General features: G+C 60.3%; 70 protein-coding genes, 1 tRNA gene and 3 pseudogenes. 40 read left to right on the top strand and 34 right to left on the bottom strand.

Features of this window, described 5'->3' with window-relative positions:
* The 3 genes from BN1125_RS11260 to BN1125_RS11245 form a co-directional block, all read left to right on the top strand.
* The coding region (locus BN1125_RS11260) for a transposase (RefSeq protein ID WP_042012385.1) at nucleotides 1–666 on the top strand (666 nt) is incomplete at its 5' end.
* Between the two features lie 455 nt (nucleotides 667–1,121).
* On the top strand, nucleotides 1,122–1,568 hold the full coding sequence (locus tag BN1125_RS11250) for a hypothetical protein (RefSeq protein WP_042012383.1): 447 nt from the start codon (nucleotides 1,122–1,124) through the stop codon (nucleotides 1,566–1,568).
* 106 nt (nucleotides 1,569–1,674) lie between these two features.
* Nucleotides 1,675–2,139 (top strand): hypothetical protein, encoded by a 465-nt coding sequence (locus BN1125_RS11245; RefSeq protein ID WP_156993290.1) that lies wholly within the window; start codon nucleotides 1,675–1,677, stop codon nucleotides 2,137–2,139.
* Between the two features lie 227 nt (nucleotides 2,140–2,366).
* Here BN1125_RS11245 and BN1125_RS11240 read toward each other — a convergent pair.
* Nucleotides 2,367–3,079 (bottom strand): annotated as a pseudogene (locus BN1125_RS11240) (transposase); the annotation flags it as partial.
* Between the two features lie 175 nt (nucleotides 3,080–3,254).
* A complete protein-coding gene (gene uvrD / locus BN1125_RS11235) occupies nucleotides 3,255–5,426 on the bottom strand; it encodes a DNA helicase II (protein ID WP_042012381.1) in 2,172 nt (723 codons plus the stop codon).
* Between the two features lie 478 nt (nucleotides 5,427–5,904).
* Here uvrD and BN1125_RS11230 point away from each other — a divergent pair, with 478 nt between their 5' ends.
* From BN1125_RS11230 to BN1125_RS11215, 5 genes and pseudogenes are all read left to right on the top strand, one after another.
* Nucleotides 5,905–6,903 carry a BMP family lipoprotein gene (locus BN1125_RS11230; protein ID WP_042012380.1) on the top strand — a complete coding sequence of 333 codons (999 nt, stop codon included), beginning with the start codon at nucleotides 5,905–5,907 and terminating at the stop codon, nucleotides 6,901–6,903.
* Nucleotides 6,904–6,988: 85 nt separating this feature from the next.
* Nucleotides 6,989–8,566 carry an ABC transporter ATP-binding protein gene (locus tag BN1125_RS11225; protein WP_042012379.1) on the top strand — a complete coding sequence of 526 codons (1,578 nt, stop codon included), beginning with the start codon at nucleotides 6,989–6,991 and terminating at the stop codon, nucleotides 8,564–8,566.
* Entirely contained in the window at nucleotides 8,566–9,684 is a 1,119-nt protein-coding gene (locus BN1125_RS11220) for an ABC transporter permease (RefSeq protein ID WP_042012378.1), read from the top strand. Before BN1125_RS11225 ends, BN1125_RS11220 begins: the two co-directional genes overlap by 1 nt.
* A gap of 2 nt (nucleotides 9,685–9,686) precedes the next feature.
* A pseudogene (locus BN1125_RS19905) lies at nucleotides 9,687–9,789 on the top strand (ABC transporter permease); the annotation flags it as partial.
* Nucleotides 9,790–9,798: 9 nt separating this feature from the next.
* Nucleotides 9,799–10,764, top strand: coding sequence for an ABC transporter permease (locus BN1125_RS11215; RefSeq protein WP_042012377.1), 966 nt, complete (start codon nucleotides 9,799–9,801; stop codon nucleotides 10,762–10,764).
* An 85-nt stretch (nucleotides 10,765–10,849) separates the two neighbouring features.
* Here the strand turns inward: BN1125_RS11215 and mgtE are convergent, their stop codons facing one another.
* The 5 genes from mgtE to nirB all read right to left on the bottom strand — a co-directional run bounded on the left by mgtE (nucleotide 10,850) and on the right by nirB (nucleotide 17,669).
* A complete protein-coding gene (gene mgtE, locus BN1125_RS11210) occupies nucleotides 10,850–12,274 on the bottom strand; it encodes a magnesium transporter (protein WP_042012376.1) in 1,425 nt (474 codons plus the stop codon).
* Nucleotides 12,275–12,421: 147 nt separating this feature from the next.
* Nucleotides 12,422–13,822 carry a siroheme synthase CysG gene (cysG, locus tag BN1125_RS11205; protein ID WP_042012375.1) on the bottom strand — a complete coding sequence of 467 codons (1,401 nt, stop codon included), beginning with the start codon at nucleotides 13,820–13,822 and terminating at the stop codon, nucleotides 12,422–12,424.
* A 12-nt stretch (nucleotides 13,823–13,834) separates the two neighbouring features.
* Nucleotides 13,835–14,647, bottom strand: coding sequence for a nitrite transporter NirC (gene nirC, locus BN1125_RS11200; protein ID WP_042012374.1), 813 nt, complete (start codon nucleotides 14,645–14,647; stop codon nucleotides 13,835–13,837).
* Between the two features lie 57 nt (nucleotides 14,648–14,704).
* A complete protein-coding gene (gene nirD / locus BN1125_RS11195; protein WP_042012373.1) occupies nucleotides 14,705–15,022 on the bottom strand; it encodes a nitrite reductase small subunit NirD in 318 nt (105 codons plus the stop codon).
* A 100-nt stretch (nucleotides 15,023–15,122) separates the two neighbouring features.
* Nucleotides 15,123–17,669, bottom strand: coding sequence for a nitrite reductase large subunit NirB (nirB, locus tag BN1125_RS11190; RefSeq protein WP_042012372.1), 2,547 nt, complete (start codon nucleotides 17,667–17,669; stop codon nucleotides 15,123–15,125).
* 485 nt (nucleotides 17,670–18,154) lie between these two features.
* Here nirB and BN1125_RS11180 point away from each other — a divergent pair, with 485 nt between their 5' ends.
* On the top strand, nucleotides 18,155–18,718 hold the full coding sequence (locus BN1125_RS11180) for a BUD32 family EKC/KEOPS complex subunit (protein WP_042012370.1): 564 nt from the start codon (nucleotides 18,155–18,157) through the stop codon (nucleotides 18,716–18,718).
* A gap of 202 nt (nucleotides 18,719–18,920) precedes the next feature.
* Here the strand turns inward: BN1125_RS11180 and hslU are convergent, their stop codons facing one another.
* The 4 genes from hslU to argS form a co-directional block, all read right to left on the bottom strand.
* On the bottom strand, nucleotides 18,921–20,249 hold the full coding sequence (gene hslU / locus BN1125_RS11175; RefSeq protein WP_042012369.1) for an HslU--HslV peptidase ATPase subunit: 1,329 nt from the start codon (nucleotides 20,247–20,249) through the stop codon (nucleotides 18,921–18,923).
* A gap of 79 nt (nucleotides 20,250–20,328) precedes the next feature.
* A complete protein-coding gene (hslV, locus tag BN1125_RS11170; protein WP_005355550.1) occupies nucleotides 20,329–20,862 on the bottom strand; it encodes an ATP-dependent protease subunit HslV in 534 nt (177 codons plus the stop codon).
* A gap of 181 nt (nucleotides 20,863–21,043) precedes the next feature.
* Nucleotides 21,044–21,889, bottom strand: a complete 846-nt coding sequence (locus BN1125_RS11165; RefSeq protein WP_042012368.1) for an SPOR domain-containing protein — start codon at nucleotides 21,887–21,889, stop codon at nucleotides 21,044–21,046.
* 3 nt (nucleotides 21,890–21,892) lie between these two features.
* Complete coding sequence (gene argS, locus BN1125_RS11160) at nucleotides 21,893–23,638, bottom strand: arginine--tRNA ligase (protein WP_042012367.1); 1,746 nt, start codon at nucleotides 23,636–23,638, stop codon at nucleotides 21,893–21,895.
* Between the two features lie 310 nt (nucleotides 23,639–23,948).
* Between argS and BN1125_RS11155 the strand changes: the two genes are divergently transcribed.
* The 3 genes from BN1125_RS11155 to BN1125_RS11145 all read left to right on the top strand — a co-directional run bounded on the left by BN1125_RS11155 (nucleotide 23,949) and on the right by BN1125_RS11145 (nucleotide 25,901).
* A complete protein-coding gene (locus BN1125_RS11155; RefSeq protein ID WP_042012366.1) occupies nucleotides 23,949–24,515 on the top strand; it encodes an LON peptidase substrate-binding domain-containing protein in 567 nt (188 codons plus the stop codon).
* Nucleotides 24,516–24,655: 140 nt separating this feature from the next.
* Nucleotides 24,656–25,225: a sigma-70 family RNA polymerase sigma factor gene (locus tag BN1125_RS11150; RefSeq protein WP_042012365.1), complete on the top strand. Its 570-nt coding sequence runs from the start codon at nucleotides 24,656–24,658 to the stop codon at nucleotides 25,223–25,225.
* Nucleotides 25,218–25,901 carry a ChrR family anti-sigma-E factor gene (locus BN1125_RS11145; RefSeq protein WP_042012364.1) on the top strand — a complete coding sequence of 228 codons (684 nt, stop codon included), beginning with the start codon at nucleotides 25,218–25,220 and terminating at the stop codon, nucleotides 25,899–25,901. Before BN1125_RS11150 ends, BN1125_RS11145 begins: the two co-directional genes overlap by 8 nt.
* Nucleotides 25,902–25,966: 65 nt before the next feature.
* Here BN1125_RS11145 and bacA read toward each other — a convergent pair whose 3' ends face one another.
* The 5 genes from bacA to galE all read right to left on the bottom strand — a co-directional run bounded on the left by bacA (nucleotide 25,967) and on the right by galE (nucleotide 31,173).
* The gene (gene bacA / locus BN1125_RS11140; protein WP_042012363.1) at nucleotides 25,967–26,782 is read right to left on the bottom strand and encodes an undecaprenyl-diphosphate phosphatase; all 816 of its coding nucleotides are present in this window, start codon (nucleotides 26,780–26,782) and stop codon (nucleotides 25,967–25,969) included.
* A gap of 127 nt (nucleotides 26,783–26,909) precedes the next feature.
* Entirely contained in the window at nucleotides 26,910–27,899 is a 990-nt protein-coding gene (galM, locus tag BN1125_RS11135; RefSeq protein ID WP_042012362.1) for a galactose-1-epimerase, read from the bottom strand.
* Nucleotides 27,896–29,044, bottom strand: coding sequence for a galactokinase (gene galK / locus BN1125_RS11130; RefSeq protein WP_042012361.1), 1,149 nt, complete (start codon nucleotides 29,042–29,044; stop codon nucleotides 27,896–27,898). The genes galM and galK overlap by 4 nt, the downstream gene beginning before the upstream one ends.
* Nucleotides 29,041–30,099, bottom strand: a complete 1,059-nt coding sequence (locus BN1125_RS11125) for a UDP-glucose--hexose-1-phosphate uridylyltransferase (protein WP_042012360.1) — start codon at nucleotides 30,097–30,099, stop codon at nucleotides 29,041–29,043. Before BN1125_RS11125 ends, galK begins: the two co-directional genes overlap by 4 nt.
* Before the next feature lie 60 nt (nucleotides 30,100–30,159).
* A complete protein-coding gene (galE, locus tag BN1125_RS11120; protein WP_042012359.1) occupies nucleotides 30,160–31,173 on the bottom strand; it encodes a UDP-glucose 4-epimerase GalE in 1,014 nt (337 codons plus the stop codon).
* Nucleotides 31,174–31,375: 202 nt separating this feature from the next.
* On the opposite strand from galE, the gene BN1125_RS11115 reads away from it, so the two are divergent.
* The 6 genes from BN1125_RS11115 (at nucleotide 31,376) to BN1125_RS11090 (ending at nucleotide 41,296) form a co-directional block, all read left to right on the top strand.
* Nucleotides 31,376–32,383, top strand: coding sequence for a substrate-binding domain-containing protein (locus BN1125_RS11115; protein WP_042012358.1), 1,008 nt, complete (start codon nucleotides 31,376–31,378; stop codon nucleotides 32,381–32,383).
* A gap of 189 nt (nucleotides 32,384–32,572) precedes the next feature.
* A complete protein-coding gene (locus BN1125_RS11110; RefSeq protein ID WP_042012357.1) occupies nucleotides 32,573–35,632 on the top strand; it encodes a beta-galactosidase in 3,060 nt (1,019 codons plus the stop codon).
* A 291-nt stretch (nucleotides 35,633–35,923) separates the two neighbouring features.
* On the top strand, nucleotides 35,924–36,910 hold the full coding sequence (gene mglB, locus BN1125_RS11105; RefSeq protein ID WP_042012356.1) for a galactose/glucose ABC transporter substrate-binding protein MglB: 987 nt from the start codon (nucleotides 35,924–35,926) through the stop codon (nucleotides 36,908–36,910).
* 53 nt (nucleotides 36,911–36,963) lie between these two features.
* Nucleotides 36,964–38,484: a galactose/methyl galactoside ABC transporter ATP-binding protein MglA gene (gene mglA, locus BN1125_RS11100; RefSeq protein WP_041234376.1), complete on the top strand. Its 1,521-nt coding sequence runs from the start codon at nucleotides 36,964–36,966 to the stop codon at nucleotides 38,482–38,484.
* Nucleotides 38,485–38,500: 16 nt separating this feature from the next.
* A complete protein-coding gene (gene mglC / locus BN1125_RS11095; RefSeq protein ID WP_042012355.1) occupies nucleotides 38,501–39,511 on the top strand; it encodes a galactose/methyl galactoside ABC transporter permease MglC in 1,011 nt (336 codons plus the stop codon).
* 51 nt (nucleotides 39,512–39,562) lie between these two features.
* Nucleotides 39,563–41,296, top strand: a complete 1,734-nt coding sequence (locus BN1125_RS11090) for a methyl-accepting chemotaxis protein (protein ID WP_042012354.1) — start codon at nucleotides 39,563–39,565, stop codon at nucleotides 41,294–41,296.
* Nucleotides 41,297–41,362: 66 nt separating this feature from the next.
* Here BN1125_RS11090 and trmA read toward each other — a convergent pair whose 3' ends face one another.
* Nucleotides 41,363–42,496: a tRNA (uridine(54)-C5)-methyltransferase TrmA gene (trmA, locus tag BN1125_RS11085; protein ID WP_042012353.1), complete on the bottom strand. Its 1,134-nt coding sequence runs from the start codon at nucleotides 42,494–42,496 to the stop codon at nucleotides 41,363–41,365.
* A gap of 170 nt (nucleotides 42,497–42,666) precedes the next feature.
* On the opposite strand from trmA, the gene BN1125_RS11080 reads away from it, so the two are divergent.
* Both BN1125_RS11080 and BN1125_RS11075 read left to right on the top strand, forming a co-directional pair.
* Nucleotides 42,667–43,809 carry a DUF5610 domain-containing protein gene (locus BN1125_RS11080; RefSeq protein ID WP_042012352.1) on the top strand — a complete coding sequence of 381 codons (1,143 nt, stop codon included), beginning with the start codon at nucleotides 42,667–42,669 and terminating at the stop codon, nucleotides 43,807–43,809.
* An 89-nt stretch (nucleotides 43,810–43,898) separates the two neighbouring features.
* The gene (locus BN1125_RS11075; RefSeq protein WP_042012351.1) at nucleotides 43,899–44,432 is read left to right on the top strand and encodes an ATP--cob(I)alamin adenosyltransferase; all 534 of its coding nucleotides are present in this window, start codon (nucleotides 43,899–43,901) and stop codon (nucleotides 44,430–44,432) included.
* Between the two features lie 98 nt (nucleotides 44,433–44,530).
* Here the strand turns inward: BN1125_RS11075 and malZ are convergent, their stop codons facing one another.
* The 3 genes from malZ to BN1125_RS11060 all read right to left on the bottom strand — a co-directional run bounded on the left by malZ (nucleotide 44,531) and on the right by BN1125_RS11060 (nucleotide 47,713).
* Complete coding sequence (gene malZ, locus BN1125_RS11070; RefSeq protein ID WP_042012350.1) at nucleotides 44,531–46,360, bottom strand: maltodextrin glucosidase; 1,830 nt, start codon at nucleotides 46,358–46,360, stop codon at nucleotides 44,531–44,533.
* A 5-nt stretch (nucleotides 46,361–46,365) separates the two neighbouring features.
* A complete protein-coding gene (locus BN1125_RS11065) occupies nucleotides 46,366–47,214 on the bottom strand; it encodes an HDOD domain-containing protein (protein ID WP_042012349.1) in 849 nt (282 codons plus the stop codon).
* A gap of 82 nt (nucleotides 47,215–47,296) precedes the next feature.
* Nucleotides 47,297–47,713, bottom strand: a complete 417-nt coding sequence (locus BN1125_RS11060; protein WP_042012348.1) for an META domain-containing protein — start codon at nucleotides 47,711–47,713, stop codon at nucleotides 47,297–47,299.
* A gap of 294 nt (nucleotides 47,714–48,007) precedes the next feature.
* Here BN1125_RS11060 and BN1125_RS11055 point away from each other — a divergent pair, with 294 nt between their 5' ends.
* Together BN1125_RS11055 and BN1125_RS11050 are read left to right on the top strand one after the other, a co-directional pair.
* Complete coding sequence (locus tag BN1125_RS11055) at nucleotides 48,008–49,336, top strand: DUF4910 domain-containing protein (RefSeq protein WP_042012347.1); 1,329 nt, start codon at nucleotides 48,008–48,010, stop codon at nucleotides 49,334–49,336.
* An 11-nt stretch (nucleotides 49,337–49,347) separates the two neighbouring features.
* Entirely contained in the window at nucleotides 49,348–50,169 is an 822-nt protein-coding gene (locus BN1125_RS11050) for a formyl transferase (protein WP_042012346.1), read from the top strand.
* A gap of 72 nt (nucleotides 50,170–50,241) precedes the next feature.
* Here the strand turns inward: BN1125_RS11050 and yegD are convergent, their stop codons facing one another.
* The 6 genes from yegD to BN1125_RS11020 all read right to left on the bottom strand — a co-directional run bounded on the left by yegD (nucleotide 50,242) and on the right by BN1125_RS11020 (nucleotide 55,191).
* The gene (gene yegD / locus BN1125_RS11045; RefSeq protein WP_042012345.1) at nucleotides 50,242–51,618 is read right to left on the bottom strand and encodes a molecular chaperone; all 1,377 of its coding nucleotides are present in this window, start codon (nucleotides 51,616–51,618) and stop codon (nucleotides 50,242–50,244) included.
* 92 nt (nucleotides 51,619–51,710) lie between these two features.
* Nucleotides 51,711–52,700, bottom strand: coding sequence for a 2-hydroxyacid dehydrogenase (locus BN1125_RS11040; protein ID WP_042012344.1), 990 nt, complete (start codon nucleotides 52,698–52,700; stop codon nucleotides 51,711–51,713).
* 74 nt (nucleotides 52,701–52,774) lie between these two features.
* Nucleotides 52,775–53,269, bottom strand: coding sequence for a CreA family protein (locus BN1125_RS11035; RefSeq protein ID WP_042012343.1), 495 nt, complete (start codon nucleotides 53,267–53,269; stop codon nucleotides 52,775–52,777).
* Between the two features lie 21 nt (nucleotides 53,270–53,290).
* Nucleotides 53,291–53,737, bottom strand: a complete 447-nt coding sequence (locus BN1125_RS11030; protein WP_042012342.1) for an Mpo1 family 2-hydroxy fatty acid dioxygenase — start codon at nucleotides 53,735–53,737, stop codon at nucleotides 53,291–53,293.
* Between the two features lie 62 nt (nucleotides 53,738–53,799).
* On the bottom strand, nucleotides 53,800–54,657 hold the full coding sequence (locus BN1125_RS11025; RefSeq protein ID WP_042012341.1) for a type 2 periplasmic-binding domain-containing protein: 858 nt from the start codon (nucleotides 54,655–54,657) through the stop codon (nucleotides 53,800–53,802).
* Between the two features lie 147 nt (nucleotides 54,658–54,804).
* Entirely contained in the window at nucleotides 54,805–55,191 is a 387-nt protein-coding gene (locus BN1125_RS11020) for a TraR/DksA family transcriptional regulator (RefSeq protein ID WP_005356952.1), read from the bottom strand.
* 455 nt (nucleotides 55,192–55,646) lie between these two features.
* Between BN1125_RS11020 and BN1125_RS11015 the strand changes: the two genes are divergently transcribed.
* From BN1125_RS11015 to ompA, 10 genes are all read left to right on the top strand, one after another.
* Nucleotides 55,647–56,978: a glutamine synthetase family protein gene (locus tag BN1125_RS11015; RefSeq protein ID WP_042012340.1), complete on the top strand. Its 1,332-nt coding sequence runs from the start codon at nucleotides 55,647–55,649 to the stop codon at nucleotides 56,976–56,978.
* Between the two features lie 285 nt (nucleotides 56,979–57,263).
* Nucleotides 57,264–58,625, top strand: a complete 1,362-nt coding sequence (locus BN1125_RS11010) for an aspartate aminotransferase family protein (RefSeq protein WP_042012339.1) — start codon at nucleotides 57,264–57,266, stop codon at nucleotides 58,623–58,625.
* A 53-nt stretch (nucleotides 58,626–58,678) separates the two neighbouring features.
* A complete protein-coding gene (locus BN1125_RS11005) occupies nucleotides 58,679–59,776 on the top strand; it encodes an extracellular solute-binding protein (protein WP_084202300.1) in 1,098 nt (365 codons plus the stop codon).
* A gap of 154 nt (nucleotides 59,777–59,930) precedes the next feature.
* On the top strand, nucleotides 59,931–60,980 hold the full coding sequence (locus BN1125_RS11000) for a polyamine ABC transporter substrate-binding protein (RefSeq protein WP_244268495.1): 1,050 nt from the start codon (nucleotides 59,931–59,933) through the stop codon (nucleotides 60,978–60,980).
* A gap of 77 nt (nucleotides 60,981–61,057) precedes the next feature.
* Nucleotides 61,058–62,212: a polyamine ABC transporter ATP-binding protein gene (gene potA / locus BN1125_RS10995; RefSeq protein WP_005340704.1), complete on the top strand. Its 1,155-nt coding sequence runs from the start codon at nucleotides 61,058–61,060 to the stop codon at nucleotides 62,210–62,212.
* Nucleotides 62,209–63,114, top strand: coding sequence for an ABC transporter permease subunit (locus tag BN1125_RS10990; RefSeq protein WP_042012336.1), 906 nt, complete (start codon nucleotides 62,209–62,211; stop codon nucleotides 63,112–63,114). Before potA ends, BN1125_RS10990 begins: the two co-directional genes overlap by 4 nt.
* A complete protein-coding gene (locus BN1125_RS10985; RefSeq protein WP_425283635.1) occupies nucleotides 63,111–63,956 on the top strand; it encodes an ABC transporter permease subunit in 846 nt (281 codons plus the stop codon). The genes BN1125_RS10990 and BN1125_RS10985 overlap by 4 nt, the downstream gene beginning before the upstream one ends.
* Nucleotides 63,957–63,999: 43 nt before the next feature.
* Nucleotides 64,000–64,704: an MOSC domain-containing protein gene (locus tag BN1125_RS10980; protein WP_042012335.1), complete on the top strand. Its 705-nt coding sequence runs from the start codon at nucleotides 64,000–64,002 to the stop codon at nucleotides 64,702–64,704.
* 155 nt (nucleotides 64,705–64,859) lie between these two features.
* Nucleotides 64,860–64,936, top strand: a tRNA-Pro gene (locus BN1125_RS10975).
* 796 nt (nucleotides 64,937–65,732) lie between these two features.
* On the top strand, nucleotides 65,733–66,827 hold the full coding sequence (gene ompA, locus BN1125_RS10965) for a porin OmpA (RefSeq protein ID WP_042012333.1): 1,095 nt from the start codon (nucleotides 65,733–65,735) through the stop codon (nucleotides 66,825–66,827).
* Between the two features lie 84 nt (nucleotides 66,828–66,911).
* On the opposite strand, the pseudogene BN1125_RS10960 reads toward ompA, so the two are convergent.
* The 7 genes and pseudogenes from BN1125_RS10960 to BN1125_RS10935 all read right to left on the bottom strand — a co-directional run.
* Nucleotides 66,912–67,196: pseudogene (locus BN1125_RS10960) on the bottom strand (YeeE/YedE thiosulfate transporter family protein); the annotation flags it as partial.
* A gap of 300 nt (nucleotides 67,197–67,496) precedes the next feature.
* Nucleotides 67,497–68,141 carry a LysE family translocator gene (locus tag BN1125_RS10955; RefSeq protein WP_042012331.1) on the bottom strand — a complete coding sequence of 215 codons (645 nt, stop codon included), beginning with the start codon at nucleotides 68,139–68,141 and terminating at the stop codon, nucleotides 67,497–67,499.
* 110 nt (nucleotides 68,142–68,251) lie between these two features.
* Nucleotides 68,252–69,073, bottom strand: coding sequence for an AraC family transcriptional regulator (locus BN1125_RS10950; RefSeq protein ID WP_042012330.1), 822 nt, complete (start codon nucleotides 69,071–69,073; stop codon nucleotides 68,252–68,254).
* 66 nt (nucleotides 69,074–69,139) lie between these two features.
* On the bottom strand, nucleotides 69,140–70,042 hold the full coding sequence (gene rarD / locus BN1125_RS10945) for an EamA family transporter RarD (protein WP_042012329.1): 903 nt from the start codon (nucleotides 70,040–70,042) through the stop codon (nucleotides 69,140–69,142).
* 123 nt (nucleotides 70,043–70,165) lie between these two features.
* On the bottom strand, nucleotides 70,166–70,336 hold the full coding sequence (locus tag BN1125_RS19255) for a hypothetical protein (RefSeq protein WP_167562315.1): 171 nt from the start codon (nucleotides 70,334–70,336) through the stop codon (nucleotides 70,166–70,168).
* 126 nt (nucleotides 70,337–70,462) lie between these two features.
* Nucleotides 70,463–71,959 carry an aldehyde dehydrogenase gene (locus BN1125_RS10940; RefSeq protein WP_042012328.1) on the bottom strand — a complete coding sequence of 499 codons (1,497 nt, stop codon included), beginning with the start codon at nucleotides 71,957–71,959 and terminating at the stop codon, nucleotides 70,463–70,465.
* A 125-nt stretch (nucleotides 71,960–72,084) separates the two neighbouring features.
* Entirely contained in the window at nucleotides 72,085–72,627 is a 543-nt protein-coding gene (locus tag BN1125_RS10935; protein WP_042012327.1) for a cupin domain-containing protein, read from the bottom strand.
* A gap of 186 nt (nucleotides 72,628–72,813) precedes the next feature.
* Between BN1125_RS10935 and aptA the strand changes: the two genes are divergently transcribed.
* The 6 genes from aptA (at nucleotide 72,814) to BN1125_RS10905 (ending at nucleotide 79,432) form a co-directional block, all read left to right on the top strand.
* A complete protein-coding gene (aptA, locus tag BN1125_RS10930) occupies nucleotides 72,814–74,145 on the top strand; it encodes an omega-aminotransferase AptA (protein WP_042012326.1) in 1,332 nt (443 codons plus the stop codon).
* 91 nt (nucleotides 74,146–74,236) lie between these two features.
* Nucleotides 74,237–75,733 carry a CoA-acylating methylmalonate-semialdehyde dehydrogenase gene (locus BN1125_RS10925; RefSeq protein ID WP_042012325.1) on the top strand — a complete coding sequence of 499 codons (1,497 nt, stop codon included), beginning with the start codon at nucleotides 74,237–74,239 and terminating at the stop codon, nucleotides 75,731–75,733.
* An 83-nt stretch (nucleotides 75,734–75,816) separates the two neighbouring features.
* Nucleotides 75,817–76,545, top strand: coding sequence for a glutamine amidotransferase-related protein (locus BN1125_RS10920; protein ID WP_042012324.1), 729 nt, complete (start codon nucleotides 75,817–75,819; stop codon nucleotides 76,543–76,545).
* A gap of 183 nt (nucleotides 76,546–76,728) precedes the next feature.
* Nucleotides 76,729–77,700: a LysR substrate-binding domain-containing protein gene (locus BN1125_RS10915; RefSeq protein ID WP_042012323.1), complete on the top strand. Its 972-nt coding sequence runs from the start codon at nucleotides 76,729–76,731 to the stop codon at nucleotides 77,698–77,700.
* A 106-nt stretch (nucleotides 77,701–77,806) separates the two neighbouring features.
* On the top strand, nucleotides 77,807–78,646 hold the full coding sequence (locus tag BN1125_RS10910) for a PfkB family carbohydrate kinase (RefSeq protein ID WP_042012322.1): 840 nt from the start codon (nucleotides 77,807–77,809) through the stop codon (nucleotides 78,644–78,646).
* A gap of 333 nt (nucleotides 78,647–78,979) precedes the next feature.
* The gene (locus BN1125_RS10905) at nucleotides 78,980–79,432 is read left to right on the top strand and encodes an Rrf2 family transcriptional regulator (RefSeq protein WP_042012321.1); all 453 of its coding nucleotides are present in this window, start codon (nucleotides 78,980–78,982) and stop codon (nucleotides 79,430–79,432) included.
* A 56-nt stretch (nucleotides 79,433–79,488) separates the two neighbouring features.
* Here the strand turns inward: BN1125_RS10905 and BN1125_RS10900 are convergent, their stop codons facing one another.
* Nucleotides 79,489–80,010: a ferredoxin-type protein NapF gene (locus tag BN1125_RS10900; RefSeq protein ID WP_042012320.1), complete on the bottom strand. Its 522-nt coding sequence runs from the start codon at nucleotides 80,008–80,010 to the stop codon at nucleotides 79,489–79,491.
* Nucleotides 80,011–80,150: 140 nt separating this feature from the next.
* Between BN1125_RS10900 and BN1125_RS10895 the strand changes: the two genes are divergently transcribed.
* Together BN1125_RS10895 and rmuC are read left to right on the top strand one after the other, a co-directional pair.
* Nucleotides 80,151–80,366, top strand: a complete 216-nt coding sequence (locus BN1125_RS10895; protein ID WP_042012319.1) for a hypothetical protein — start codon at nucleotides 80,151–80,153, stop codon at nucleotides 80,364–80,366.
* A complete protein-coding gene (gene rmuC / locus BN1125_RS10890; RefSeq protein ID WP_042012318.1) occupies nucleotides 80,363–81,703 on the top strand; it encodes a DNA recombination protein RmuC in 1,341 nt (446 codons plus the stop codon). The genes BN1125_RS10895 and rmuC overlap by 4 nt, the downstream gene beginning before the upstream one ends.
* The last annotated feature ends 114 nt before the right edge of the window (nucleotides 81,704–81,817 follow it).

The raw sequence follows: 81,817 nt of genomic DNA, 5'->3' as shown, positions 1-81,817 counted from the left end.
ATGTGTGGGAATACGCAGCCCCTATTGGTGCGGCGCTGGTATCAGGGGGAGCCGCTGATTGAACCCGAGCAGGCTGTTGTGCAGCAACTGATTGCAAAATGGCGTGAGCGACTTCACTCCATCAGTTGGTTTGTGCGATTACTCAATGAAAATCTGGCGCGGCAGGCCAATTTGGAGGATGGCTGCAAGGGCCATTTCTGGGAAGGTCGTTTCAAAAGTCAGGCCCTGCTCACCGAAGCAGCGCTGCTAGCCTGCATGACATATGTTGATCTCAACCCGGTTCGAGCCAAGCTGGCAGAGACGCCCGAAGAGAGCGACTACACCAGCATCAAGCAGCGGCTCGATGGTGAACAGCCCGCTGTATCATTGCCGCCCCTGCTATTGCCATTCGCCAGTCAGGGTCAGCTTGATGATTTGCCTTATGTTTTCGCAGATTATTTGATGTTGGTTGACTGGACTGGTCGAGCCATCAGAACCGATAAACGAGGTCACATCCCCGCTCATCTCGCGCCTATCCTGCAACGGCTTGGCCTTGATGACACACAATGGCTGCGGCAAGTGGCACTATTTCGGCGCCGGGGGATCAGAGCAGTGGGTGACAAGGTGCATTGTCAGCAGTTCGCCCAGCACTGTGGTCAACGGCGATGTCACCAACCCGCTTTGTGATCCGATAACGTCATTTCATCATCAAGCCAAACAGCAACTCCGGTAGGAGGTTGCGTATTGCCTGAGCAACGCGTTTTCACGTCAGCGCGCCCCTTTCTTCTCAGATTTTACATTGATATCAGCCAGAGCGATGGTGGCAGTGACGAACATCCACGGTGTGAGTATCCCAGCAGCGCCTTTGTCAAAAAGGTGGATGTCCCCTTACTGAAAAAGGTGGGTGTCCCAGATTTTTTTCAGCGCGCCCCTTTCTTCTCAGATTTTACATTGATATCAGCCAGAGCGATGGTGGCAGTGACGAACATCCACGGTGTGAGTATCCCAGCAGCGCCTTTGTCAAAAAGGTGGGTGTCCCAGATTTTTTGATTTTTTTTTTTTCAAAAAGGTGGGTGTCCCAGATTGTGCCACCATATTTAAGTTGTTAAAGTATTTATTTTTGCAGGTTACAGGGGGTGTTGATGCGGTTTGAAATAATGATTTTATCTGCTCTTTTATCAGGTTGTACGTCAAGCGGTGTCAGCCATATTGAAGGGGGTGGCAATTGGCAGTACGTGAAAAACCTAGATGGAGAAAGTGACGCCAATATGGCTGTGCTTAAGTCTGACAACCCAGCAGATAAAAGCGGGATATCAGTAATATCCAGGCAGCAATTTGATGAGAAGAAATTTGCATTTCTAGCTGTATTCCCAAAAAATGGGGAGTGCAGCCCCGTCCTTAATATCAATAATGATGAATTCTCACCTGACTTAACAAGACTCAATGATTTGCATGGAGTGTGTCAGTACATGATTGATGACAGCAGGGCGGAATACATAGCAAAGTCACTGATGGACACTAACTCGGTTACGGTAAATGGCGTCGATTTTACCACCTCAGGCTTTTCTATGGTGTGGCCAAAACTCTGACGATTTGCCCGCCAAATGGCGGGCTATTTATTGGTGTAGCAACGGAAAAATCACTTATGTTTGTTCCTGTTGTGAACAATTAATTGGGCGAAAGAATAAAATGAGAATGTTACCAACCCTTTTCTTCATGGCCATGTGCATTTCTAGTAATGCACAAAGTGAAGGGGCGCGCGCTATTTATGATGCTATATTGAAGAAGGAAATGGAACAAGCAGAGCTTTCCAAAAAAAATAACGCAGTAAAAAAAGACATCATTGATGGATTGAGGGAAGAGGTTTCCAATTTTAATAGAATTGCCCCTGTCGATTTTGGTAATGATGTATATATGACCTCTGCTAGCGTGTCAGATTATGGCCATATGACGATTCGAGTAACGTCAAAGTCAACGACTAGATTCCAAGTAAACCCCGCGTTAATAAAGGAGAAGTTGACTCAACTTGCATGTGAAGGCAAAGCTATATCACGTGGATTCAATGCTGGGTTGAGCGCCAGCATGTTACTAACAACTGTTGATGGGTTTGATGTTAATACTGGTGTAATTAATAAAACAGCATGCTCTAAATACAACTAGCCCGCCACTCGGCGGGCTTTTTTATGGGCGCTTACCGCTGGTACATCTGCTGGTACGCATCCACCGCTTGCGGTGTCTGGTTCACATTACGGTTCAGTACCGGCGCAGACAGCATATGGTTGATAGCTGCGGCCTCGGCTGCCCGCCCGCCTCCTTGCTGCATATGCTGGATGACGCCACCATAGCCGCCCTTGGTATACGCCGGTCGCCCGTCAGTGGCGGCAGAGCCGTGGCAAGTTGGTCACCCATATGCAGAATCGCTTCTCCTCGGCGAACCAGCGCCGGATCAATCGATACTCGTACTTGCCCGATCTCACATCCATATCCAGCACTTCTGCCCGGCAGTGCCGCCGTCCGGCCTCCTTGAGTGACATGCCGGTCAGCTCTTTGGCATCTGGAAGGAACTGACGCTCTGACGCGGTATCGGCTGAGAGCTGCATACAGGCCGGCTTTTGCTCCAGCAGCGACATGAGCATGTGACATTCGATGGCGGCTGGGCTGATGGCCTTGAATCGCCCGGGAAAGACAGTGGCAAGGCGCTTGTGGACCGCAAAAGAGGTGTCGTCTTGCAGCAATACCTGCTTGAAGGCGCCTTGGGCAACGTCCTGCACTTGCTGGCCGATGCGCAGGGCAATGGCTCGTTCAACCAGGGCCTTCATAAACTGGGCAAAGGCGGGTTTACGCAACTGGTTGTGAAAGGGTTTGTAGGAGACTTGATGTGAGTCAACTAGCTGTAAGCCATTGAAATGCTGATGCAAGTTGGCAATGACATCGACCTTGTCTCCCCCGAAGGCGCGTAGCAGGGAGGTGACCAGCATCCAGGGAGTAAGGGAGTAATAGCGCGCAGACGCAGGCAAAACTTGCAGAGGCGGGCAATGCGCTCAAGCTCGGCGGGAGCGAGGAGTTGATTGAGATAGTGGTTGGCGTGGATAATAGTCATGGCTTCGGGCGTGGCTGTTTTGTTAGGCGATAAAATCAGATCACAAACGAAGCCTTTTTCATATCTATTTCAATTGGTTGTCGCTAAAGATCCTGTATATGAATGCTGCCTTTATCACAGAGAGAAAAATCAACCCGGCCTAAGCCGGGTTGGTTGCATCAAAAGACGGGAAAAATCAAAGCGCTTCCAATCTGGCATACGCCGTCACCAGCCACTTGGCACCAACGTCGTCGAACTGGATCTGCACCCGGCTCTGCTGGCCGACCCCTTCGAAGTTGAGTACTACCCCTTCGCCGAATTTTGGATGGAGCACCCGCTGGCCGAGCTTGATGCCGCTGGCGTCGAAGCTCTGTTGCACCTCGTTCTGGCTAAAGCGGCCGTACTGGGTGGGTCTGCTGACCTGGGTGCGCAGCCGGATCTCTTCCAGACACTCGGCGGGGATCTCGCGGATAAAGCGGCTCACGCTGTGCTGCATTTCGCGGCCATAGATGCGGCGGCTCTCGGCATAACAAATGTAGAGCTTCTCCATGGCGCGGGTCATGCCCACGTAACAGAGGCGCCGCTCTTCCTGCAACCGGCCCGACTCCTCGGCAGATTGCGGGCTGGGGAACATCCCTTCCTCCACCCCGACCAGCAGCACCAACGGGAACTCCAGCCCCTTGGCACTGTGCAGGGTCATCAGCTGCACCGCATCGGCGTATTCGTCCGCCTGATTTTCCCCCGCTTCCAGCGCCGCGTGGGCGAGGAAGGCGGAGAGATCGCTCATATCCTCCAGCTCGTCCGGGCGATTGTACTGACGGCAGGCGGTGACCAGTTCGTCCAGGTTCTCTACCCGTGCCTGGGATTTCTCGCCTTTTTCCGCCAGATACATGGCCTTGAGGCCGGAGTGCTGGATGGCGATATCGGCCTGCTGGTGCAGCGGCAGCAGGCTGACCTGCTCCTCCAGCGCGTCGATCAGTTCGACAAAGCCGCGCACCGCATTGCCGGCGCGACCGGTCAGCACCTTGTCATTAAGCAGCCCCTTGGCCGATTGCCACAGGTTGAGCCCCTGATCCCGGGCGTTGCCGCGCAGGATCTCGAGGGTGCGATCGCCGATGCCACGGGTCGGGGTATTGACCACCCGCTCGAAGCTGGCATCGTCGCCACGGTTGTTGATAAGACGCAGGTAGGCCATGGCGTCTTTGATCTCTTGCCGTTCGAAGAAGCGCAGGCCGCCGTAGATGCGGTAGGGCATGGCGTCTTGCATCAGCGCCTCTTCCAGCACCCGTGACTGGGCGTTGGAGCGATAGAGGATGGCGCAGTCGGCCAAGAGGCCGCCCTTTTCCTTCCAATCCTTGAGGCGGCCGACCACGAAACGGGCTTCGTCCACCTCGTTGAAGGCGGCGTAGAGGGAGATCGGGTCGCCCTCGGCCCCTTCGGTCCACAGCTCCTTGCCAAGGCGCTCGGCGTTGTTGGCGATCACGCTGTTGGCCGCTTTCAGGATATTGGCGGTGGAGCGGTAGTTCTGCTCGAGGCGGATGGTCTCGGCTCCCTGATAGTCGGTCAGGAAGCGCTGGATATTCTCGATCTTGGCGCCGCGCCAGCCGTAGATGGACTGGTCATCGTCCCCGACGATCATCACCTTGCCGCTGTTGCCTGCCAGCATCCGCAGCCAGGCGTACTGGATGCCGTTGGTATCCTGAAACTCGTCCACCAGGATGTTCTGGAAGCGGTCGCGGTAGTGCTCGAGGATGTGGGGGCGGTTGAGCCACAGCTCGTGGGCGCGCAGCAGCAGCTCGGCAAAGTCCACCAGACCGGAGCGATCGCAGGTCTCCTGATAGGTCTGGTAGATCTTTTGATAGGTGCGGGTGACGGGATCGCCATAGAGGTCGATGTCGCCGGGGCGCAGCCCCTCGTCCTTCTTGCCGTTGATGTAGCTCATCACGGCGCGCGGGGCCCAGTGCTTCTCGTCGAGGTTGAGCGCCTTGATGACGCGGCGGATCAGCCGGTACTGGTCGTCGGAGTCGAGGATCTGGAAATCCTGCGGCAGCCCGGCGTCCAGATGGTGGGCCCGCAGCAATCGGTGGGCGATGCCGTGGAAGGTGCCTATCCACATGCCGCGCACGCCGTCGCCGATCACTTTCTCGACCCGGCCGCGCATCTCGGCCGCCGCCTTGTTGGTAAAGGTCACCGCGATGATGGAGAAGGGTGAACAGCGTTCCACCTGCATCAGCCAGGCAATGCGGTGCACCAGCACCCGAGTCTTGCCCGAACCGGCGCCAGCCAGTACCAGCAGGTTGCTGCGGGGCGCCGCAACGGCATCTCTTTGCTTGTCGTTGAGCCCGTCGAGCAGGGTTGAAACGTCCATCACCACTCCTGTTTATTTATACAGGCGGGGATTATACGGCCATCCCCCCGTCAGACCAAATCCAAACTCGGGGGGAGGGGCTCGCGCTGGCGCCGGTGCGGCCATTTTGGCTGGCGCAGAAAAGGGGCCTGCTGTCGCCAACCCTTGCTCAGGTTGTTTGAGGCGATTTTGCGAGCCGGATCACGGGCTGGCCGGGGGGCTGGATGAATAAGCAGGGAAAACGGTTTACAGTAACTTGCTGAACAACAAGAGAAATGTCGTTTGGGTCTTTTTCTGTCAGCATAAAAACCTGAAAAACAGCTTAAAAACAACTGCTTATTAGGTTACTTGCTTATTATTCAAACCGTTAACGCAAACGTTTTTCCCTTATCATTTGCTTGACCCGCATCGGGGCTGACTTAGAGTAAGCCAGCGTGCTAGATAGCCTGTTTTGCAGGCAAGCAAGTTCCCTCACTTAATAACAATCAAGGATACGATCGTGACTAAAGTGCTCAAGCTGGCCACCGTGGCCTCCCTCACTCTCGCTGCTCTCTCTGCTCAGGCTGCTTCCGAGCCAGCCGTGATTTATGACACCGCGGGCAAGTATGACAAATCATTCAACGAAGCCGTATTCCGTAACGGCGTCGAGCTCTACAACAAGGACAAGGGCGTCAAGGTCAAAGAGTTTGAACCCCAGAACGAAGCCCAGCGCGAGCAGGGGCTGCGTCGTCTGGCCAGCCGTGGCAATGGTCCGATCGTGGCGGTCGGTTTCAACATGGGCTCTGCCGTCGAGAAAGTGGCGACCGAGTTCCCGAAAACCCAGTTCACCATCATCGACATGGTGGTCGACAAGCCGAACGTCCAGTCGGTCATCTTCAAGGAGCATGAAGGTTCCTTCCTGGTGGGCGCTCTGGCTGCCATCGCTTCCAAGAGCGGCAAGGTCGGTTTCGTGGGCGGCATGGATATCCCGCTGATCCGCAAATTCCAGTGCGGTTACGAGCAGGGTGCCAAGTTCGTCAATCCGAAGATCGAAGTGTTCCAGAACATGGCGGGCTCTACCCCGGCCGCGTTTGCTGACCCGGCCAAAGGTGCCGAGCTGGCCAAGTCCCAGTTCGCCAAGGGCGCTGATGTGGTTTACGCCGCAGCTGGCGGTACCGGTATCGGTGTCTATCAGGCAGCCAAGGACAGCGGCAAGTTCGCCATCGGGGTGGACTCGAACCAGAACCACCTGCAACCGGGCACCATGCTGACCTCCATGGTCAAGTCGGTGGGTCTGGCCGCTTACCAGACCTGGGATGACGGTGCCAAGGGCGAGTGGAAGCCGGGTATCAAGAACCTGGGTCTGGCCGAGGGCGGAGTGGATTGGGCGCTCGACAAGGATAACGAGAAGCTGATCACCCCGGAAATGAAAGCCAAGGTGGATGCCATCAAGGCCGACATCATCGCTGGCAAGGTCAAGGTTCATGACTACATGAGCGATAACACCTGCAAATACTAATTAGATAGTTGCTACGACTCTCAACGCACCACCGGCCCGCACGGGCCGGTTTTTAGTCTTATTTCATGACACGCAGGGCTGCATCATGGACCAGACAGATCGCTATGCCATCGAATTAAGAGGTATCGATAAGCGGTTCGGCGACGTTTACGCCAACAAGCTGATCGACCTCAAGGTTCGCAAAGGCAGTATCCATGGCATTGTCGGCGAAAACGGCGCCGGTAAATCCACCCTGATGAGCATCATTTACGGTTTCTACCACGCCGACAATGGCGAGATGCTGATCGACGGGAAACCGTTCAACCCCCATGGCTCACAAGATGCGATTGCCGCAGGGGTGGGCATGGTTCACCAGCACTTTATGCTGGTCAATAACTTCACCGTGTTGGAAAACGTCATCCTCGGCGCTGAGAACGGCTGGCACCTTCAGCAGAGCGTGGCGGCGGCCGAGAAGCTGCTGGGCGAACTGGCGCGGGATTATGGCCTCGACGTGCCGCTGCACGAGAAGGTCGAAGATCTGCCGGTGGGCCTGCAACAGCGGGTCGAAATTCTCAAGGCGCTCTATCGTGGCGCCCGCATCCTGATCCTCGACGAGCCGACCGGGGTGCTGACCCCGCAAGAGGCGGATCACCTGTTCGAGGTGCTGAAAAAACTGCGGGATCAGGGGGCGACCATCATCATCATCACCCACAAGCTGCGGGAGATCCTGGCCATTACCGATCAGGTCTCCATCATGCGCCGTGGCGAGATGGTGGCGCACGTGGCCACCAAGGATACCGACAAGGAGCAGCTGGCCGAACTGATGGTAGGCCGCAAGGTGCGGCTCAAGGTCGACAAGGGGCCAAACCAGCCCGGCGAGGCCAAGCTGAAGATCGAAGGGCTCAGCTACGTCGACGCCAGCAAGGTGGAGCGGGTCAAATCGGTCAGCTTCGAGGTGCGGGCCGGGGAAGTGGTCGGCATCGCCGGGGTCTCCGGCAACGGCCAGTCCGAACTGCTCAGCCTGCTTGGCGGCATTCTCACGCCGAGCAAGGGGGGCTTCACCATCAGCAGCCGCAGCGGCGTGCACAAGGTGAGCGCGGAGCACCCGGCCGATCCCGAGCGGGTGCGCAACTACGGCCTCGGTCATGTGCCGGAAGACAGACACAAGATGGGGCTGATCAACCGCTTCGAGGCGAAAGAGGCCTTTATTCTCGGTTATCACCGCCGCCCGCAATACAACAAGGGGTGGCTGCAGAACAAGGAGGCGATTCAGCAGGATTGTCAGGCCAAGATGGAGAAGTGGGACGTGCGCCCGCCCCATCCCGATCACAAGACCGCCAACTTCTCCGGTGGCAACCAGCAGAAGCTGGTGATCGCCCGTGAAGTGGAGCAGGACCCGGATGTGCTGTTGATCGGCCAGCCGACCCGCGGGGTCGACATCGGCGCCATCGAGTATATCCACCAGCAGATCATCGCCATGCGCGACAAGGGCAAGGCGGTGCTGCTGGTCTCGGTGGAGCTGGACGAGATTATGAGCCTCGCTGACCGGATTCTGGTCATTGCCGACGGTCGCATCGTCGGCGAGCTGGATGGTGCCAAGGCGGATGAGCGCACCATAGGTCTGATGATGGCGAACATAGTTCCCGACGAGGTGGCCGCGAGCCAGCCCAAGGAGGCCCACTGATGAGCCAAGTACGCATTCCTGCCTGGGTCTCCGTGGGCGTTTTGTCTGCGGTCAATATCCTGCTGGCCTTCCTGGTGTCGGCCATCCTGTTCTCCTACCTCGACATCAACCCGGTCGATGCCGCCAAGATCATGTGGTACGGCGCGTTCGGCACCGGTGAAGGGGTTGGCTTCACCCTCTACTACGCCACCGGCTTTATCTTTACCGGTCTGGCGGTGGCGGTCGCCTTCCACGCCGGTCTGTTCAATATCGGTGGTGAAGGTCAGGCCTATATCGGTGGTCTCGGTGTCGGTCTGGTCTGTCTGATGCTTGGCGATGTGCTGCCGTTTGCCCTGCTGTTGCCGCTGGCCATCATCGCTGGTGGTCTGTTCGGTGCGGCCTGGGCCTTTATTCCGGCCTGGCTGCAAGCCAAGCGCGGCAGCCATATCGTGATCACCACCATCATGTTCAACTTCATCGCCGCTTCGCTGATGGCTTATCTGCTGGTGGAGGTGTTCAAGCCGCCCGGCTCGATGGCGACCGAGAGCCGGGTGTTTGCCGAAGCGAGCTGGCTGCCCAAGATGAGCGGGCTGGCGAGCCTGTTTGGCGTCGAGATACCCAATAGCCCGCTCAATATCAGCTTCTTCTGGGCGCTGATCTGTGCGGCGCTGGTGTGGGTCTTTATCTGGCACACCCGCTGGGGTTACGAGATCCGCTCGGTCGGCGCCAGCCAGAGCGCCTCCGCCTACGCCGGTATCTCCTATCCCAAGGTGGTGATCCTGGCCATGGTCATCTCCGGCATGCTGTCGGGCTTCTTTGCCCTCAACGTGCTGCAGGGTGAGCTGCACCAGATCAAGCTCAACTTCGTGGAAGGGTTCGGCTTCACCGGTATCGCGGTGGCGCTGATGGGGCGCAACCATCCGGTCGGCGTCATCATCGCCAGCCTGCTGTTCGGTTTCCTCTATCAGGGGGGCGCCGAGCTCAGCTTCGAGTTCGGTGTCGACCGCAACATCGTCGTGGTGTTGCAGGGTCTGGTGATCCTGTTCTGTGGCGCCCTTGAGCACATGATGCGTCCGCGCATCGAGCAGCTCTATCTGGCGTTTGCCAACCGCTCAGCCGCACAAGCTAAAGGAGTCTGATCATGTTTGAAATTCTGATCCTGATGCTGGATGCGACCATTCGTACTGCGCCGCCGCTCATTCTGGCCGCCATGGATGACAGGAATGTTCTGCGAGCAGAAGGGAGCGCAAGCCATGTTTGAAATATTGATCCTGATGCTGGATGCGACCATTCGGACCGCACCACCGTTGATTCTGGCCGCCATGGCCGGCATGTTCTGCGAGCGCTCCGGGGTGGTCAACATCGCGCTGGAAGGCAAACTGCTGGCGGCGGCGTTCGCCAGTGGTGCGGCGGCTGCGGTCTCCGGTTCTGCCTGGGTGGGTCTGGGGGCCGGGGTGGGTGTCTCCATCCTGTTCGCCCTGATGCACGGCTTTGCCACCATCACCCACCGCGGTGATCAGGTGGTGAGCGGCATGGCCATCAACATTCTGGCGGCCGGTCTGACCGTGACCCTGGGCCGTTACTGGTTCGATCAGGGTGGCCAGACCCCGGCGCTCTCCGGCGATGCCCGTTTCGCCCCCATCGATCTGCCCTATGCCAAGGAGCTGTGGGATGTGCCGGTGATCGGCCAGCTCTACAGCGAGCTGTTGAGCGGCCACTCCCTGCTGGAGTACGTGGCGTTTGCCTGCGTACCGCTGGCCTGGTGGGTGATGTTCCGTACCCGCTTCGGTCTGCGCCTGCGGGCGGTGGGCGAGGCACCCGCAGCGGTCGATACTGCCGGTATCTCTGTGGTGCGGATGCGCTACACCGCGCTCATCATCGGCGGCCTGCTGGCCGGTATCGGCGGCACCTATCTGGCGGTGGCCCAGACCGCCCAGTTCATCCCCAACATGAGTGCGGGCAAGGGCTTTATGGCGCTGGCGGCACTGGTGTTCGGCAAGTGGCGACCCTGGAATGCGCTGGCGGCGTGCCTGCTGTTCGGCTTCCTCGATGCGGTGGCCATCCGGTTGCAAGGGGTGAGCATCGGCGGCTTCGCCATTCCGGTGCAGGCCATCGAGGCGCTGCCCTACATCCTGACCGTGTTCCTGCTGGCCGGCTTTATCGGCCGTGCGGTGGCACCCAAGGCGCTCGGCACCCCCTATGTGAAGGAGCGGGAGTAGCGCACTTTATTGCGGTATTTCCGACCACACAGATAACAGCAGGCCCACTTCGGTGGGCCTGTTTTTTTATGGTTTGAGTGGCTGGCTACAGCAAGAAAATGGTCGCCAGCCCGAGGAAGATAAAGAAGCCGCCGGTGTCGGTGATGGCGGTGATCATCACGCTGGCCCCCACCGCCGGGTCGCGACCGAGGCGGGTCATGGTCATGGGGATGATGACCCCCATCAGGGCCGCCACCAGCAGGTTGAGCATCATGGCGAGGGTCATCACGGCGCCGAGCGCCGCATCCTGATAGAGCAGATAGGTGGCAATGCCCATGGTACCGCCCCACACCAGCCCGTTGATAAAGGCCACTCCGAGTTCGCGCAGCAGCAGGAAGGAGAGGTTGCCCGCCTGAATATGCTGCAGCGCCAGCGCCCGCACTATCATGGTGATGGTCTGGTTGCCGGTGTTGCCGCCGATCCCCGCGACGATGGGCATCAGGGCCGCCAGCGCAACCAGCTGGGAGATGGTGTGCTCGAACAGGCCGATCACCCGCGAGGCGACAAAGGCGGTGCAGAGATTGAGCGCCAGCCAGGCCCAGCGGGTCTTGACCGCCTTGGAGACGGGTGCGAACACATCCTCCTCTTCGCTGATCCCCCCCATCCGGCGCAGGTCGGTGTCACTCTCCTCATAGACCAGGTCCACCACCTCTTCGACGGTGAGGCGGCCCATCAGCTTGCCCTTGCCATCCACCACGGCGGCGGAGAGCAGGTCATCCCGTTCGAAGGTACGGGCGGCCGCTTCGTCGTTATCCTCGGGATCGAAGGTGACCGGATCCCGCTCCATCACATCGCTCACCAGAGTCGCGGGTTTGTGCAGCAGCACGGTCGTGAGGGCCAGCTCCCCCAGCAGGTGGTTGCGGCGATCGATGACGAACAGCTTATCGGTGTTGGCGGGGATCTTGCCGCGCAGCCGCAGATAGCGCTGCACCGTGGCCAGATTGACTTCGGGGCGGATGGTGATGATCTCGAAGTCCATCATGGCACCGACCGTGTGCTTGCCGTAGCGGATCACCTCCCGCACCCGCTCTCGCTCAGCCGGAGCCATGTCGGTGAGCAGCCGCCCCATCAGATTGCGCGGCAGGTACTGGCCCAGATAGATCTGATCGTCGATATCCAGGGTGCGCAGGGCGTGCAGCAGCGCCTTGTCGCTCATGCCGCTGATCAGGCTTTCCCACACCGTTTCCGAGGCCTCCACCAGCACCTGACCCCGTTTGTCTTCCTGCACCAGCTGCCACAAGGCGTGGCGCTCGTCCGGTGGCAGTGACTCCAGCGCATCGGCGATATCGGCGGCAGGCAGGCCGTTGACCAGCGAGATGATTTCGCTGGTTTGATCCAGCTGCCCGGCATCCGGGGTGGCCTGCGGATCGATCAGGCTGTCGGTGAGGGCGTCATCGCCCAGCAGCAGGGTGAGAATGCGGGATCTGTCATCCGCGCGCTGCCTGGCGCTGTTCTTGATGGGAAGAGACATGGGATGAATTCCTGAGAGGGTGGCCAAGGGCTCAATGCCCATAGGATACCAGACTTAAAACAACAGGTTATGACCGTGATGGGAGAAGAGGGGGGTAAAAGTGAGGCCACCTGCTGGTGGCCTCATGGTTATTTGCCGAGAATCGCCTCAGGCGAGGGCTTGCTGGCGCTGCGGGGCCTCGCCAAACCAGGCGAGCTGGTCGGCCAGGGTCACCACCGAGCCCACCATGATGAGGGCCGGGCTTTCGACCCCCACCGCCAGCGCGGGCAGCTCATCGAGGGTGCCGCGAATGACCCGCTGGCAGGGCTGGGTGCCGCGCTCGATGAGCGCCACCGGGGTGCTGCCCGGCTTGCCGTTGGCCAGCAGTTGCTCGCGGATGGTGGCACAGCTGGACAGCCCCATATAGAACACCAAGGTCTGCTTGTCTCTGGCCAGCAGGGGCCAGTCGAGATCCTGTGCCCCTCCCTTGCCGTGGGCGGTGACGAAGCGCACGCTCTGGGCGTGATCCCGGTGGGTGAGGGGAATGCCAGCGTAGGCGGCGCAGCCACTGGCTGCGGTGATCCCCGGCACCACCTGAAAGCCGATGCCGCTGCCCACCAGCGTCTCCAGCTCCTCGCCGCCACGGCCGAAGATAAAGGGGTCGCCCCCCTTCAGCCGTACCACCCGTAGGCCCTTCTTCGCCTCGTCCAGCAAGAGCTGGTTGATCCCCTCCTGGGGCACGCAGTGGTTGCCCGCCTGCTTGCCGACGAAGATCCGTTTGGCGTCGCGGCGCACCAGCGCCATCACCTCGTCCGAGACCAGCCGGTCATAGACCACCACGTCCGCCTGCTGCATCTGGCGCAGGGCATGCAGGGTGAGCAGGCCCGGATCCCCGGGGCCGGCGCCCACCAGTACCACCTCGCCACCACTCTGGCTGTCGTCGGCAAACAGGCTGTCGGCCAGCTGGTTGGCAGAGGCGCTATCCCCACGGGCCAGCGCCTGACCGAGGCGATCGGCCCCGAGCAACCGCTCCCAGAAGCGGCGCCGCTCCCCCATGGTGGCAAAGCGGGCTTTGACTCTGTCCCGCAGGCTGCCGGCAAAGGTGGCGACAGCCCCCAGATGCTGCGGCAGCAAGGCTTCGAGCTTCTCCCGCAGCAAGCGGGCCAGCACAGGGGCCTTGCCGCCGGAGGAGATGGCCACCATCAGCGGCGAGCGATCGATGATCGACGGCATGATGAAGCTTGAGCGTTTCGGGTCATCCACCACGTTGGCAAAGATCCGCGCCTGATTGGCGCTCTGGTAGACCAGCGCATTCACCTCGCGCCGATCGGTGGCGGCCACCACCAGCCACTTGCCTGCCAGTTGTTCCGGTGCAAATTCACCGGCCAGCCACTCGATGTTCCCGTTGGCAGCCAGTTCCGCCAGCTCGGGGTCGAGCTCGGGTGCCACGACGGTGAGGCGGGCACCGGCATCCAGCAGCAGGCGCGCCTTGCGCTCTGCTACCTCGCCGCCGCCGACCAGCAGCACGGGTTTGTTATCGAGTCGGCAAAAGATGGGCAAGTAGTCCATGGGGCCTCCTGATCAGGCGGTTTGGGTCTGGCTGGCGGTGCTGGTGGCTTCGCTCACCGCGACAGGGCGCTCAGCCTTGGGGGTGGCATACCAGTAGCCGAGACCCATGAAGAGAACCCCGGAAACGGTGTTGCCCAGGGTCACCCACAGCAGGTTGTGGCCGATGCCGCCCAAGGTAAAGGCCTCAGAGTGATTGCCGAACCAAGAGATGGCGAACAGGGTCATGTTGGCGATGGAGTGCTCATAGCCGGAGGCGATAAAGGCCAGCAGGCACCACCAGATGGCGATGAAGCGGGCGGCGCCTTCGGTGCGCAAGGTCATCCAGATCGCGAGGCAGACCAACCAGTTACAGAGGATCCCTTTCATAAACAGGGTCATTGCGGGCATTTGGGTCTTGGCCAGCGCCACCTTGTGAGCCAGGCTGCCAGCATCTGGCAGCAGGCTGCCGCCGTAGGAGTAGAGCAGGGCTACGAAGACGGAACCCAGCAGATTGCCTGCCCATGTCTGAGGCAGGATACGTAAGGCATCACCGGTGGTGATAGTGCCCGACTTAATCCCGAAGGTGAGGAACATGGTGTGACCGGTGAAGAGCTCGGAGCCAGCCATGATCACCAGAGTCAGGGCGATGCCGAAGGTGGCCCCCATGACCAGCGGGCGAATGGTCGGGTCGACCAGATTACCGAGGGTGAAGATCAGAATGATACCGAGGCCCACATAGGCCCCCGCCATGGCGGAGCTGAGCCAGAAGCCGAGCTTGTCGCTGCGCTCGAAGCGGTTGATACGGGCCGCGTTGGCGGCGCACTTGTTAATGGTTTCCGTGTACATCTTTTGAGTCCTTGAAAGGGCTGCCTTCAGGCAGCCAGAAAGAGAGTGAAATCGGCTTTAGACGGCGACCCAGACCTGCTGGTCGCGCACGTCAACGGGGTAGCTCTGTACCGACATGGCCGGGTTATCGAAGCAGTGGCCGTCGCTCAGGCGAAAGCGCTGTTTCTTGAGGGGGCTGGCCACCCAGAGTTCGCCGTCGTGTTCGCAGATAAGGCCCCGCGACAGCACGTTGGCGGCGAAGAAGGGATCCCGGTTGTCGATGGCGAACACCTCGGCGGCCGCGCTCGGGCGGAACAGGGCGATCTGGCGACCTTCCAGCAGGGCACAGACGCCGGTTCCCGGCAGGATGTCGTTGAGTTGGCAGGCAAGTTTCATCGCTTAATCTCCACCTCGAGTTGGATGAACTGGCTATCGAGCAGGGCGCAAACGTCCATGCAGCCCGGCAGGGTGTCGTTGAATTGGCAGGCAAGTTTCATCATTTGGTCTCCACCTCGATCTGGTAGACGGGGATGCGCTCGGCCGGGGTCGCCGGTCGGTGCTGGTCGCGCTCGGTGACGAACTGGACGTCCGGGTCACGCTTGTCGCTGTTGATGAAGTGGCTGAAGCGTTGCAACGCTTGCTCTTCGTTGAGGGTGCGCGACCATTCGCACTCATAGCTGTCGATCAGGGTCTGGATATCGCGTTCCAGGGTGTCGGCCAGCCCCAGCTTGTCGTCGACGATCACCTCGCGCAGGTAGTCAACGCCCCCTTCCAGATTGCCGAGCCAGACCGAGGTGCGTTGCAGTTTGTCGGCGCTGGTGACGTAGAACATCATGAAGCGGTCGATCAGCTTGATCAGGGTCTCCTGGTCAAGATCCGACGCCAGCAGGTCGGCGTGGCGCGGCTTCATGCCGCCGTTGCCGCCTATATAGAGGTTCCAGCCCGCGTCGGTAGCGATGACACCCACGTCTTTACCCTGGGCTTCCGCACACTCACGGGTACAGCCGGAGACACCGAACTTCATCTTGTGCGGGGTACGAATGCCCTTGTAGCGGTTCTCGAGGAAGACCCCGAGGCCAACGCTGTCCTGCACCCCGAAGCGGCACCAGGTGCTGCCGACACAGGTTTTGGCCATGCGCAGCGCCTTGGCGTAGGCCTGACCGGTTTCGAAGCCTGCGGCCAGCAGTTTGCGCCAGATGGCGGGCAGATCATCCTTCTGGGCACCGAACAGACCGATGCGCTGAGCGCCGGTGATCTTGGTGTAGAGCTTGAAGTCGCGGGCCACTTCGGCCACCGCCAGCAGCCCTTCCGGGGTCACTTCACCGCCGGCCATACGCGGGATGACGGAGTAGGTACCGTCCTTTTGCATATTGCCGAGGAAGATGTCGTTGGTGTCCTGCAGCGGGATGTTGCGCGGGCTCAGCACATGCTCGTTCCAGCAGGAGGCGAGGATGGAGCCGACGGTCGGTTTGCACACCTCGCAGCCATAGCCCTGACCGTGTTTGGCCAGCAGCTCGTCGAAGCTCTTGATCCCTTCGACCTTGACCAGATGGAACAGCTCCTGACGGGAGTGGGGGAAGTGGGCACAGAGGTGGTTGTTAACCTCGATGCCCTGCTTCACCAGCTCGGCGTTGAGCACCTGACTGATGAGCGGCACACAGCCGCCACAGCCGGTACCGGCCTTGGTGTGCTGCTTGATGGCGGCCAGCGTGGTGTGACCCTCGGCCACCGCTTGGGCGATGTCGCCCTTGGAGACATCGAAGCAGGAGCAGATCTGGGCGCTTTCCGGCAGGGCATCCACCCCCAGCGTCGGCTTGGCACCGGCGTAGGCGGGCAGGATCAGGGTGTCCGGGTGGCTCGGCAGCGGCAGGGCGTTGAGCATCATCTGCAGCAGGTTGCCGTAATCTTCCACGTCACCCACCAGCACGGCGCCAAGCAGGCGACTGTTGTCTTCGCTCACTACGATCTTCTTGTAGACGCCAGCCTGATCGTCCTGAAACACATAGCTGTGGCTGCCCGGGGTGCGGCCGTGGGCATCGCCGATGGAGCCAACGGAGACGCCGAGCAGCTTGAGCTTGGCGCTCATGTCCGCCCCCTCGAAACGGCTGTCGCCGCCGAGCAGATGGTCGACGGTGATCTGGGCCATCTTGTAGCCCGGGGCCACCAGCCCGAAGAAGCGGCCCTGCCAGGCGGCGCACTCACCGATGGCATAGATGTCGGGGTCTGAGGTGAGGCAGTGATCGTCGATGACGATGCCGCCGCGCTCGGCGATGGCGAGATCACCGTAGCGGCCGAGGGTATCTTGCGGGCGGATACCGGTGGAGAAGACCACCACGTCAACTTCCAGCTGGCTGCCATCGGCGAAGGCGAGGCGGTGTTTCGCCTGTTCGCCGCCATGCATCAGGATTTCGCTGGTGCTCTTGCTGGTGTGAACCTGCACGCCCATGGATTCGATCTTGCGGCGCAGCAGCTGGCCGCCCTGACCGTCGAGCTGCTCGGCCATCAGCACAGGAGCAAACTCCACCACATGGGTCTCGAGTCCCAGCGCCTTGAGGGCACCGGCCGCTTCAAGGCCAAGCAGGCCGCCCCCGATCACCACCCCGCTCTTGCCGCTCTTGGCGGCACTGCGGATGGCTTTCAGATCCTCGATGGTGCGATAGACGAAGCACTCGTGGTGCTGGCTGCCCACAATGGACGGTACCCAGGGGTAGGAGCCGGTGGCCAGCACCAGCTTGTCGTAGCCGACGACGGTGCCCTTGTTGGAGTGCACCTCGCGGTTGGCCCTGTCGATTTTTTTCACCGCTTCGCCGAGCAGCAGGCGGATGCCGTGTTTGTCGTAGAAACCGGGTTTGACGAGGGAGAGATCTTCGCTGGTGTGATGGGAGAAGTAGGAGGAGAGATGGACGCGATCGTAGGCGGGGCGGGGTTCTGCACCGAAGACGGTGATCTCGTAGCAGCCCGGGTCGGCCCGCTCGATCAACTCTTCGATGAAGCGGTGCCCCACCATGCCGTTGCCCACAACGACCAGTCTGACTTTGCTCATAGTTGCCTCAAGTTTGGAGTAATAAAACATCATTCTGTGGCTAGGCTACCCAGTCGGTCGGGGCGGGCAATTGATGCAAATCAAGTGTCTCTTTATATATTCCGTAATGGGTAATTCGATAAAATTCAAAGATATACAAAAATAGGTATACCAGTTGATGGTTTTTGCACTGGTGTGGGGCGAGGGATGGCGGAGAGCAAGCCCGGGTTACCGAAAGCCAGGAGGTGAAAACTTTTATCGGAAAAAGGCCGGCCTCGCTCTGGGTAACCGGTTCGCCCCCAGTGTCGAGTTCGTCGAGGAACCGCCACTGCGGCAAGTGCTGTAGCCGCCGGATCGGCATCGCAGTAAGCCTCAAATGGGGGAGCTCTCTGTGCGGCCTGCTGGGCATCTGGACCTGTTAAGCCATTGATAGGATCCAGTTTTGCAACCATGAGTGGCGATGAGATACACTCATCCCCACCCTGATTTCGTAACTAATTGAACCTATGAAGCTGATCCAGACGGGCAAATATTCGCGCGTTTATTTCGATAACCAGAAGCAGACCTTCATCAAGGAGTTTTCGCCTGAGCCCTTCAAACGGTTACTTTATCTGCTGCGCCTGCGCCCCTACCCGGGCCATAACTTTGCCCGCATCGCCGCTAGGCTGGCTGAGCTCGGGGTGGCGACTCCCGAGATCACCTTGGTCGAACCCTATCGTCTGATCACCCGCGATATCGAGGCAGACGCACCGCTGCGTGAGCGGATCCAGGATTCCCCCCTGTTACAGCAGCAATATCTCGAACTGCTCGCGCTCTGTTGGCGTAACCGACTCTTCTGTCGTGGTCTGCATACCGGCAACTTTCTGGTGAAGGGGGAGCGGCTGGTTGCGATTGACCTCGACGCCTACAAGGATTGTCGCTGGCTACCATTCAATCGGCACGAGTTTCTCTACTGCTGGGAGAGTGTGTTGCAGCCCGGCGAGAAGGCGCTCTTCCCCCGTTTCCTGTCGATGCTGGGGTTGCCGGCCGATTTTATGAAGGGAAAATTGAAGGCCGATCGCCGCCCGTAAGGGTGAGATAGCGTGGGTGTGCCATCCCGCGTCCTATCTATTGCCCGTGCGCGCGGCGGCACAGACCGCCCTTGCTGCGGTACCCGCAAGCAGCAGATCCTCTTTTCAGCATAGGCAAAAACAGAGGGGAGGCTCCCGAAGGTAGCCTCCCCTTGTCTTGCTTGCTCACTGTGTCGAAGACCTGCGCAGCGCAAGGCCCCGCTTACAGAATAAAGCGGCTCAGATCCTCATCCTCGACCAGCGCCCCGAGGTGGGCGTTGACGTAGTCGGTGTCGATGACAAAGGTCTCGCCCGACTTCTCGGAGGCATCAAAAGAGATATCTTCCATCAGGCGCTCTATCACGGTGTGCAGGCGACGGGCACCGATGTTCTCGGTCCGCTCGTTGACCTGCCAGGCCGCTTCGGCCAGACGGCGGATACCATCCTGAGTGAATTCGATATTGACCCCTTCAGTGCCCATCAATGCTTTGCACTGAGCGGTCAGAGAGGCGTTCGGCTCTGTCAGGATCCGCTCGAAGTCATCTGTGGTCAGGGCGGTCAGCTCGACCCGGATCGGCAGACGACCCTGCAGCTCGGGGATCAAATCTGACGGCTTGGCGATCTGGAACGCACCGGAAGCGATAAACAGGATATGGTCGGTTTTGACCATGCCGTGCTTGGTGTTGACGGTGCAGCCTTCCACCAGCGGCAGCAGGTCACGCTGCACCCCTTCGCGAGAGACATCCGGGCCAGAGCTTTCGCCCCGTTTGCAGACCTTGTCGATTTCGTCGAGGAAGACGATGCCGTTGTTTTCGACCGCAGCGATCGCTTTTTGCTTCAGCTCTTCCGGGTTGACCAGACGGGCCGCCTCCTCTTCGATCAGCGCCTTCATGGCCTCTTTGACCTTGATCTTCTGCTTCTTCTTCTGGTTTTGGCCCAGGTTCTGGAACAGACCCTGCAGCTGGTTGGCCATCTCTTCCATGCCCGGCGGGGTCATGATTTCGACGCCCATCGGAGAGGCGGAGAGCTCCAGTTCGATCTCCTTGTCATCCAGCTGACCTTCCCGCAGTTTCTTGCGGAAGATCTGGCGGGTGTTGGAGTTGTCGGCCTTCTCTTCCTCACCCCAGGTGTTGCGCGGGTTGGGCAGCAGGGCGTCGAGGATGCGCTCTTCGGCGGCTTCCTCGGCGCGGAATTTCATCTTCTCCATCTCGGTTTCGCGCACCAGTTTGATGGCGGCATCGGTCAGATCGCGGATGATGCTGTCCACTTCCTTGCCGACATAGCCCACTTCGGTGAATTTGGTCGCTTCTACCTTGATGAAGGGGGCATTGGCCAGCTTGGCCAGACGGCGGGCGATCTCGGTCTTGCCGACACCGGTCGGGCCGATCATCAGGATGTTTTTCGGGGTCACTTCATGGCGCATCTCTTCATCGAGCTGCATCCGGCGCCAGCGGTTACGCAGGGCAACGGCAACGGCGCGTTTGGCATCGGCCTGACCAATGATGTGGCGATTCAGTTCGTGGACGATTTCTCTCGGGGTCATCTCGGACATGATGGTGTTCCTGTATCCGGGGCGGGCAGGGCCCACCCCTTGGAGAATGGGGTTTGGCTGGTGGCCTTATTTCGCCGACTTATTTAGCTAAATAATCCAGCACTTCAATGGTGTGGTTGCCGTTGGTGAAGACGCAGATGTCGCCCGCAATCTTGAGGGACTTTTCGACAATGGTCCTGGCATCGAGCTCGGTGTTTTCCAGCAGGGCGATGGCGGCGGACTGGGCGAAGTTGCCGCCGCTGCCGATGGCGATGAGATCGTGCTCCGGCTGCACCACGTCACCGTTGCCGGTGATGATGAAGGATTTGTGTTCGTCGGCCACGGCCAGCAGTGCTTCAAGGCGGCGCAGGGCGCGATCGGTGCGCCAATCTTTGGCCAGCGCCACGGCGGCGCGCTCCAGATTACCCTGATGGGCCTGCAGTTTGGCTTCGAAACGTTCGAGCAGGGTGAAGGCGTCGGCAGTACCGCCGGCAAAACCTGCCAGTACCTTGCCGTTGTAGAGGCGATGAACCTTGCGGGCGTTGCCCTTCATGACGGTGTTGCCAAGAGAGACTTGGCCATCGCCACCGATGACGACCTGACCGTTGCGGCGAACTGAAACTATGGTAGTCACTTTACTTACCTCGCTTGAGCCGAATGACGGCCTGACTGTGCATGGCAAGAAAGATGGGGATGGCTAACGGGCTTTTCAACCCTGCCTCTGGTCGGGATAAACGGGTAGCAAACAGCGTGGGTGCGAGTGGCACCAAAAGAGCAGGGCCGGGTGTTGCTACCCAGCCCTGTGTCAAAGAGGATTACCCTTTCTTGGGAATGCAGCCGCTGATGCCCGAGCGCTGCAGCTTGCTGTTGGCCGCATCGGCGGCCGTCTTGCCGTTGAAGGGGCCCACCATCACCTTGTAGACGGTGCCGTTGGCGCCGTTAATCACTTGCAGACTGGAAGAGAGGCCGGCGGTGAAGGCGATGCGCGCCTTGAGCGACTCGGCAGACTCCTGCGAGCGCAGGGCGGCGCACTGCATCATGTAACGGCTGTTGTCAGCCGCCGCATTCTGGGTTGGCGTCGTGACCGACTTGGCCTTGGCGGCTTGCGCCCGCTCCCGTTCCAGCTCGGCGCGGATCTCCCGCTCCATCCGTTCCCGTTCAGCCTTGCGGTCGATCACCTGTTCTCGGGCGCTGGCAACCGGTGCACCCGAGGTGGAAGGGGTGGTCGCCGGATTGGTCTGATAGGGCTTGGACTGGCCGATGGGGGTGCCCGGTTGGGGAATGTCGGTCGGCACCGGCTGCGGCAGTTTTTCCGGCTGCAGGGTCAGGGTCTCTGCCGGTGGCGGCGGCAGAACACCCGGCGGAGGCGGTGGCTCGATCACATCGACCTGCTTGTTCTCAAGCCGTTCGATATAGCTCCACTTCTCCTGTGGCAACCCGTTGTTCTGCGGTTTTGGCTTGTTGGCCTTTACCTGCTCCTCAATGGTGGGGGCGTTGTTGCCCTTGCCATTGATCATGTAAAGGAAGCCACCAAAGCCTGCCAGCAGTGTCACGACCAGCAGGATTGGAATAACAGGAAAGCGGCGAGGAGCCGCTTTCTTGGTATTGCGACCGCCCGCGCGACGACGCGGGCGGCTGCCGACATAATCCCGGGTCGCCATGTATTACATGCGCTCCAGGGTGTGGATGCCCAGTACGCCGAGGCCCAGTTTCAGCACCTTGGCGGTGGCGGCGCACAGCAGCAGGCGGCTCTGACGGGTCGCTTCGTCCACGCCATCCTTGTTGATCGGGCAGGCTTCATAGAAGGTCATGAAGTTGCCGGACAGCTCGTACAGATAAGTGCAGAGCAGGTGCGGCATGCCTTTGTCTGCCACGCCGTTGACCGCGTCGGAGAACTGGATCAGCTTCTGGGCCAGCACCTCTTCGGCCTCTTCGTTCAGGGTTACATTACCGCCAAGAGTCTCGGCATCGATGTTGGCCTTGCGGAAGATGGATTGGATACGGGTGTAGGCGTACTGCAGGTAAGGGGCGGTGTTGCCTTCAAACGACAGCATCAGATCCCAGTCGAAGATGTAGTCGGTAGTCCGGTTCTTGGAGAGATCCGCATACTTCACCGCGCCCATGGCGATGGCGTTGACCACGTTGGCCTTCTCTTCGGCCGAGAGATCGCTGTTGCGGCTCTCCAGCAGGGCGGCGGCCCGTTCTTCGGCCTCGTTCAGCAGGTCAACCAGCTTGACGGTGCCACCGGAGCGGGTCTTGTAGGGACGACCATCCTTGCCCAGCATCATGCCGAAGGCGTGGTGCTCGAGGGGGACGGATGCCGGCACATAGCCCGCCTTGCGGGTGATGGTCCAGGCCTGCATCAGGTGCTGGTGCTGACGGGAGTCAATGAAGTACATGACACGGTCGGCGCCCAGCGTCTCGTAACGGTATTTGGCACAGGCGATGTCGGTGGTGGTGTAGAGGAAACCGCCATCGCTCTTCTGGATGATGACGCCCATGGCCTCGCCATCCTTGTTCTTGAACTCGTCCAGGAAGACAACGGTGGCGCCTTCGCTCTCGACCGCCAGCCCCTTGGCTTTCAGGTCGGCCACGATCTCCGGCAGCATGTCGTTGTACATGGACTCGCCCATGATGTCTTTGTTGGTCAGGGAGACATTCAGACGGTCGTAGTTGATCTGGTTCTGTTCCATGGTCATGTCGACCAGCTTCTTCCACATGGTACGGCAGTACTCATCGCCGCCCTGCAGCTTGACCACGTAGTTACGGGCGCGCTCGGCGAAGGCTTCGTCTTCGTCATAGCAACGCTTGGCCTGGGTGTAGAAGGCTTCCAGATCCTTGAGCGCCATGTCGCTGGCATGCTCGTTGGACATCTTCTCCAGATAGGCGATCAGCATGCCGAACTGGGTGCCCCAGTCGCCGATATGGTTGGCACGGATCACTTTATGGCCGAGGAACTCCAGCGCGCGCGCGGCTACGTCACCGAGTACGGTGGAGCGAATGTGGTGCACCGCCATCTCTTTGGCCACGTTGGGGGCAGAGTAGTCCACTACCACAGTTTGCGGGGTCGGCAGCTTCACGTTGGCGTTGGCAGAGGTCACCATGGCCTCGACCTGACCGGCCAGCCAGTGCGGGTCGAAGAAGAAGTTGATGAAGCCGGGACCGGCGATCTCGACCTTGGCGATCAGGTCGGAGGCGGGCAGGTGCTCGATGATGGCTGCCGCCAGCTCACGGGGATTCTTGCGGGCCGGTTTGGCCAGCAGCATGGCCAGGTTGGTAGCCAGGTCGCCGTGAGCTTTTTCCTTGCATCGGTCTACTTGCACGCGGGCTTCCAGGTCCGCCGGCAGGACGCCTGCTGACTTGAGATTGGCTACCGTTTGTTCAAGTAGATGATGAATATGCTCTTTCATAACTGACCACCAAGGTTGCGCGTCGAAAAATGACTGATATATAAGGGCGTGAATTTTACCCGCATCGGCTCGAGAAAACTATAGGGATGACCCGCCGCTCGCGGTCGGGCGGATATTTCACTGTGTTTGGCACCATATTCCAGAATATTGGGTTGGCATTGTGGTGCTTATCCATTTTTACTGCATATCGAAGCGCCTTGTCCAGGCTATTTCCCCTGAATGTTAAGGGTTTTCCCATCGCGGAAGAGGGCAATGATCGTCTCCCCCCTGAACGTCGTATCAAGAAAGGTTACCAACCGAGGAGTTTGCGATGCGACTGGCGCTGTTTCCCCTTTCTGCCTACCTGTTGCCCGGCGGTGTCATGCCGCTGCGGATCTTCGAACCGAGATACCAGCGGATGATCGCCGCGGCGGGGGACACCGGCTTTGCCCTCTGCATGGTGGACCCCCGCCAGCCCGACGCCCTGCGCAACATGCTGCCCATCGCCACCCGGGCTACCATCATCGATTTCGACAGGCTACCGGACGGTGTGCTGGGGATTACGGTGCAGGGGATGGAGCGGGTGCAGATAGAGGATCTCTGGCAGGAGCAGGATGGCCTGCGCATTGGTGAAGTCACCCTGCTGCCCCCGTGGCCTCCTCGTCGTCTCCATCCCGATCAACAGCCGCTGGCCGACGCGCTGCGGGAGGTGTTTGCCGACTACCCCGACTATGCCGCTCTTTATCCCGCGCCCCACTGGGACGATGGCAACTGGGTGGCCCAGCGCTGGCTGGAGGTGCTGCCGATCCCGGTGGAGCAAAAACAACTGCTACTGGCGGCCGCCGACAATCAGCCCACCCTGACCCTGCTCAAGGGGGTGTTGGTGGCCAGCCACTGATTTTTTCTGAATGGCTGATCCACCCGGGCCGCAGGGCCGTAATAGTCATCACCACAGCACGATAGACCTCACACCAAAGGGATGGCGCCATGGCATATACTGGCCAACCACAATCGACCATACGCAGGACCTCGCCCGTGATGGATAACCCGGATGGCGACCTTAGATCCATGCTGATCAGGGTGGCTGAGCTGGCCGACAAGGCTGCCTTTGCCCGCCTGTTCCAGCACTTCGCGCCGCGCATTCGCAGCTACGGCCTGCGCCACCTCGGCAGCGAGGCCAACGCCATGGAGCTGGTGCAGGAGACCATGCTGCTGGTGTGGCAGAAGGCGCGCCTCTACCACCCCGAGAAGGGAGCGCCGACCACCTGGATCTATACCGTGATGCGCAACCAGTGCTTCGACATGCTGCGCCGTCGTCGCGCCAGCAAGGAGGATCTCTGTGCCGAGGAGCTGTGGCCGGTGCTGGAGTTTCAGGCGGAAGAGGAGCACCTGAGCGGTGGTGAGGATGCGGTGCTGACCCGCCAGATGGCCCACTATCTGGGCACCTTGCCAGAGCCGCAACAGCAGGTGGTGCGCGGCATCTATCTGCAGGAGTTGTCCCAGCAGGAGCTGGCGGAGCGCCTCGGCGTGCCGCTCGGTACCATCAAGTCCCGCCTCAGGCTGGCGTTACAGAAATTGAAAGAGCAAGTGGAGCAAGGCCATGATTAAAGCCCATCCGACCGACCCAATGCTGCGCGCCTTCGCCGCCGACGAACTCCCTCTGCCGCTGGCGGTGGGGCTCTCCGCCCACTGTGAACTCTGCCCCGATTGCGCTGCCCGACTGAAAACATTCGAAGAGGAGCTGGCGCAACAATATCTTGCCTCGCCAGCAGAGCCCGAGGTGGACTCCTGCGATGAAGTGGCGCTGGATGCCGGGTTTGACGCCATGCTGGCGGATATTCTGGCGCAGCCGCTGGTGGAGCCCCTGTCCGAGCTGCCCCGAGTCCAGCTCACCGAGCTGGAGGTGGCCGGTCACGCCTACCGCTTGCCCCGGGTGCTGGTCCGCTACCGCTCGCCCAAGTGGCGCCATATCGGAGCCATTCGCCAGCAGAGTCTGCCGCTGGACGAGATGGGGGCGCGTGCCAGCCTGCTCCATATCGAGGCGGGGGGACGCATTCCCGAGCATACCCACAAGGGCTATGAACTGACCCTGCTGCTGGCGGGCAATATTCAGGATGGCGACACCTGTTATCAGGCGGGGGATTTCATCTGGCGCGATGCCAGCCACTCCCACAGTCCGCATACGCCGGATGGCTGCCTCTGCTACACGGTGCAGGATGCACCGGTGCAGTTCACCAAGGGGTTGTCGCGGCTGCTGAACGGCATCAGCCAGCACCTTTACTGAGCACCATGACGCCATAGAAAAAGGGACCAAGTTGGTCCCTTTGTCATTTCATTGCCGGCTGGCGGTCAGGCGACAAACACCAGATAGACGGCGAATGCCACGATAAAGCGGTAGATGGCGAACGGGATAAAGTCGATGCGGCGGATCAATGTCAGGAAGGTCTTGATTGCAAACATCGCCACCACGAAGGCGGTGACGAAGCCGACCGCGAACATGGGGAAATCGGCCATCGAGAGGAAGTCACGGCTCTTGTAGAGATCAAGCCCGCTGGCCGCCACCATCATGGGCACCGCCATGATGAAGGAGAACTCGGCGGCGGCGTGACGGCTGATCCCCATCAGCATGCCACCACTGATGGTGGCGCCGGAGCGGGAGAAGCCGGGCCACAGGGCCAGACACTGGAACAGACCGATGCCAAACGCCTGCTTGTAGCTGATGTCATCCAGGGTTTCGGAGCGAACCGCCGGGCGAAACTTCTCGGCGATGATCAGCAGGATGCCCCCCGCAACCAGCGCATACATCACGGTCTGCGGGCCAAACAGGTTGGCCTTGATCCAGCTGTGGATGGCGAGGCCGACAACGATGGCGGGCAACATGCCGAGGATGACATGTAGCAGCGACAGGGTGGCGTGATCCCGGGACGGCTTCTGGCCGAAGTGGATGCCAATCAGGCCAAACAGGCGGCGCCAAAAGACGGCGACCACGGCGAGGATGGAGCCAAGCTGGATCACCACTTCGAAGGTGGCAGCCTTGGGCCCTTCAAAGCCCAGCAGATGGCCGACGATGATCATGTGGCCGGTGGAGGAGACGGGGAGGAACTCGGTCAGCCCCTCGACGACGCCCAGAATAAAGGCGACCAGCAGGCTATAAGTGTCAGTCATCGAACAAACAATCCTTACTTTGTTGTGGATAAGCCGGGTAGAGCAAAAAGCCCCAGCAGGGGCTGGGGCGGCTTATCTTGCTCGAATGTGACTGCTGAGGCTATGTAAAAATCATGAAATCTTTAAGTCAGTCGCGGATAAAACGGTAGCGGGTCTGGTGGTGATAACGCTCGCCCGGCAACAGCCAGGGGTTGCCCAGTTCGGGGCGATTGGGGCTGTCCGGCAGCTGTTGCGCCTCAAGACAGAAGCCGTCGTGATCCCGGTGTGACTGGCCGCTGCGGTTGGGAGTGTTGGCCAGCCAGTTGCCGGTGTAAAACTGCAGCGAAGGCTGGTTGGTGTAGACCTCCATCGCCAGCTGGCGATCCCCCGAGACCACCCGTGCTGCACACTCGGCAGCCGGGCCGTTGAGCACAAACGCGTGATCGTACCCCTTGGCCTGTTGCTGCTGGGGATGGCTCAGCCAATCCTGGCCAATCAGGCGCTCGTGGCGCAGATCGAACGGCCCCTCCACCGGAGTGATGGCTAGCGGCAGACCGCTCGGGTCGGTCGGCAGGAAGTGGTCGGCATTGATGTTGATGAGATGGTCACGCACATCGCCGCCATCGGCTAACCCATCGAGATTGAAGTAGGCGTGGCTGGTGAGGCTGACCGGGGTCGCTGCATCTGTGCTGGCGACAAAATCGATCACCAGATCGCTCTGCTCCAGTCGATACTCCAGCGTTACCCGCAGATTGCCGGGAAAGCCCTGATCCCCTGCTCGGGAGAGCAACACCAGTTTGACCCGATCTGCCTCCAGCTCCTTGATCTGCCACTGCTGGCGATGAAAGCCGGCCTGCCCGCCGTGCAGACAGTTGGGTACCTGATTGGCATCCAGCGGCCAGTGCTCGCCATCGCGCACCAGCTCGGCGCCGCCAATGCGGTTGGCAAAGCGCCCCGCTACCGCACCCAGCCACACCTGCTGGGTGGGATAGGCATCGTCGGCGCAGCCCAGCAGCACTTCACGGCGCTGACCCGCTACCGGCAGGGTGAGGGAGGTGAGGGTGGCGCCGAAATCGAGGCCGCGCAGGCGCAGCCCCTCCTCGTTTTCCAGCGCGAATTGGGTCATGGTGCTGCTCATAACTTGCCTGCACCGGCGCTGGCCCGGCAGACATAGCAGTCAGCCTTGAGGCCGGAGAGGGTGGGATATTCCGCTTCGACTGCGGCGATCACCTCGGCCACTTTTTCAGGGCGCAGCAGGGCAACCACGCAGCCGCCGAAGCCACCACCGGTCATCCGCACACCGCCATCGGTGCCGATTTTTGCCTTGATGATCTCCACCAGACCGTCGATGGCGGGCACGGTGATCTCGAAGTCATCGCGCATGGCGGCGTGCGACTCGGCCATCAGTTCGCCGAGGCGAGTCAGGTCGTGGCCCGCCAGCGCATCGGCGGCCGCCAGGGTGCGGGCGTTTTCACCGACGATGTGACGGGCACGGCGATAGCAAGCCTCATCCAGCCCGGCTTTGCCCGCTTCCAGTCCGCTCAGATCGAGATCGCGCAGCGCCTTGACCCCGTAGTGGCGGGCAGCCGCTTCGCACTGCTGGCGGCGGGTGTTGTATTCGCTGTCCACCAGACCGCGGCGCACATTGGAGTTGACGATCAGCACAGCCAGATCCGCTGGCATGGGGATGAGGCGGGTCTCCAGCGAGCGGCAGTCGAGCAGCAGGGCGTGATCCTGCTTGCCGCTGGCGGAGATCATCTGATCCATGATGCCGCAGTTGCAGCCGACGAACTTGTTCTCCGCCTGCTGGCCATTGAGGGCGATCTCGGCCTGAGTGATGTCGAGCCCCAGCGCCTCTTTGAAGGCCTGACCGATGGCCACTTCCAGCGAGGCGGAGGAGGAGAGCCCCGCCCCCTGCGGCACGTTGCCGGAGACCACCAGATCGAGGCCGCGCAGGGCATAGCCGCGTTCCTGCAGATATTTCACCACGCCACGGATGTAGTCGCTCCAGCGCTGGTCGGCGTGGTGCTCGATGGGCTGGTCGAGGTCGAACTGGTCGCGCTGGTTGTCGTAGTCGGCGGCGATCACCTGCACCAGCTGGTCATCGCGCAGGCCGATGGCGACGCAGGTCTCGTAGTCGATGGCGCAGGGCAGCACGAAGCCGTCGTTGTAGTCGGTATGTTCACCGATGAGGTTGACGCGGCCGGGGGCGCGAACCAGCAAGGAGGGCGCTTTGGCAAATTGCTCGGTAAAAACGGCGCTGACGCGTTGGCTGGGGGTCATAGGGCCTCCTCATTGGTGTGGCTGGTCTGGGTGTAATGAATGGGGCTCAGGGCACGCAGCCGCTCGGCGGCTTGCTCGGGGGTAAGGTCGCGCTGGGTCTCGGCCAGCATCTCGAAGCCCACCATGAATTTACGCACGGTGGCGGAGCGCAGCAGGGGCGGATAGAAGTGGGCGTGCAGCTGCCACGCCTCGGGGCAATCCGATTTGGGCGGGGCAAAGTGCCAGCCCATGGAGTAGGGGAAGCTGCACTCGAACAGGTTGTCGTAGCGGCTGGTGAGCTCCTTGAGCGCCACCGCCAGGTCCTGTTGCTGGGCCTGGGTCAGGTTGAGCATGGAGGGGACGTGCGCCTTGGGCAGCAGCAGGGTTTCGAACGGCCAGGCGGCCCAGAAGGGAACCACGGCAAGCCAGTGCTCGGTCTCCACCACGATGCGTGAGCGATCCGCCAGCTCCCGCTCCACATACTCCAGCAGCATGGGACGGCCATGCTCGGCCAGCCAGTCACGCTGGTGCTGCTCTTCACGGGCGATCTCGTTGGGCAGGAAGTCGCTGCCCCAGATCTGGCCGTGGGGGTGCGGGTTGGAGCAGCCCATGACGGCCCCTTTGTTTTCAAAGACCTGTACCCACTCCCACTGGGCCGACAGCTCGGCGACCTGATCCATCCAGGTGGTGATCACCCCTTCGATGGCGGGCAGCGGCAGCTCGGGCAGGGTCTTGCCGTGATCCGGCGAGAAGCAGATCACCCGGCTGGTGCCGCGGGCGGCCTCCAGTTTCAGCAGGGGATCGCTGGCGCTATCGGCGGCCGGGGTATCCTGCATCAGAGCAGCGAAGTCGTTGGTAAAGACGAAGGTGCCCTTGTAGTCGGGGTTGATGTCGCCAGTGACCCGGGTGTTGCCCGCGCAGAGGAAGCAGTCGGGATCGTGGGCCTGTTTGGGGGCCTGACTCACCTTCTCCACCTGTCCCTGCCAGGGGCGTTTGGCCCGGTGGGGGGAGACCAGCACATACTGGCCGGTCAGCGGGTTGAAGCGGCGATGGGGATGATCGACGGGGTTGAACATCATCTCTCCTGAATAAGGTATTGAAAAATAGAGTCGTTTACTAACGGGGAGCAGGCAGGCCTACTCCTCGTAACCGTTCGGGTTGGCGGATTGCCAGCGCCAGCTGTCGGCGCACATGGCGTCTATGTCCCGGGCCGCCTGCCAGCCCAGCTCACGCTGCGCCTTGGCCGGATCGGCCCAGCAGGCGGCGATGTCGCCCGGGCGGCGCGGTTCGATGCGAAATGGCAGCGGCTTGCCACAGGCGGCGGAGAAGGCGGCGACCAGCTGCAACACGCTTTGGCCCTGACCTGTGCCCAGGTTGTAGGTGTGCACGCCACCCTTGCTGGCGCAGTGTTGCAGCGCCTTGACGTGCCCCTCGGCGAGATCCATCACGTGGATGTAGTCGCGCACACCGGTGCCGTCCGGGGTGGGGTAATCGTTTCCAAAGACAGACAAGCAGTCGCGACGGCCGATGGCCACCTGGGTCAAAAATGGCATGAGATTGTTGGGGATCCCCTGCGGGTCTTCACCCATGGTGCCCGAGTCGTGGGCACCGACCGGATTGAAGTAGCGCAGCAGGGTCATGCTCCAGTGGGGCTCGGCCAGCAGCAGATCTTCGAGGATCTCCTCGATGATCAGCTTGGATCGCCCGTAGGGGTTGGTGGCGCTGCGGGGGAAATCCTCGCGGATCGGCAGGCTGGCGGGATCGCCGTAGACGGTGGCCGAGGAGCTGAACACCAGATTGTGCACGCCGGCCCGCTTCATCGCCTGCAGCAGGGTGAGGGTACCGCCGAGGTTGTTCTCGTAATAATCCAGTGGAATGCGGGTCGATTCACCGACCGCTTTGAGGGCGGCAAAGTGGATCACAGCATCGATCTGCTGTTCGGCGAAGATCCGGTCAAGCAGGGCCGCATCGCGAATATCCCCTTGATAGAAAAGGGGTTGCTGGCCGCTGATGGCGGCGACTCGGGCCAGCACGCTGCGCTTGCTGTTGCCGAGGTTGTCGACCACCACGGGATTCATGCCTGCCGCTTGCAGGGCCAGACAGGTGTGGCTGCCGATATATCCGCAACCGCCGGTGACCAGAACCTTCATCTTGCTCTCCACTGAAAAAGTGTCTGGAAGGAGTCTAGCCGAGGGTGTGGCGACCAAACTGTGAGCTTGCTTGCAAAACAGTGTAAACGATTACACTGTTTTTGTGATCATCCTGAAGGCAGATATGCGTTTCACCCCTGTTTTCAATGGGTTTGCTGGGTATAATGGCGCTCTATTGCACAGTGAAAGAAGTGAAAACAGCATGAGCACCATCAAGGATGTCGCCCGTTTGGCCAATGTGTCGGTGGCAACGGTTTCACGGGTGATGAACAACTCCCCCAAGGCCAGCGCCGCGTCTCGCGAGGTGGTGCAGAAGGCCATGGCCGAGTTGGGCTACACCCCCAACGCCAACGCGCGGGCACTGGTCAGCCAGACCTGTGACACCATGGGGGTGGTGGTCGGTGACGTGGCGGATCCCTTCTTCGGTGCACTGGTGAAGGGGGTCTCCGGCATCGCCGTCGAGCAGAACCTCCACCTGCTGATGGGTAACGGTTTTCACAAGGCGCGTCAGGAGCGTGAAGCGATCGAGCTGCTGATCGGCAAGCGTTGCGAGGCGCTGGTGGTGCACAGCAAGGCGCTGAGCGACGGGGAACTGTGCGACTACGCCATGCGGGTGCCCGGTATGGTGCTGATCAACCGCGATATTCCGGCCCTCAGGGGGCGCTGCATCGCCCTCAACAACCGGTTGGGTGCCGCCACGGCGACCCGCCATCTGATCGAGCTGGGCCACCGCCATATCGCCTTCATCAGCTCGGATCACGCCATCGAGGATGCCACCTTGCGTCTGCAGGGTTATCAGGATGGGCTGATGGAGGCGGGTCTGGCAGCCGATCCCGAGCTTATCGAGAGCGGAACGCCGAACGAGGAGGGGGGCGAGCGCGCCATGCTCAACCTGCTGGCCAAGGGGCTCAAGGTGACCGCGGTGGTTGCCTATAACGATGCCATGGCGGCTGGCGCCATCTCTGTGCTGGCGGACAACGGCTTGCGAGTGCCGGAGGAGGTCTCGGTGGTGGGCTTCGATGACATCATCTATGCCAGATACCTGAGGCCCAAGCTCTCTACCATGCGCTATCCCATCGAGTTGATGGCGGCCCAGGCGGCCAAGCTGGCCATTCAGCTGGCGGCGGGGGAGAGTGACGCGACCCAGAGCCGTATCTATACCCCCACCCTGATCAATCGCCACTCGGTTGCACCGGTTCGGGCTGGATAGCCCCCTTTTACGGTCCTGTTCGGGGCCCTTTCTTGCATTGTTATTGTTTTACCTATTTTTAATTATTTTTACTCCGCTTTACTTAACAAAATCAGTGTAATCGTTTACATGCGTGTGAGCGAGATCGCCGTTCCCTGCGTCATACTTCTCTAGACTGAATACGTTTTCCAATCAGCAGGGAGAGAGTGAATGCTCAGGGAGATAGTGGCGCGTCAGGATTGGCAGACTCAGGCCATTACGTCGGTAAACCGGCTGGCTGCCCATACCCCCATGTTCAGCTGGCGCAGCGAAGCGGATGCCAGGGATGATCTGGCCTCTTACTCCCGCCTCTTGCTCGATGGCGATTGGCGCTTCTCCTTCTTTGCCGCCCCCGAGCGGGTGCCCGAGAGCTGGCTGGCGCAGGATCTGGCGGATGCCACTGCCATTACCGTGCCGGGTAACTGGCAGCTGGATGCCGCCTATCCGGCTGCGCGGCCGCCCACCGATGGTCCCATCTACACCAATATCAAGTATCCCTTTCCCTGCGATCCACCCCGGGTGCCAGCAGAGAATCCTACTGGCTGCTACTCCCGCGAGTTCGAGCTGCCCGCCGACTGGCTGGCAAGCGGCCAGAGCCGGATCATCTTTGACGGGGTGAGCAGCGCCTTCCACCTCTTCTGCAACGGCCGCTGGGTCGGCTACTCCCAGGACAGCCGCCTGCCCGCCGAGTTCGATCTGACTCCTTATCTGCAAGCCGGTCGCAACCGGCTGGCGGTGCTGGTGCTGCGCTGGTCCGACGGCTCCTATCTGGAAGATCAGGATATGTGGTGGCTGTCGGGGATCTTCCGCTCCGTCAGCCTGCTGCACAAACCGTCCCGCCATCTGATGGATATTCGGGTCACCCCCGAGCTGGATGCCTGCTATCGGGATGGTCGTCTCAAGATTGCGTTGCAGGTCGCCAATGCGGCCGGTCTGTCGGTGGAGGCCAATCTCTATGACGGCAGCGAGCGGGTCGCGACCCTGTGCCAGCCGATCGGTACCCAAGCCATTGACGAAAAAGGGGCTTACGACGATCGTGCCGAGCTGTGGCTCGACGTGGCTGCGCCACGCAAGTGGAGCGCCGAGACGCCCCATCTCTATCGCCTGACCCTGACCCTGCTGGACGAGCAGGGCCAGGCCATCGAGAGCGAGGCATGTGATGTGGGCTTTCGGGTGGTGGAGATCCGTAGCGGCCTGTTGCGGGTCAACGGTCAGCCGCTGCTTATTTGCGGTGCCAACCGTCACGAGCATCACCCCGCCAAGGGCTATGCCATCGATCGCGCCACCATGGAGCGGGATCTGCTGCTGATGAAGCGCCACAACTTCAATGCGGTGCGCTGCTCTCACTATCCCAACCACCCCGACTTCTATCGCCTTTGCGATCGGCTCGGTCTCTATGTGGTGGACGAGGCGAATCTGGAGACCCACGGCATGACCCCCATGGGGCGGCTGGCGCGGGATCCCGCATGGAGCAACGCTTTTCTGGAGCGGGCGACCCGCATGGTGGCACGGGATTTCAACCACCCCTCCATCATCATCTGGTCGCTCGGCAACGAGTCGGGTTACGGCCCGGCCCACGATGCCATGTATGGCTGGATCAAGCGCAGCGACCCGAGCCGTCCAGTGCAGTACGAGGGGGGCGGGGCCGATACCCCGGCCACTGACATCATCTGCCCCATGTATGCCAGAACCCATCAGGATCAGCCCTTCCCGGCGGTGCCCAAGTGGGCGCTGGCCAAGTGGATCGGCCTGCCCGGCGAGCACCGGCCGCTGCTCCTCTGCGAATATGCCCACGCCATGGGCAACAGTCTCGGGGGCTACGCCCACTACTGGCAGGCGTTTCGCGATCATCCACGTCTGCAAGGCGGGTTTGTCTGGGATTGGGTCGATCAGGGGCTCGACAAATACACCGCCGATGGTCGCCACTATTGGGGCTACGGCGGCGACTTTGGCGAGCAGCAAAACGATCGCCAGTTTTGTATCAACGGGCTGCTGTTCCCGGATCGCACCCCTCATCCCGCCCTATTTGAGGCAAAACGCGCCCAGCAGCCGTTCCGCTTTACTCTGCTTGAGCACACCCCGCTGCGGGTGCGGATCGAGAGCGAATACCTGTTCCGCTCCACCGACAACGAGCGGCTTTGCTGGCAGCTGTGCGAGAACGGCCATGTGCAGCTGCAGGGGGAGATCTCCCTTGAGCTGGTGCCGCAAGGGGTGGTCGAGTTGACCCTGAGCGAGACGCTGCCCGCCTTTGCGGCTGGCTCACTGGCCTGGCTCGATCTGGCCATCGTTCAGCCACAGGCCACCCTCTGGTCGCAGGCAGATCACAAGGTTGCCCGTCAGCAGTTCACCCTGCCGACCCCCCTTGCTCTGCCTGCTCCCGCCGCTGCCGCCACCCTGAGCGAGCAGCCGGATGGCTGGCGGATCACCGCCGCAAACAGCCAGTGGCGGCTCGACAAGCAGAGCGGTCGCATCACCAGTTGGCAAAAATCGGGGCAGGAGCAGTTGCTGGCGCCGATCATGGATCACTTCTACCGGGCGCCGCTCGACAACGACATCGGCACCAGCGAAGCGGATCACGCCGACCCCAACTCCTGGATTGCTCGCTGGCAGGCGTGTGGTCTCGGTCATTGGCAGCACCGCTGTCTGGGGATCACGATCGCCGGAGGAGATATCCGGGTCAGTCATGGCTACTTCCACCACGATGAGCTGCTGCTGGTGAGTCACTGGCATCACCGCTTTACCGACGACGGCGCCATGAGCCTGGAGATAGAGACCGAGCTGGCGCAGGCGCTGCCGTCGCTGCCGCGGATTGGCCTGCTGCTCCATCTGGCCGAGGTGCCAGCGCGGGCCGAATGGCTGGGACGTGGCCCCCACGAAAACTACCCTGATCGCCTGTTGGGCGCCGATCTGGGGCGCTGGAGCCTGCCGCTGGAGGCCCTGCACACCCCTTACATCTTCCCGAGCGACAACGGCTTGCGCTGCGATACCCGCCAGCTGCAGCTGGGCTGCACGACGGTGAGCGGCACCTTCCATTTCAGTGCCAGCCGCTTCAGTCAGCAACAGCTGGCCGCCGCCCGCCACCAGAGCGATCTGGTGGCGGAAGAGGGGCTGTGGGTCTGTCTCGATGGCGCCCACATGGGGGTGGGCGGGGATGACTCCTGGAGCCAGAGCGTGCGTCCCGAGTATCAACTGCTTGAGCGTCGTTACCGTTGGGGCTGCACTCTCTGTTAAGCCAGCGGTTAAGCCCGCGGTTGAGGCGACTGTCGAGCCAGCGTACCGTTTTGACAACAGACCAGTAACGACTAGCCTCAACGCCATGGTAAAGATTGAGTCTTAAAACTGGTTTTCGTCTATATGCACCTGAAAAATAAAAATAAAGTTTCAATGTAACAGAGTGTAATCGTTTTCATTTTGTCGTCATGATCACAGAAGAAATGACAACAAACTGATTACATTGACTGGCGCTTGCTCAATTGCTCGCCACCCTACAAACAAACAGATAGATACATCGGAGCACACACAATGAAAAAACTGACCACAGTTGCCGCCCTGCTGATGGGCATGATGGCTGGAGCCAATGCCCAGGCTGACACCCGTATCGGGGTAACTGTCTACAAATATGACGACAACTTCATGGCGGTCGTGCGCAAGGCCATCGAGAAGGAGGCGGCAGCCACTCCGGGTGTGGAGCTGCTGATGAACGACTCCCAGAACGACCAGTCCAAGCAGAACGACCAGATCGACGTGCTGCTGGCCAAAGGGGTGAAGGCGCTGGCCATCAACCTGGTTGACCCGGCTGCGGCGCCGGTGGTGATTGAGAAAGCCCGTGGCGAAGATATCCCGGTGGTCTTCTACAACAAGGAGCCGAGCGCTACCGATCTGGCCAGCTATGACAAGGCCTACTACGTGGGTACCGACTCCAAGGAGTCAGGGATCATCCAGGGTCAGCTGATTGCCAAACACTGGAAAGCCCATCCGGAGTGGGATCTGAATAAGGATGGCGTGATCCAGTTCGTGTTGCTGAAAGGGGAGCCGGGCCACCCGGACGCCGAAGCGCGTACCTCCTACGTGGTCAAGACCCTGAACGATGGCGGCGTCAAGACCGAGCAACTGCACATGGATACTGGTATGTGGGATACCGCCATGGCGAAAGACAAGATGGATGCCTGGATCTCCGGCCCCAACGCCAACAAGATCGAAGTGGTCATCGCCAACAACGATGGCATGGCAATGGGCGCAGTCGAGTCACTGAAAGCCCAGGGCAAGACTGCCATTCCGGTGTTCGGCGTCGATGCGCTGCCGGAAGCGCTGGCCATGGTCAAGAGCGGTGCCATGGCGGGTACCGTGCTGAACGATGCGGCCAACCAGGCCAAAGCCACCTTCGAGCTGACCAAGAACCTGGCTGAAGGCAAACCGGCCGGTGAAGGTACCCAGTGGAATATCGTCGACAAGGTAGTACGTGTTGCCTACGTCGGTGTGGATAAAGACAACCTGTCCCAATTCGAGTAATTCCCTCCTCCAGGGCAAGGGAGATCCCCTTGCCCTTTTTTCAACCAGATGTGATGGCTGATATGACAACACAGCAACAATCAGAATGGCTGTTGGAGATGATTGACGTCAGTAAGAGCTTTCCCGGCGTCAAGGCACTCGATAATGTCAATTTACGGGTCCGTCCTCATTCTGTGCATGCGTTGATGGGCGAGAACGGAGCGGGAAAATCCACCCTGCTCAAGTGCCTGTTCGGCATTTACGAGAAGGATCAGGGCAAGATCTTCTTCAAGGGGCAGGAGATCAACTTCACCTCCTCCAAAGAGGCGCTGGAGAATGGCGTCTCCATGGTGCATCAGGAGCTCAACCTGGTGTTGCAGCGTACCGTGATGGACAACATGTGGCTCGGCCGCTACCCCACCAAGGGGTGGTTTATCGACCACGGCAAGATGTATGACGACACCAAGCGCATCTTCGATGAGCTGGACATCGACATCGACCCCAAAGTGAAGGTCGCGACCCTGTCGGTCTCCCAGATGCAGATGATCGAGATCGCCAAGGCGTTCTCCTACGATGCCAAGATCGTCATCATGGACGAACCCACCTCCTCCCTGACCGAGAAAGAGGTGAACCACCTCTTCAAGATCATCAACAAGTTGAAGGAGAAGGGGTGCGGCATTGTCTACATCTCTCACAAGATGGAGGAGATCTTCCAGCTCTGTGACGAGATCACCATATTGCGGGATGGCCAGTGGGTGGCAACCCAGCCGCTCAAGGGCATGACTATGGATCAGATCATCGGCATGATGGTCGGCCGTGAACTGACCCAGCGCTTCCCGGAAAAAACCAACCAGCCTAAAGAGGTGATCCTCGAGATCGAACACCTGACGGCGAAGAACCAGCCCTCCATTCAGGATGTGACCTTCAACCTGCACAAGGGGGAGATCCTTGGCATCGCCGGACTGGTGGGGGCCAAGCGCACCGATATCGTCGAGACCCTGTTCGGTATTCGCGATCGCAGTCAGGGCAGCATCAAGCTGCACGGCAAAGAGGTGGCCAACCACAACGCCCACGAAGCGATCCGCAACGGCTTTGCGCTGGTGACCGAGGAGCGCCGCTCCACCGGTATCTACTCCCGGCTCGATATCGCCTTCAACTCCCTGATCGCCAACATGGACAGCTACAAGGGCTCCATGGGGCTGCTCAGCGACAACAAGATGAAGAGCGATACCCAGTGGGTCATCGACTCCATGCGGGTCAAGACGCCGACCCAGCAGACCCAGATCGGTTCCCTCTCCGGGGGCAACCAGCAGAAGGTGATCATCGGCCGCTGGCTGCTGACCCAGCCGGAGATCCTGATGCTCGACGAGCCCACCCGCGGCATCGACGTGGGGGCCAAGTTCGAGATCTACCAGCTCATCCTGGAGCTGGCGAAGAAGGACAAAGGGATCATCATCATCTCGTCAGAGATGCCGGAATTGCTGGGGATCACCGACCGCATCATGGTGATGAGCAATGGCCGGGTCGCCGGGATCGTCAATACCAAAGAAACTGACCAGAGCGAGATACTGCGCCTGGCATCTCTGTACCTCTAGAGACAGGAAGACATTTATGGAGTCGGCTAAAAATTTCAATCTGATGCAGGCGCTCAAGGAAAACGCCATCTACCTGGTGCTGCTGGTGCTGCTCATGGTCATCGTGATCCAGGAGCCGTCCTTCCTGAGCCTCACCAACTTCAGCAACATCCTGACCCAGTCCTCGGTGCGGGTCATCATCGCGCTGGGGGTGGCGGGCATCATCATCACCCAGGGGACGGATCTCTCGGCTGGTCGTCAGGTCGGTCTGGCTGCGTTGATTGCGGCGACCATGTTGCAGGCGCTGACCAACGTCAACAAGGTGTTCCCGACCCTGGGGGAGGTGCCCATTCCGGTGGTGATCCTGCTGGTGTGTGCCGTGGGTGCCCTGATCGGTCTGGTCAACGGTCTGATTGTGGCCTACCTGAACGTGACCCCGTTCATTACCACTCTGGGCACCATGATCATCGTCTACGGCATCAACTCCCTCTACTTTGACTCGGTAGGGGCCTCGCCGGTGGCCGGGTTTGACCCCCGCTTCTCCAGCTTTGCCCAAGGGTTTATCCGGATCGGAGGGTTCAAACTATCGTACCTCACCTTCTATGCGGCCATCGCCAGCGTCTTTGTCTGGGTACTGTGGAACAAGACCCGCTTTGGCAAAAACATCTTCGCCATCGGCGGCAACCCCGAGGCGGCCAAGGTTTCCGGCGTCAACGTGGCGGTCAATCTGGTGATGATCTATGCGCTGGCAGGGGTCTTCTACGCCTTCGGCGGCATGCTGGAAGCGGGCCGGGTCGGTAGCGCCACCAACAACCTTGGCTTCATGTACGAGCTCGACGCCATCGCGGCCTGCGTGGTGGGCGGCGTGTCGTTTGCTGGCGGGGTGGGGACTGTTGCGGGTGTGATCACCGGCGTACTCATTTTCACCCTGATCAACTATGGTTTGACCTATATCGGCGTCAGCCCTTACTGGCAGTTCATCATCAAGGGCGGCATCATCATTCTGGCGGTGGCCCTGGACTCCATGAAGTACGCCAAGAAGAAATAACGATTGGCAAAGAGGGTTGGCTGTGCCAGCCCTCTCTTCTGGAGGGATCCCATGCCATTCAAGGTCAAGATTTACGTTCTGTTATTGCTGGCCATTCTGGTCACCATCGGCACTGCCTGGCTCAGCGTCAACCACTTCATCAGTGGCTACATTCGCACTCAGGCTACCCATAACATCAACGAACAGATCACCCTGGTCAAAGAGAAGCTGGCCAGCGACATCAATCAAAAGATCCTGTTGGCCGCCAACCTCAACTTCGGAGTGACCAACGTTAAGAAGACCCTGCAAGAGACCGGCTTTCACAATATCGTCAAAGTGATCGGCGACATGGCGTTCGACGTGAGCGGCGTCATCAACGACAGCGCCAAGGTCGATGCGCTGCGCAAGCTGATCCCCGCTGCCAACAACCAGATCACCGTTAGCCCGCTGCAACAGGTGGATGGCAAGCCGGTCATCACCATTCTGGTGCCGCGCGGCGCCGATTCCGCTTACCTCTACTACCTCGATATGAGCGAGTTCAAAAGCCTGCTGGAGACGATGAGCGGCGACGGTCGCTACTTCTCGCTGGCCGACAGTCAGGGCAATAGCCTCTATGACAGCAAGCCGCAAGGGGAGAGCGAAGCGCGCCCCAATCAGCTGGATATTCGCGGCAGCAGCTGGACCCTGACCGGCTACATCGATCTCGACTACATCCGCACCATGACCCGGGCGCTCAACGGCCAGATCATCATGGCGCTGCTTGGCGTGGCGATCGTGGTAATGGTACTGGCGATGCTGGCGCTCAATGTGGCTTATCGCCCCATCCTTTCGCTGCGGGATCTGGTGCTGGAGCTCTCTCGCGGCAGCGGCGATCTCACCCGCCGGTTGGCGGTGACCAGCAAGGATGACCTTGGCCAGATCTCGGCCGGCATCAACCGCTTTATCGAGCGGCTGCAGGAGATGATGGGGGAGGTGCGGCAGGCGAGCGGCCAGCTCAACAGCGGCATCGAGGGGTTGGCCAGTCAGACCGGCGCCGCCCAGTCCCTGCTGGCGGACCATGTGCGCGAGACCGAACAGGTGGTGACCGCCATCAACGAGATGAGCCGCACCGCAGTCTCCGTCTCGGAGAGTGCGGCCAGCACCGCCCAGCTTACCGGTCAGAGCCAGCAGCTGGCGAGCCAATCCCGTCAGGTGGTGGATCAGGCGATGGCCAGCGTGATGGCGCTGGTGGACGAGATAGAGGAGACCGCCCGTTCTATCGAGGCGATGCAGCAGGATGTGCAGCAGATTGGCTCCGTGCTCGGGGTGATCGGCAGCATTGCCGAGCAGACCAACCTGCTGGCCCTCAACGCCGCCATCGAGGCGGCCCGCGCCGGGGAGCAGGGGCGCGGTTTTGCGGTGGTGGCGGACGAGGTGCGTTCCCTCGCTGCCCGCACCCAGAAGAGCACCGCCGAGATCCAGACCATGCTGGCCAGCCTGCAGCAGGGGACCCGGACCGTGGTGGATGCCATGGGCAACACCAAGCAGAGCTGTCAAAGCGCGGCCGAGAACACCACCAGGGTCAACGAGTCGCTGGACCTGATGGCGGGAGAAGTTGTGGAGATCAACGATCTTATTAGCCATATCGCCACGGCGGCGGAGCAGCAGAGCGCAGTGGCCGAAGAGATCAATCGCAACATGAGCGCCATCGCCGAGGTGATCCGCCAGCTGACCCACAATGGCGAAGCGACGGTCGCCAGTTCTGCGGCGATGGGACAGACCTACGACCGGCTGCGGGAGATCGTGGGCCACTTCCGGCTGGAGTGAGACCTGTGTTCAGCCAATAACAAAACAGGGCCATGCGGCCCTGTTTTTGTTTTCCATCAGCTTGAATCAACCCGCCTTGCGGCGCAGATAGACCCCGGCTTCCATGTGATGGGTCCAGGGGAACTGGTCGAACAGGGCGAAACGGGCGATCTCGTGGGTTTCGCCCAGAACGGCCATGTTGGCCTGCAGGGTCTCGGGGTTGCAGGAGATGTAGAGGATGTTGTCGTACTCCTGCACCAGCTTGACGGTGGCATCGTCGAGACCGGCGCGGGGCGGGTCGACGAAGATGGTGTTGCACTGGTAAGCGGAGAGGTCGACCCCCTTGAGGCGGTTGAACTCCCGCTCGCCACGCATCGCCATGGTGAACTCCTCGGCCGACATGCGCAGGATGATCAGGTTATCGACGCCGTTGGCGGCGATATTGAACTGGGCGGAGTCGACGCTCGGCTTGGCGATTTCGGTCGCCAATACCTTGCGGAAGTTCTGCGCCAGCGCGATGGAGAAGTTGCCGTTGCCGCAATAGAGCTCCAGCAGATCCCCTTCGCTCTCTTTGGTCACATCCAGCGCCCAGGCCAGCATCTGCTCGTTGATGGCGGCATTGGGCTGGGTGAAGCTGTTCTCCACCTGCTTGTAGATGAGCTGGCGACCCGCCACGTTGAGCTGTTCGATGACGAAGTCATCCCCCAGACAGATCTTCTGCTTGTGGGCGCGGCCAATCAATTGCAGCTCGAACCCCTTGGCGCGCAGATCGGCCTGCAGCGCGTCGGCCGCCTGCTGCCATTCGGCCTCCAGTTTGCGGTGATAGAGCAGGCTGACAATGATCTGGCCGGACTGGGTGGAGAGGTAGTCGATCTGGAACAGCTTGCGGCGCAGCACCGGGTGCGGGCGCAGCCCCTCCAGCAGCAGCGGCATCAGCTGGTTGATGAGGCGGCTGGCAGTGGGGAAGTGGTCTATCTTGATGATCTCTTTGGTTGCCGGGGCATACATGCAGTGGAAGAGGTCATCCCCTTCGTGCCAGATGCGAAATTCGGCGCGCATCCGGTAGTACTCTGCCGGTGAGCTGTGCACTTCCAGCGCCGGGAGGGTGAAGTCGGCAAACAGCTCGGTGAGGCGAGCGCGCTTTTCGTCGAGTTGGGCCTGATAGTCGGCCGCGGTTCTAGGCGCCGGCGCGTTCGCGGAAGGCTGTTGGGACTGGGTCATAAATACCTCACATGCACACCGGCCGGGCCGGGTCGAAATCGGGGGAAGGCAACAGGCCACCCAAAGGGGCCCGATTTTAAAAGCCAGCGGCAGATTGTCCAGTATTTTGTGGTCAAGAAGTGTTCAGTCAGGCCGATAGCTGATCTACAGGCATGGTGGGAGGACACATTATGCAAATCGAAGGCGTGGGCGCAGCCCAACCCAAGGGAGTGGGTGTTTCTCCCAAATCGCCCCAACAGGCGGAGTCGAAACAGGTCAAGAGCGAGGATGAGGTCTCCTTGCACAAGCCGCCAAAATGGGCGCAGGTACTGATCCAGCAGGCGCTGCAGTTCTCGCTGGAGATCAACGGCCAGGGCTATCAGGCGCCGAAGATGAAGGAGCCCGAGGAGATCACGCCGGATACCCTGTTCGACTTCCAGTCGGTGGCCGACAACGTGTTGCAGTTCGTCACCGGACGGCTGGGGGCTGCCCGTGCCGATGGCAAGTCCGATGACGAGTTGACCGGGATGATGGAGCAGGCCCGCAAGGGTATCGACATGGGCTTCAACGCGGCCAAACAGCAGTTGGGGGATCTGGCCACCGACAATAAGGATATCAAGACCGGTATCGATCAGAGCTACAAGCTGATCCAGAAGGGGCTCGAGGAGTTCGAGAAGGAGTTCTTCGGCAAGGTCTCTCCGACCGACATGGGGGCGGCCGAGATGGCCAGCCGCCAGCAGGGCTATCTGGAGATCCAGACCAAGGATGGCGACAAGGTGGTGCTGCGCTTCAACGACAGCTGGCAGAGCAAGTCCCAGAGCAACGAGAGCGGCAGCCAGTTCAGCCTCAAGTCGAGTCAGAGCTTTAGCTTCTCGCTGGAGGGGGATCTCAGCAGCGACGAGATGGAGTCCATCGGCAAGCTGGTCAAGGGGATCGACGAGCTGGCGGGGAATTTCTTCTCCGGCAACTTCGAGGATCTGCTGGATAAGGCGAGCGAGCTGAAACTGGATGACAGCCAACTGGCTTCCTATTCGCTCAAGCTCAAGCAGAGCGTCAAGCTGAGCCAGACCTATCAGGGGGCGCACTCCCTGCAGGATCTGATCAAGCCGTTTGCCGACTACCTGCCCAAGCTGGATCAGGTGCAGAAACAGGCGGATAGCCTGCTGCCAGCATCCCAGCAACAGGCGCTGACCCCGGCCGTGCTGGCCGCGAGAGGTGAAGAGGACCCGCAACAGCTCGATCGCTTCACCAGCTTCAACCAGCGGATGCTGGAGGCGCTGCGGATGATCAACCAGTTCCAGCCCTCCACCGAGCCCGCCGGTAAGAACGCCTGAGCCACAGCGCGTAAGGCAAGGAATGACCTGCCGTTTGCCAGCCCTTCCCGGGGCTGGCAAACTGGCCTTTTCTCCCATCCGGTTGCCCCATGAACCCCAAGAAGCCAAGAGACAAACGCGAGCTCTGCTACCCCTTTATCTTCGAAACCTCGCTCAAATGTGATTTTGAAATCGCCACTGACGAGCTCTGCTGTCAGGTCGGGGCTGTGCTGTCACACCTTGCGCCGGATGCCGACACCCAGCCCATGCTGGCGGATCTCGCGGCGTTGCAGCGGCTTATCTACAACCTCAACGGCTCGGTGCGCGGCAAGCTGGGGATCTTCGACGCAGACCTTGAGTGGCTCAAGGCCCGTTACGACCACTACAACGAGGCGAGTCGCGGCAGCGTCACCGGTTTCGTGCTGCCACAGGGGCCGCAGCCCATTCCCACCCTCCATCTGTGCCGCTGCGGCAGCAAGAAGGTGGTGCGGTTGCTGGTCAGACTGGAGGAGAGCGAGGTGGCCTTCGATCCCATTCTCTATCGTTTCGCCAACCTGCTGGCCAACTTCTTCTTTGTGCTCACCGTCTACCTCAAGCAGCGCTGGCAGGTGTCGGAAGTGCCCTACGTCAGCATCAACTACTGATTGCGGCAGACAAGGGGCCAAGCGCTATCATGGGTTGAGCGGAAGAAAAAACCGGAGCTTTGGGCTCCGGTTTGTTTTTCAGCGCGTCAGTCGCCCACTCAGCTGGAGATCAGCACCCTGGCCGAGTTGGCGGGGATGGTGAGCTGCACCTCGCCCTGCACCACATCGAACTTCTCGCCGTTGAAGGCGTCGGTGAAGCGGCTGGCCGGGCTCGCGGTCTGCCACAGGGGCAGGCTGATGGTGCGTGGCTCGCTCGGGTGCCGGTTGCAGGCCACCACCACCTGATCGCTTTGCAGGGTACGGGCAAACACATAGCTGTGGGGGCCGGCATAGAGGGTCTGGATATCGCCACGGCGCAGGGAGGGGCGTTGGCGACGGATCTGGATCAGCCGGCGATAGTGGTCGTGCAGCGCGTGATCCCAGGCGGTGGTCTCCCACGGGAAGCAGCGGCGGCAGTCCGGATCGTTGCCACCCGACAGCCCCACCTCGTCGCCATAATAGATGGACGGCACGCCGATATAGGTGAGCAGCAGGGTGACGGCCAGCTGCATCCGCTGTTTGTCCTCACCCAGCAGGTGGAGGAAGCGGGCGGTATCGTGGCTGTCCAGCAGGTTGAACTGGGCCAACTGGTTCTTGAACGGGATGTGGGCCCGCGCCAGCTTGAGCCAGCGATCCAGCTCTTCGGCGCTGATTTTGATGGGGTGGTAGGCGATATCCTGCCCCGCCAGGAAGGCGCGGATCGGGTGGGCGAAGCCATAGTAGTTCATGGCGCCGTCCTCCTGATCCCCCTGCAGCCACTGGCTTGCCTCGAAGAAGTGCTCGCCGAGCACGTAGGCGTCCGGGTTCTCCTGCTTCACCGCGCCGCGAATGGCGCGTACATGGCTGCGGTTGCCCTCGGCAGTGCCGCGCTCTCCCAGCATGTGGATGACGTCGAAGCGCCAGCCGTCGATCTGATAGGGGGCGCGCATCCAGTAACGGAGGATGGCGTCGTCGGCCCGGTAGACGGCGTCCTGTACCTGCTCACTGGAGAAGTCGAGCTTGGGCAGACTTCGAATGCCTTTCCAGCTGACATAATCCCCTTCTTTGTCAAAGGTGTAGAAGCTGCGCCACGGGGAGTCCGGGTTGCTGTTGGCCCCCAGCGGCGGGCAGAACCAGGGATGCTCGGTGGAGGTGTGATTGACCACCGCATCGAGAATGATCTTCATGCCGCGCTGGTGCAGGTTGCGGGTCAGCTCGGCGAACTGCTCGTTGCTGCCGAGGTGGACATCTACCTTGAAGTAGTCCTGGGTATCGTACTTGTGGTTGCTCGGCGAATCGAAGATGGGGTTGAGGTAGAGCGCCGTCACCCCGAGGGATTGCAGGTAGTGCAGCTTGGCATCGATCCCCGCCAGATCGCCGCCGTAAAATTCGCAGGCGCCGTGCCCCTCTTCGTGACGGCTGACCGGCTCGCCCCACGCCTTGCTGATCACCGCCTTGCCGCGGTACTCGTACTCGTGATGCTTGACGCTGAGGGACGGATCGCCGTTGCAAAAGCGGTCGGGGAAGATCTGGTAGAACACCTGATCCTGTACCCAGGCCGGCGGCTGGTGCAGGCTGTTGAAGCGAAAATGCTGTTCGCGCGGTGGCATGGCGGAGCTTATACCGGCGCCGTGCAGCCACCACTGCTCCTCGTCGGTGAGGCACTTGAAGCAGTAGAGATGGATATCCTGCCCCTTGCTGAGCGGCAGGGTTGCCTGCCACACCTGCAGCCGGTCGCGGGTCGAGACCGCCGTCATCGGGATCAGGTACTCCTCGTTGTCCGGCTCGTGGCGCAGCCACACGGCGCGGATTGGCGCGGTCAGTTCAGTAAACAGGGTCAGTTGCAGGGTGTCGGCGCTCTCTTTGAACCAGGGCGCCACCTGGGGATGAAATAGAAACGGATGGGTCATGATACTTATTGAGTCAGAAGATCGGCGAGGGCATTACCCTGTTCATGCAGCGTTTCGAGCTGACCGGCCAGCGACTTGGGATCCAGCCCCAGCTGATCGGCGAGCGGTTTGGGGAAGCGGGCGATAATGGCCTGGGCAGGTACGCCCGCATTCCAGGCGAAGGAGATAAATACGGCGAGGCGGATCAGCACCGCCTCCTTGCTGACCGGATCGTGGGAGAGCGGGTCAAGCTGTTGGGAGATGGCATCGACGAAGGCCTCTGAGAGGTTCCAGCGCCGTGCCAGCTCGGCCCCAAGCTGGGCATAGTCGTAACCCAGCATCTCCCGCTGGGCCTCGACCCGGCTGCTCCCCTTCTGGATCGCCAGATTGATGAGCTCCGCCTCTTCCGGCAATGTGCTCTGGATCAGCAGCTCACCGATGTTATGGATCAGGGCGCAGGTGAAGGCGGTCTCGGGATCGAGAACCTTGGCCTCCTGAGCCAGGGTCCGGGCTATGGTGGCGACCTGAAAGGTCTCGGTCCAGAACTTGTTCTTGTCGAAGCTGGGCGGGGCCTTGAAGGTGCCGATGATGCCGGAGGCGACCACCACGGAGCGCAGCCTGTTGAAGCCGAGACGGATCACCGCCTGTTCGATGGAGGTCACTTCGTTGCCGCGGCGCAGGGCGGCCGAGTTGGCCATTTTTAGCACCTTGACGCTGATCACCTGGTCCATGGCGATCTTGGCCGCAATCTGGTCGATGCGGGCATTTTCGTCGTTGAAGCTCTGCATCAACTCGTGCAGCAGCTTGGGAATAGTGGGGAGTTGTTTGATCTTGTCAAACAGACGATCCATCGACATGGCTGAGGCAGCCTCCATTGCGAACTCTGCTTCATATTGTGCCACAGCCGGACAACATGTTCCTGTTTGTGATGCGGCTTTGTGATGGGGATAGCGGGTGCTAGAGCACCCAGTCGCGCAAGGTGTATTCCAAACGGTGCTGTTTGCCCCGCAGGATCAGGGTCTGGCTGGTCCCGCTCAGGGTCGCCCCCTCGGTAAGGGTGGTCAGCACGGCCTGCTCTATGGTATCCAGCGGGGGCATGCAGGCCATGTCGGTGCTGCCCAGACTGGTGACCCACAACTTGTCACCTTCCAGATGGCCCTGACCGAAGTAGCGATTGCAACCGGCGATGCCGTTAACGGTGAAGTGTTCGCCGATCTCGAAATCGGGGGGATTGTCGCGGGGGGCCTCTATCGGTTGGCCATCCAGTTTGCTCAGTACCCAGTGGTGATGTTGCAGATCTTGCTGAACAAAGGCGGTCGAGCTGCAACCGGCGAGCAGTAACAGGGGGATCAGCAGGGCGGGCAATCTGGGCATGAGGGGGCTCCGGTTGGGGGAGCGCCAAGAATACCTGTTTTATGCACCCCGGAGCAGGGCGAGAAAGGGGGTGACCGACCGCTTCTGTCGCCACGGGTCCCTTCTTGTGTCGTTAAATGGCGACATCTATGGATATTTAGCGCGACTGAGTGCGATCTGGCTGACAAAAGTGCGTCGGTTTTCCATGCTGGTGGTCAAGAGTATGCGAGGCAGGAGGCGGCCACTCATTTGGTGCCATCAATGCCGGGTGTGGTAAAGTGTGACAACGATTAACTCCTTGATGAAGCATATAAAATGACCACCGAGCAGTTGGACTCACTGTTTGACCGCCTGTATCCCATCTGCCGCAGTATCTCGGGAGCCGGGCTGCGTGAAAGTCTGGCCATTTTCGCCGAACACATGCCTCTGCAACTGGGGAGCACACCATCTGGCACTCAGGTTTTCGACTGGACTGTCCCGCACGAATGGCATATCAATTCCGCAACGCTGACCGCGCCAGATGGCCGCGTTGTGGCCGACTTTGCCGAGCACAACCTGAGGGTGGTCAATTATTCGGCGCCGGTTGCAGGGCGCTATTCGCTCGAGGAGTTGCGCCCCAAGCTGCATACCCTGCCTCATCTGCCGGATCTGATCCCCTACGTCACCTCTTACTACCAGCCAAACTGGGGGTTCTGTCTTACCCACAAGGAGCTGTCACAGCTGGCTCCTGGTGACTACCAGGTGCACATTGATAGCTGGTTTCAGGCTGGTGAGATAAATTACGGTACGGCCTTGCTGGAGGGCGAGAGCCAGCAGGAGTTTCTGTTGTCGAGCTATCTGTGTCATCCCAGCATGGCGAACAACGAGCTGAGTGGCCCGCTGGTGCTGCTCGGCTTGTATCACAGATTGGCTCGTTGGCCGAAGCGGCGATTCAGCTACCGTTTCGTGTTGGCGCCTGAGACCATAGGAAGCCTCTGCTACCTGCATCGTTATGGCGAGCATTTGAAGTCCTGCTGCATTGGTGGTCTGGTGCTGACCTGCTTGGGGGGACCGGCCAGCGCTCTCTCAGTCAAGTTGGCCAGACAGGAGGAGTGTTTGCTCAACCAGCTGGTACGTCAGCTGGCCAGCGAGCAGCCCGAGCGTTGGGCGATCCGCGAGTTTACCCCCTGTCACGGGTCGGATGAGCGCCAATACTGTTCGCCGGGTTTTGATTTGCCGGTAGCGCAGGCGGCACGCACCGTTTACGGCAATTTTGCCGAATACCATACCAGCGGTGATACCAAGGAGTTCATGCAGGTCTCGCGCCTGAGCGAAGCCATCGATCAGCTCGAACAACTCTTGATGCAGCATGAGAATGCCGGCGTGTTCGAGCGTACGAACCCCTATGGGGAGCCCCAGCTCGGCAAGCGAGGGCTCTACCCCAACCTGAACTCGCCATCGAGTTATGGCAAGTCGAGCGATCAACTGCTTGATGGCCGCACCCAGTTGATGGCGATGCAGTGGGTCCTGAACCTGGCCGATGGTCAGCACTCACTGTTGCAAATGGCGCAGCGTGCTCGGATGCCGCTGGCCAGCCTGCTGGCCGTAATACCCTTGCTGGAAGAGAGTGAGCTGATCCGGTTTACTGCCCCGCAGTGCCGCTGACAGGAGAACATATGTCGATAGTCCTGATTACCGGGGATCACCCCCGTCATCGCTACCTGGCACGCCAGGTGATGGCCTGCGGTCTGCCGGTGACCTGGTTTGCAGAGCGGCGAGAGCACTTTACCCCTGCGCCACCGGCTCATCTGAACGGGCACCTGGCCACACTGTGGCAACATCACTTCCGCTTGCGTGACGAGTGCGAGCAGCGCTATTTTTCAGCCCAGGGCATACCGCTGGATGCGGCTGTCAGCATTGGACTTGACGAGCTTAACGGGCCCGAGATGATCCGCCAGATCAGCCAGTTACAGCCCACACTGATACTCTCCTATGGGTGCCACAAGCTCTCCCCCGAGTTGCTGAACGCTTTTGACGGCATGGCGTGGAATGTGCATGGCGGCCTTTCACCTTGGTACCGTGGCTGCATCACCCACTTCTGGCCCAGCTACATGCTGGAGCCCCAGATGACAGGGATGACGCTGCACGAAACGACCGAGGCCATCGATGGCGGCAATGTTCTCTACCAGACGGCTGTCACGCCGCAGCGTGGTGATCGGTTGCATGATCTGGCCTGTCGGGCTGTCAGAGAGTTTTGCGATACGCTGCCCGCCGTGCTGGGAGCCCTGCTAGCCCGGGATCAACCAGTGTCAGGCATCGCTGCCACCAGCTCGGGACGTATCTGGACAGCCCGCATGTGGCAGCCCCAGCATCTGGAGGTCGTATACGGTCATTTCGAGGACAAGATAGTCGACTACTGCCTCGATTCGGGCATCGCCATGCCGCCCGCCAGACTGCTTTGCGTTGATGGCCTCGATATGGCCACCCCTCCGCTCTGAGGGGCAGCATGAGAAACAACAGGGAGGCCAATGGCCTCCCTGTTGTTTTGTGGCACTCCTGAACCGGGGCGGTTATTCCCCCCGGTTCGCCGAAGCGAACAGCTGCTGCGCATAACGGGCGAGACCGGCAGCGACCGAGCCGAAGTCGTCCCCCCCCTCAAGCGGGATAGCTGGCAGTTTCTGGCGAATAAAGCTGGAGATCAGTGGCGAGCGGGCGCTACCGCCGGTGACGAAGATGCGATCCGGTTGCACCCCCGCGGCGGCAATGGCTTCATCCATCAGCTCGCCAATTTTCTCCAGCAGCAGGGCCGAGGCGTTGGCCAGCTGCTCGCGGGTCAGCTCGGCTTCCAGTCCCTTCTCCAGTTCCGCCAGTGACTGGCGATTCTGCGCCTGCTCCGAGAGGGCGATCTTGCCCTGCTCGGCGCGCCATACCAGCTGGTGGCTGAGCTTGTGGGCCCGCAGGTTGGCCAGACGCCCCAGCTTGCTGCCAGGTTGGCTGTCGAGCTGCAGATCCTGCAGCTGGCGGGCGGTGTCAAGGCTGTAGAAGCGGCTCTGGGCGCTGACGTCGTTGATGGCGGCCGCATCCCAGAACAGCGGGTGGGGCAGCGGCTTGCCGGTCTTGAGGGTCTCGTGCATGCCGAGCAGCGGCATCATCCCCTCCACCGTCAGGCGGATATCGAAGTCGTTGCCGCCGATCCGCTGGCCACTGTGACCGAGCAGATCGCCGCTGCGATCCAGCTGATCGCGGTAGCTGGGGCCCATCCGCAGCATGGAGCAGTCGGTGGTACCGCCGCCGATATCCACCACCAGCACCACGGCATCTTCGGTGAGGCGTGCCTCGAATTCAAATCCGGCCGCCACCGGCTCGTAGAGGAACTCCACTTGCTCGAAACCGGCCAGACGGGCCGCCTCGGTCAGGATGGCGATAGCTTGCTGGTTGCTCTCTTCCCCCGCCAGACCCTGGAAGTTGACCGGACGGCCGATCACCGCCTGGCGGATCGGGGCACCGAGCTGTTGCTCCGCCTGCTGGCGGACATGGAGCATCATGGCGCAGACGATATCTTCAAACAGGGCGATCTGGGGAGCCTTGAGGCCATAGGCGCCGAGGAAGGATTTCGGCGACTTGATGTAGTAGCCGTCGTCCGGCTCTTCCAGATAGCGCTCCAGCGCGGCACCACCAAAGCTCAGCTCGTCGATCAGTCCCTCTTCGCGCATCTGGCGGCGAACCATCTGGGCGCGGGTGACCACGGGACCACGCAGCTTGAGGTACTCCGCCTGCTGGGCGGGGGCCAGCCCTTCGGCCAACAGACCGGCGATAGCATCCCGGTGGGGGGCATGCAGGGTGGAGGGGAGATAGCGGGATGCGCCAAGATTGAGCAGCCTGGGGCTACCTTGTTCCATCACGGCCACGGCACAGTTGGAGGTGCCGTAATCAAATCCGATGAACATGCTTGCCAGACTCCTGAATAAAAAAGGGGGGCTAGCCTACCCGAAGGCGCCGGGTCTCACAACCCGGCGCGTGACGAAGAGAGGGCGAGCCCTTATTCCACTTCGTTGTCGCAGCGGCCCTGGCTCTCGATGGCGCGGATATTGCCGAGGGTGGTATCGGCGATGGCGTGCAGCGCCTCGCGGGTCAGGAATGCCTGATGACCGGTGAACAGCACATTGTGGCAGGCCGACAGACGGCGGAACACATCATCGGTGATCACTTCGTTGGACTTGTCGGAGAAGAAGAGATCTTCCTCCTCCTCGTAGACATCCAGCCCCAGCGCGCCGATGCGGGACGTCTTGAGCGCCTCGATGGCTGCGTTGGAGTCCAGGAGGCCGCCGCGGCTGGTGTTGATGATCATTACCCCGTCCTTCATTTTGGCGAATGCCTCCTTGTTCAGCAGGTGGTAGTTCTCCTTGAACAGCGGGCAGTGCAGGCTGATGACGTCGGACTGGCGGAACAGGGTGTCGAGATCCACATACTCGGCGCCCAGCTCGATGGCCGCCTGATTGGGGTAGGGATCGCTGACCAGCAGGCGCATGCCAAAGCCCTTGAGGATGCGCAGGGTGGCGATGCCGATCTTGCCTGTGCCTATGATGCCAGCGGTGCGGCCGAACATGTTGAAGCCGACCAGTCCTTCCAGCGAGAAGTTGGCATCGCGGGTGCGCTGATAAGCCTTATGGATGCGGCGGTTGAGGGTCATCATCAGACCGACCGCGTGTTCGGCCACCGCTTCGGGGGAGTAGGCGGGCACCCGCACCACTTTCAGCCCCAGCTCTTTGGCCGCCGCCAGATCCACGTTGTTGTAACCGGCGCAGCGCAGGGCGATGACCTGGGTGCCGTTGGCGGCCAGTTCGGTCAATACCTCGCGGTCGGCGTCGTCATTGACGAACAGGCACACCACCGGGAAGCCGTGAGCCAGTCGGGCCGTCTTGGCCTCCAGCCGTACATCGAAAAACTCCAGATCAAAGCTGTACTGGCTGTTGGCCTGGTTGAAATGTTCTTTGTCATAGCTCTTGGTACTGAATACGGCGACCTTCATGATGTGTGCTCCGCTGTGTGAGTGTAGTTAAATTACAACAGAATGGATTAACTATCACCGGATAAACCCGCTGGTTATTGTCCCCACGGCATAATGGGAACGGCGCTGACTGCACTCTTGTACGAACCATCCACCAATTTGGTGCTGTAGGTCAAGTAGACCAGTGCATTGCGTTTTTTGTCGTAAAAACGCACCACTTTCTGCTCCTTGAACACCAGCGAGGTGCTGACGTCGAACACCTCTTCCCCCGCCTTCAGCTTTTCGGGCAGGGTGATGGGGCCGATCTGGTGGCACGACAGGGAGGCGTGAGAGGGATCTTCCGCCAGCCCCAGTCCACCCTTGACGCCACCAGTCTTGGGTCGTGCCAGATAGCAGGCGATGCCGTCGATGCGCGGGTCATCGAACGCTTCGACCAGGATCTTGTGGTTGGGGCCAAACAGCTTGAAGGCGGTGCTTACCTCGCCGACCGGGTCGGCCTTGTCGGCCAGTGCCGGGCCTGCGAACAGAGTACCCAGCAGCAGGGGCAGGGCGCGGCGAAGGGCGTTATATCGCGTGTGGTGATGGGTCATGGTCTCTCCTGTTGACCTCCCTCAATAGGGAAGGCGCAAGCGACGATAGAGGCTGGCAAGCACCCAGGCGGGGCCTATCAGCAGAAATTGCAGGTCGGCGAGGAAGGAAGGGCGCTTGCCCTCGATCCGGTGGCCGACAAACTGGGCTATCCAGAGCAGCGCGAAGGTCGCCACGGCAGGCCATAGCAGGGGACCCTGCCACTGGTTGCAGAGCCAGAGTCCCAGTGCGGTCAGCCCCGCCATCCCCGCGAACAGCGAAAATGACAGCTGCAGATAGAACAGCAGCACCGGAATGGCTGCCACTGCCGCCCAGTTAAGGGGGGTGGGCAAGGGCCCATGTGGCAGACACCAGATGAGCGCCAGCGAGCAGAGATAGATACCCGGCACCGCCAGCTTGTGGATGGCGACGTTGACCGGGTGGCGATGACTCTGGCCGTACTCCTCAAACCACTCTTCGATTCCCTTCATGGCACCTCCCTGGCGCACTGTGTTCTCGCTTCCCGACCCTCATGGTCAGGCGCTCGGGATGCTTATCCCTGCGGTGGATACTCCCAATATTGGGCCGGAATGGATTTTAGCAACGGGGTCATATCCGGATTGGGCAGGGCGATGGTGACCCGCTGATCGAGGTTGGCGCTGGCGAGCGCTTCGCGGATCTTGGGGTTGTCATTGAAGAACTTCATAAAGCTGCCATCGGCATAGGCCCGCTCCAGCCCGGTCTGAATCGCCTTGGCCAGCTTGGGGTATTCGGGGCTGACGAAGAAGAACTGGGCGAAGGGGTAGCGGATCAGCAGATGCTGCTCGATGGCGAGGTTGGGATACTGCGCCACCAGCTCGCTGCGCTCGGCGAAGATTTCCACCAGGGCGCGCGGGAAGAAGTCGATCTTGTCGCCGTCGTTGATAAGGCGAAACAGACTGCTGTATCGGCCGGAGAAGGTCGGGATGCCCGCATTTTCCAGAATTTTGTTATCGGCCCAACCGACCCCTTGCGCCGCCTTCAGCTGTTTGAGGTCGGCCAGGGTATTGATCTGGTTGAACTTCTCTTGGGCATCCGCGTGGATGAATGACAGCCGCAATCTTTCCAGCCCGCGAAACAGCGGAATGGGGACGGCAATCAGGGAGGATTCGAGAGCGCTGGAGGTGCCCATCCAGAAGACGTTGATGGTCTTGCCCTTGCTCAGCTGCTGCTGGAGGGTGAACTGGTTGAGGTCGAGTTCGACAGGCTGGATGCGAAAGGGTTGCCCGGATCGGTTCAGGGCCAGTTCCAGCAGCTTGTGCTGGTACTCCTGGTCAAGATTGTTGACGGGGCGACTGGGCACCTTGACCGTCAGAACCTGTGCTTGTGCCAGCAGTGGCAGGCACAAACACAGCTTGATGAGCCATTTCACTCTCTGTTCTTCTGTAGATTCCGGAAGGTGTCCGGAGTCTAACAGAACTTGTCACCATCTTGCTGCGAGGCGTTGTGCAAGGTTTTAGCGCAGTGCCCTGCCTTGCTGGCGTCTGTTGCACCAGAATGGTGACGGTTCTTCGAAGAATCAGGCGACGCGACGGAACACGTGGGTATCGTTAAATTCCTTGGTGCTCTGGCATTCGACGCAGAAACGGGATTCCGGACGGGCATGCAGCCGCTTGAGGGAGATCTCGTCACCGCAAGATTCGCAGTAACCAAAATCCCCTTCGCTGATGCGCTTCAATGCGCCCCGCAGCTTGCGCAGGTGCAGCTTGTCGTGCTCGATGCGGTTCAGCTCCAGACGGCGGGCTTCCTCGATACTGGCACGGTCAATTTCATCGGCCATCTCGTTGGTGTCGGTGGCGATGGCCTGGCTGGCCTGGGAGTTCAGGCGCTCTTCGAGCTCGACGATCTGTCGCTCGATCTGCCCCTTGTAAAAGGCCAGTTGGTCTTCAGTCATGAAATCACACATACGATTAACTACCAGTCAGTTTACTAACCCAATTATCCCTGTTTATGGGGGCTGTCTGCCTACAGACCAAGCCCTTCTCGTCTGATTTGCACCGTTTTCATGCAAGAGAGTGCAAATCAGGGCGGGCCTTGTACCAAAAAAATGCAGCCAAGCAAAGCAAATAGGATAAGGATTGTGCGTCCTTGCAAAAAAATGGCCCTGTCAGAAGGAGACTCGTACCTTTTTCATCCGTTGTTGGCATTGGCCTTGCAGAGAGTTGAGTGGTGCTCGAGTGTTTAGTATTTGGTATCGATTTGGTCATTATATGCGCCGTCATTTATAGTTTTTTAAACACTATGGCTTGACATTATCCCTGATAGCGGGCTTTTATGGTGGTGTTGATTACAATTTTATAACAAGGGTGTTCCATATATTAGACACCTTTGCCAATGGCAACCGTAGAGTCGGGGTTTAACATGGACAGTATCAAGGGCTGGATGGAGAGCAATCGCATCACGGAAGTGGAGTGCCTGTTCCCGGATTTCACCGGCAACGCTCGGGGCAAGATCATCCCAGCCAACAAGTTTTTGCGAGAAGGGGGCATGCGTCTGCCCGAAGTGATCTTCACCCAGACAGTGACCGGCGAATATCCGGATGATGACAGCATGATCGACCCGCTGGAACGGGACATGCAACTCTATCCTGACCCCAATACCATCCGTTTCGTCCCCTGGGCGCTGGAGCCCACCGCTCAGGTTATCCACGACTGTTACGACGTCAACGGCAAGCTGATCGACATCGCACCGCGCTCCGTGTTGCGTCGGGTCCTGTCATTTTACGAGAAGCAGGGATGGAAGCCGGTGGTGGCCCCCGAGCTGGAATTCTACCTGGTCAAGCGCAACGAAGACCCCGACTATCCCCTGGTACCGCCGGTGGGGCGCAACGGTCGTCCGGAGACCGCCCGCCAGTCGTTCAGTATCGACGCGGTCAACGAATTCGACCCCATTTTCGAGGATATGTATGACTATTGCGAGGCGCAGGAGCTGGAGGTGGACACCCTGATCCACGAATCCGGCGCCGCCCAAATGGAGATCAACTTCCTGCACGGTGACGCCGTCGATCTGGCGGATCAGGTGTTCCTGTTCAAACGCACCATGCGGGAAGCGGCCCACAAGCACGGCATCTACGCCACCTTTATGGCCAAGCCGATGAGTGACGAGCCCGGCTCCGCCATGCACATCCACCAGAGTCTGGAAGATGTGAACGGCCGTAACCTGTTCGGCACCGAGAACGGCGGCAACTCCGAGCTGTTCATGCACTTCATCGCAGGTCTGCAGAAGTACACCCCGGCGGTGACCGCGCTGCTGGCCCCCAACGTCAACTCCTACCGCCGCCTCACCTTTGGCGAGAGCGCGCCGCGCAACGTGCAGTGGGGGGTGGAGAACCGCACATGCGGGCTGCGGGTGCCCTTCTCTGAGGCCAGTGCCCGCCGGGTGGAGAACCGCTTCGCCGGCGCCGACGCCAACCCCTATCTGGCGCTGGCCGCCACCCTGGCCTGCGGCTATCTCGGCATGATGGAGAAGCTGGAGCCGATGCAAGAGATGAAATCCAGCGCCTACGACCTGCCCTACAGTCTGCCGCGCTCGCTCGAGGAGGCGCTCAGCCATCTCGAACAGTGTGAGCCCATCAAGGAGTTGCTGGGTGAGCGTTTCACCCGCGCCTTTGTCGCGGTGAAGCGCAAGGAGTACGAGACCTACTTCGGGGTGATCAGCCGCTGGGAGCGCGAATTCCTGCTGCTGAACGTCTGACCCGGAGGCGTGCCGGCCACCCATCGTCCGACCCGGGGAGGCTGGCAGCCTCCTCAGCCTGTACAGCCGGTGAGACAGGATGAGGATGCCCTGTCGGCAACCGCTTGCGGGAGCAAAGGCTGGCCATTGCTTCGATTGAAGTGGGGGCGACCATTTTTAGCTTGAGTAGAAGTAACCGGGGATCAAGCCATGCAACAGACCGTCCGAGAGTGGCGGTGACTATGGTGGACATCCCCATTAATTGACAAAAATTCCTGCCAAATCGAAGGAACCGAGGAGCAACAAATGCAGCAGACGACCCGTGAGTGGCAACAGCTTGATGCCAGCCACCACCTGCACCCCTTTAGCGACTTTCAGGCCCTGAACAAGAAGGGCAGTCGCATCATCACCAAGGCCAGCGGCGTCTATCTGGAAGACTCCGAGGGCAAGCGCATTCTCGATGGCATGGCGGGATTGTGGTGCGTCAACATGGGTTACGGTCGTCAGGAGCTGGTGGATGCCGCCACCCGCCAGATGCAGCAGTTGCCCTATTACAACCTCTTCTTCCAGACCGCTCACCCGCCGGTGATCGAGCTGGCCACCCTGCTGGCCGAGGTGACGCCGGCTCATATGAACCACGTCTTCTTCACCGGTTCCGGCTCCGAGTGTAACGACACCGTATTGCGGATGGTGCGCCACTACTGGGCCAGCAAGGGGCACCCTGACAAACAGGTGATCATCAGCCGTCACAACGCCTATCACGGCTCCACCGTGGCAGGGGCCAGCCTCGGCGGCATGAAGGGCATGCATCAGCAGGGCAATCTGCCTATTCCCGGCATAGTCCACATCGATCAGCCCTACCACTTCGGTGAGGGGCAGGGGATGAACCCTCACGAGTTCGGACTGGAGCGGGCCCGCCAGCTGGAGCAGAAGATTCTGGAGCTGGGAGTGGACAAGGTCGCCGCCTTTATCGGCGAACCGATCCAGGGTGCTGGCGGCGTCATCATTCCGCCTGACAGCTACTGGCCGGAGATCCAGCGTATCTGCGATCATTACGGCATTTTGCTGATCGCCGACGAGGTGATCTGCGGTTTTGGCCGCACCGGCCACTGGTTCGCCAGCGAAGGGTTTGGCATCAAGCCGGATCTGATGTGTCTGGCCAAAGGCATCACCTCCGGGTATTTGCCGCTCGGTGCCGTCATGGTGGGTGATCGGGTTGCGAAAGTGCTGGTGGAGGAAGGGGGGGAGTTCAACCACGGTTTCACTTATTCGGGCCATCCGGTCTCCTGCGCCGTGGCGGTGGCCAACATCCAGCTTATGCAGAGGGAAAGCATAGTTAAGCGTGTTCATGATACCATCGGGCCCTATTTGCAGCGCCGTTGGGCGGAGCTGGCTGACCATCCGCTGGTGGGGGAAACCCGTGGTCGCGGGCTGGTGGCCGCGCTGGAAATTGTCCAGAACAAGCAGACCAACCAGCGTTTCCCGACACAGGCAAATGCCGGGATGACATGCAGGGAGTTCTGCTTTAACAATGGCTTGGTGATGAGGGCGGTAGGCGATACCATGATCATATCGCCCCCCTTGGTCATCACCGAGGAACAGGTTGATGAATTGGTCAAGCTGGCCAGGCTCAGTCTGGATCTGACGGCTGCAAAGCTGAAGGGATAGCTGCCGCCAGGCAGGTTGGCATGCGCATACAATTTGCTTAGGAGACAAGGATGATGTCTTTCAAAACGGGAATGATCGCTGCCTCTGTGGCTCTGGTCATGGCAAGTGCCGGAGCAATGGCCGAAGAGAAGGTGCTGCACGTCTACAACTGGAGCGACTATATCGCGCCAAACACGCTGGAAGAGTTCCAGAAAGAGACGGGTATCAAGGTGGTCTATGACGTGTTCGACAGCAACGAGGTACTGGAAGCCAAGTTGCTGGCGGGCAGTTCGGGCTACGATATCGTGGTGCCGTCCAACCCCTTCCTGGCCAAGCAGATCAGGGCTGGCGTGTTCCAGAAGCTGGACAAGTCCAAGCTTTCCAACTGGCAAAATATGGATCCCAACCTGCTCAAGGCACTCGAGCCGAGCGATCCGGGCAATCAGTACTCGATCCCCTATCTGTGGGGAACCATTGGTTATGCCTATAACGCCGAGAAGGTGAAGGCCGTGCTGGGCGCCGATGCGCCGGTCAACTCCTGGGATCTGGTGTTCAAGCCGGAGAACATGGCCAAGCTCAAGGAGTGCGGCGTCTCCTTCCTCGACTCGCCGACCGAAATGCTGCCGGCCGCCCTGCAATATCTGGGCTTCAAGCCGGATAGTCAGAAGCCGGACGAGCTGAAGCAGGCCGAGGCGCTGTTCCTCTCCATCCGTCCCTACACCGCCTATTTCCACTCCTCCAAATACATCTCGGATCTGGCCAACGGCAACATCTGCGTCGCCGTGGGTTACTCCATGGATTTGCAGCAGTCCAAGGCGCGGGCGGAAGAGGCCAAGAACGGCGTCGCATTGACCTACACCATCCCGAAAGAGGGGGCAGGCAGCTTCTTTGACATGGTCGCCATCCCGGCGGATGCCAAGAATGTCGAGGCAGCCCACACCTTCATCAACTACCTGATGAAACCCGAGGTGATTGCCAATATCACCAACCAGGTGCAGGCGCCTAATGGCAACAAGGCGGCGACCCCGCTGGTTGACGAGGCAATCCGTACCGATCCGGGGGTTTACCCTGACTCCGCAACCTTGCAGAAAATCTACACCTTCCCGGATCTGCCGGCCAAGGTGCAGCGGGTGATGACCCGCAGCTGGACCAAGATCAAGTCCGGCAAGTAAGTAAGAAATGCCCCTCCCGGTCCGCAGTTCGGCCGGGAGGGTAGTGATGCCATCCAACCGGATGGGCCGCGCGAATGGATGCGCAGACGGTTAACCACTGCACAGGAGAACTGACATCGTGAACAGCACCAAGTTGATAACCATAGCGCTGACCATGGGATTGGCGAATGTGGCCCAGGCTGCGCCTATGCTGCACTTCTACAACTGGTCAGACTATATCGGCGAGACCACCCTCAGCGATTTCCAGCAGGCGACCGGGATCAAGACCGTCTATGACGTATTTGACTCCAATGAGACCCTTGAAGGCAAGTTGCTGACGGGGCGGACCGGTTACGATCTGGTGGTGCCCTCCAATAATTTCCTGGCCAAGCAGATCAAGGCGGGAGCCTTCCAGAAACTGGATAAATCCCTGCTGCCCAATCTGGCCAACCTGGATCCCGTGCTGCTCAAGCAGCTCGACAAGGTGGATCCGGGCCATCAGTACGCGGTGCCCTATCTGTGGGGAACCAACGGCATCGGCTATAACGTCGACAAAATCAAGGCGGTGCTGGGGGTCGACAAGATTGACTCCTGGGCCACTATCTTCGAACCGGAAAACATGGCGAAACTCTCCCGCTGTGGCGTCGCCTTCCTCGACTCTGCCGATGAGATGATCCCCGCCGTACTCAATTATTTGGGGCTCGATCCCAACAGCCATAAGGCTGACGACATCAAACGTGCCGAAGAGCAGTTACTCAAGGTGCGCCCCTATGTAACCTATTTCCATTCGTCCAAGTACATCGGCGATCTGGCCAATGGCGATATCTGTGTGGCGGCGGGCTTCTCTGGTGACATTTTGCAAGCAGCGGCTCGTGCCGACGAGGCTGGCAAGGGGGTGAGAATTGCCTACAGCATTCCGAAAGAGGGGGGCAACCTCTGGTTCGACATGATGGCCATCCCGTCTGATGCCACCAATGTCAAAGAGGCACACGCCCTCATAAACTATGTTCTGCAGCCTGAAGTGATCGCCAAGGTCAGCAACTATGTGGGCTATGCCAATCCCAACGCCAAGGCGGGCGAGTTTATGGATGAGGCAGTGCGCAACGATGAGGGGGTTTATCCACCTCAGGCTGTACTGGAGCGACTCTATGTGCAGGAAGCACATCCCCGCTCGGTACAGCGTCTAATTACCCGGAGTTGGACCAAGATCAAGTCCGGTACCTAACCTTGGTGCCCGTCGGGGGCGCCAAATCGCTTTAATGGATTGGCCGTGAGGCCGGTATCACGTTCGGGAGTTTGGTAATGGCGATAGCCTCCAGTGCCTATAAGAAAGCCCTCGAGGGCAGCCAGCAACGCAAAGAAGTGCTGGTAAAAATTGACAGGGTCAGCAAGCAGTTCGATGAGACCCTGGCGGTAGACAATGTTTCCCTGAATATTCACAAGGGGGAGATCTTCGCCCTGCTCGGCGGGTCCGGTTCCGGCAAATCGACCCTGCTGCGGATGCTGGCGGGCTTTGAGCGCCCGACCGAGGGGCGGCTGTTCCTCGACGGGGTCGACATCACAGATATGCCGCCCTATGAACGCCCCATCAACATGATGTTCCAGTCCTACGCCCTGTTTCCCCATATGACGGTGGCGCAGAATATCGCCTTCGGTCTCAAGCAGGATGGGCTGCCCAAGGCCGAGATCGATGCCCGGGTCGAAGAGATGCTCAAGCTGGTGCAGATGACCCAGTATGCCCGCCGCAAGCCACACCAGCTCTCCGGTGGCCAGCGCCAGCGGGTCGCGCTGGCCCGTTCGCTGGCCAAGCGTCCCAAGTTGCTGCTGCTCGACGAACCCATGGGAGCCCTCGACAAGAAGTTGCGTTCCAAGATGCAGCTGGAGTTGGTGGAGATCATCGAGCGAGTCGGCGTAACCTGCGTCATGGTGACCCACGATCAGGAAGAGGCGATGACCATGGCGGAGCGGATCGCCATCATGCATCTGGGCTGTATCGAACAGATCGGTAGTCCGATGGATATCTACGAAACCCCCGCCAGCCGGCTGGTGTGCGAGTTTATCGGCAACGTCAACCTGTTCGACGGCCTGCTGGTGGAGGATGAGCAGGACCACGCCACCATCGCCTGCGCCGATCTGGAGCAGCCCATCTATGTGGGCCACGGCATCAGCTCCCGCGCCGAGAACAAGAAGGTGACCTACGCCCTGCGGCCGGAAAAACTGCTGATGAGTCTGCAAAAGCCGGAGGAGATCGAGCACCCGGACTTCAACTGGACCAAGGGTGAGGTCTATGACATCGCCTATCTGGGCGGACATTCGGTTTACCACATCCAGCTGCCCTCGGGCAAAATCGTTCAGGCTTTCATCGCCAATGCCGAACGCCACGGCAAGCGGCCAACTTGGGATGACCAGGTGTTCCTCTACTGGGAAGATGACAGTGGCGTGGTGCTGCAATCATGAAGATCTTGCAACGACTGAAACGGGGTGGGGGGCGCCGACTGGTGATCGGCATCCCCTTCTTCTGGCTGTTCCTCTTCTTCTTGCTGCCCTTCATCATCGTGCTGAAGATCAGCTTTGCGGAAGCGGATGTGGCCATCCCGCCCTACACCAATGTGGTGAGCTGGGCCGACAATCAGCTCACCATTCTGCTCAACATGGGCAACTACCTGCTGCTGCAGGAGGATGAGCTCTATATTGCCGCCTATCTGGGCTCCCTCAAGATGGCGTTTATCAGCACCCTGCTCTGCCTGCTGATTGGCTATCCGATGGCTTACTCTATCGCCCGGGCCAACAAGGAGACCCAGACCGTTCTGCTGCTGCTGATCATGATGCCGACCTGGACCGCCATCCTGATCCGGGTCTATGCGTGGATGGGGATCCTCAGTAACAACGGTCTGCTCAACAGCGTGCTGATGGGGATTGGTCTTATCAACGAGCCGCTGCAGATCCTCAACACCAACCTGGCGGTCTATATCGGTATCGTTTACTCCTACCTGCCGTTCATGGTGCTGCCGCTCTACGCCAATCTGGTCAAGCATGATCAGAGCCTGCTGGAGGCTGCCTCCGACCTGGGTGCCCGCAACCTGACCCGGTTCTGGCAGATCACCGTGCCCCTCTCTAAAAACGGCATTATCGCCGGCTGCATGCTGGTGTTCATCCCGGTGGTGGGGGAGTTCGTCATCCCGGAAATGCTGGGCGGCCCGGAGACCCTGATGATCGGCAAGGTGCTGTGGCAGGAGTTCTTTAACAACCGCGACTGGCCGGTCGCCTCTGCCCTGGCGGTGGTGATGCTGGCGGTGCTGATCATTCCGATCATCCTCTTCAACCGTAATCAGGCTAAAGAGCTGGAGGGCAAGGCATGATGAGACGTTTTGGTTTTGCCAAGCTGATGCTCTGGTTGGGGCTGCTGTTTATCTACCTGCCCATGGTCATCATGGTGATCTACTCCTTCAACGCCTCCAAGCTGGTGACGGTGTGGGGGGGATGGTCGCTCAAATGGTATTTCGGCCTGCTCGATAACAAGCAGCTGATTGGGTCTGTGTTCCGCTCGCTGGAGATCGCCTTTTACACCGCGATCGCCTCGGTAGCGCTGGGGACGGTGGCCGCCTTCGTGCTGACCCGGATCCCCCACTTCCGTGGTCGGACCCTGTTTGGCGGCATGGTGACGGCACCGCTGGTGATGCCCGAGGTGATCACCGGTCTGTCGCTGTTGTTGCTGTTCGTGGCCATGGCCCAACTGGTGGGCTGGCCTGCCGAGCGGGGCATGGTGACTATCTGGATCGCGCATACCACCTTCTGTACCGCCTATGTGGCGATAGTGGTATCGGCGCGGTTACGGGAGCTGGATCTCTCCATCGAGGAGGCGGCGATGGATCTCGGCGCCAAGCCGTGGAAGGTGTTCTTCCTGATCACCATCCCGATGATCGCCCCCTCGCTGGCGGCGGGCGGCATGATGTCGTTCGCCCTGTCGCTCGATGACCTGGTGCTGGCGAGCTTTGTCTCCGGCCCGGGCTCCACCACCTTGCCGATGGAGGTTTTCTCGGCGGTGCGGCTCGGTGTCAAACCCGAGATCAACGCGGTGGCCAGCCTGATCCTGCTGTCGGTGTCACTGTTCACCTTCGGCAGCTGGTATCTGATGGCAAGGTCAGAAAAACGCCGTCGCGCCGAGATTGCCATGACCACCCAGATGCAGGCGGTTGCCTGACCTCGTGATAAGATCCGCATTCTCGTCAACCCGGAGGATGAGTATGCGGATCTCCCTTTTTCGCGGGCGGGGCACCGAACTGGTGCCGGGCCTCACCACTGCGATTCACAAGCAGCCAATCTCTGCACCGGTTCGTTGCTCCTTTGCCGGACTGGACGGAGATGAACAGAGTGACCAGCGCCACCACGGTGGCCCGGATCGAGCGCTTCACTACTATCCCGCCGACCACTATCTCTGGTGGCAGACCTGGCAAACGGCATTGGGCCTGCCCGCACCACGTGCCCCCTGGCAAGCTGCCGCTTTTGGCGAGAACCTCTCCGGCTCTGGTCTGACCGAGACACAAGCCTGTATCGGCGATGTCTATCGGCTTGGCGACGCGCTGATCCAGATTAGCCAGCCAAGATCCCCCTGTTTCAAGCTCAACCAGCGCTTTGGCTATGGCCAGCTGTCGCAGGTGATGCAGCTCAATGGCCGCTGTGGCTGGCTGTTGCGGGTGCTGGAGGAGGGGATGGTCGCGCCCGATATGATCATGGAGCTGGTAGACAGGCCCTATCCCGAGCTGACAGTGAAGCGCACGGCGGATATCCTGTTTAATCAGGCGCGCAATGAAGCCGATCTGCTGTTGTTGCTGGAAAATCCGGCTCTTTCGCCCAACTGGCGCCAGCACGCGGCCAACTGGCTGGAGCATGGCACAGTGGCCGACTGGCAGCGTCGCCTGCTGGGGCCGGAAGCGCTGCGGCTGATCTGAGTCCGGGTTGCCGGAATGTCACCAGCTGGCTACCCGGTGGTAAACGGGTGAAAAAGAGTGCTGGATAGTTGAGCGTATTGCCCTTTTTTTCCTCCAAATGAAAAAAAGGCTTGTGTCAGGTCGGGGCTTTCGGTAAATTCCCGTCCCGCAGACATCGGTGTGTAGCGCAGCTTGGTAGCGCACTTCGTTCGGGACGAAGGGGTCGGAGGTTCGAATCCTCTCACACCGACCAAATTCAACAAGGGCTTAGCTTCGGCTAGGCCCTTGTGCTTTTCCGGTCCCCCAGTTCTGTGGGGCATTTTGATTTACTCCCCTGTTTACCACATCTGCAATCGCTAGCTATTGGCTCATCCTCCGTTGCTTCCCCCTTCTTGGCAACGTGTTAACTATTTCCTTCCATACAGATTGCCCGACTCGTTGTGGGCCTCAAATAAACGGCTGGTATCAATCTCTTTGAATATCAGGGTTCGATGGCAGGAAAAGGATCACTAGATATGCAAGGCCAGGAGCGGCAATGCCAGGAATTTTACCAGACTCAGTTTTCTGGATATGTACAGCAGCTTGCCCCATTTCTCGCACTCGATGAGTGCCTACACGACTTTTTGGATCAACGTCCGAGTAGCAAATATACCGCGCGCAGTCGTGCTGCTGGACTGGCTGCCGCGACCTTCTGGTGGGAGCCAACCAACGTGGAAGATCGCAGCTGGCAAGCTTGGCATTAGGGCGTATTTTGCATTGCGAGGATGCGATCAGTACTGCGTTGCTAGATCATCTGGCCGTTTGTCATCCTGAAACTCTTCGCTGGGCACAACAAACCGTTGTCCATACACCTGCCTCGAGAGTGGCCAATGATCTGATTTCACACCCCAGAGTCACCATATTGCAGACAAGTTCACACTCCTGATGGGCTGGTCATTTGAGGCTACTTCGGAATGGGATACCCTAAGTCACAGCGAGGCCGCCTGACGGCTTCACACAGGGATAGTGCGCACTCAGGCGCCCATAACGACTTATTGCAGAGGCCAAAAATGAAAAAATCGATGCTTGCCGTTCTGGTCAGTGGTTTGCTGGCAACGGGGGCGGTACATGCCGCCGCTCAGGACAATACCTGGTATGTCGGTGGCAAGGCCGGTTGGTCGAACTACTACGGGGTGGACAAAAACCAAGAGATAGCCAATGCCTTCAGCGCGGTAGGTAACAATAGCGAGAACACCGACGATCTGGGGTTGGGCGCATTTGCTGGCTATCAACTCAACCCCAATCTTGGTTTTGAGCTGGGTTATGACTGGTTGGGCAAATACAAGTTGAAAGGGGGCAGTGGTATGACAGCCCTGAAGGCAGAAGCCAAGAGTCAGATGATTCAGGCCACCATGAAGATCAGCTTCCCCGCAACGAACGTGCTCGACCTGTATGGCCGATTGGGCGGTGCCTACGCTTGGACGGATAGCGAGATCAGCTTCGCCAATATCAACGAGACCGGTAAAAAGCATGGTGCCGCATTTGTTGGGGCGCTCGGCGCCGAATACGCCATCGATCGTGACTGGGCCGCCCGTCTGGAGTACCAGTACACTACGCCGCTGGGCGACGCCTCTCTCGATCGGTCCGGCATCGAGCTGGATAACGGTCTGCTCTCGTTCGGCATGCTCTATCGTTTCGGTCAGCAAGGTGGCGAGGTTGCCGCCCCGGCCCCCGCTCCGGCAGTTGAGCCAGCCCCGGCGGCGGTGGTGCTGCCCAAGACCTTTAGCCTGAGTTCTGACGTATTGTTCGAGTTCAACAAGGCAACCCTGAAGCCGGAAGCCAACCAGGCGCTGGACAACCTGTTCAGCCAGATAGTGGCGGCCAATCCGAAAGACGGGGAGGCCACCGTGGTGGGCTATACGGATCGTATCGGTTCCGACACCTACAACCTCTCCCTCTCCGAACAGCGCGCAAGAAGCGTGGCCAACTATCTGGTCAGCAAGGGGCTGTATGCCGACAAGGTGCGGGTCGAGGGGCGTGGCAAGGCCAATCCGGTGACCGGTGACCGCTGTGCCAGCCAGTCCCGCCAGCAGCTGATCGCCTGTCTGGCGCCGGATCGCCGGGTAGAAATCCATCTGGAAGGGGTCTCCCAGCCGGCACAGTAACCGCCGTAGAGACGACAACGGGAGGCCTGGCCTCCCGTTTTTTATGATGTTTCGTGTGGCAGATCAGAGCCCGAACAGCGGCTGCAGACGGATGCCGATGCCGAACAGGAAGGCACCGACGATGAAAGGAATGCCGATAGCCATCACGTTGCCCACCATGGCATCGCCAAACAGGGCGTGGCTCAAGGAGAGGAAGGTGGTGAACAGCAGGATTTCGATGGCAATGGTTAGCAGATGAATCCGCATATGGTAACTGTTGCGTTTGGTCAGCATCTCGCGCCAACCGAAGACGATGCCGAAGCGGCTGAAGGAGAGGGTGAAGCCGAAGCCGAAGCCGAATCCGATCAGGGCCATCAGAGCCCATTTCATACCAAAGGTGTTGCCTAGCCAGAGTAACGTCCCCCCCCCCCGCGATTGCCACGATGGGGAGCGATCATTTTCGATTCATGATGTTGTTTCCTGTGTGTCATGGAAGATAGCCGAGCATCCTATTCCTCCACGACAAACGGGACCCGTGCTGATTGGCTCTTTACGTCGAAAGTGAAAAGAAAACCCCATCCAGATCAATGTACTGCGCGGCTTGCCCGCAGGGTGAACAGCAGAGTGGGGCTAGTCTGCCGACATGGTGCACAACAGGGGCCAGTACGACAGGGGGTGACGCTTCACTGATCAGGAGAAGGCACGAGAGAGTTCGCCCAGCATGCCACCCAGGATGGAGAGGCTGACGGCGCCAAACAGCAGGCCGGTCACCAGGTTGAGGGGGCGTTGAATCCGGCCGATCAGTTGTTGGGCACGGACGGTGGAGAGGCTCCAGGCCAGGGCTCCGAACCAGAAGAGCGACAGCAGGAATAGCTCCAGCACCAGCAGTCCTCGGGTCAGGCCATCCACCTGGGGTGTTACCATGGCCGCCAGCAGCCCCATGAAGAACAACAGCGCCTTGGGATTGAGCAAGTTGGTGGCCAGGCCGATCTGTACCCCCTTGCGCCAACCGGCACGCTCGCCACCGGCCTTGAAAGCCGGCTCATCCGCCCCTTGCCAGGCGGCCATCAGCGCCCCCCAGCCGAGCCAGCCCAGATAGAGGGCGCCGACCATCTTCACCACCATGAACAACCAGCGGTGCTCGGCGATCAGCAAGCTGATGCCGGTCAGGCTCAGGGTGGCGTGCAGCAAGATGGCGAGCGCGATGCCGAGGGCCGCGCCAAGGGCAGTGGGCCTGTGCAGGCTGGTGCGCAGGATCAGCGCGAAGTCGGGGCCCGGGCTCGCCAGGGCAACGAGATGGATGAGGCCTATGGTCAGAAACAGGCTGGTAAACATGGGCATAACCTCAACGACATGATGAGGTCACAGGATGAAGGAGGTGGGGCCGGTTTGATTGTAAAAGATTGCACCGATCGCCGCTGATTCGTCCGTGCCAGTGGCTGTCGTCAGCCCGGTACGCCTGAGACGGGGCGCATCTGCTGGCGATATTCGGCGGGGGTTAGGCCGAAGGCCTGCCGGAACCCGTGGTGAAAGTGGCTCTGATCGAAGAAGCCGACCGCGAGCGCCACCTCGCTCACCGGCAGGCCGCTGCAGAGCAGGCGCTTGCCGCGCTCCAGCCGCAGTCGCTTGAGCCAGGCGTAGGGGGTCATGCCAGTCTTCTTCTTGAACTGGCGCAGGAAGGCGAAGCGATCCAGCCCGAACAGGGCAGCCAGATCCTCCAGGCTGTTGCGTTCGTCGAGCCGGGCCAGCAGATGGTCGCGCAGGTATCTGAGCTGGGTATCGGCCAGGACGTGGCGTTCGGGGGCGAGATGCAGCAGCTCGCCAAGCAGGGCCAGCAGTTGGCTCTCCGCCAGCAGACCGTCAGGTTCGGGAGCCTCGTCCAGATACATGTGCAGGCGGGTGAAACCCAGATAGAGGTCGGGACGGCTCTGTAGCCCCTTGTCGAAAAAGGGTTCAGGGCTGTCCGGCAGCCAGATGGCCAGTTGTTCGGGGGCGATGGCGAACACCCGCACCTCGTACCCTTCCGGCAGCAGGCTCAGGCCGTCGTGCATCTCGTCCGGGTTGACGGTGGAGAGCTCGCCGCGCACCAGGTTGTGGCTGCTGCCCTTGTGGATGAATCTCTGGCCGCCCTGCTGCACCAGACCGATGTGATAGTCGAGGTGAACATGGCGGCCATAGCTGAACTCCTTGTGGTGGGAATGGGAGAGTTCAACCCCCGGCAGCAGCCGGGATTGCCAGTAGTGGATGCGGGAGTGGGGTGTGCTCATCGTCTATTGATAACCTGAAAGCCGGCTCAAGGTTTGTAGATTATTTCAGCGCGACGAGCCACCCCGTCAATCCTGCTGTGTCACCGGCCGGCGGCTGCCGCTGCGCAGCCCGTCCAGACTGAATAGCACCAGGGCGCTCCAGATAAAGGCGAAGGTGATCATCTTGTCCAGCGCCAGAGCCTCGCCGTACAGGGTGACAGCCAGGATGAACATCAGGCTGGGGCCTATGTACTGGAAGAAGCCCAGGGTGGAGAGCTTGAGCCGGGTCGCAGCGGCGGTGAAGCAGAGCAGGGGGGCAGTGGTGACCACGCCTGCGGCGATCAGCAGCAGATTCAGGTGCCAGCTGTTTTCTGTCATGTGGCTGGTGGGGCTGTCTGCAATACCCCACAGATAGAAGGCGGCCGGGGGCAGCATGATCATGGTCTCGATCAGCAGGCCGGTGAGCGCATCAAGGGCCAGCTTCTTGCGAATGAGGCCGTAGATGGCGAAGCTCACCGCCAGCACCAGGGCAATCCAGGGCAGGGAGCCAAAGGCGATGAGCTGGATCGCCACCCCGACAAAGGCCAGCCCGACCGCCCACCACTGCAGACGACGCAACCTCTCGTTCAGAAACAGCATGCCGAGCAGCACGTTGAACAGGGGGTTGATGTAGTAGCCGAGGCTGGCATCCAGCATATGGCCGTTGTTGATGGCCCAGATGAACAGCAGCCAGTTGCCGCCGACGGTGACCGAGGTGAAGGCCAGGGTGAGCAACACTTTTGGCTGACGCAGCACAGCCTGCACCTTGTGCCACTGACGGCCGAGCAGAGTCAGTATCAGCAGCAGGGCGCACGACCAGACCATCCTGTGGGTCAGGATCTCGGCAGCCGGGACGGCAGAAATCGTCTTGAAATAGATGGGGGCTATGCCCCAAAGGGTATAGGCGCACAAAGCGTAAATAACGCCCTGACGCTGGATCTGTTGCGGCATGCGGATGACCTTTACTGAAGCGTTGGATGCGGGAAAACATCGCAAAAAATCAGTGTAGCGATCCTTTTGCGGGGAAAGAAGTTAATAAATGAAGTTTGGTTGTGGAAGAGAGTGGCTTACCGGTCAGCCTTTGCCGCGGCGGATCTTGTCGACGTCCATCAACAGCCACAACATCAGGGCGATGGCGGAGATCCAGGGGCCCCAGGTCACGTAGGCCTCGCCGTACCCCAGCACGAAGAACAGCAGGGGTAACCCGATCACCAGAAAAAGTACGCTTCCCAGAAAAAATAGCATTTTTGTCTTTTAATTTAACATGTTGGATTTTTTGTCATTATAAGCACTGCACCTGGTGATGGAAGGCCAAAAATGCAAAAGGGGGATGTCTCCCCCTTTGTCTCTGGCTATGGCGAATTTGTCACTTTATTCCAGCTGGATCCAGGTGCTTTTCAGCTCGGTGTACTTCTCCAGCGCGTGCAACGACTTGTCGCGGCCGTTGCCGGACTGCTTGAATCCGCCGAATGGCATGGTCATGTCGCCGCCGTCCCAGTTGTTGACGAACACGGTACCGGCACGCAGGGCGCGGGAGCCTTTCACCGCCTTGTTGAGATCTGCCGTCCAGATTGCGGCCGCCAGCCCGTAGTCGCTGTCGTTGCCAAGGGCGATGGCCTCCTCCAGCGTATCGAAGCCGGTGACCGCCAGCACAGGGCCGAAGATCTCTTCGCGGAAGATGCGCATCTCGGGAGTCACCTCATCGAAGATGGTGGGCTCGATATAGAAGCCACCGCTTTCCAGATTGGTGCGCTTGCCCCCCAGCAGCAGCTTGGCCCCCTCCTGCTTGCCAATCTCGACATAGCGCAGTACCTGCTCCATCTGGATGTGGTCCACCATGGCGCCGATGCGGGTGGCGGGGTCGAGCGGATTGTCGGAGATCCATTCGCGGGCATGGGCCAGCAGCCGCTCCATAAACTGCGGCTTGATGCTGTTTTGCACCAGCAGGCGAGAGGCGGCGGTGCACACCTCGCCCTGGTTGTAGAAGATGGCACCAGCGGCGCTCTTGGCGGCGGCGTCCAGATCCGGCACATCGGCCAGTATGATGTTAGGGCTCTTGCCGCCACACTCCATAAAGGCCCGCTTGAGGTTGGACTTGCCGGAGCACTGCACCAGATGCTTGCCGATCTTGGTGGAGCCGGTGAAGGTGATGCAGTCCACATCCATGTGCATGGCCAGCGCCTCGCCCACGGTATGGCCAAAGCCCGGCAGCACGTTGAGCACGCCGTCCGGAATGCCAGCCTCTTTGGCCAGTCCCGCGATGCGCAGGGCGGTCAGGGGGGATTTTTCGGAAGGTTTGAGGATCACCGAGTTGCCGGTGGCGAGCGCCGGGCCCAGCTTCCAGCAGGCCATCACCAGCGGGAAGTTCCACGGGACTATGGCTGCGACTACGCCCAGGGCTTCCCGGGTCACCAGCGCCAGGGCGGACTCCTCCACCGGCGCGACCTGATCGTAGATCTTGTCGATGGCCTCGGCGTTCCAGGCGATGCAGTTGGCGGCGGCAGGGGCATCGTAGCCCATGGCATCGCCGATGGGCTTGCCCATGTCCAGCGACTCGAGCAGCGCCAACTCTACCAGGTTAAGGCGCATCAGCTCGGCGAAACGTTGCATGATCAGTTTGCGCTGCTTGGGTGGCAGACCGCTCCAGCGTTTATCGTTGAAGGCATCGCGCGCGGCCTGTACCGCCAGTTCGGCATCGGCGTCGTCGCAGGCAGCCACTCTGGTTAGCAGCTTGCCGTTGGCCGGGTTGATACAGTCGAAGGTGGCGCCATTAACGGCATCCCGATAACTGCCGTTGATAAAGGCTTGCGAGGGCAGGGTCAGATGGGCGGCCTTGTGTTGCCACTGGGCCTGGGTCAGGTCACTCATGTTCACTCCTTGAACCGGCAAAAGTCAGTTTCCGCGTATCACTATGCTAAACATCCTGCCACATGTAAATCCACCTTGTAACAATTCATTAAACGTTGGCAACAGGCCGACCCCATATCACCCTGTTAGAAACTGGCGGGGGTATTGGCTGAAATCAACACGCACTCCTGCTCGCCCACATTGCGAAAACGGTGGGGGGTGCGGCTGTCAAAGTAGTAGCCATCGCCCGGTGTCAGCAAGTAGATCTGCTCGCCCACGGTCACTTCAACTTCGCCCTTGATGACGATGCCGCACTCTTCACCCTCGTGGCTCAGCATGTCGTCGCCGGTGTCGGCACCGGGTGGCAGCACTTCCTGCAACATGCCGATGGCGCGGTTGGCGCGGCTGTGGCCCACCAGCCGGTAGCTGATGGGATGCGTGCCGAGATCTGGCATGTCGGCGGCGCGGAAGATCACTTCGGAGTCCATTTCGGTCTCGTCGGTAAAAAAGCTGGCCAGCGACATGGGGATCCCTTCCAGTACTTTGCGCAGGGAGGCAACTGACGGGCTCACCTGATTCTTTTCGATCTGGGAGATGAATCCGTTGGTCACGCCCGAGCGTTTGGCCAGCTCGCGCTGGGAGAGGGCCGCCTTGGTGCGAACCGCCTTGAGACGGTGACCGATATCCATCGATAGACACTCCTTGACTGTTTACTATTATTAAATTTGTGTTAAATATCTTATACCACCCTGTAGCGTCATCTAGCTAGGGGTGGCATCAGACAGGGCGATAATGAGCCCTTTTTTATGGATTTAGGTGTTTAATTTAATAGGCATAGGCCGATAGTTGCTAAACACCTTAAGGATGAGGTGACCATGAAACCGATCAGCGACATCAATACGCCCTCCGACATGTCCGCTTTCTGGATGCCGTTCACCGCCAATCAGCAGTTCAAGGCGGCACCGCGTATCCTGAAGTCGGCAGCGGGGATGTATTATCACTCAGAGGATGGCCGCAAGATACTGGATGGCACTGCCGGACTCTGGTGTTGCAACGCGGGCCATGGTCGGCGCGAGATTGCCGAGGCGGTCTCCCAGCAGATTTCCCACCTCGATTTTGCCCCCACTTTCCAGATGGGCCACCCCCTGCCGTTCGAGCTGGCCAACAAGCTGGTGGAGATAGCGCCCAAGGGATTTGGCCACGTCTTCTATACCAACTCCGGCTCAGAGTCGGTCGATACCGCCCTGAAGATTGCGCTCGCCTGGCAGCGAGCCCGTGGTCAGGGCACCCGCACCCGACTGATTGGCCGTGAGCGCGGCTATCATGGGGTCGGTTTTGGCGGTATTTCGGTGGGGGGCATTCCCGGCAACCGCAAGTGGTTCGGCTCCCTGCTGACCGGCGTTGATCACCTGCCCCACACCCTCAACATCGCCAAGAATGCCTTCACCAAGGGGTTGCCAGAGGAGGATGTGGCGCTGGCCGACGAGCTGGAGAAGATCGTCTTCCTGCACGATGCCAGCAATATCGCGGCGGTGATCGTCGAGCCCATCGCCGGCAGCACCGGCGTGCTGATGCCGCCCAAAGGTTACCTCAAGCGGCTGCGGGAGATCTGTACCAAACACGGTATCCTGCTGATCTTTGACGAGGTGATCACTGGTTTCGGCCGCCTCGGTTCCCCCTTTGCGGCGCAAGAGTTTGATGTCATCCCCGATATGATTACTTGCGCCAAGGGGCTGACCAATGGCGCCATCCCCATGGGGGCTGTGCTGGTGCAGAAGCACATCTATGACGACATGATGGCCGCAGGCAAGGGGGCCATCGAGCTGTTCCACGGCTACACCTACTCCGGCCATCCGGTGGCGGCGGCCGCTGGTCTCGCGACCCTCGAGATCTATCGCAACGAGAACCTGCTCAGCCGCGCTGCCGATCTGGCGGGCTACTGGGAGGAGGCGGCCCATTCGCTGAAGGGCTGCAAGCATGTGAAGGATGTACGCAACTACGGGCTGGTGGCGGGTATCGAGCTCGAATCCATGCCGGATGCGCCGGGCAAGCGCGCCTATGAAGTGTTTGTCCGCTGCTTCGAGAAGGGGGCGCTTGTCCGGGTGACGGGGGACATCATTGCCCTGTCGCCACCCCTCATCATCGAGCGCAGCCAGATCGACGATCTCTTCACCCTGCTGCAGGATGTTCTGCAGACACAACCCTAATCCATTTGATGGCCCCGCACTGGCGGGGCCTTGCGTTGGCGCATATCAGAAAGCGCAACGCAGTCACCACATTAGATATCACGGAGGATACATGACATACAGGGTCAGCAACTTCATCAACGGCAAGCGCCAGGAGAGTCGCAGCGAGCGCCAGGGTGCCATCTTCAATCCCGCCTGCGGCAAGCAGCAGGGGAGCGTCGGGCTCTCCAGCGCTGCCGAGTGTCAGGAGGCGATCGCCATCGCCGAGCGCGCCTTTGCCGACTGGTCGCAAACCCCGCCGCTGGTGCGGGCCCGGGTCTTTTTCCGCTTCAAGGCGTTGATGGAGCAGCACAGGGACGAGCTCGCCCAACTGATCAGTCGCGAACACGGCAAGGTCTTCACCGATGCGCAGGGTGAGCTGACCCGCGGTCTCGAGGTGGTGGAGTTTGCCTGCGGCATCCCCCATCTGCTCAAGGGGGAGCACTCCCTCAATGTGGGGCGCGGGGTGGACAGCTACTCCATGATGCAGCCGGTGGGTGTCTGCGCCGGTATCACCCCGTTCAACTTTCCGGCCATGGTGCCGCTCTGGATGTTCCCGGTCGCCATCGCCTGCGGCAACACCTTCATTCTCAAGCCATCCGAGAAGGATCCCTCCCTCTCGTTGCGGATGGCCGAGTTGCTCAAGGAGGCCGGTCTGCCAGACGGCGTGCTCAACGTGGTGAACGGTGACAAGGAGGTGGTGGATGTGCTGCTGACCGATCCGCGGGTCGGCGCCGTGTCGTTTGTCGGCTCCACCCCCATCGCCCAGTACATCTACGCCACCGCCTCGGCCCACGGCAAGCGGGTGCAGGCGCTGGGCGGCGCCAAAAACCACATGGTGGTGATGCCGGATGCGGACCTCGAGCAGGCGGTCTCCGCCCTGATGGGGGCCGCCTATGGTGCGGCCGGTGAGCGCTGCATGGCGATTTCGGTGGCCGTGGTGGTGGGTGACGAGACCGCCGATGCCTTGGTGGCCAAACTGACACCGCTGGTGGAAAAACTGCGGGTGGGCCCGGGGCTGGGCCAGAGCCCGGAGAGCGAGATGGGGCCGCTCATCAGCAAGGAGCATCTGGCCAAGGTACGCGGCTACGTGGATCAGGGGGTGGCCGAAGGGGCCGCGCTGCGGGTCGATGGTCGCACGCTGAGCCACGACGAGGGTTACTTTATCGGTGGCTCTCTGTTTGACGAGGTAACCCCCGAGATGCGCATCTACCGCGAGGAGATCTTTGGCCCGGTGCTCGCCATCGTGCGGGTGCCGGATTACGAGACGGCGCTGCGGCTCATCAACGAGCACGAGTACGGCAACGGTACCGCCATCTTTACCTGCGATGGCGACACTGCGCGGGACTTCACGGTGCGGGTAGAGGTCGGTATGGTAGGGGTGAACGTCCCCATTCCGGTGCCGATGGCGTTTCACAGCTTTGGCGGCTGGAAGCGCTCCATCTTCGGGCCGCTCAACATGCACGGGCCGGATGGAGTTCGCTTCTATACCCGGATGAAGACGGTGACGGCGCGCTGGCCCCAGAGCCTGCGCAGTGGTGCCGAGTTCTCCATGCCAACCATGAAGTGACGCGCTGGCGCGTGCTCATGGCCTAACCTCTTGCCCCCGCCGGTCGATGATTGGCGGGGGCGAACTCTGTAAAGGAACAACAGATGCGATTGGGAATTCTCGATTGTGACCGGCTCGATCCCGATCTGGCGGATCGTTTTGGCCCCGTTTACTCCGAGATGTTTATCAGGGGCTTTGCAGCCCTGGCCCCCGAACTGGAATTTCGGGTCTGGTCGGCTCTTGATGGGGAGCTGCCGGAGGATCTGCACGAGTGCGATGCCTGGCTCATCACAGGTTCGCGCCACGATGCCTATAGCGATATCCCCTGGATTCAGGCGCTGCGGGCGTGGATACGCCAGGCGCACGATGCCGACGTCAAGCTGGCCGGTGTCTGCTTCGGTCATCAGGTGATCGCCCAGGCGCTGGGTGGCGAAGTGGTGAAGTCCACCAAGGGGTGGGGGCTGGGAGTGTCGGTACATCCCATACTGGCAGATGAACCCTGGATGGCGCCGGCGCGGGATCAGATCCGCATTCTGGCCAGCCATCAGGATCAGGTCGCCCTACTGCCACCGGGGGCGACCCGGCTGGCAGGCAATGATTTTTGTCCATACTTCATGTTTTTACAGGGCGATCATATCGTCGCCATTCAGGGGCATCCGGAGTTCTCGGTGGAGTACAACCGGGCGTTGATCGAGCGTCGTCGTGGCCTGTTACCCGACGAGCGCTACCAGAGCAGCCTCTCTTCGCTGGAGGGGGAGGTCGACTCGGCCACCATGATGCAATGGCTGTTGCAGTTTCTGGGGATCCTGCCGCTGCGGGCTGGCGCGGCCTGAGCCCGGTTTGTCAGCCACCCCTTCGGATGCTAGATTTTGTAGCAAAATGAAGGATCAAGCGCTGAGATGTCGGGAGCGAATGGTACACTGGCCGCCCATGTGGCGGCCTGTTTGTCTGGCTTGATTGCCGTCCCGGCCTGAGCCAAACCTGTCTGAGCCAAACCAGTGTGAGAGTGTGACGCCTTGAAACTACAGCAATTGAAGTACCTGATCGCGATCCGGGACCACAACCTCAACGTCTCGGTGGCCTCCGATGCGCTCTATACCAGCCAGCCGGGGGTAAGCAAGCAGATCGGCCTGCTGGAGAGCGAGCTGGGGGTGAGGATCTTCGAGCGTCGTGGCAAGCACCTGCACCGCATTACGCCGGTGGGGGAGGAGATCATCAAGTGTGCCGAGGCGATGCTCAACATCGAGAGCAAGATCAAGGCGATTTCCCGCGAGTATCTGGACCCGACCGTGGGCACCCTCAATATTCACACCACTCATACCATCGCCCGCTACCTGCTGCCCAAGTCGGTCACCTACTTCACCAAGAAGTACCCCAAGATCTCGTTCCACCTCCATCCGGTGATGTCGGCGAGCAAGGAGCAGATCAGCAAGGGTTACTCCGATTTTTCCATCGTTGCCCACGAAATTGGCTTCGACAAGGAGCTGATCGCGCTGCCCGCCTACCTCTGGACCCTTTCGCTGGTGGTGCCGCAGGATCACCCGCTGGCCAAGGTGAAGAAGCCGACCCTGGAGCAGCTCTGCCACTACCCCATTCTCAGTTACGAGAGCGGTGCCACCGGTCGTCAGGTGCAGGACGAGGTGTTCCATGCAGCGGGGCTGACCCCGAGCTACTACATGACGGTGATGGACGCCGGGGTGATCAAGCGCTACGTGGAGCTGGGCTTTGGTATCGGCATCATCTCCTCGCTGGTGGCCAACGACACCGACAGCCCCGGGTTGGTCTCCATCAATCTGGAGCACCTGTTCAAGCCCTGCCCGGCCCAGATCTGTTTCAGTAAGAGCATCCTGCTGCAGAACTACATGTATGACTTCATCAGCTCCTTCTCGCCCCACCTCACCAAGGAGGTGATCCAGAGCGTGATGCAGCAGCCGAGTCAGGCGCGCATCGACGAGCTGCTGGCCGGGGTAGAGCTGCCCATCTATTGATCCCGATCGGATTCCCGATCGCTGCCGGTTGTCTCTTCTGTCAGGCTGGGCTCTACTCGGGGTTCAGCCTGTCTCTTTTGGGCTATCTCCATCGTCCGAGGTCTCTATGTCCCGCATTCTGCTGCTTGCCAATCTCAACTGTGATCATGTGCTTTCCCTCTCCGAACCACTGGTGGCGGGGGCCCGTCTGCAATATGTGGATCAGGGGCGCAGGCTGGGAGGCGGTGCGGCCAATACCGGCATCGGGCTGGTGTGGGCGGGCCACGAGGTGACCATCGCCTCCCGCATCGGGCTGGACGAGACCGGCGACTGGCTGCTGGAACAGGCGGCCGGTCACGGGCTGGATTGCAGCCATGTGGAGCGCTTTGGCGGCGAGACCGGCGAGCTGCTGATCCTGGTGGACTCCACCGGCGAGCGCACCATACTGCGTCGCCCGCGGCGCCCCGATCTGCCCGGCGATCTGCCGCTGGAGGGGGTGGATTGCCTCTATGTGAACTATCCCGGCACTGCCATCATCAGCTACATGCGCCAGATGCTCAGCAAGAGTTTCGTGGTGGCCCAGTATCCTAAGGGCGGCCAAGCGCGCCGTCCCTGCCACGTGCTGGTGGCCTCCCGCTCAGATCTCGGGGAGGTGAGCGACCCCTGGCATCACGCCCGCCAGCTGGCGGGGGAGCAGCTCGAATGGCTGGTGTTGACCGAGGGCAAGGCGGGGGCGGTGGCCATCCACGGCGACGAGCAGATCAGGGTCGCCGCCCGGCCGGTGTCGGTGGTCGATACCACGGGGGCGGGAGATGCTTTCGCCGGTGGCCTGATCCATGGTCTGGCGCGGGGTATGGCGATCAAGGATGCCCTGCAGTGTGCAGTGGACTGGGGCGCGTTCGCGGTTGCCTCCGAGAGTTCCATCCCTTCGCTTGCACTGAAAAACTGGCTGAAACAGCCCCACTGAACCACCACTCTGCCGGCCGATTGAGGGGTGGCGCGCGGCCTGCGCGGCGGCTTGTCGAAGGGGCTTGGTGAGGGGGGCGGTTCGGGATATTTACCCGCAATAAAGCGGGTAAACACCGGGCTAACCCGGCAAGTTTGCGATCAATCAAAGAAAGTGTCGATTTATGTGCATCTTCATCGACACCCGGTTGTGCTGCTCTTAACCTGTCACTCCGCAACTCAGATTAAGAGACAGGCCCCCCTCTGGCAAACAGCGGCAAACCGGTTGTCTCCTGCCTCTTAGCTCAATGTTGTCGTCCTGATTCCTGGCTTGTAGTAAGAGGCAAGTGCGACCATGCAACTGACACGATTTACCGACTACGCCCTGCGTACCCTGACCTTCCTGGCGGTGCAGCCGGGAGATCGCCTGTCGACTATTACCGAAGTGGCCGATACCTTCGCCATCTCTCGCAACCATGTGGTCAAGATAGTGCACCAGCTTGGCATCAAGGGGTACATCGAGACGGTACGCGGCAAGCATGGTGGCATCCGCCTCGGTCGCTCTGCGGTCTCCATCAATTTGCGGGATGTGGTGATGGACATGGAGCATGTGCTCTGCCCGGTCGACTGCAAGCGCGAGAACTGCCGCCTCTCCGGTGGTTGCCGCATTCAGGGCATTCTGCGCCGCGCCATGAACGCCTTTCTTGAGGTGCTGGGTGAATACACCCTAGCCGATGCGGTGCGCGATCCGAACCGTCTCTGCCACCTGTTGGGTATCGAGCAGGAGTCCATTGTGACCATGGCCTGATCGGGCGCACAATAACGAACAAGATGTGAAAGGGGCCTGATGGCCCCTTTTGCTTGTCAACGACAGCCCGGTTGGCGGATCAGGGTAATGGCGCCGTGCAGGCAGGCGAGGCCACAGGCACCGCAGCCATTGCAGGCGTCCATGTTGACGTTGATGCCGTCGGCGCTGACCTTGATCGCCTGCTGGGGACAGGCATCTTCACAGAGCAGGCAGTAAAAGCCCTGCCGTGCCTGGCAGCTCTGTTCAATCTGAACCCGGGTCTGCACCTGGCGGCCCAGTTGCAGGTCGAGGGCGCCAGTGGGGCAGGCTCTGGCGCAGCTGCCGCAGTAGCTGCACTGGCCGCAGGCGAGATCGAGCATCGGCGTACCGGCGATCGGGGTATCGTTGTATTCGGGCTGGTTGGCCGGTTTGAGCAGACCGCGCGGGCAGGCCTTGAAACACTCGCCGCAGCGGGTGCAGAGGGAGAGGTACTGGGACTCTTCGATGGCCCATGGCGGGCGCGCTTCATGGCAAACCACGGCGGGCTTGCGGGAAGCTTGCCAACCTTGTGTCAGCCAACGGAGGAAATAGTGAGTCATGCTCGCCCCTGATACCTATTAGGGGTTAATTTTATCGAAGTTTCGGGAAGCAGGCCAGAGAATAGCGGCCGTCAGGATCGCAAGGGCTGTTGCCCTTGTGTAAGCTAGGCGGGTCTTTTTACGTGGTTGAATGAGAACATATGTGGCTATTTCTCTGGCGTGCTTCCCTGCTCTATGTCTTTCCCCTGCTGATGTGGGGCTACTGTCGCATCAAGGATATCGAGTTCGCCGAGCTCGATACCGGGGTCAACAGCCACAAGTGGGTGGTGCTGGCCGCCTATCTTATCTATGTGGTGCTCTGGATCTTGGTTAACCGCCATCTCGAACTCTTCCTGCGTCAGCGGAGCCGTAAATGATCGAGCCCGGACTCTGGATCATCCTGTTGCCTGCGGCCCTGCTGGCCCTTGGGCTTGGCTGGTTGATCGGGCGGCGGGCAGCCACGGCGCAGGCTCAGGAGCTGATGTTGGCGCAGGAGCGTTATCAGGCGTTGCAGGATCGCTTCGACGAGTTGCATGATGAGCGGATGCAGGGCCAGCAGAAGCTTGATCAGCAGCAGACCCTGCTGATCAAGCTCACTGCCCGCCTCAAGGATGCGGAAGCGACCCTGCGCAGCGAACGGCTGGCCGCCGCCGAGAAGCTGCAACTGCAACAGGAGGCGGAGCAGCGCCTCAGCCAGCAGTTCGAGAACCTCGCCAACCGGATCTTCGAGCAAAACTCCGGCAACTTCCGCGAATTGAACCAGAACAGCCTCGATCTGTTGCTCACACCGCTCAAAGAGCAACTTGAGGGCTTTCGCCGTCAGGTGGGTGAGACCCACGCCCAGGAGACGGCCCAGCGCCACAGCCTCAAGTTCGAGCTGGAGCGCCTCGCCGAGCTCAATGCCCGCATGACCGAAGAGGCGGCGGCACTGACCCGCGCCCTCAAGGGCGACAGCAAGCAGCAGGGCAACTGGGGTGAAGTGGTGCTGGCACGGATCCTCAGCGAGTGCGGCCTGCGCGAGGGCCACGAGTACCACACCCAGGTCAATATCGAGGTGGAGAGGGGCAAGCGCTGCCAGCCCGACGTCATCGTCCACCTGCCGCAGGAGAAGGACATCATCATCGACGCCAAGGTGTCGCTGACCGCCTACGAGCGCTGGTACAACGCCAAGGACGAGCTGGAGAAGGCGGTGGCGCTGAAAGAACACGTCGCCTCGGTGCGCAACCATATCCGCGAGCTGGGCCGCAAGGATTACCAGCAGCTGCCCGGGGTGCGCACCCTCGACTATGTGCTGATGTTCGTGGCGGTGGAGCCCGCCTTCCTCACCGCGATGGAGGCCGATCCCTCGCTGGTGCGTTATGGCCTCGACCACAACATCCTGCTGGTGAGCCCCACCAACCTGATGGTGGCGCTGCGCACCATCGAGAACTTGTGGCGCTACGAGCGGCAGAACCAGAATGCCCGCCAGATTGCCGAACGGGCCGGCCGTCTTTACGAAAAGCTGCGGCTGTTTGTGGAGGAGATGCAGCAGATGGGCGGCAGTCTGCACAAGGCGCAGGAGAGCTACGACAAGGCGATGGGACGACTGGTCAACGGCCGTGGCAACCTGATTGCGCAGGTCGAGCGTTTCCGCGAGCTGGGGGTCGAGGTGACCAAGAGCCTGCCCGAGCCGCTGGTGGAGCGGGCGCTGGAGCGCGACAAGGAGCAGGAGTAGTTTTTACCTGCACCGTCATCAGCAAAGGCCCAAACCCGGTTTGGGCCTTTTGCTATCTGCCTGCTGGCCCAGTGCTGACTTATCATCAGAAATCCGCAAATAACAACGGCCCAC

Origin of the sequence: Aeromonas fluvialis (assembly GCF_000819885.1) — a bacterium.
Classification (GTDB): domain Bacteria; phylum Pseudomonadota; class Gammaproteobacteria; order Enterobacterales; family Aeromonadaceae; genus Aeromonas; species Aeromonas fluvialis.
Note: the sequence above shows the minus strand (reverse complement) of the source record. Positions and strands in the feature narration are given on the sequence as shown.

Excerpts from the sequence above, each read along its gene's own strand:
- BN1125_RS10920 (WP_042012324.1), top strand. The coding sequence starts at position 75,817 with ATGCGATTGGGAATTCTCGATTGTGACCGGCTCGATCCCGATCTGGCG.
- yegD (WP_042012345.1), bottom strand. The coding sequence starts at position 51,618 with ATGTTCATCGGATTTGATTACGGCACCTCCAACTGTGCCGTGGCCGTG.
- BN1125_RS11115 (WP_042012358.1), top strand. The coding sequence starts at position 31,376 with ATGAGCACCATCAAGGATGTCGCCCGTTTGGCCAATGTGTCGGTGGCA.
- BN1125_RS11015 (WP_042012340.1), top strand. The coding sequence starts at position 55,647 with ATGGACAGTATCAAGGGCTGGATGGAGAGCAATCGCATCACGGAAGTG.
- BN1125_RS11020 (WP_005356952.1), bottom strand. The coding sequence starts at position 55,191 with ATGTGTGATTTCATGACTGAAGACCAACTGGCCTTTTACAAGGGGCAG.
- BN1125_RS10940 (WP_042012328.1), bottom strand. The coding sequence starts at position 71,959 with ATGAGTGACCTGACCCAGGCCCAGTGGCAACACAAGGCCGCCCATCTG.
- rmuC (WP_042012318.1), top strand. The coding sequence starts at position 80,363 with ATGATCGAGCCCGGACTCTGGATCATCCTGTTGCCTGCGGCCCTGCTG.
- BN1125_RS11000 (WP_244268495.1), top strand. The coding sequence starts at position 59,931 with ATGGGATTGGCGAATGTGGCCCAGGCTGCGCCTATGCTGCACTTCTAC.
- BN1125_RS10925 (WP_042012325.1), top strand. The coding sequence starts at position 74,237 with ATGACATACAGGGTCAGCAACTTCATCAACGGCAAGCGCCAGGAGAGT.
- BN1125_RS10980 (WP_042012335.1), top strand. The coding sequence starts at position 64,000 with ATGCGGATCTCCCTTTTTCGCGGGCGGGGCACCGAACTGGTGCCGGGC.
- BN1125_RS11060 (WP_042012348.1), bottom strand. The coding sequence starts at position 47,713 with ATGCCCAGATTGCCCGCCCTGCTGATCCCCCTGTTACTGCTCGCCGGT.
- BN1125_RS10900 (WP_042012320.1), bottom strand. The coding sequence starts at position 80,010 with ATGACTCACTATTTCCTCCGTTGGCTGACACAAGGTTGGCAAGCTTCC.
- BN1125_RS10935 (WP_042012327.1), bottom strand. The coding sequence starts at position 72,627 with ATGGATATCGGTCACCGTCTCAAGGCGGTTCGCACCAAGGCGGCCCTC.
- galM (WP_042012362.1), bottom strand. The coding sequence starts at position 27,899 with ATGAGCAGCACCATGACCCAATTCGCGCTGGAAAACGAGGAGGGGCTG.
- BN1125_RS11155 (WP_042012366.1), top strand. The coding sequence starts at position 23,949 with ATGCGACTGGCGCTGTTTCCCCTTTCTGCCTACCTGTTGCCCGGCGGT.
- BN1125_RS11250 (WP_042012383.1), top strand. The coding sequence starts at position 1,122 with ATGCGGTTTGAAATAATGATTTTATCTGCTCTTTTATCAGGTTGTACG.
- BN1125_RS11080 (WP_042012352.1), top strand. The coding sequence starts at position 42,667 with ATGCAAATCGAAGGCGTGGGCGCAGCCCAACCCAAGGGAGTGGGTGTT.
- argS (WP_042012367.1), bottom strand. The coding sequence starts at position 23,638 with ATGAAAGAGCATATTCATCATCTACTTGAACAAACGGTAGCCAATCTC.
- nirC (WP_042012374.1), bottom strand. The coding sequence starts at position 14,647 with ATGTACACGGAAACCATTAACAAGTGCGCCGCCAACGCGGCCCGTATC.
- nirB (WP_042012372.1), bottom strand. The coding sequence starts at position 17,669 with ATGAGCAAAGTCAGACTGGTCGTTGTGGGCAACGGCATGGTGGGGCAC.
- aptA (WP_042012326.1), top strand. The coding sequence starts at position 72,814 with ATGAAACCGATCAGCGACATCAATACGCCCTCCGACATGTCCGCTTTC.
- galK (WP_042012361.1), bottom strand. The coding sequence starts at position 29,044 with ATGACCCCCAGCCAACGCGTCAGCGCCGTTTTTACCGAGCAATTTGCC.
- BN1125_RS11075 (WP_042012351.1), top strand. The coding sequence starts at position 43,899 with ATGAACCCCAAGAAGCCAAGAGACAAACGCGAGCTCTGCTACCCCTTT.
- BN1125_RS10985 (WP_425283635.1), top strand. The coding sequence starts at position 63,111 with ATGATGAGACGTTTTGGTTTTGCCAAGCTGATGCTCTGGTTGGGGCTG.
- BN1125_RS11125 (WP_042012360.1), bottom strand. The coding sequence starts at position 30,099 with ATGTTCAACCCCGTCGATCATCCCCATCGCCGCTTCAACCCGCTGACC.
- BN1125_RS11055 (WP_042012347.1), top strand. The coding sequence starts at position 48,008 with ATGACCACCGAGCAGTTGGACTCACTGTTTGACCGCCTGTATCCCATC.
- BN1125_RS11245 (WP_156993290.1), top strand. The coding sequence starts at position 1,675 with ATGTTACCAACCCTTTTCTTCATGGCCATGTGCATTTCTAGTAATGCA.
- BN1125_RS10910 (WP_042012322.1), top strand. The coding sequence starts at position 77,807 with ATGTCCCGCATTCTGCTGCTTGCCAATCTCAACTGTGATCATGTGCTT.
- rarD (WP_042012329.1), bottom strand. The coding sequence starts at position 70,042 with ATGCCGCAACAGATCCAGCGTCAGGGCGTTATTTACGCTTTGTGCGCC.
- BN1125_RS10990 (WP_042012336.1), top strand. The coding sequence starts at position 62,209 with ATGAAGATCTTGCAACGACTGAAACGGGGTGGGGGGCGCCGACTGGTG.
- mglA (WP_041234376.1), top strand. The coding sequence starts at position 36,964 with ATGGCTGATATGACAACACAGCAACAATCAGAATGGCTGTTGGAGATG.
- BN1125_RS10895 (WP_042012319.1), top strand. The coding sequence starts at position 80,151 with ATGTGGCTATTTCTCTGGCGTGCTTCCCTGCTCTATGTCTTTCCCCTG.
- BN1125_RS11215 (WP_042012377.1), top strand. The coding sequence starts at position 9,799 with ATGTTTGAAATATTGATCCTGATGCTGGATGCGACCATTCGGACCGCA.
- BN1125_RS11145 (WP_042012364.1), top strand. The coding sequence starts at position 25,218 with ATGATTAAAGCCCATCCGACCGACCCAATGCTGCGCGCCTTCGCCGCC.
- BN1125_RS11035 (WP_042012343.1), bottom strand. The coding sequence starts at position 53,269 with ATGACCCATCACCACACGCGATATAACGCCCTTCGCCGCGCCCTGCCC.
- BN1125_RS11150 (WP_042012365.1), top strand. The coding sequence starts at position 24,656 with ATGGATAACCCGGATGGCGACCTTAGATCCATGCTGATCAGGGTGGCT.
- malZ (WP_042012350.1), bottom strand. The coding sequence starts at position 46,360 with ATGACCCATCCGTTTCTATTTCATCCCCAGGTGGCGCCCTGGTTCAAA.
- bacA (WP_042012363.1), bottom strand. The coding sequence starts at position 26,782 with ATGACTGACACTTATAGCCTGCTGGTCGCCTTTATTCTGGGCGTCGTC.
- BN1125_RS11220 (WP_042012378.1), top strand. The coding sequence starts at position 8,566 with ATGAGCCAAGTACGCATTCCTGCCTGGGTCTCCGTGGGCGTTTTGTCT.
- BN1125_RS10905 (WP_042012321.1), top strand. The coding sequence starts at position 78,980 with ATGCAACTGACACGATTTACCGACTACGCCCTGCGTACCCTGACCTTC.
- BN1125_RS11050 (WP_042012346.1), top strand. The coding sequence starts at position 49,348 with ATGTCGATAGTCCTGATTACCGGGGATCACCCCCGTCATCGCTACCTG.
- BN1125_RS11005 (WP_084202300.1), top strand. The coding sequence starts at position 58,679 with ATGTCTTTCAAAACGGGAATGATCGCTGCCTCTGTGGCTCTGGTCATG.
- hslU (WP_042012369.1), bottom strand. The coding sequence starts at position 20,249 with ATGTCCGAGATGACCCCGAGAGAAATCGTCCACGAACTGAATCGCCAC.
- BN1125_RS11165 (WP_042012368.1), bottom strand. The coding sequence starts at position 21,889 with ATGGCGACCCGGGATTATGTCGGCAGCCGCCCGCGTCGTCGCGCGGGC.
- BN1125_RS11225 (WP_042012379.1), top strand. The coding sequence starts at position 6,989 with ATGGACCAGACAGATCGCTATGCCATCGAATTAAGAGGTATCGATAAG.
- BN1125_RS10955 (WP_042012331.1), bottom strand. The coding sequence starts at position 68,141 with ATGTTTACCAGCCTGTTTCTGACCATAGGCCTCATCCATCTCGTTGCC.
- BN1125_RS11110 (WP_042012357.1), top strand. The coding sequence starts at position 32,573 with ATGCTCAGGGAGATAGTGGCGCGTCAGGATTGGCAGACTCAGGCCATT.
- cysG (WP_042012375.1), bottom strand. The coding sequence starts at position 13,822 with ATGGACTACTTGCCCATCTTTTGCCGACTCGATAACAAACCCGTGCTG.
- BN1125_RS11040 (WP_042012344.1), bottom strand. The coding sequence starts at position 52,700 with ATGAAGGTCGCCGTATTCAGTACCAAGAGCTATGACAAAGAACATTTC.
- BN1125_RS11065 (WP_042012349.1), bottom strand. The coding sequence starts at position 47,214 with ATGGAGGCTGCCTCAGCCATGTCGATGGATCGTCTGTTTGACAAGATC.
- ompA (WP_042012333.1), top strand. The coding sequence starts at position 65,733 with ATGAAAAAATCGATGCTTGCCGTTCTGGTCAGTGGTTTGCTGGCAACG.
- BN1125_RS11090 (WP_042012354.1), top strand. The coding sequence starts at position 39,563 with ATGCCATTCAAGGTCAAGATTTACGTTCTGTTATTGCTGGCCATTCTG.
- nirD (WP_042012373.1), bottom strand. The coding sequence starts at position 15,022 with ATGAAACTTGCCTGCCAACTCAACGACATCCTGCCGGGAACCGGCGTC.
- trmA (WP_042012353.1), bottom strand. The coding sequence starts at position 42,496 with ATGACCCAGTCCCAACAGCCTTCCGCGAACGCGCCGGCGCCTAGAACC.
- BN1125_RS11180 (WP_042012370.1), top strand. The coding sequence starts at position 18,155 with ATGAAGCTGATCCAGACGGGCAAATATTCGCGCGTTTATTTCGATAAC.
- mglC (WP_042012355.1), top strand. The coding sequence starts at position 38,501 with ATGGAGTCGGCTAAAAATTTCAATCTGATGCAGGCGCTCAAGGAAAAC.
- BN1125_RS19255 (WP_167562315.1), bottom strand. The coding sequence starts at position 70,336 with ATGCTATTTTTTCTGGGAAGCGTACTTTTTCTGGTGATCGGGTTACCC.
- potA (WP_005340704.1), top strand. The coding sequence starts at position 61,058 with ATGGCGATAGCCTCCAGTGCCTATAAGAAAGCCCTCGAGGGCAGCCAG.
- mglB (WP_042012356.1), top strand. The coding sequence starts at position 35,924 with ATGAAAAAACTGACCACAGTTGCCGCCCTGCTGATGGGCATGATGGCT.
- uvrD (WP_042012381.1), bottom strand. The coding sequence starts at position 5,426 with ATGGACGTTTCAACCCTGCTCGACGGGCTCAACGACAAGCAAAGAGAT.
- mgtE (WP_042012376.1), bottom strand. The coding sequence starts at position 12,274 with ATGTCTCTTCCCATCAAGAACAGCGCCAGGCAGCGCGCGGATGACAGA.
- BN1125_RS11010 (WP_042012339.1), top strand. The coding sequence starts at position 57,264 with ATGCAGCAGACGACCCGTGAGTGGCAACAGCTTGATGCCAGCCACCAC.
- BN1125_RS11030 (WP_042012342.1), bottom strand. The coding sequence starts at position 53,737 with ATGAAGGGAATCGAAGAGTGGTTTGAGGAGTACGGCCAGAGTCATCGC.
- galE (WP_042012359.1), bottom strand. The coding sequence starts at position 31,173 with ATGAAGGTTCTGGTCACCGGCGGTTGCGGATATATCGGCAGCCACACC.
- BN1125_RS10950 (WP_042012330.1), bottom strand. The coding sequence starts at position 69,073 with ATGAGCACACCCCACTCCCGCATCCACTACTGGCAATCCCGGCTGCTG.